The organism is Leptolyngbya sp. NIES-2104, from assembly GCF_001485215.1.
Taxonomy (GTDB): domain Bacteria; phylum Cyanobacteriota; class Cyanobacteriia; order Leptolyngbyales; family Leptolyngbyaceae; genus Leptolyngbya.
Genome location: NZ_BBWW01000001.1, coordinates 1,492,160 through 1,607,199 on the forward strand (window position 1 = coordinate 1,492,160; position 115,040 = coordinate 1,607,199).

Below are 115,040 nucleotides of genomic sequence, written 5' to 3' on the forward strand. Positions count from 1 at the left end.
AGCCGATCGCCCCAAACAAACTCCAGCAGAAACAGCAAGAGATTGGGAATAAAATTCTGATTCTCGTTATCCACAGGCGTATCATCTGAACAAGGAAGCTCAAGGCTCGATGGCAAGGTTGCACGATTGGGGTCAGCTTGAACCATAAGATTACAGGAGAACTGATTAACCTTTATTTTAGAGGATTAATCTCTATCTCAACGAGTTTGCAAGCTTTCTTTGGTGGCACGAACAACTCGACTGGAGCTATCGAATCGAAAGATGTGTTCAAATCATTTTCTTTTAATATGCCTGCCTTGAAGCAGATGTTAAACTCTCTTCAGGTTAATAGAATCGCAACGTCTAAGCTAAAGGTGGTGTTGCCTTGACTCAATTGCGTGAAAATGACACAGGATCAATGGCTCCACTCAGACGAGTGCTGCAAGGCTTAACATCCCATCGATTTGTGGCGATCGGTGCTGTTGTCAGTTTGCTGTTGTTGACTGTCGCTACGGCTGTGACTCCTCAGATTTTTCGATGGGGCATTGATCAAGGAATTGCTCAACGAAACTCTACAGTCGTTTGGCAAAGTGCGGGGTTAATGGTCGGGGCTGCGATCGCAAGAGGCTTGTTCAATTTCGGACAAACGTTTTGGTCAGAATCAACCTCACAAGGCTTGGCGTATGATTTACGAAACCAACTGTTTACCAAGATTGAAACGCTGAGTTTTAGCTATCACGATCGCTCTCAGACCTCACAGTTGATTACTCGCGCTACTAGCGATATTGAGCAGATTCGATCGTTTATCGGGACTAGCTTAATTCAAGTCATTGGAGCCGTTGTGACACTGGTGACGATCGCGACAATTCTGCTCATTATGAATTGGCAGTTAGCATTGATCACATTAACCGTTGTTCCGATGGCGGCTTGGCTATTATTTCGATTCTTCGGTCGAAATGGTTCTCTATTTCAGCGGGTTCAAGAGCAACTGGGCGATCTTAATGCAGTGTTGCAGGAAAATTTACTCGGTGTACGAGTAGTGAAGGCTTTTGTGCGGGAAGATCAAGAGCGATCGCGTTACACGGCTTTGAACAATGAACTGATTGCGGTCAGCATGAAAACGCTGTACGCGATTCGGAATACGTTTCCGTTGATCTTTCTGTTAAGCAATTTGATCACGGTTGCGGTTTTAGGATTTGGTGGCGCACAAGTGATTGATCGACGATTCTCGATCGGTGAATTAGTTGCGTTTAATTCGTATTTATTGTTCATTCTTCAGCCGATTTTGCTGATTGGATTTGCTGCACCTGCGATCGCACAAGCTGCTGCCTCTGCAACACGAGTGTATGAAGTGCTCGATACTGAGATTGAAATTCGCGATCGACCGAATGCCCTTCCGTTTGATCAGTGTGGCGGTAGAATCACTTTTGAAAATGTTTCTTTTCGCTATCCAGGTGCAACCACTGAAGCACTCAATAGTGTCTCGTTTGAAACGAAGCCGAATGAACTCATTGCAATTTTAGGAATGACGGGATCGGGGAAAAGTACGATCGTCAATTTACTGCCTCGATTCTATGACCCAACTGGAGGATCTATCCGCATTGATGGGCGCGATGTGCGGGACTTTAACTTGATGAGTTTACGATCGAAGGTCGGCATCGTGTTTCAAGAGACAACCTTATTTTCTGGAACTCTAAGAGAAAACATTGCTTACGCTAAACCTGATGCAACTTTGGAAGAAATTATCGAAGTTGCGAAAACGGCTCAGATTCATGACTTTATTGCGGATCTACCTGAAGGATATGACACGATCGTGGGAGAACGTGGAGTCGGATTATCGGGGGGACAGAAACAACGAATCGCGATCGCAAGAACATTGTTAACGGACTATCGAATTTTGATTCTTGATGATAGTACTTCTGCTGTCGATGCTAGAACTGCAAATCAAATCAATGAAGCGCTCGATCGATTAATTGATCAAAGAACTTGTACAGCGTTTGTGATTGCACAGCGGATTTCGACCGTTCGGAATGCCGATCGCATTTTGCTCATGGATCGAGGTGTGTTAGTGGCGCAGGGAACCCACGAAGAATTAATGCACAATAGCCCACTGTACAGCGCAATTTTAGAATCTCAGGTGAAACGGTCATGATCACTTCTTTTAGTACTGAAAAGTCAACCCGTCGAATGTCAACGCTGAGGCGGTTTTTACAGTACGTGCGACCGTATCGTAAAGAAGTTCCGATCGCGCTTCTTTGTGTTCTGATTGGAGCGGCATCACAGGCAGTTGGTCCATTTTTCGTGGGATGGTCGATCGATAATGTGATTGCTCAAGGCAATCTGCAAGGCTTGTGGTATGTGCTGGTTGTAATCACAGCGATTTATGTAATTGGGGTGCAAGCGATTCGGGAACAGATTGTAAGAGTTGGTTGGATTGTGCAGAATGTTCTGGCACAATTGCGGCAAGATATCTTTTTGAAAGTTCAAAGCTTACCGCTCAGTTACTTCGATCGCAGTGAAGCGGGAGATTTGATGAGTCGCTTGCTAAATGATGTTAGCACTGTGAATCAAGCTTTTGGGCAAACGGTTGCACAGATGTTAGGTAACTTGTTTAGCTTGGTTGGCATCATCATTGCAATGTTAGCGATCAATCTGCAACTGGGATTAGTGAGTAATTTCGTTGTACCGTTGATGATTCTAACCACAGCAATTTTTTCACGCTGGGCACGATCGCGCTTTCGAGTTACGAGAAAAACGATCGGGGAACTCTCAACGAAGCTCGAAGAAGATATTGGCAGTGTTCGTGAAGCTCAAGCGTTTAATCGGGTGCAGTTGAACATTGATGAATTTGAAGATTTGAATGCGGCGAATCGCGATGCCAATATTCAAGCGGTTGCAATCACAGCGGCGTTCTTACCCTCGATTGATTTTCTTAATACGTTAGCGACTGCGGGAGTGATCGCATACGGTGGCTATCTCGCAGTCACAGGACAAGCAACAGTTGGAGTAGTCACAGCGTTTCTAATCTATGTGCAACAGTTCTTTAGACCGATTCAGATTTTGAGTCAGTTCTACACACAAGCGCAATCTGCGATCGCAGGACTTGAACGAATCTTTAGCCTGCTCGATGAGCCGTCACAGTTGAATGACGCACCGAACGCGATCGAGATGCCACCGCTGCAAGGAGAAGTCCGATTTCAAAACGTTTCTTTTGGCTACACCGCGAATCAGCGAGTTTTGAAAGGGGTGGATTTATTGGCGAAACCGGGACAAACGATCGCGCTTGTGGGTGCGACTGGAGCCGGAAAAAGTACGATTATTAATCTAATTCTGCGCTTTTATGATGTCACTGATGGAGCAGTCACTATTGATGGAATTGATGTTCGATCTGTAACCCAAGCAAGTCTTCGTCGGCAAATTGGCATTGTTTTACAAGATACGATTCTCTTTAGTGGAACGGTTGCTGAAAACATCGCTTTCGGTCGCCCAAATGCAACTCAGGCGGAAATCGAAGAAGCTGCACAGGTTGCAAACGTGCATGAATTGATTAGAACACTGCCACAAGGTTACTCAACTTACTTAGGTGAACGTGGAGCAATGTTGAGCCAAGGACAGCGGCAGTTAATTAGTATTGCTCGTGCCGTGTTGATTCAGCCTCGGATTCTGATTCTCGATGAAGCGACTAGCAGTATTGATACGCGAACAGAAGCACTGGTGCAAGATGCGATCGCGAAACTTCTAGAGAATCGAACGAGCTTTGTCATCGCTCACCGTCTGAGTACTGTCACCCAAGCCGATCAAGTGTTAGTCGTTCAAGAGGGACGAATCGTAGAGCATGGAACGCATCGTGAGTTAATCGCACAGGAAGGGATCTATGCCAATCTGTATGCACTGCAACTCGGCTCAAACACAGCAACACCCGTCTAATCATAGAATCGGGATTTGATTTAGGACAAAACGGTATGAATATGCTGCAAGGATCACCCTGGTTGTTGGCACATCGATCGATGTTAAAGCCAAACCAACCGATGAAGGTTTCTCTGTACGGTCAGGATTATGTAATTTGGCAGGATTCAAATCGTGAAATCCATGCGCTACCGAATGCCTGTCCGCATATGGGAGCAATGCTCTCCGAAGGATGGTGCGTGGCAAAACCGGATGGAACCAGTACGATCGCTTGTCCGTTTCATGCGCTGGAATTTGATCAAACTGGCTCGACAGTGCTACCAGGTTCTAACAAAGTTACAAAATCATTGTTGAAGCCCTTGGAGTTGATTATTCAAGGCGATTTGGTTTGGTCTTATGGTGGAGTTGAACCGGAAACACCCATTCCAACTGTATTAGATGAATTTGCAGCAGAGTACGAATTTGCAGGAGTTGCAGGACATCGCAGCATCAAGACAGACTTACTCACAATGCTGCTCAACATGCACGATTACAACCATCAAAATGGAACACATCGCCCGTTGTTTGAGATTGAACGGGTCGAGTTCAAGCAGTTTATTGATCAAGGTTTTCGCTCTCATGCTTATTACGACATGCCAAGAGCGAAACCGAAGCTGCAAGACATTTTGAAAAATCCCGCACTGCTTGCAATGCCAAAAGTGCTCGAAGCGCATTTAGAGAACCATTTTCCAGCGATCGTCATTTTTCATGGCGAAGTTCCAATCGGTACAATCAAACAATGTCACATCTTTGTGCCTGAATCGGAAACACATACCCGAACCTTTGTTTTAGTGTTTGGCAAATTCAAACATCCGGTGTTTCGGCTGATGAAAAACAATGTTCTGCAACTTGTTGAAACCGTTGTCGATCAAGATGCCGATATTTTAGGAAAGCTCTATCCTGAGACACCGCAACACATCAAGCTAAACAATGAAATTGGAATGGACTGGGTGCGGCGGAACTTTGAAAGTTTTCCAGAAGTTGTAGAACCAAATCTGAGTCGGTAGAATTTTCAGAGCAAAACGGTGAATTCGCGTTAAAGTGATACAGTCAATTCTTAGAAAACGCTCGATCGTGGATTACGAAACTGCTCGTCGGTTGCTCATCGACCAAGCTAATCTCAAGGCTAGTGATACATTTCTCGGACGCTTAGGGCAAAACCAGCCCCCCATGCCGGGTCAAGTTACTTCGATTTTGCTGGCGTTGAAAGTGGTGTTTGATGCGCTGAGAGATCAGAGTGTTATCGATCGAGAATTAGCTTCAGCATTGTTTCTCGTATCAAACGAGGCGCAGCAGTTATTCAACAGCGGACTCGCCCGAAGCTTGGACTGTCCGCCGTTGTTGAATGAGGACTTGGGGAGAATTGCGATCGCGGTTAAAAGCATCTTTTCAGGAACTTGGCAGAGTTAGAGGATGTTTGAGAAGTAGAAGTAGTTCCTTCGCTCCGTTGCACGCTCGCCCTGAAATGGAATTTCGGGCTAACCGTGGAAGGTCTACTGAAGTAGACTCAGCACCAGTTTTGAGTTCTTAGTCCATTTCAATGGACTTTCGCCGATTAGCCCGAAATTCATTTCAGGGCGGGTCTGTGCTGAACGACACCTTTCAAACGTCCTCTTAAAACCGCGATCGATGATCAATTACGCTCTTTCCCACAGTTCACGAATTTTATCCGGCAAGAATCCTGCAACTTCTTGAACTCGCTCCTGAGAAAGTTCATCCTTCGTTGCCGAGAACACCGCTAAAATGACCTGTTCAGGCGTTGTATTCGGCTGTAAGCCTGCTTCTTGCTGCACACGGAATAAGAAAGTATCTGCTTTGATTTTCAGCGGCGGACGAATGTGGCTCAGGAAATGCACGATCGGATTCGTATCTTCCCACAAATCAGAGACTTCCGTTGCCAAAGGAGTTGCAGTGTACAAAGTGCGATCGGGGTTGCCTTCATCTAAAGGAACGTGCAACTCTTCAGAAACGTGCTCAACCGCTTCATTGGTCATCATGTCGCGCATGGTGCGGAACACTACTTCTGTGATGTCACGAGCATCGTACAGGTCAGAAATGCCACCTTTGAGCGCAACTTTTTCGAGGAAGGGCGTGTCTTTTGTAGCGATCGGGACTGTGGGTCCAGACTCCATCGATTTCGGCGGATTCGCTTCCATGTCTGCCAACATTGCCCGACCTTTCTCAGTCAGTTCTGCTTTTTGAAACTCGATTAAATGCGGCAATGGACCATCTGGCGCACCATACGTATTCGCAATTCTCAAGCCAAATTCTTCTTCGTTCACCGCGTTCGGCACATCGTCCTGATTCGCGTAAGCATTGCCCGAAAACTCTGCATTAATGTACTGTCTTTGATTGAGATAGTCTAGGTGTCCGAGAAACTCAGCCGTAGACATCGGAATGCTGGCAAAGTCGGTCGCGCTAAATTGAACCGGATCGGGACCCGGACCTTTATCGCTTTCGTCAATTTTTTTCAGCATGATATAAACCACGTCATCGCGAATCGTGATTGTCATAATCCTTCTCCTATAACTTGTGACCTCACAACTATTTCGCGATCGCGACAAACACTTCATCCATCATGTGAGACATTCGTGATTTGGAACTGCGTCTATCTTTGGTAGGAAGACAAAAAGTTTCAAAATCTGAATTCCTTGCTACAAAGGTGAAGAAATCCCCAAGACTGAGGTAAAAGGGAGACAGAGAACGCTACCTTGAACTCAACTTCTACACGCACATTTGACTTTATGACGAACTATCAACCCGATCTCGACCCTTTAACCACCGAAGACACCTCCGCTGGCATGAACCTGATCCAAGTAATCGAAACCGTCATCGATAGCTTAGATCAGTCGAGTAGTGCAATGGTGAGCCACAATGAGAACGAAAGCGGCTATGTTTGGAAGTTCAAATATGGCAGTGTAGAAACGTTCGTGCAGTTGACTGGAACTAGCGATGACGATACATTTACGGTTTGGGCAACCGTGCTAAATTTACCCGTCCAGAATGAAGCGCAGTTAAACCGTAAATTGCTTGAGATGAATTGGTTAACGACATTCGAGTCGCATTTCGCAACGTTTAACAATCAAGTAGTTGTAGTGTCTTCTCGAACAGTCGCGGAATTATCGCCCGGTGAAGTGTCGCGATTAATTACCATTGTGGCGACGATCGCGGATGATAACGATGATGTTTTGCGATCGGAGTTTGAAGCGGCTTGAGGGTTGTTCGCTGCGTTGCAAGACCGCCCCGGAATGGAATTCGGGGCTAATCGTGCGAAGTCCACTAAAGGGGACTGAAAAAAGCTTTTTAGTTTTCTTTAGTGGACGGTCTGACTATTGTGCTTTCGTGGAAGCTGCGCCCATTCCTTGAACAGCAGCCTGCATAAATTCGACTCGTTCTTCAAAGCTCAGACCGGAGATAAAATCGCTGAATTCATGGGTTTGTTCGGGCAGTTTGTAGTCTGACGGAACATTGATGATTTCGCCGCTTTCCATGCCCTGTCCTAACAGCAACCAGATTTCGATACGGGCACTGTTGCTCAATGCGCTGTAGCTTCGTCCAAACTGGCTCTCTGCACCGCTGAGAATGTCGCGTTGTGCTTGAACCTGTTCTTCTTGCGAGAGCACCTTAATTTCATCGTAGATTGTGTGCGCCATGCGATCGGCAGCTTGGGGCGGTCCAGGATTTAGCTCATCTTTGATGTCTAAGTAACCATACCAGAGGAGGGCAAGCTGAGTATCAATGTCGTACTTCTGGAACATTGACAAGGCACGTTGAGTATTTTCGCTGTGATTGTAAGGCATAAATCCTCGGTAAATTCATAAGGAATGCCCTTAAAGTAATGGCGGATACGATCGACGATCCCCATGCAAAAGATAGATACACTACAGTTGACCTTTAACAGATGTCCGATGAAAGAATGGCGGTTAGTTCCAACAATTGAAACTTCGGGACAGGTACAAATGGCGATCGATACCTGGCTACTCGAACAACATCGGTCAAATTTACATCCGCCATCATTGCGCTTCTATACCTGGTCACCTGCTGCGATTTCACTCGGTTATCATCAGCGCAACTATCCCGAATCTTGGAAATCTTTGACTTGGAAGGGAGAAGCGATCGATTTAGTTCGTCGTCCCAGTGGAGGTCGAGCAGTATTACATCAAGGCGATCTCACTTATGCTGTGATTACGTCTGGACTAGGACACAATCGAATGCAGGCTTATCAAACGATTTGTGAGTTTCTAATTCAGGGTTGGAAACAGTTAGGAATCGAACTACAGTACGGTGAAGCGGGACGGGGATACATTCACAATCCGAACTGCTTTGGAACGGCAACAGGCGCGGATTTAGTCACTTCAGACGGGATTAAATTGATTGGTAGCGCTCAGTTGCGTCGAGGTCATGCAATTTTGCAGCATGGATCAATGCAGATTCGATCGGATGCACCGTTATTTGAGCAAGTGTTTGGACAGAGAATGGCGTTTCTGAATGTGGAAATGTCGATCGACAAAATCACCAAAACTCTAATTCAAGCTGCTAGAGATTGTTTTGAGATTGATTTTCATATTGAACCGCTGAGCGAATCAGAATGGCAGCAGATTAATCAACTTGTTCTAGATCAGTCGGAGTATTGCAATTGAACAAAATTTGTCGATCGCTTAATTCCAATTCCTGCACGTTCTCTGAATTGAGCCAATCTTGAAACGATCGCTTTCCACTTGCTAGATAGTTCTGCAAACTCGGTAAACAATCGCGCCGATAAAATCCACAGAGCGGCTCCCAACCTTCCTCACTTCTAGCAACCACGATCGAGCTTTCTCCCAACTGTGCCGTCAATTCCTGCAATGTTTCACCGTTCAATCGCGGCATGTCACAGGCTAACAGCAAAACCCACTCGGTTGAGACTTGTTGAAAAGCTTCGGTGAAGGCAATGATCGGCGATCGGGGTGCGGACTCATCGATCCAATTCACATCAGACAGGATTGATTCATAGCGATCGCGCCAAGAAGTCACCACGTAAATCGAATCAGTGCAATGTTTCGCTGCGTCATACGTTCGTTTTAGCAGCGGAACCCCATCAATTTCGATCAAAGCTTTATCCTGCCCCATTCGGGAGCTTTTACCGCCTGCGAGAATGATTGCACTAAGATTATCCATTACGGAATTTTATAGCTTGCAACTCGCACAATCAAGCTTCCTTGCCGTGGATCGCGCTGGAATACAAATGCACCTTCTTCTTTCTCATCACGCGATAAGAAATCAATCTGTTGATCACCGGATTCTAAAACGCGATCGCCTGTTTTCAACTCAGCAACAATCTGCACCGATTCGACCGTTTCGCCGCCTGTATTGGTTACTTCAAACGGCACATAGAACTTACCCTCGGTTTCACGAATTTCGCGCTGTTCGACTGAGATCGCCGCAGGTTCATATCGATCGCTGACCCAGACATACAAAACCAATCCAGCGATCGCGCTTAAAATCGTCGAAGCAATTCCAAATGTCACCCATTCCGCAGGCGATCGAGGTTTCTTTTTCTCCATTGTTTCCTCCTAAACCGCTAACCGTCCCGCTGCACCCCCAACTGTTGCAGGTAATCCCAGCAAAATGGTGTAACGCAACCACACCTGCCACGGATCAACAAAATGCAGCTTTTGAAAAAACACCAACATTAACATTGCAGCAAACAGAGACACCAAATAAGCTGCGATCGTTTCTCCCAAAGGACGCTGAAACACGCCTTCATGTTGATATCGCTGCTGCTGATTGGTAAATCCTGCCGCAAACACAATGCAATACGAAACTAACAATGAAGCTGGAATCATTGCGAATAACCATCCGCCTGTCACCGCTGATGCCAGCATCGGAACTTCATCAGTCGGAGCAATATTAAAAGCAATCACCAGTGAACCAATCAATGTCGCTGCAATATCTGATAGCGTTGCATTGCCTTTCTGTTGAATGTCTCCCGATCGCGATTGATCTTTTCCTAAAAACTGACTCGCTAATGCCACCCCAAAGGTAAAGGGCACACTCTCATAGATCAACTTACCCAGCGCTTCTTGCAGCGGCACATCTAAGGTAATCTCTCGTAGTAAAACCAGCGTAGCGCCACTACACACTAAACCGATCGCTAAAGCCTCGATCGTATCTTTGAGCGCATCTATCGATCGCACATCATTCTCGTTCCGAAACCCTGCGGCTTGATTCAATAAAAATACAATTAGAAACGTAAAGACTAATGAAACTATCATTCTGACTGGACTGATATAGGAACCAATCCACCAGACCTCCATCGTATACAGCAACGGAATTCCAAACAGAAAGCCCCCAGATGCACCTCGAACCAAATCTGTCAGTTCAGTTTTCCATTGCTTCCCTAAGTGCGTCACCATAAGCAATGCCAGAAGCGTTAAAATTTAAGATATTCAAACCTCGATCGGTTTGTCATTGCTCTACAGATAGAATCTATGGTTATCGAATGGCTGAAAGTGAAAGTTCCAATCGAACTGCGCGAAACTTATATTCAAAAAGATGCTGAAATCTGGACAGCGACACTTTCAAAATATCCGGGCTATGTTGGAAAAGAAATCTGGTTTAATCCCAAAGATGAATCAGAGCTAATTATGGTAGTTCATTGGGAAACGAAAGATGCTTGGAAAAGTGTTCCAGCATCGGTACTCGAAGACACCGATCGACGTTTCACCGAAGCGATGGGTCAAACCTTCCCCTTTCTCGAAGAGCGCGAGTTTCAAGTGCGTAAAATTAGCAATTCCTAATCATGCTGAACTGTCCTAAATGCGGTCAATCGATTCAAAAAAGCGCGATCGCCTGTCCCCGCTGTCGGACTCCGCTCAAGGCTCATGGTCATCCAGGCATCGTGTTACATCGAGCCACTGGAAATGAGCCGCTGTGCAGGACTTGTATCTATGATGCGGATGACACCTGCAATTACCCACAGCGCCCGGATGCGTGGGAATGCACGATGTATCACAATGTCACAACCCCGATTGTGAGTACTCCGCAACGTTACGAAATGTCTCCGGCTGTCTGGATGCGTCGGAATGCTGGATGGATTGCGCTAGTGATTTTGATTGTATTCAGTTTTGGATTAGCGTTATCGCGTCGCTAGGATTAAACAAAGTGATAAGGCGGTAATGCTTCTCCCAATCCCATTTCCCAGTGCGGATATTGATTTTGCCATTCATTGAGATGTTGATAAAGCGTCATTTCTTCGCGTTTATCAATTAACAGATACAGTTTATCAATTCCGTCTGCGCCTTCTTTGAGCTTCGTGTTCGGATAGACTTGCTCGATTTCTGACAAAATTTGCTGAAGTTCTTGCTGTTGTTGATCTTGCTGGTCGAGGCGAGCTTGATACTGCTGCTTTTTCGCCTGAAAATAATCGCGCCCTTTCATACTGCCATTCGTCTCTGGATTGGCAGGAAGTTCAAGCTCGATCGGGGTTAATTTCAGCCGATATTCGGCTTTTCCTTCTAGCTGATTGAGCTTCTCTAAATATTTCTCGTGATTCTCGCTGAGATGATCAATTAAGCGATCGTATGACAAAAACTGAGTTCCAAATCGCAGCGGTAGAATCGTCACTTGCCAAAACAAATCACAAATCACGCGATCGTGCGTCAAAACTGCTTGCACCAATTGAGTGTCATCATTCTGAATGTTTTCAAACTCTAAATCGGGTTCCACCAGAGCAGACAACACGCCCCTTTCAATCACTGCCAGATCTCCGGCAATTCCTTCTGTGAGTTGTAGTGGGTGCTTGGGTGACTTAAAGAAAGCGTAGGTATACATTACGGCTCAAACGATGCTCCATTTTGAGTCTATGCGATCGACTTGTCTTCACGATGAAGTTCATACGAAAGTTTGGAATTCTGGATGCAGTTTAGTTGCAGGATTGTTAGGCTCAACGATCGTCACTACAAATTCGGTGAAGCCGTTAGGATAGGGCTGACCCTCACTTACTAACGCGATCGCTCATGTTGTACCGACGTTTTGGACGGACTGAACTCCAGATGCCCGTTTTTTCCTGCGGAGGAATGCGGTATCAATTCAAGTGGCAAGATGTTCCCCGTGACCAAGTGCCCTCGGATAATCAGGCGAATCTAGAAGCAACGATTCGCCGAGCGTTCGATCTGGGAATCTATCACATCGAAACAGCACGCGGTTACGGCTCTTCAGAGATGCAGTTGGGTCAAATTCTGCCAAAACTGCCCCGCGAAAAGCTGATTTCCCAAACCAAAATCGTGCCGATAGCTGATCCAAAAGCGTTTCAGAAAACGTTTGAGAAATCCCTCAGCTATCTGAAATTAGATTATGTCGATCTTCTGGGTCTGCATGGCATCAACAATCAAGAAACGCTAGACGACGCGCTTCGATGCTTAGAAGTGGTGCGGAAACTTCAAGATCAGGGGAAAGTTCGATTTGTCGGATTCTCGACGCATGGATCGACAGAAAGTATTGTTAACGCGATCGAAACGAATCAATTCGATTACGTCAATTTGCACTGGTACTACATCAATCAGCAGAATTGGAAAGCGATCGAATCCGCGAACGATCGCGATATGGGAGTTTTCATCATCAGCCCATCTAATAAAGGTGGCAACCTTTACGATCCACCCAAGCGCTTAGTCGATTTGTGTGCGCCTCTTTCCCCGATGGTGTTTAACAACCTATTCTGCCTGAGTCATCCTCAAGTCCATACTCTGAGCGTGGGAGCCGCAAAACCAAGCGATTTCGATGAGCATTTGAAAACTTTAGAACTGCTCGATCGAGCCGATGAAATTTTGCCACCGATTCTCGAACGACTAGAGCAAGCCGCGATCGAGCGATTAGGTTCCGATTGGGTGAAAAACTGGCGCGTGGGATTGCCGGATGTTGAAGAAACGCCTGGACGGTTGAATCTTCATACAGTTTTGTGGTTGCGAAATTTAGCGATCGCTTACGATCTTGTTGATTACGCCAAAATGCGATACAACCTACTCGGTCAAGGAAGCCACTGGTTTCCCGGAGCGCGAGTGAACGAAATCGATATCGAGGCGCTTCGTCCTTATCTAACGCAGAGTCCATTTGCCGATCGTATTCCCGAACTCCTGCACGAAACCCATCAACTTTTAGGCGGTGAAGCCGTTAAACGATTGTCGCAACAATAACCATCGAGAAAATTCTTCCAAATTTAAACGCGCAAACTTTTTACTACAGGGTAAAGTAAGGAGATTCGTTTTATTGCCCTCAGTGCGGACACTGATTTTTTCTTGTGATTGCCATCTACCCCGGCAGCTTCGACCCGATAACTTACGGACACCTCGACATCATCAAACGAGGTGCTCACTTATTCGATCGTGTCATCGTCGCCGTGTTGCGGAATCCCAACAAAACGCCACTTTTCACCGTTCAGCAGCGACTCGATCAAATTCAAATCGCTGCTCAGCATCTATCTAACGTGGAAGTTGACAGTTTTGAAGGACTCACCGTAACCTATGCCCAGATGCGGGGAGCCTCTGCCCTGATTCGCGGTTTACGGGCTGTTTCAGACTTTGAAATGGAACTCCAGATGGCACACACCAATAAAACGATATCGACTCAAATCGAGACCGTGTTTCTTGCGACCTCGAACGAGTACAGCTTCCTCAGCAGCAGTGTGGTCAAAGAAATCGCCCGCTTCGGCGGCTCGATCGATCACCTGGTTCCTACCCACGTCGCCGAAGATATTTACCGATGTTACGCCAAGACTCACCCAGCATCACACCTGACGGATACACCCAAAGCGATCGTCGCCACGACGCTCCCAGAGACGTGCAGCGAGTAGGCAGTCTCGATATTCAGCGGGAACTCAATCGGCTAGAGGAGATGATTCTCGATAGCCCCCGGATTCCGCTGTCTCGTCGGACGCTGATCGATGAGGAGCAGTTTCTCGATCAGTTGGATTTGGTGCGCTTGAGTCTACCAGAGGCGTTTCATGAAGCGATGGAAATCGCTCAACATCGCGACGAGATTTTGGATCAAGCAGAACAGTACGCCCAAGAAATTGTCGAAGAGGCAGAACGCCGAGCGGCTCAGATTTTGAATGAAACCGGAATTATTCAACGCGCCGAACAAGAAGCGCAGCAGATTCGTAATTCTGTCCAGCAAGAATGTGAAACGATTCAGCAGCAGACGATCGCACAAATTGAACAGATGCGACGACAGGCACAGCAAGATTTGGAAGAAATGCGGCGATTAGCGATCGAAGAAAGCGAAGATGTGCAAAACGGCGCAGACGAATATGCTGATAAAGTTTTGCGTGATATGGAATCTCAGATGAGCGAAATGCTGCGAATTGTGCGAAATGGTCGCGCTCAGTTGCAGATCAACCAGCCGCAACCGAAATCGATGTCACCGAAACCAAATGTCGATCGTAAGCCTCAATAAATTTGCACGATCGCTGGCTGTTTCAAAGAGGCGACTTGGCGATCGCGCAAAAAAGTTGGAGTTTTATTTGGAATTCCGCCATTGGCTGTGTTATATTAACCAAGGTGATGACATCAATACGGGTCGCTAGCTCAGCGGTAGAGCATTCGGCTTTTAACCGATTGGTCTCGGGTTCGAATCCCGGGCGACCCATTAGGCTCAAAACGTAGTCGCAGTAAGGTTAAAGCCAGATTGCAGCGGTCTTAGGCGATCCTTGAAATGCCCTAAAATTGTCGCTGTTTTCCAGAGATATAGGGACAGGGTTAAGAATCCTCTGCGTTCTTGCCCTCTCCCTTGTTTTATTGAGATATTCACTTATAGAAAAGTGGCAGCAATGTCAGCAATTCTTAAATTAAAGCCTGAAACCTTTACGTAGCAGTAGTTCTGACTGCTGCCACTTCCTAGAAGCAGAAGCAAAGTTGCTCAGTTCTCGACTCAGTTTGGGGGAATTCGACTGGAGCCAACATACTGACAGCGATCGACTGCTAGAGAATCGAACGGTTCGATCGTGGGTTGATGAATTCAAGAGTCATTATCTTGAAAGTCACTCGTTGTCTGAGAAAACTTGGAAAAACGACTGGGAGATAATTTACGATCGTTTGCCACAAGACAGTCCGGTGACTGCTGATTTATTGACAGCAATTGTTTTCAGGACTGAGCGCAATTCTCGAAACCGTCTCGAAACCTGTGGCAAGCTTCAAAAGCTGGCAGACTTCATTAAACTGAAAATCAACATACTTCAGTACAAAGGCGACTCTGGCGCGTCAAAAGTGCGCGATCGCGAAATCCCGTCAGATGCCGATATCGTTCGTTGTTGGTATAGCATCCCTAAGCTGAATTGAGGATGAATGGCATTTGTGGGACATTTCCCTACTGCCACAAGTCACAGGCAAATCGAACTCAGCACTAGGCGGACGGGTGCCGAACGCTTTCAAACGTTACGGATTCCACAAACCCTACTACCTACGGCATTGTTGGGCAGTGCGATCGCAGAGTGAATGATCGTTCTCTGTCTCATCGTCCAAATTCACCGATTGATGCTGGACTCATTGCAGGCTCAGAAAAATCGGTACTCTGGCTAAATTTCACCGATATTCGTGTTGAAGCTCTGCGTGAGCCGCAGTACATCCAAAAAATCCTGCCTCCAGAACTCCCTTTTGTTGGGCATTTCAGGAAACTTATTTGAAGCACTCAGAAGTCTGGACTAAAAATGGACTAAATTTGCATCCGTCTTTCGATGTCGATCGCCTTAAGGGGTGACAACGAAGCTAGAGAGCAGACTGAATCAGGGAAATGGCGTTGAGACCTCGCTGAAAGAAAAGGCGTTTTTGCGGCTTGAGTGCCATCAGTTGACCTGCCAAGGTTGACCACAAATTCAAGGGTTCAATCCATAACTTGCCATACAAGCCAATCCAGAAAGCACTGTGACGCTTTGTTGTCCGCTTTGGCTCAGTCACACGAGCGACGTAACGCTGCACTTGTTTTTTGCGAATGCGCCGCCCTTGTAGGGTCGAGATCGAGTAGGCAATGGCAATCAGGACCAGCAGGGCAGTAAAACGCCCGAAATCGGCATGACAATCTTCGAGGTGATAGCCGCCGGATTTGTAGTCTTTGAACAGGGGTTCAATCGAGAAGCGAGTGGCATAAGCGTTGAGCGTTTGTTCGGCATCGACGAGATTAGTCAGAAGATACCAAGCATCCGAACTCGATTGACGGTAGGCACGCTTTTGGCGCAAGACTAAATTGTGCTTGCCGAACCCGCGATTTTGCGTCACTTGAATTTGCAGATATTGCTCGGTGATTCCGGGCGTTTGCGGCAAGTCATCAAGGCGCGTAAACCTGCTGCTGTCGTCTGGTTTGACGGTCGTACTCTTCGGTAAACGGAACACGAATTTGACTCGCTTTTCTACACACCAAGCCGCCAGTTCAATGCTGTGAAACTCACGGTCTCCGAGCAGAATGAAGCGATGCTTTTTCAACAGATGAAACACAGGGCGTAACACTCTTCGTTGTTCAACAAGTGAACTCTGTCCTTGCTTGTTCAGCCACATCCAGTGCAATGGAATCGCTCGCTTATTGTACACAAGACTCACCATGATCAAGTTATGGTCTTGCCATTGGGTACGGTCAATCACCAGATGAAGTGGTTTGCTCCGGGGATGATGTCGCTTGACCCACTGCTTGACAATCGGAAACCAGATCGCTTGCGGAGTCAGTTGCGGCAAGCTCAAGAATCGTTGAATGTTTCGTCGTCTGCTCTCAAATAGAATCGGTTGCGGAAATAGAGTGGCTAAGCGTTCAATCGTAATTCTGCGCTCTTTGTGCAACAGTTCGACCAAGATTTCTAGCGTCACAAATTGCGTCTGGGTTAATTGCGATTGTAAACAGGTTTGATAGAATGAGGGCAACATATTTTAGATCGATGAGGTGAAACAATTGGAATCACCTCATTTTTTCTGTCTCTCGATACTGCTATCCGGCATCTTCTCTACGGTTCAGCTGCGTTGTCACCCCCTAAGGTCGATCGCAGTTTAATTTCATCAATGACGCGACTCGATCGACAAAACTAAAGTCTCATTTAAGACTCTTCTCAAGTCTCATCTCAATTCTTAAATGAGAAAACTAAAAAGGGGCAAGTTCTCCCCACCCCCTACACCCAACCTATTCGTTTCCTGTGTCAATTCGCTCCGGATTCTGCACCCCCGTCAACCGATTCCACAACGGATAGCCAATCTCGCTCTTCGGAACATACCAATTTTCCGAAGTCGCCTCCATTACACCCATCGCCATAAATTCCTTCCGCTCTGGGTCTTTCAAATCGAGATACTTTGCACCCTGTTCGAGCCGAGCACCCACAGGCAAAATCACAATCTGCCGCAATTCATCCGTGGTGTAATCCTTCAGATAACCATGCAGCTCTTTAACATCCGCAGCCGTCAGATCATTGTTCACGGCATCCGATCGCTCAATCCCATGATTTTGCCCTGCCATCGGATTCGGGTTGAGATCCTGTTGCCACTCATCCGCTTTTTGATCCGTTGGTTTTCCAGCTTTTTGTTGTTGTGCCATTTTATCTTTCTAGTAACATTGCTCCGATCATTGTGGTTGCAATTCATCAATTGCGAATGTCTCAAAAGTCTTATTCCACGGTCTCAAATCTGACTCAGAATCTATCTACCGTATGTTTAATGCTGTCGATCTGCTTGCTGTAATTCGCATATTAATACAGCGATTGGAGCAATTTACCGTGAAAATTCCACCCGAAATTACCTATCGAGGCGTTGAAAAATCTGACGCGATCGACTCCCTACTTCAAGAAAAAATCGCCAAGCTCGAACGCGCCTGTGATCACATCAACAGTTGTCACATCGCGATCGAAAAAGAGCAAGACCATCCCCGCGATCGTTCTCCTTACCGCGTCCGACTCGACATCACAGTTCCACCCAACCACGAAGTCGCCGCAGAAAGCACCATGAGCAATCAAAACCGCTATGTCAAACTCGATGCTGTGATTCGAGATGCCTTCGACAAAGCATGGCGACAACTCAGAGATCTCTCAAAACAACAGCACGAATTTGATCACGGCAGAGATAACAGCTAAGCCACGATAATATTACCATCTCAAATGAGACACTTATTAAGACTTAAAATAAGTCTCATTTGAGATTAGTTTTCAGGATTGTTCTCGCAATTTTTTAAACGATGATGCAATCGTAAACTAGGAATAACCTTGACCGCAGAGGGATTGCAATGGCGTACGGTGACTTCAAAACGCTGAATCAAGCATTAACTGAATTTAAGCTAACGCTGATCAACCAACCTCGACTCTTTCAATCCATTCCGTCGATCGCTCCCTCATCCAAACTACAAAGCCGATTAGAAGAAGGCATCGATCTTGCACTCGCAATCTCAACCGAAAAAGCACAATCAGAGCTAATCATCGCGCCCATCCTGCTAGAAATTCGGGCGATCGCTCAACCTCATGCTTCATTATTCAGCGGAGTCTCCCTCAATGCCGATCCACCTGCCGGATTAGTCGGAGAATGCGATTTCATCTTATCCAAATCATCCAATCAACTTGAAGTTACCGCTCCGATCGCGGTTCTCGTTGAAGCAAAAAACAATGATATTAAATCCGGGCTTGGACAATGCGTCGCTCAAATGGTGGGTGCACAACGCTTTAATACAGATCAATCCGTCACGATTATTGGAGCCGTCACGACCGGAGTATTATGGCGATTCCTCCGATTAAATGCTCAAACCCTAGAAGTCGATCTGACTGAATATACCGTTCCTTCCCAGATTGAGACTGTTTTAGGCGTTCTTAAAAGCCCGTTTTAATCAATACAGTACCAGTGATGCTTGCATATCATTTGAGACTTAAATTGAGTCTATATATGAAACTAAAATGAGAAAATAAGACTAATATTGCTCTTTCACATTCCTTCACATTTCTACTTTACGACTGATGCCCATGCCGCTTTCTTCTTAATATATTTTTGCAAGTAATAAATCAGCGAACTTGCAAATGAGTACTGAAGATCAGGACAAATCCAGAGATAAGTACAAAGAGATCGAACTCAAATACAAGCGTCTCGATGTCGCCTTTCGAGCGATCGCTGCCCTTGCCGCGATCGCATCCGCCGCCGCCGCATTTCTCGCAATTCGTTCAGGCGTTTTCACCTCAGCCCGACCCGCACCTTCACCGATTTCATCTCCGGTCTTACCTCCCGCCCCCGCAGGAACACCAGTCACCCCTCGAACGACTGAAACCGCTCCCGTGCAACAATCCACACCCCGAACCGCGCCATCACCAGCACCACCAATCGAAGCCGCGCCAGCTCCTCGATCATTACAATCTGCCCCAACTCGCACCACTCCCCCAACCCAAAACGACGATGACGACGACAGAGACAACAATCGCGGCGATGACAACGACGATCGCCAAGAAACCAGTAATGATTAAAGATCATTCGAGACTCAGTTTGAGTCTAATATTAAGACTAAGATAAGAATATTTTGCATCCCAACCCTCGATCGCACTTCACCCAGCCGTGTTTCTTGCGGCGATCTCTAGTAAAGATTCGCTGAAGCAGCAGAAATACCTTACACGGGAAGACTATGATGCGGATAAAATTCGCGCCCCAGAAACCGCAATGAAGAAAATCAAACCGCTCTGGGTTGTTTTGTTCCTCATGATCGTCTCGATCGCAGCTTATCTCATCTATTTCGGTCTCGTGGTTGGAGAAGTCGCACTACCCGGAGGATATCGATTAACCCTCCGAGACGACAGCCTACCTCCAAGAAACATCGAAAACCTATCTAAAGAAGAGCTAGACAAGCGACAAGCGCAACTAAAACAGCGCTTCAAAGAATTAGAACAAAAAGTAAAACAACCGCAAGTTGCCCTCCCATTCCAGCAAGTCAATTTTGATCTGAATGGAGTCTGGTACGGTCCCGGCACGCTCTCCTATGAAATTGTGCAAAACGGTACGACCCTCGCCATTCAAGAAATGAATCCATCCTACGGAATTGCTGCGATCGGTAGCGGACAAATCCAGGGAGAATCCATCATCATCGACTATCAAACCGTCTACAACACCCAAGGCATCGCGAATCTGAACCTCACCCCAGACAAGCGCACCCTCGAAGGCATTTTTAGAGACACTTACTCCGGCTACACCACCAAAGTCACCCTTAATCGGTAAGCTCTTATGAATTCACCTAAGACTCAATTTGAGTCTAGCTATAATACTGATATGAGACTCAATTTGAGACTTGCTATAAGACAAAAATTCGACGTGCCTCCTTGCTTTATCGTTCACCCACCCCGAATTCTATTCCAGGCGCGGTTGCAACAAAGCGGCAAGACTCGTCGAACTTCAAGGAGAACGAATTACGTATTTTTTTCGTCCGTTTCCTGTCGCCAACAATGTTCTAGGAGATACACTTCAGATCGCTCCCAACAGCGCTCTAACTTCTGAACACGGTGAATATGTCGAAACTTTTCGAGACTCCAGACAAACGGACGCTCTGGATCAAATAAATGCTGGTTTAAGTAGTCCCACCAGGGGAACTGATCGAACGAATTATTCATGCGAGGGTCGAGTAATCTATGCTTGGAGGAGAACCAACTTCGGCAACTATCTAAAGACTGATCTTTGACGCTCCGAAGCCGTCCAACCAGTATGGCATTGAAAAATAAAGTTCGATCGAAAGAAACCCCGAACATGTCAGGGTTTTCTCGTTTCTTTAAGTAACATTACGATCGCATAAATTTCCTTTACTCATCGGAACATTACACTTCATCAATTTGACTTACCCGTCGCATATTCAGCACGTCCGTCATCTTCTTAATCTGAACGAAAGTGCGTTCGAGTTGAGCATGATCACAAATATCAATGCCCAAGTCGATCACCGCCGTTTGATCCGGGAAGGTTTTGACCTGAGCATTACGAACGTTGATATTGTTATCCGTCAGGCGAGAAAGAATGTCCTTCAGCACACCGACGCGATCGATAACCTCAATCTGAATGTCGATCGGATACGTTTGAGCGCGCCCAGTCGTGGGCTGAGTCGGATTCCAGTTTAGCGGCACCAATCGATCGCCCGGAATCGCATCCACATTCGGACAGCCCTGGCGATGAATTGCAATACCGCGATTGCTACGGGTAACGACTCCGATAATCGGCTCTCCCGGCAACGGATGACAGCAGCCCGCCATGTAATGAAGTAAACCCTCCACTCCAGCGATCGGATACTTCGTCGTATTCGGTGCAGGAACGGCTCTCGGTGTCGTTGGCAACAGCGCCACACCATTCGCCAAACTATCCAATAGAACGGGTGCAGGCTGAGAAAGTAACTGTTGCGCTTTGACTGCTTCTCGAATCCGATTCAAAGCCAGATTCAACGTAATTTCGCCATATCCAACCGCTGCGACAAAATCTTCAACACTGTGATAGTTACATCGTTCCGCAGCCGCCAACATCGGAGCAGACTTCATCAGCGCTTCAAAGCCATTCTTACCGAGTTCTTTTTCCAGCATATCTCGACCGCGCAGCACATTTTCATCATGATGCGATCGCTTATATGCCTGCCGAATCCGGTTTCTCGCCCCTGTCGTCACCACAAAGTTCAGCCAGTCCAAACTCGGACGAGCATTTTTCTGAGTCATGACCTCGACAATATCGCCCATCCGCAACTGGGTATCGAGCGGAACCATCCGACCATTCACTTTCGCGCCCGCACAATGGTTTCCAACTTCGGTATGAATCCGATACGCAAAATCAACCGGAGTCGATCGAGGACTGAGCGAAACGACTTCTCCTTTCGGTGTGAACACATACACATCGCCATCAAAGAGATTATCTTTAATGCTCTCTAGATATTCCTGAGCATCTTTGAGATCGTTCTGCCAGTCGAGCAACTGACGCAACCAAGTAAATTTCTCATCATCGCTCGTAAGTTGCGAATTAGAGCCGCCGACTTCTTTATACTTCCAGTGTGCTGCAATCCCGTATTCAGCAACATGGTGCATTTCAAGAGTCCGAATCTGCACTTCTAGCGGGCGACCCGATTCACCAATCACAACTGTATGCAGCGATTGATATCGATTCGGTTTAGGCAATCCAATATAGTCTTTAAATCGTCCAGGAATTGGGCGAAACGTATCATGCACGATCGCTAAAGCGCGATAGCATTCGTCATTGTTCCTAACAATGATTCGGACAGCCGCCACATCATAGATTTGCTCGTAGCCTTTTTGCTGTCGCTGCATCTTCTGATAAATGCCATAAAGATGCTTCGGTCTACCGCTGACTTCGATGCAATCCACTCCAACCTGATCCAGACGCTTCTTGAAAGTTGCCGCAACTTCGCTCAATCTCGCTTCTCGATCGGCACGTTTCTCTGACACTAATCGCTGTATTTCCCGATAAGCATCCGTTTCCAAATATTTAAACGAGAGATCTTCAAGCTCCCATTTGATATTCCCAATCCCTAAACGGTTCGCCAACGGTGCGAAAATTTCACGAGTTTCGAGCGAGATCCTTTGCTGTTTCTCCGGTGCAAGATGCTCCAGAGTTCGCATATTGTGAAGTCGATCGGCAAGCTTCACCACAATCACGCGAATATCCTGCGCCATCGCCAAAAACATTCGACGGAAGTTCTCAGCCTGACGCTCCGTTTTACTAGAAAAATTAAACTTTGAAAGCTTGGTCACACCATCGACCAAACATCGGACTTCAGACCCGAAGCGCTCCTCGATTTCCTCTGGAGTCACCTCGGTATCTTCGACCACATCATGTAAAAAACCAGCAGCAATCATCGTACCGCTGCCGCCTAAATCTCTCAAAATTCCTGCCACTGCGACAGGGTGAGCAATATACGGTTCGCCAGAAGCTCGTTTTTGCCCTTCATGTAACTGATAGGCAAACTCAAAAGCGCGGCAAATTAAATCTCGATCGAGCTGAGACTCTTCGGAGCGTTTAAGAAAACACTCCCGCAGCCAATCAGGTAAAGCAAAGTCAATCGTGGGAAGGGATGCCGCTACATTCATGCTTCTTCGCGTGACTAAAGTGCAGGTTCAGAGAAGAGAAATATATGTATAGCTCTATACAAATTATTGAAGTAATAGAGAATGAGTCTAGCATGAGGAGATTCCCGAACTGCTAGACGAATCAATTGAATTTCAGAATGGACAAACGCCAAGACAAGAATTTCAGTTGAAAATCTTTAAAGTCATCGCGCTCGATCCAATCCAGGTGAAAATAAAGGGTTTGTCTTAAACTTGTTAAGACAATCGTAGCGCTCATTCTATCAATGGCGATCGGTTTCTTGGCTGAAATCCGGGCTGATTTGAAAACTTTGCGATCGCTCTAAAATCAGGTGCAACCTAACTTCTTGAGTCAGTACTTTACACGATGTTCTTAATTTTGGATCGAAATTACACCGAGATTCTTGACATCCTACGCAAATATTGTTCTACGTAAGCCATACCCATTGAGCGATCCCCGTCCTTTTACGGAATCCAAAAAGTTTATATATGTTAACAGAGAACCAAGTACCGAAGTTTGAATTATTCCAAAAGACGATCGCTGATCTCGATACCGAAAATCATTCCGAACTTCACCAAAAGATACGATCGCTACAGAAGTTTTTCCAAGCAGAAATTCAACCGATTCAATCTGATGACTATTCACTCCATTCAGTCTTGGTAGAAATCAATAAACAGATGCGATTACTATCAATGGATGCTACATTTCTCCAAGCCGCACGACAAGCAGAAACGATTCATACTCGCGTCGGGCAAATTCGCGATCGCATCAAGCTTCTGACTCAATATTGCGCTGTGATTCTAGCCACCAACCCTGATTAAATAAGTAACGTTGGATTGGAGGAGACGCGATGCAGTGTCCAAAAGAGAGAAAAATCACGCTCATCGATGGCACATTGAGTGAGGCGTTAGCGGTAAAACAGTGTCCCGACTGCAAAGGAACTTGGATTCCGGCTGAAAATTACAAGTCTTGGCAATCAAAGCGCTCTCATCCTACCACTGCCGCCACTCTCATCCCAAAAACGCTCGATGTCGAATTCGTTCAATCCCCGCTCGATACAAAAGCCGCTCTCTGTCCCGATTGTGGTAGCTATCTCGCCCGCACCAAAGTCGGCATGAAATCGCCCTTTTATGTAGAGCGCTGTTTCAGTTGTGGCGGAATCTGGTGCGATCGTGGCGAATGGGATGCCCTCGAAACGATGGGACTACACACCGCGATCGAGCAGCTCTTCTCCAGCGAGTGGCAAACGTTATCGAGAGCACGAGAGCATTTAGCCCTAGAAAAGCAAGCCACGATTGATCGATTAGGAGCCGAATTAGCCGATCGCGTTTTTGAACTCGCAGAAGCGTTAGAAAAACATCCCAGCGGAGATTTTGGAGTTGCCTATCTGATGCGACGATTCGAGAATTTCACTCAAGAGCTAAAATCCCCGGACTAACGCTTCACTCAATACTAAGCATCCCACCCTTTCCGATTCTGAGAACTCACTCAGCTTGATACTGCTGCAAAAATTCAACTACACCCGATTGCAACAAAGCGATCGCGCCATCAGCAATATATTGAACTGCCAGCGCTGCCAGCAAAACCCCTAAAATCCGAGTAATCACATTCACCCCAGTCTGTCCCAGCCATTCCGCCAAATACTTCGCCAGAATTAATAAAACGTACGCGATCGCTAATACGATCGCCGCATCCGTTAAGACAATCACTTCCCCCAGTGCATAACTATCCGCTTCACTAATCAAAATCAGCATCGTCGCCAGCGTACCCGGTCCAGCAATCAAAGGAATCGCCAACGGAAACACACTCACATCCTGACGAAGTTGCGCTTCTTTTTCTTCTTCTTCCGTTTCCCGTTCTCGCTGAGCAAACACCATATCAATCCCAATCTTGAACAGCAAAATCCCTGCCGTCACCTGAAACGCGTCAATGCTGATGTCAAGATAGCTCAAGATAAAAGCTCCCACGAGCGCGAAAGTCGAGAGAATTCCGGCTGAGACAAAAATAGCGCGTCTTGCAATGCGAGATTGTTCATTCGGAGATCGACCTTCGACCAGCGCGATAAATAGAGGAACTAACCCGATCGGATCGACAATTACAAACAGAGTTAAAAAAGCTTTAGCAATAAACGTAAGGGGAAGATGTTGTGCGAAGGCTTGCCAACCGACAACGAGCGACACAAATTGAACATAGAGCATTTTGGCACCAAGTAATTCCATAGCTTGCGGGGGAATCTATGACGATACCGCATCAGTAACGTTGTAGCCATTCATCTAGGATAGGACTCATCGCTTTAAGTGTGGTGGAATCTAAAGCCGTCTGCCAGGTGTCCTGGCTCCAACGTGCCAGCTTTAACAATAACGTCTCTCGCAGTTTGGTTAATTTACGAGAAACAGCACATTGCTGAATTCCAAGCTGTTTGGCAATTTGCTGCTGTGTCAGTTGCTCATGATAATACAGAGATTAGCAAGTCCGTCACTGCTTCGACCTCGATTAGAAATTCCGTTCCAGCTTTGGGGTGCACTGCTCGAAAATCCACAGTGGCGACAACAGTTAGGACAACTCCGATTCGGTCAATCAAATCGTGCGATCGTTCAATTGTCTCGCTGGTTGCAAAATACGATCGATGCAGGCTGGCAAACATTAGAATCTCTCTTAGGCAATCAACCGGATCTTGCCTATCAATTTAGAACGACTGCTGAGTTCAGTGCTGCGATACAGCGGATTAAAGTGCTGCAATTCGGGGAGCAAACTTACTGGCTATTTGTGGGCATCGAACCTGAAGATGCACTCACCTTACTTGGAACTCAACTGCGATCGCAATCCAAAGAGCAAGAAATTTCGAGCGCTTGGAACCAACTGCTGCGACAACAAAAGCTAGAAAGCAAATCTTCGTCGATCGTCACAAACTGCTGTCAACAGTAGAAGCATGTGATGACTGGAACAAAGATTAACGTCAGTTCGACAAGTCTTCTCGCTGCGATTCTGACTCGCCCCGGAATGGAATTCGGGGCTAACAGTGCGAAGTCCCGCTTCCGGGACTACAAACCGCTTGGTGATTGCTCTTTAGTCCCCTTCAGTGGACTTCGTTCGATTAGCCCCGAATTCCATTTCGGGGCAGGTGATCAACGCAGCGCAAAAATCGTCGAATTCACGTAAGATTAACAATCAAATTCTCCTGCTCCAGGCTGAAAAAAGCGATTCTCAGGACGAGCTAATCCGAGATTTTCACGCAGCGTTGTTCCTTCATAATCTTTGCGAAAAATTCCTCGGTTCTGAAGCTCTGGAATCACTCGATCGACAAACTCATTCACGCCTTCAGGCACAAACGGAAACATAATATTGAAGCCATCTGATGCGGATTCACACAGCCATTGTTCCATCTCATCTGCGATCGACTGTGGTGTACCGACAAAAATCAACCCGCCATAGCTTGCCGCCCGTTGAGCTAACTGACGAATCGTTAAGCAATCGCGTTGAGCTAGTTCAATAATGCGATCGCGCCCGGTATGACTGCCATTCGTCTCTGGAATCTCCGGTAAAAGACCATCCGGATCAAATCCCGAAACATCATAGCCTAGCGCTAAATTGAGGCTACTAATCCCACTTTCGTAATGAATTAAACTGTCGAGGTGAGCACGTTTTGCTTCTGCTGCTTCATACGTTTCACCCACGACCACCAGCGCCCCTGGTAGAATTTTGATGCTGTCTGGATGTCGTCCGATCGCTTGTGCCCGATTTTTAATATCTGCGAACAATGCCTGACCTGCTTCGAGCGTATTCACTCCAGAAAACACAACTTCCGCCGTCTCCGCCGCTAATTGCCGCCCTGCTTCAGATGCGCCCGCCTGCACAATCACCGGATAGCCTTGAACCGGTCGAGCAATATTCAAAGGACCGCGCACCGAAAAATAATCGCCTTTGTGATGCAAAATGTGCATTTTTTCTGGCTCAAAATAGAGTCCAGCTTCCACATCTCGAACAAACGCATCATCCGCAAACGAGTCCCACAGTCCGACCACCACTTCGTAAAATTCGCGGGCGCGGCGATAGCGATCGCTATGTTCAAGTTCTTGCTCTAGTCCAAAGTTGAGCGCGGCATCTGGATTGTAAGTCGTCACAATGTTCCAGCCTGCCCGACCGCCGCTAATGTGATCGAGTGAGGCAAAGCGACGGGCTAAGTGATACGGTTGCTCGTAAGTGGTGGATGCTGTCGCGATCAGTCCAATATGTTCGGTGAGGGCAGCCAGCGCAGACAGCAAAGTCAACGGCTCGAATGATGTAACGGTATGACTCCGTTTTAGTGCATCGATCGGCATATTTAGCACTGCCAAATGATCCGCCATAAAAAAGGCATCGAACTTTCCTTGTTCGAGCTTTTGAATGAGTTGCTTGAGTACTTTAAAGTTGAAGTTTGCGTCTGGAACTGCGCCCGGATAACGCCAAGCGCCTGTATGAATGCTCACGGGACGCATAAAAGCCCCAAGTTTTAGTTGCTTCATTTGACTTGCTTCCTCCGATCGGTCTTCACGGTAGCATTTTCGCTTTGGAATGCTCAATGTTTAAGCACAGAATTAACGATGATGCCTCACAATGGAAATGGAACCTTTCTAGGCTAGATCTGCACTGATGAATCAATATTTTGCTACTGTTGCACGGGGGCTAGAAACGATCGCAGTCCAAGAATTAGAACAGTTAGGTGCAAGTCAAGTCGAACCAGGATTTTGTGGAGTCTCATTTAGCGGTGATCTTGCTCTTCTGTATCGAGTCAATCTCTGGGCGCGACTGCCGTTTCGCATCTTAATGAAGCTGCATGAGTTTCCTTGCCAAGATGCAGAAGACCTTTATCAAGGCGTACGATCGATTGATTGGTCGTCGTATCTCACTACTGATATGACCTTAGCGGTAAGTGCCACAGGTAAAACGAAGCAGCTTAATCATACGCATTTCACCGCGCTTCAAGTCAAAAACGCGATCGTGGATCAGCAGCAAGATCAGTTCAGCGATCGCTCCAATGTTGAACTGCAATCCCCAGATTTGCAAATCAATGTTCATCTCGATCAAGATCGATGTACCGTAAGCCTCGATAGTTCAGGTGAGAGTTTGCACCGTCGCGGGTATCGTCCAGCCGTCGGAGCTGCACCGCTGAAGGAATCGTTAGCCGCCGCGCTGATCCAACTTTCTGAGTGGCAACCGGAGCAGTTTTTTTATGATCCACTTTGTGGGTCTGGGACGTTACCTTTAGAAGCAAGTTTGAAAGCGCTCAATGTTGCACCCGGATTGTTTCGAGAGCGATTTGGGTTTGAAACTTGGCTTGATGCGGATTTGACTTTACTAGAAGACTTGATTCAAGCTGCGGAAACCAGTCAGTTAGAACAACTTCCTGCACCAATTTGGGGGAGCGATCGCAGCGCAGACGTAATTGATCAAGCGATGGTAAATGCGACTCAGTGTGGCGTATCGAATCACGTTTATTTTACGACACTTGATTTATCAGACGTGACTGCTCCATCAGACAGCGGCGTTTTATTTTGCAATCCGCCGTATGGTGAACGATTGGGACGAGATAGCGATTTAGGCGCATTCTACAAGCGATTAGGCGATGTTCTAAAGCAGGAATTTAAGGGCTGGACAGCCTTTGTGTTGAGCGGAAATAAGGAATTGGCTCAATCGATCGGACTGCGATCGTCTCAAAGATTCGCAGTCTACAACGGAGCTTTACCCTGTCAGTTAATGAAGTATGAACTCTACTAAACCAAATCACAAGATCTGAGCCATCTCGTAATACCGCCGGAGAATTGCTGTAATCTTCACGCCATACTGTGGATCAGCCGACCAGCGACCGCTCAATTGGTCAACTAATGGTGCAATTCCGCGTGTCACAAACCGAAATCGGGGCGCGACTACTTCTTGCACGAGGGGTTCTGTACTCGCATAAGCCTTTAACAGTTGAATGTGTGCCCTCACACCAATCTGAGCATTCGGAAAACTCGCGCCTTGAGGTCCACCGCCCACATCCCCCAATCCCGCAAAGTTGTTCTGTGAAGCTCTGATCTCGCCACCAAATCGTAGATAGTTCGTTTCTAAAAGCATTTGGCTAAACGCAATATCGTAGTTCACACCTTCGATCGAGCCTTCTTGTCGATACAAATCCGCAATCTGTGGAAACTGGGTTAATGCCGCTTCGTTATTGCTCTTGAGGAACATGATCAACTGGACAGAAGTGGTATTGCCGTTGCCCATAATACGATCGAGTGCTCCAGGACAAACTTTCAGAATCGATCGCAGTAACACCGTCCGCGATTGAGCATCCCAACCGACCGCGATCGTATAGTCTCGCAAATCAACCGCTTTGATAAACACGACTTGACGGTAATTCAAGCGGCGAATATTCGGTTCTCTGGACAAATCAAGACCTAAACGATCGGTTAAATCGATCGGCACATAAGCATTGCCATTGACCAAAATTCCTTTCTCGCCGTAGACTTGCCCATTGATGCTGATATTGATTTCTGGATAAACGATCGCATTCGGGTCAGGTGGTAATGCCGTTCCCCGCACCCAAGCGACTAAACCATCAGCAATTCCAAGCGCGACATCCCGACGCTGATTTTGAATAATAAAGCGATCGTCTGGATTGGTCAGAAACCCGATCGTCATCAAGAGCGATCCGCAAACAATCTGACGAGTAAACGGCAAACTTCCAAGCCCGGTATCGGTATCGGGTCTAGCTCCTCGACTGGGCAACTGAGGCACACGACGAATCAGCGCTAACAATAACTGTTCAGCATTTCGACGACGCTGATCGTTATTCGCAATAAAGTAAACGGTGGCACCTCGGACAGAGGGATTGGTAAACGCATCTGCCCGAATTTCCAGTGCGACATCATCGGGGCGGGCGCGGGAATTAATCCAGCTAATCGCTTGAGAAGCGTTGAGATTATCGGGCACTGACAGGACTTCGACTCCCCGCGATCGCAGTTCAGTCACCACCAGATCGCGGGTGAGGATCATTTCTCTCGCTTCGGTCGTTCCGGCAACGACGGCTCCCGGATCGGTGATTCCATTTACGCGACTTCCATGTCCAGCAGAGATAAAGATACGTCCCATCAGCTTTACGAATTCCTTACGTAGTCGAGGGTAATTTTATCTTGTTTTCAAGAAGTGGCTAACCACATTTGCGCGGTGCGGGGTGGAATCCAGAGGGAGAAGGTATTTCCGGCTAACGTGATTTCGTGGGGATGAATCAAATCCCGATATTTTCCTGGATTTTTTAATCCCCAAGTGCTGAATTCTGCCCACTGATTTTCGCTGCTTTTGTTAATTGCCACGATGCCTTTGTCGCCGCGACGGAAGACCAGCAAGACATCACTTTCAAATAGGATGTGCATCGGTTGTGCGTGAACAGCGTTGTGAAATTGGATCATGGCAACCAGATCGGGGCGCTTGTAGACATCGAGCCAGCGATCGCGATCTTCAGCATGGCGCGATTCATTGTGATCCGAATAGATTAACGGCACTCCACCATCGCGACCCAGAAGATACGCATAGGCGAGATGTTCGTCTTGTCGATCGAGCAACCACGATCGGAAACCATCATTGTGTGGAATATCGTGATTCACCACGAATGTAACCGCTCGATCCCAAGGAAGGGCATTGTTTTGGGCGAGTGGATTTGACAAAGCGCGAAGAGAGCCACCAAAACCAAAGGCTTCTCGGATCGTTTGAAAGAGCGGAAAATCGTAGGCAGAAATCCAGGTTTCACGTAAGAAGGGATCAAGGAAAACGGCTTGATCGTGGTCGCTTCCCGTCAACACTTCCCCAAACCAGAACGAGTCCCGAAACACTGCGAGATCCACGAGACTATCGATCATTCGTTCGGTTAAATGTTTGATCGCATCAATCCGAAAGCCATCAAATCCCATTTCGACGAGCGCTTCAACCATTAAATGCTGTTGTTTCAGCACCCAATCTGAGTCTTTGAGATCCGGCAAACCAGATAAATTTTGATACTGAACGGCTCCGCGATCCGACCATTCGCCCCCGTCGATTTCCCCTGCTTGATTGAAGTCCCACGACGAAAACACACCTTCACTTAAATCGCCATACAATCGATTCTCTTCAAACAGTGCAGGTTCTGCTTTGTATTTTGCAAGTTCGGCTTCTCCTGGAAAATTTAAGCGATCGTCTCTCGCTTCATTCGCCATGTGGTTGATCACTAAATCTGCATAAACTCGAATTCTCGAAGTTCCACTGTGACAAGCTTCAATCAATCGTTCCAAATCCCGCTTACCACCAAGATAAGACAGCAACACCCGATAATCTTTCGGCTGATACCGTTGCCACCATTGATCGCCCTTCGGATCAGAGTAAAGCGGTGGCGGAATCAAGATTGCACCGTATCCAGCCTTACGGATCGAATCTAAGTTCTCAATAATATCCGTATAGCGCCAATTGAAGGCGTGAAGAGTCACATTCGGCATGGTGTACTTCTTCCGGTAGATTGACCTTCTCAAGGTAGCAGAGATTTAAGTGATGGCTAAAGAAAGTTCGATCGCTGAATTTTTCTGATTACGATGATTGGGGGTATATACAAGCTGTACTAGCTTCGTTGCAGTGCCGCCCTGAAATGAATTTCGGGCTAATCGGCGAAAGTCCTTTGAAAAGGACTAAGAAACTGCAATTAGATCCGGAGTCTACTTCAGTAGACTTTCCACGATTAGCCCGAAATTCATTTCAGGGCGGGAGGCAATCGAAGCGAGAAGACTTTCAACACTCTCTAAGACGAGAGGTTACGTCAGCCTGTTTTAATTCGATCGCTAAATCTTCGATCGACATTATCACCACCAGGAGCAGATGCCCCGATCACAGTTTCACCGTTTTTCTCTTTCCGAGCGAGTTCGAGATTGAGCGTCAGCAGGCGGTCTAAAAGGTTGTCAGTCGGTTTGAAGCCGTAAGCTTGAAGCACGAGTTTATCTAGCTGTTGATGAAGTTTCGAGAGGCGGCTAGAGGGTTCGTGAAAGTAGTTGTTGTAGAGCTTGGTGATCCCCCAATCGCGTCGATTCATCTGATCGGAGCGGTATTCATGGAGGTCTTGCATCGTGCCTCGGATTTCTTGAATTAGCGATCGAGCAACCGTCTGAGGAAACGGAAAAGTCTCAAAACAAGTTGTGTTGGTGTAACGAGTATCACTTTTCAATGTTGAGCTTTGAGCTTTGACCCAAGTGCGATGAACCATTGAAGTCAGAATTCCAAGAATGTAGAAATCTTCACTTGCAACAACTTTTACAAGATTACTTGGTAGCCAAGTTGTAGAACAAGGAAGAAACACACAACACTTTGACACTTCAGGAACGCCAAAATATTGATGAAGCGGTAGAAGCGATCGACGCATCTCAGAACGAGAGCGAAGAAACTGCCACCAGTTATTTCTAGCTCTAGAATCTCGATTGTTCTCCCGTTCTGGCTTTACATACTTCTTGAGATGCTCAAAAGGCAATGTATATTCACTCGCTTCTTCAATATCTAAATCATTAAAATCAATGATCCATCGTTCCGGTGTTCCAAGCGGATTTCGAGTAAGATTCTCGCCTGATGAGAACCGTTTCAACACTTCAACATTCTTCAAATCAGCTTTAATCCATTGTTCGGCTTGCTCTTGAGTAATCAGAAAATCCTTTCCAACCGGAATCACACCCTGAAAGCATTGTCCTAAATTCGCTTGCAATCGCACTGCATTCGATACATTCGTCTCAGCAGTAAGCGACGATGTAATATGCGAAACAACTTGACCATCAAGCCGATACTTTTGGGGTTGCTGCTTTGACCAGTTCACAATACTAACGTGAACCTTTGCTTCACCCGACCAAGGCTGGGTCGAAATTGCAGTATGAATCTGTCCGCCATTCTGCGTGATGTACTCCAAAGATGCCGATCGACTTTTGCCCTGACTAATCGAATTCGTTCCCACCAAGCCAACCCGCCCAGTTTCATCGATCGTCTCATGCGCCTTTCGGAACCAATACACACAGAAATCCACATCTTTCGGATACTGTTCAAACACCCGATCGATATAACCATCGCCCAAATTCAACCGCAAATGTTTCCCACCCAAAAACGGCGGATTTCCTACGATCGCATCTGCCTTTTTCCACTCCGAAAACAGCGCATCCTGACACACAATATTGTGATCCAACGTATCGAGCGGTAAAGCCGATTCAGTCAGCCCGAATGTATCGATCGCAATCTTCCGCGCAATCATCATCGTCACCCGCGCCAACTGCACCGCAAACAAATTCGTATCCATCCCAAAAAACTGATTCGGACTCACCAATCCGCCGATCTGAAGCTGAGTACAACTGCCCATCTCCGTTGTGCGATCGAGCAATCGTTTCTCAACCCGCTTCAGCTCCTGATACGCCACATAGAGAAAATTTCCCGATCCACAAGCCGGGTCTAGCACTCGATACGCCTGTAGCTTCCGATGCAATCCCTGTAACTGTTTCAGCGTATTCGCCCCTTCAATCTGCGCCTCCCAAAATTCACTAATCGTCGGAATCACAATCTGCCGAATATCCGCTTCAGAAGTATAGTGCAGCCCATGAGCATGACGATAAACCGGATCACACGCAGAAGTAAAAATGCTGCCAAAAATCGACGGACGCACCTGATCCCATCGCTGCGACGCACAATGATGTAACAATTCAAGCTCATGACCTTCTAACGCGATCGAATGAATGATCGAAAACAATCCACCATTAAAATACTCAACGCCTGCAAACCGAGAATGTTTCGGCGCACGTTGCTTTTGATTCATCGCATTGAAAAGACCACCCAAAACATCATAAGAACTCCCTTTTTGATCAATACAATCTTGAACACAAGAAATAAACAAATCTTTCGGCAACAATTCGCGATCTTCTGCAAACATCGCTAACACACATTGCAGAATAAACCGCTGAATTTGCTCCTCATTAAATTCAGAAAATCCTTGCTGTCTTCCCCGCTTTAAAAGGGTCTGATACAAGTCTCCAATCAGTTGAGCATTCTTCTCAGTAATTTCAACTTGGTTATTTCTAAAGATCGGCGCATGATTCGCCTTTCCCATGAAATTAAGCGCACTCGATCGGTGAACCAATTCATCCAGCTTGATCACATCGACAGGCGTATCAACCTGATTATGAAAATCATAAATCCAAAACTCATCGAAATTACAGAGCAGTGAATATCGAGGTTTCGGAGTCAATCTCATCCAATAGCGTTCAAGCTGATTGTAATGATGTGCCAAATTCTCACCGCGAGACTTCATCTCAATCAGAACTTGATCGCTCCACACCAAATCCGCAGAGCCTTTATTCCCTTTAGCGCTACCCTTTGCGATTCCCTGTTCAAATTCCGCTCCAGCCGCGATCGCACTTTCATACCCAAACGCCTGAAAAAACGCATTCAAAAAGCTTTGCGCTTCCTTCTTTTCATTCCCTTTAATATAAGCCTGAGAAAAAGCAACAAAATCCTGTAAATTCGCGATCGCATTTGAGGTGATTGCCGACATAAATTGAGGAAACTAAACGGGGCATTACTGCGCCATAGTTCCCCCGATTTCCATCAAGAAGACTCCGAATTTCTTAGCAATTTTCTACCTCTAAAAATGCAAAAATCTCGCTTAAAATCTCAAATTAAGCGATTCAACGGATGCTGTGATCTGACTCATTTCAAGCCGTGAAATTGATCACATTTCCGCTGCGTTGTTCGCTCGCCTCGGAATGGAATCGAAGCGAAAAGACTCGTCGAACTTAGGTCAAATAAATGTCCAACTTGAAAACGTTGCCGCCTGCCCACACGGTTGATTCAATTCATCGAGCACCGTCCAGAGAATCACATCTTCAATCCAGAAGCGTTTCCCTGTGCTAGAAATGCGAATCCCACGATAACCGCTGACATAGCCTTTGGATTTAGTTTCAGTCAAGAGGCGCAATCGCTCTTCTTGACTGACAGGTTCCGCCGATTGTCTCGATGGCGTTCGCGTAAATGTTTCCCAGTCCATTTCCCACAGTGTTAACGCTTGTTGATTGCCATAGTTAAATATCGGATCGGGTTCGGTTCCATGTGAGACAACTACAAACGGCGCATTAAACAAAGCTTCAGGCGTTTCAATTAACGTTTTGCCTGTCCAATGATGAAAGCTCTTGATTAACCGTTGAGCTTGTTTAACCTGCCAATCAGAGAGCAAACTATTTGAAGCCTCGTTCCATTTCTCAGGGGTAAAACTAACCAGATTAGTTTTTGTGGCAACATCTTGAATAGCACTCATCAGGTGATCGCGATTAGCTTTAGTCGAAAGCAGATACTCAGTCTCATCTTGAGAAATTGAATTTTCATTCTGCTGCATTCTTAATTAACCCTGATTTGGTTTAGAAAAATAAGAGCAAGAACTTTCACAAGCAGGATAAGCAGTTTGATAGGTACTCGATCGACGACCAAATAACGCATACCGATTGTCACGAACCCGCTCATAAACGCGATCGCCCACCCATTTCATCCCTGGCAAATTCTGATAAGCCGTGACAAACACATTTCCAACCGGAAGCAATCTTCCGATTTCTTCAGCCGCATCACTCCCTTGCCATCTGCGATCGAGTTTCACATTGTCAATCAAAATCATCCCCATTTCACAATCTTGGGCACTCACTCCAAATTGAGCTAATCCCGTTTCATCTTGCATGGGCAGATATTGAAAGCGTTCGCCTTTATCAATCTTTTCGAGAACTTGAACAAGATTCGAGCACAGATTACAGTGCCCGTCGTAAATCACGGTGTAAGGTTTCATCGGCGGAAGCGTTGAAGAATACGATCGCTAAACTGGTCTACTTCTGGTAATTTTAACTGACTTGCCAGAAGTGCGAAGATTCCAAGCCCGATCAAACCCGCGATCGTCATTTGTGCCAGAGCCAAAAAGAACCCATTGAGACCCGAAAGGTTCGCGATCGCATTCGAGATAAACCAGCTTGCAGTCCCCGCCAAAATACTACTTGCAGCCAATCCCACGATCGGATAACTCCACTGAAGTAATGGCAACCCGTTCAATTTACGATTCAGAAAATACAGCAACGCTAATACTGAAAGAATATTAACGCTAACGGTTGCTAAAACAATTCCAACAATGCCAAACGGTCGATAAAACAAAAAGTCAAAAAACGCATTCAGAAAAATATTAACAATACTAATTTTGAACGGAGTATCACCATCTCCGAGCGCATAAAATACCCGAACTAAAACATCGCGACCCAGATAAACGAACATTCCAACTGCGTAAGCCATCAATACGGAGGCAACTAAGGGAGTATCTTCGGGCTTGAATGCTCCACGTTCGTAAACAACTCGAACGATCGGCGTTGCTAAAGTGATAATCAAAGCACTGAGCGGCAACATTGCGATCGCAGTAATCAAAACCCCCTGCCGAATCCGCGCTTTCAACTCATCTCGCTGACTCGGATCAGTTAATCGAGAAAACACTGGCAAAAACGGCACGAGAATCATATTTGAAAGCAGTCCAAGCGGCGTTTGCACCAGAAAATTAGCATAAGTCAAACTCGGAATCGCCGCGACTGCATTCGGTAATAACGATGCAAACGTCAAATCGGTGACTACATTAATTTGCAGCATTCCCGACGAAAACAAAGCTGGACCCATTACCCGAAACACTTCTTGAACGCCTGGATCATTCCAAATAAACCGCACTCGAAATCGACCTAATCCCGCTTGTCGCTGTGCCCAGAACTGAGCAACCCATTGAAACACCGTTCCTAAAAGCGTCCCGATCGCTAAAACAGCCCCCCCCACTAGCGCATAATTCGGATTCGTTTCTGGTGTTCCCTGAGTCAACAGAAAGATTCCAAGTCCAACGAGCAACGTCACACTCGAAATCAATGGACTAATCGACGGCAACCAGTACTGATCTGCTGCATTTAAAGTTCCGAATCCAATCCCGATCATGCCTGCAAACCAAGCGATCGGAGCCATAATTCGCAACTGTTGAATCGCGATCGCTCTGGTTTCTAATCCTGCCTCTGTTTGCTGTAAGCCACTCGCAAGTAAATCGATAAAGAACGGTGCAAACACGAAAACAACGATCGTCACCACCAAGAAAATACAGCCAATCAAGGTCGAAACAGCTTCCACCAGTGGTGCAGATTCTTCCTTCCGCCGTTTTGCCAGTGCACTCACCATCGCGCTGTGAAACGGTCCATTAATGCCACCCAGCAAGATCAGAAAAAAGCTAGGAAGAATCGTGGAAATATCGTAAGACGCTCTTGCGACTCCAACCCCAAACGCAAAGGCGATCAATTGTTCTCGCACCAGTCCAGCAACTTTGCTTAAAAGAGTTGCGATCGCCACAATTCCAGCGATTCCAGCAAGCGATCGTTTGGGCTTAGTTTCAGTCACGATAATTTCGGCAAAATTGGCTTCACCTATTTAATCATCTTGCGATCCACTGTTTTCGAGTAGCTGCTCGTAGATGTCATCTTCTTCGTTATCCCAAATCGCATCTAATGATATTTGAGTGATTTGAATCCAGAACGCATCTTCTTCAGATTGCAAAATAGTCATAAGCGGATTTCTTTAATACACTGAATTTCTATGTGATTTAGATTAACAGGTATGAATTAAAGAAGGCAGCCTCTAAACAAATTGCTCTGGAGACTGCCCAAACTTTCTAGCTCAAAACTGCTTATTCTTCCTCATGTTCTTCCGTGGGTCGTGCCCGACTTCCCGCCAGCGCCACACTAATCGCATCTAACACTCTTGCGACTGGAATCACTTCCATCCCCACATCGCCGTAACTTGCCCCTTTAGGCACGATCGCTTTCTTAAATCCCAACTTCGCTGCCTCTTTCAAGCGCAACTCAGTCTGAGACACCGGACGAACTTGTCCACCTAAGCCGACTTCCCCAATTAGAACGGTGTACGGATCAACAATACGATCGCGAAAACTCGCCGCCACCGCTACCGCCACTCCTAAATCCGCCGCAGGTTCACCCACATTCAAACCCCCCGAAGAAGCGACGTAAGCATCAAGCTTTGATAAGGGAATTCCAACTCGCTTCTCTAGCACTGCCAGAATTTGTAAAAGTCGGTTGTACTCGATTCCAGTCGTCGATCGACGTGGCGAACTATAACTGGTCGCACTCACCAAGGCTTGCAGTTCAACGACGATCGGACGAGTTCCCTCACAAGCGACGATCGTTGCCGTTCCCGAAGCAGCTTCCTCTCGGCTGCCCAAGAATAATTCCGAGGGATTAAGAACTTCTTGCAACCCTTGATCGACCATTTCAAACACGCCGATCTCGTGAGTGGCACCGAAACGGTTTTTCACTGATCGTAAAAGTCGATGGCTGGCAAATCGATCGCCCTCAAAGTACAAGACTGTATCGACCAAGTGTTCGAGCACTTTTGGACCTGCGATCGCGCCTTCTTTCGTGACGTGCCCCACAATAAACAGCGTAATATTCTGCCGTTTCGCCACCTGCATCAGCACCGAAGTACATTCGCGCACCTGTGACACCGACCCCGGAGCCGAAGTCAGCGCACTATAGTACAACGCCTGAATACTATCGATAATCGCGACTCTCGGCTTGAGCGCTTCCAACTCAGTCAAAATCGTATCCAGATCAATCTCTGGCAACAGATGAAGACTGCCCTCGTCAGATTCCTCTAAGAGTTCTGTTTCCTCGGTCGTCGCCTGTTTCCCGACTCCCAACCGTTGCGCCCTGAGTTTTACCTGTCGCCCCGATTCTTCCGCACAGACATAGAGCGTTCGATAGCGAGTTGCCAATCGATTCGCTGTCTGAAGGAGAAGCGTTGATTTACCAATCCCTGGATCACCCCCAATCAGCACGAGCGATCCCGGCACGATCCCGCCGCCTAAAACGCGATCGAGTTCCACATATCCCGAAGCTAAGCGATCCTGAGCCTGATCGGAAATCTCGTTTAATTGCATCGACGAGATTGCTCGTGCCGGACTATCCGAAGCGCTCTTTTTTCCATTCGTACCGCGTAACCGTGTCACTTGAGCCATTGCAGCAGCGGGAGGAGTCGCTGGGCGCGACACCTGTTCTTCTAAGGAATTCCACGTCGAACAAGACGGACAGCGACCGAAATGTTGAGAAAATTCCGCCCCGCATTCATTACAAACAAACGTCGATCGTACTTTGGGCATTCGCAAAAATTAAGAAATAGTTTGCCTGTTAACTTTCGTAAAGCTTAAGAAAGCCTGAAGCTCAGCCACAATCAGGATTTGGTAGCCTGAGAATTAAAAAGTGAGCTACTATCTCCATAATAAAAGTTGAAAAAATTAACGACTACTGATTTGACTTCAAGGAGCATTACAAATCGTGGAAAGTCATAAAGAAAAAATTCTGGTTGTCGATGACGAAGCCAGCATTCGCCGCATTCTAGAAACCCGCCTCTCAATGATTGGTTACGATGTGGTGACAGCGGCAGACGGTGAAGAAGCCCTCGACACTTTCCGCAATGCCGATCCAGATCTCGTGGTGCTCGATGTGATGATGCCCAAACTCGACGGCTACGGGGTTTGCCAGGAACTCCGCAAAGAGTCGGACGTGCCGATCATTATGCTGACGGCTTTGGGCGATGTTGCCGATCGAATCACTGGACTTGAACTCGGAGCCGATGATTACGTCGTTAAGCCGTTCTCACCGAAAGAACTCGAAGCCCGAATTCGATCAGTTCTGCGCCGCGTCGATAAAACAGGTGTCACCGGGATTCCAAGCTCTGGTGTGATTCACATCAACAGCATCCGCATCGATACGAATAAGCGCCAAGTCTACAAAGGCGATGAGCGGATTCGATTAACGGGAATGGAGTTTAGTTTGCTCGAATTGCTCGTGAGTCGATCGGGAGAGCCATTTTCGCGATCGGAGATTCTTCAAGAAGTGTGGGGCTACACTCCGGAGCGTCATGTTGATACTCGCGTGGTGGATGTTCACATTTCCCGACTCCGCGCCAAACTCGAAGATGATCCGAGCAATCCCGAACTGATTCTGACCGCTCGTGGAACGGGCTATCTGTTCCAGCGCATCTTGGAACCGGGTGAAGTTGAATAATTGAAGACAGGCGAGGAAATTGAAACTCTCCCCGCCCGATTCATTTACCGCGTTGCCTGCATTGCCTGTGCGGGTAACAACTGATTGAGTAATTCTTGTTTGGGTTGGTCGATCCGGGTCCAGTCATCGAGCAAAACTCCGCCTGTGTCTTGACTATTAGGATTCCAACTCCAGTAAGCAAATCCTAATCGATTCTCTTTGAGAAATTGAACGAATTGCCGCTGCCAAATGCCTTCTTTGGAAGTTTGATCAATTTGACGACCGCCGAATTCTCCGACAAAAATCGGTGCAATCTGTTGTCGTGCGATGTAGAAAAAGCCTTTTTCCCAACGCACCCTCATATTTCTGGGAAAATCGATCGCACTAAACCAAGGCTGATTAAATACGCCTGCTCCATATTCGTGTGGCGAATACACGATGCGATTTTTAACCGATACCCGAACCGGAAACCGTCTGACTCCTTCGAGATTTCCACCCATCCAGTGCTGTTTGAGTTGTTGACCCGATACATTGTTTTCAACGCCTTCAACCACAATCAGCCAGTTTGGAGTAATTTTTAGAATCGCTTCTCCAGCGCGTTCTGCCGCTAATCTCCAATCGGTTGCACGATCGCCTGTTCCCCAACTCGCTTTCCCGTGCGGCTCATTTTTCAAATCCGCCCCGATCACATTCGGCTGATTCTTGTATCGTTCCGCCAGCATCGTCCAAGTCCCGATCCAATCCTCCTCAGTGAATCCATCGCCATACCAAAGTTCAGGAATCTGCTGATTGTTCAATCGGTGACTGTCGAGCAGAATCATTAATCCTTGTCGTCCCGCTTCTTGGATCACTGCATCCATCACTTCGATCGGCTTTTTCCCCTGCAATTCCTTGTTACTGCCGATCGCAAAATTCACGCCACTAATCTCAGTGCCTCGAAGTGCCTGAACCGAGTACGGCAACCGAATCACGTTGTAGCCGAGACTTTTCATCTGAGCCAGCATTTCTTTATAGTCTCGTGCCCAAAGTCCGTGAGGAGCTTGAGTTTCCGTCTCCATTCCAAACCAATTCACGCCACGCAATAAAACGAGTCGCTTTCTCGCATCAATGATTTCTGCGCCACGAGTTGAAAGTGGCGGCTCAACTTGTCCAACCGATGGTAATTGAGCGGGCGAAACAGTACTCAGAAAGATCACACCGACGATCGATAATAAAAAGATCACGGAAAACGTCGATCGCGTCAAAACCTGGCGGATGCGGGAATAGAGTCTCATCATAGAAGCCGTACGGGTATCGTCTTAACCATACTCTTCCAGTCCTGACGGGTGACTCAGACAAAAGTGGCAATTTTTCGCGATCGAATCCTAGATCTCACGAACTCTTCACATCAGTAGTCATAAGGATTCTTCGGCTCTGGAATCGGCTTCAGCGAGTTCGCCTGCACCACTAACTGCCGCTTCCCTGCCAACGTTTCCGTGATCATTTGCCCTTCGACCTCAAACCAAGAATCGACTTTATAATCCGCTCTCGTTCCCTGCGTCAATTTCACAGGCAATCTCACCGGGTACACATCCGCCGCACAACACGTAATCACAAAGCGAGTCAGCAAGAAATACTGTTCAGGAATTTCTGGAGTCGCCACCACAAATCCTTGCAGTTTCGCCTTCTGTCCCGTGTAAGCATCCGGTTCCGGATACACCTGAAGGGTGCGAATCCAATCAATTAGGCTCTTATCTTCAGTCCGAGCCGAAGCGCGAAAAGTTTGTGGTCTAACTCGTGTGAGCGTAATTGAATCATTCACACCCCGATCGATAGCCGTCTGACTCGCAAACGGACGCGGCGTAATCACTAAACCCGCGATCGCAACCAATAACAGTAACGCGCTACTCCATCCCGGCGGAAATAAAGTGATATGAGGTAAATCACTCGTCACAAGTCGAGAATTTCGACTCGCTTTCCAGATAAAAAATCCCTTCACGCCGCTGATGATGAGTAATACGAATCCAGCCGCGATCGTCAAAATTTTGTAATTCGGATGAATCAGCAGAAACAGTTCATTCGTCAGCCAAAACTTCAGAATCACCAGACCCCAAGCCGTAACTGCTAAAAGATCCAACCACGGGGACAAAACACGCCAAGGAATTCTAGACATTATCAACTGATATACAAATTCACAAACAAACAAAACAGGAACGTCAACAGTCCCGCCAATCCGAATATATAGAGAATTGCTCTCCACTTAAACACCGACAGCATCAATCCCACACCTTTGAGATCGATCATTGGACCAAACACAAGAAATGCAATCAACGATCCGCTTGTGAATGTCGATGCAAATGACAGCGCGAAAAACGAATCAACCGTAGAACAAATCGAAACAACTGCCGCCAGAAGCAGCATCGCGAGAATCGAGGTCACATTATCTTGACCCAAACCGAGAATCACATCTCGTGGAACAAAAACTTGAAGAATTGCCGCGATCGCACTTCCCAAAACCAAAACTCCGCCCAATTCCCGCATTTCCTGAATTGTATTATCGAGCAGCATTCTCAACCGATAATCAGTCGGTTTCGTGATGGCTCCACCCATTGCGGCTTGAAGCTCGATCGGATCAGTAATCAACGGCTTTGTCGATTGTCCCAAAAAATAAGTTCCCGACTGCAATAGAGGGGAAGCGGAAGTTTTTGGCGCATCTAATTTGCGAGAGAGATATGCCGCAACACTGTCTTGAAGCAAGGGACGCACATCTTTCTGAACGCTAAACACCCAGCCAATAATCGTCGCGATCACCAGCGAAAACCCAATGCGGAAAAATACAATTTCGGGCTGATCCCGAAACGCCGTCCAAGTCGCCCAGAATACGATCGGGTTAATCGTCGGAGCCGCGAGTAAAAATCCGATTGCAACCGAAGTCGGCGCACCTTGCAGCATCAATCGTCGTGCGACCGGAATATTTCCGCATTCACACACCGGAAACAAAAACCCGATACAGCTTCCAACAAACGCACCGAGAAACGCATTTTTCGGCAAAATCGCCACTAACTTCCGTTCATCAACAAAAAATTGCAGCAAGCCAGAGAACAACACCCCAAGAAGCAAAAAGGGCATTGCCTCGACCATCAAACTCATAAAGAGAGTGAACGCACTGTTAATCTGAGTCATTCAGTCCGATTGTGACGAGATTGAGGGGATCATAGCAGGGAAGCGGAAAGGGTGAAAATGAATGGAAGAGAGAAAAATAGTCAGTATCTTTTCTTTCGCTTTTAGATTGAGTCGTTCAGGAAATTTAACTGTGATCGCACTGTTAGCGGCTAAATCAAATTGATTTTACTCAAATCTTAAAAAAGCATCCTTGAAAACGCCAGAATGAGCCTGAAGATTTGTAAACTATAAAGTCAGGCAAATTGAGTGCCATATTTTCTGAGGAAACGGTATGAAGCATCTGGTTACTGTGGAGCGCCTGTGTTTGGTGGGACATACAATGGCGCTGGCTTTTGGATTAGCAGGATTATTGCTGGTGCTGCCCAATCCAGAATTTATCGCTGCTCTCCCCACGATCGGGCAGTCGGCATTCGGCTGGAGCATGGCAAATGGAGGAGTGGGATATATCCTATTGGGCGCAATCACGGTAGCTCTTTATGCTTACCGAACGCTCGGAATTCGGCACTGGCTCACCTTTATGTTGCCTGCGGTGATTTTGTCCCTCGGTAGCGAACTACTTGGAACGAGTACAGGCTTCCCGTTTGGGGCGTACGGATATCTAAACGGCTTGGGCTATAAGATTGCGGGTTTGGTGCCGTTTACGATTCCGCTGTCCTGGTTTTATGTCGGCTTGTGCTGTTATGTCTTGGCACGAACTGGATTGCAAAGTTTGAAATTGCCCACTTGGGCACAGTTGCTAGGATCGATCGCGCTCGGTTCGGTCTTGCTAACCGCTTGGGATTTCGTACTTGATCCGGCAATGAGTCAGGCTCCGTACCCGTTCTGGGAATTTGGCGAAGTCGGTGAATTCTTCGGAATGCCGTATCGGAATGTCTCAGGCTGGCTCGGAACGGGAGCGCTCTTTATGTTTGTCGCTTCGTTGTTCTGGGGAAGCAAGCCGTTGAATCTGACTCGTGCTCAGTTGACGGTTCCATTGGTGGTGTATCTGATCAATTTTGCGTTTGGGGCGATCATTACGGTGACGGAACTCGATGCGCGGTATTTGATTCCGACTTCGATGAGCATTGTGCTTGGGGTTGTGCCTGCGATCGCGCTTTGGTGGATGAGTAAACCGGGTCAAGGCGTTGAACCTTCGATTTCGGGAACCGTGACCCGCGATGTACCGACTGTCTCGGTTGGAATTTCTCAGAAATAAATGTGTTGAGACGCTCGATCGAGCGTCTCACTTCTATCGATCACACAAGGGGTTATTAGGCTTGACGAACTTTATGACGATTTGCCTGGGGTTGGTGAATTCCCAGGCTTTTGCATTTCAGGATGTGTTTTTCTTTGGTTTGCTGGTTATTCAGATTCCAGCAGGGGCAATTTTACTATCGCGATTGCTCAAAGGTGCGGTGCGTCGTCCTCCCCTTCAGCCTCAATTGCCCAAGACAGAATTTTTTGGGGCGGTCAGTGTGATGGTGCCAACCTTAAATGAAGCCGATCGCATTTCGCCGTGTCTCGAAGGTCTGACTCGCCAAACTTACGAAGTGCGGGAAATCACGATCGTCGATAGTCGATCGACCGACAAAACCCCAGAACTCGTCAAAGCCGCACAAGAAACTGATCCACGATTCCGATTGATCAATGATGATCCGCTTCCGTCTGATTGGGTCGGTCGTCCGTGGGCATTGCACAACGGATTTTTAGCTAGTTCTCCCAATAGCGAATGGATTTTGGGGATGGATGCCGATACGATTCCGCACCCCAGCTTAGTGTGTAGCCTGCTCGAAACCGCTACAACCGAGGGCTACGATTTGATCACACTATCGCCACGATTTATTCTCAAATATCCGGGTGAATTCTGGCTTCAGCCTGCTTTGCTCATGACGTTGGTGTATCGATTTGGAGCAGCGGGAGAAATCGGCAGTTCGGCAGAGCGAGTCATGGCGAATGGGCAATGTTTCTTTTGTCGTCGATCGCTGCTCGAAAAAGTCGGCGGCTACACGAGTGCGAAAGGTTCCTTCTGTGATGATGTCACTCTGGTTCGTAATATTGCCGCGACGGGCGCGAAAGTCGGATTTCTCGACGGTGCAAACATTCTCAAAGTCCGAATGTATGAAGGCATGGCGGAAACTTGGAACGAATGGGGTCGATCGCTTGATCTCAAAGATGCGTCTACTCCCGCGCAAGTCTGGGGCGATTTAGCATTTTTAACTTTAGTGCAAGCGTTACCATTACCGTTGCTGATTTTTAGCGCTTGGATTGTTGGATCTGGAAATACCACGTTACCCGCACTAATCGCGCTCGGATTGAATGGGGCATTAGTCGCAATGCGGATCGGATTAAATGCAGCGGTATTGCAATCTTACGATCGCTCTTCTGCGAAAGGCGCTTGGCTCTTCTGGTTCTCACCTTTAGCCGATCCTGCTGCTGTGTTCCGAATTTTCCTATCGTCTACTCGAAAGCCGAAAAGCTGGCGGGGTCGAATTTATGGCGGATAATGTCACGCTTTTCGGCTTGGCAGGTAGTTTAGCCGCAGGACTGGCAACTGGAGTCGGCGCACTGCCGATCTTTTTCATCCAAGAAATCACCCCCCAAGTTCAAGGAGCACTACTCGGATTTGGGGCGGGTGTGATGTTAGCGGCGACTTCCTTTTCGCTCGTGATTCCAGGAATTGAAGCGGCTGAAAAGCTCACAGAGAATCAATTTTTGGCAGCGTCGATCGTGGTTCTCGGCATTCTACTCGGTGGCGGGTTTCTCTGGGCAGCAAACCGCTATTTCCCGCATGAACACTTTATTAAAGGCTCAGAAGGATCGAATTCAAATCGCTTAAAGCAAGTGTGGCTATTCGTGATTGCGATTACGCTGCACAACTTTCCAGAAGGTTTGGCGGTTGGGGTCGGGTTCGGAGGTGGCGACGTGCAGAACGGGATTGCGTTAACGATCGGAATCGGCTTGCAGAATTTCCCAGAAGGATTGGTTGTAGCGATCGCACTTTTAGCCGAAGGATACCGCAGACGAAATGTATTCGGAGTGGCACTCTTAACGGGACTTGCGGAACCCATTGGAGGCGTAATCGGGGCGGGAATTGTGTCGATCGCGTCGATCATTCTGCCGTGGGGGATGGCATTTGCAGCGGGAGCGATGCTCTTTGTAATCAGCGATGAAATTATTCCGGAGTCGCATAGTTTGGGTAAAGAGAAGCAAGCAACCCTTGGAGTCATGATTGGCTTTGTGCTAATGATGTTTCTAGACGTGACTCTTGGTTAAAAATGAGCGACTCACAGCGATCAAACTGGTATCAAACCGCTCTTGAAGAGTGGGACTTTCTCCGAAATAGCTTCGACCCAGACGAACCTGAATGGGAATATGGTATGCGTGAGATTCTTGCATCACTCGGTCTGGCGCTGAACGAGAATCCAGATCATCTAGAAGCGCGTGAACTAAAAGTTCTGCTGATGGTTGAACAACTAGGCGCTTATGAAGAGGCGTTGGAAGAAGCAGATGAATTAGTGCGACGCGCTCCCAATCACGCTGCCTACCGCCATCTGAGAGACCGGGCACAGCAACTTGCGAACGCCACATAAAGGTGATAATCCGGCTTAGCAGTCTCCAAATTTATTTCGGAATGTTTCAACTCGTAACAGCGATCGCATTCCGGTTCAACTCCCGTAGTAAATTGGGGAAAATTGACGCGGCATCATCTGTATTTTGCATCGATCCGGGTTCGTTAATTTTCAGAACAAAAGGAAGAGAACAATCATGGTTCAACGTGGTTCAAAAGTTCGCATTCTGCGGAAAGAGTCTTACTGGTATCGTGATGTCGGTACGGTTGCCTCGATCGACCAAAGCGGCATCAAATATCCGGTGATTGTGCGATTTGATAAGGTCAACTACACGGGCTATAGCGGTCAAGCAAGCGGGGTTAACACCAATAACTTCTCACTGAGCGAACTCGAAGAAGTTGAGCCACCCGCAAAGAAAGCGGCGGCTCCAGCAGCAGCAAAACCCGCGGCAAAACCCGCAGCAAAGAAAGCAGAGTAAATTCTCTGCGATAATCAGAGTTGAGTCAGTACCTTTCTTCTGTTGGTGCTGGCTCTCTTTTTTGTGCAATCGTCATACTTCCACAGCTTGATTTGCGATCGCTTGAGATTGCTGCTGAAATTCGTCGAGCAACTGAAAGAAGTATTGAAGCCCAGCGGCTTCATCAGAACAGCGCAGCATGATGAGTTTTGCCCAGGATGCGCTAGAAGATGTGCCGAACTTCTTCTGTAACCAGGGTTGAAATTCTTCGTGAAATGCCGCTTCTTCCTTGGTCAGTTCGATGTTCAATTCGCTTCTAGCAATTTCGTAGCCGTTGAGAAACATGAATAAATTGCTTACCGAAGGCGCTCCAAGATACATTCCTGGGCGATGTCTAATTTTTTCTAAGATTTCTAGTAATCCGCTCACCGATCGCCTCCGGAGTTATGTGAAATCGATTTCTTCGATCGTAAACGATTCGCTCGGACAATGAAAATCTTGTAGCCAATCTTGGCGCGTGAGTCCGACAGTCGAAAGGTTATCAAAGACTTGCCCTAATACTTCAACGCCGTAGTGAGTACCGTTTTCAGTAATCGATTGATTTGGGTCAAAGCGATCGCTACTAATAAACGCCTCCCCTCGTCGTTTGGTTTTCAGCTTCGAAATCTTTCCTTGAATTTGATTTGCCGTTAACCACTGCATCATTGCTCTAGCACACTGTTCGCACGACAGTAATGGAAACTCAGAGGCAATCTGAAGCATAACTTGATAGACCTCTTCGGCTGAACGTTGAGACATAACAGTACGATCACAAGTCTTGGCATTATCTCGCGATTGTCGCTGTTGTTAAAATAGGATTTTACGAGTGTAGTCGCTGTGCCTGAACTGCCTGAAGTTGAAACGGTTCGATTAGGTTTAAACGAGGTCGCGCTGAATCAGCCGATCGTAGGGGGAGAAGTGTTACTCGATCGCACGATCGCTTATCCAAATTCCGATCAGTTTATTTCAAGCTTAAAGGGATTGTCGATCGCACAATGGCATCGCTATGGAAAATATCTTCTTGGACAACTCGATCCGATTGGCTGGCTGGGTGTCCATCTGCGAATGACCGGAAAGCTGTTGTGGATGAAACAATCTGAACCGTTGTCGAAACATACGCGAGTTCGATTGTTTTTTGAGGGCGATCGAGAACTTCGCTTTGATGATCAAAGAACATTCGGGCAAATGTGGCACGTCGTTGGAGAGGCTGATCCAAAGACTATCATTACAGGCTTACAGAGATTGGGACATGAGCCGTTTTCGGATGAGTTCTCAGATCTGTATTTTTATGAGCAGTTGAAAAATCGTAAACGCCCCATTAAGAATGCACTACTCGATCAAGCGTTAGTTGCGGGAATTGGCAATATCTATGCGGATGAAGCTTTATTCCTAACCGGGATTCATCCTGAAACATTATGTACGGAATTATCGATCGAGCAAACCTCTCAACTGCGAAAAAACGTCATCCGAGTGCTAAAAGATAGCATTGCGGCAAGAGGCACCACGTTTAGTGATTTTCGGGATGTGTCAGGGGTGAATGGTAACTATGGCGGCATGGCTTGGGTGTATGGGCGAGAGGGCGATCGCTGCCGGACTTGTGAGACAGTGATTGAACGGCTGAAGTTAGCAGGTCGATCGGCGCATTTTTGCTCGACTTGCCAACCTTGCAAAAGTAGTGCGGATCACAATTTACAAAGGATACGTAAGAAATAATAAATTTGACCTAACCTACTATTTCCCGTATGTCAAAGCGTCGAGACTTTCTAATTGGCAGTGCGATGAGTGCTGCCGCTGTATCTATGATTTCTAAAGCCAATGCCCAAGATAATCAACCTTCTAAGCGCCCTGAAATCAATGCGCTAAGACAAGGCTATGTTGGTCAATATCAAGGCAGCGTATATCTTTTACCTGCAAACAATGAAACGGTGCAGTGGGGTTGGTTTAACAATGCCGAACCGCCTCGCGCTCGAATTAAATCGGGTGATACCGTGGTGATGGAAACGATGATGGCATCGCTGAATCAGATTTTACCGGGAGTGCCGATCGAGCAAATTACCAAGCTGCGCGTCGATTTTCCCGGTCGAGGTCCTCATTCGGTTACAGGTCCGATTTTCGTTGAAGGGGCAATGCCTGGTGATGTACTGAAGGTGCGGATCAATCGGATTATTCCTCGCAGCTATGGCGCGAATTGGAACCTGCCTGGAAATCTGAAGCTAGGACAGTTCCCGGATAAATTTCCTGAAGCGCAGGTCAAGCATTTCTATCTCGATCTCGGTCGGGGTGTGACCGAATTCTTGCCTGGAATTGAACTACCTGTGCGCCCATTTCCTGGAATTATTGGAGTAGCACGAGCAGAAAGCGGACAATATAGCACTGTTCCACCGGGAGCGTATGGCGGTAATTTAGACTGTCGTGAATTGGTGCAGGGAACAACGATCTATCTACCTGTGTTTGTGGATGGTGCGTTGTTGTGGTCGGGCGATTCTCATGCGGTGCAAGGCAATGGGGAGGTGAATTTAACCGCGATCGAGAGTGCGTTTAGCGAATTGAATTTGACGATCGAAGTTTTGAAAAAAACGCCGCTCACCTTCCCCCGGATTGAAACGCCGACGCACTGGATCACGATGGGATACGATCGCGATATGAACAAAGCGGTCGATATGCTGGTTGAGCAAACGGTTAAATTTGTTTCAGACTGGAAGCGGATTTCGAGCAAAGAGGCTCAACAGTTCATGAACGATTACGGAGATTGTCGAGTCGCTGAAATCGTCAATCAGTTGAAGGGCGTTTACTGTATGTTGCCAAAGAAAGCCAGCCCAAAACTTGCTCCGAATCCAACCCAAGACACTCGTGATAGTTATGTCACCACTGCCACTGATGCAGATGTGCAAACTGCGATGAATCTTGCTTCACTGCGAATGATCGAGCGGATGACCCAACTGAAGAAACTATCGATGTTAGATAGCTACTCGCTGGCAAGTTTGGCAATGGATGCGCGGTTGGGACGGATTGAACCGGGTGCGAGAACAATTCATAGTTTGATGCCGCGATCGCTTTGGGTCAAGAAAGCCTAAGAGGGGGTTTGAAAATTGTCGTTCGGTGCCACATCCCGCCCTGAAATGAATTTCGGGCTAATCGGCGAAAGTCCTTTGAAAAGGACTAAGAACCTGAAACTACCTCCGAGTCTACTTCAGTAGACTTTCTCTCATTAGCCCGAAATTTATTTCAGGGCGGGAGGCAAACGAGAGCGAAAAGACTTTTTATACTTTTCAAACACCCTCTAAAACCAGTCGGCGATCGCATCGGTCGATTTTACTAACCGCATTCCAGCAGCAGCAAAACGCGCATACGCTTGGTCTGCTTGCTCGGTAAAATCGACCACACCCGGAACCACGACCGGAGAAGTGCAATCTTCGAGCAGATACACTTTCCGAGTCAGGCTAGAGTCATACGCTTGGATTTCGGTGAGCAAATCATCGATCGTCCAAGCGACGCAATGACTCTTCGCCTGACCTGCAATGATCACCGCATCAAACTTGAGTAATTTGTCAATCAATTGACTGTTCTTCTGTGCAAGTAGTTCGCCCCCAACTGTAGTGAGCACTTCAGGACGCAACACCGAATAGTTTTCAGTGAGTGGCTGATTACCTTTAATCTCAAAATTCGTCTGACTCTTGCGGGCAATACAGTGGAAAAACGCTGCTTCTTCAAATGCCGAAACCAACGCATGACCAATTCCACCCAGCATCGAGTGGTAGGGCCACACCGTTAGCGGATACTTGCCTTCGTCGGTTAGCTGTTTTGTGTAGTGCAGCGCATGATTGTTTAAGGTGTCGTAATCTGCTTTCAAACTAAACGCAACAGCAGGATTGACTCGCCAAACTCCTTTCTGAACATCCTCGAATGAAATCAAAGTTGCGGCTGGTATTGGATGCTCTCCAGCTTCATTAAGCCAGAAGATCGGATGAAAGATTTGCATCGCCGTGTGAGTATCCATTGTGGGTGCAATTTCGGTAATGCTGCCTAAATTGCGATAGATAAACTCACACAGTCGAATATTATCTTCAACGGCTCCAGTACCCGATCGACCCCCCACGAATAATTCAAAATCAGGAATACAGAACGTATTCTGCACGTCGATCGCTAGAAGACAGACCCGAACTCGATCGTCACTTGCGGGCGAAATTCCATGCTGTTTCGCCCATTGTTCGGCTTCTACTGCTCGCTGTTGATAGGGAACCCGCCAAACAGAACTGACAGAAGCACGATCGAAGAATTCAGGAATCATACGTTAGGCTCAATTCATCTTCTTCGATCCTAGAGGGATTTTCAGAAAATGACTCATCCACTGAGAGCAAAACTGGAGCGTTATAAGTACGATCGACCACCGTTGTTGGCAATTCCTGATGATATGCTCCGGACGGAAGCACCCCACAACCGCCATATTTCGCCATCACTCGCTGCTGTACAAACACATCTTCGCCGCAGTGATTTTCAGGCAGATCTTTCCAGAAATTAAAGCCGCCGACCTCCCGAAGCTTTTCCATGTTGTACATGACACAGCCCCCGATCCAGGCAATTTTGTATTTGCGAGGGTGATCCGGTGTGATGTTGTGCGATCGCTGAATGTGATACAGATTTGCTGCATTGTGCAACTTCCAGCGCTCCCATTGGGGCATTCCGGGTTTAAGCTTTTCCGGTCGAACGGGAGTCGTCCAGAACTCGATCGCTTGTTCGTGCGGTCGAATATCTTGAGCAAAACTCAAGCCGATCAATCCACTCCCAACGAAACCGCAGTTTTCTTGTTCGATCGCGTTCACAAATTGCTCGATTACAAACGGTTCGAGGATCAGATCATCATCAATGAATAAAACATAAGGTGCAGTCGCTTGATCGAGCAAGAACTGTCTTTGTTCTGCGAGTCCACGACGCGGCAAATGGTGATGGATTTGTACTTTATGATTGTGCGATCGCAGAACTCGAATCGGAGTTTGGACTAGATTTGATGCGATCGTATTTGGATCATCAGTCTGATCCGAAATGATTACATTAAAGTTTTGAAATGTTTGTGCAATCAAGCTCGTTAAAGTAACAGCTAACGCTGAAGCACGATTGTAGGTAGGAATTAGAATATCAACTTTAGACATATCAATTGAAAAGGGTGCAAATCTAATCACACCCTCCACATCAGGGTTTACAAAGCAGTCATCACTCGAACTAGCTCATCTGAGATATCCACAGATGCAACACTAGAATGCTCGAACAGAACACCCGCAAGGAAATAAATATTATCCGTGTAGAAAGCTTGACCCTGATCTCGCAGCTTAGCAATCCAGTTTTTCACTTTCGGCTCAGAACTATAACAACCAAACTGCAACGGTGTCACCATAAAGTCTGATACCGTATAACCCTGTTCGGCTGCACATTCAAAGGTGCCTAACGGATTCGAGTAGCTCGACACTAAAACCATTACTCTCGGATAGTTCAGCGTCAATAGTTTATTCGTGAGTGTGGCTCCATCTACACCCCCATGCAAGAGCGGCATCCGAATTTGATTATCTGGAGCGGGAATGTAAGGCGGATTTGCAATCAAACAATCTGCATCGGTTGGTGCTGCCTCAAAGAATGATTTGTTGTGCAGCACATATCGATCGTGCAGATTACACTGACCAACTCTGGATTGAGCTACCTCATACGCAGAGGGATTCAGTTCAAAACCGTGAATCACATCGTGACAGCGCGATCGCACTAGTGAATTGATCACCGGACTACCATCACCCGAACCAAATTCAACAATCAAGCGCGAATCATCACACTGCGAAAATACCAATCGCTCTAAACAATGCGAATAGAAATGCGACTCTTCAGGGCAGAAAAATACTTCGGTTTCAGCAACCGTTTGTGTTGGTCTAATTAGTGTCCCAGTCAAGGTAATACCCTCTATGATTTCAAATCACAACAATGAAGGGCGGTCACCACAGCCGCCCCAAAATCCCCGATCGATTACTCTAGTCCAATTGCAGGAAGCGATTCAGTTTCAACCCCATGACGAATCATCGCCACGATCGCGGCTCCTGCTCGATCGCCCATGAGTTTCTCTTGGTCATATCCCAACAACAATTGCCAAGCTTGCTGCGGATACATATCGACCAGAGGTAACGTCACGTTCTCGATCATCCATCGTCCATGTCTTTCATCTTCCTTGATGTGCAAGTCCCAATAGCCCATTGCACCCTCAGAGAGCTGAAGTCTCTGAGCCGCAGCAAGATAGTTCCGATATGCAGAAGGACCTGCTACTTCAAAGTAAGCTAAACCACCGTTGTAGCGTAAGAAATGACGCTTACATTCCGTTAGCAAGAAGTTATGATTCGTGGTTGCTAACGCTTGCCAAGGAACCAGATCAAAATATGCTTCAGGCTGAGTACTCAAGCTTAATTCGGTCATCATTTTCGCGAAAAATGTCGAATGCTTCCGCGACAAACGACCATTACCATATTCTTCGAGCAGTACTTTCGTTAAAGTTGCTTGAACTTCATTCGCGGCACCACCGAGAATTCGAGAAAGGCGGCTTGCTTCGACCAGTCCATCAAACGAAGTGATTGCTAAAAGGTAACGATAACCTTCAAATGGCATCTCTTTACGAAGGTAGAGCGCATCTTCAGAGAGTTCAGGATCGAGATCGGTTTGATAGCGATCGAGCAATGCCTGTTTCAGATCTACCGAATGATAAGCTTCAGTATCAATCTGTTTGAGTTCCCAAGCTTGCCAAGCGGCTTCGATCTCATTGCGGACTTTTTGCAAGTATGTCGATCGCTCATTGGTATAGTGCGTTAAATCGTCGTACCAAAATAGGTTTAAGCGATTGATGCGGTAGAGGATGCGCTGTAGGAAAAGATGGGCAGCATCCGAACCTTGAGCTTGATCATAAGCTTCTTTGAGTGCAAAACTCAGTGCCGTTTCAAAGTACCGAATTTGCTCTTCAAACTGATTGAGTCGCTGATCTAAGTTTTCAGCTTCGATCAGTTCACTAAAAGTTTGTTCAGCCTTGTAGTAAGGATTGGTCTTAACAATGGATGCGATTGCCTCTGGCATCAATTGAGTGGGCAGAGGAGCGACTAAACTACCGTGCATTTATCTTTCTGGGATGACTCGATTTTCATTTCTATGCTCGTTTATCCAATCTTGAAGTTGCATCTACCTCAGAGGGAGATCGCTAAGTCTTAAGGAGTAGTTTTACGATTTGACAAACGTCGTTTCTGGAAATCCTAGTTTTGCTAACAATTCATTCCAACGTTCGATGCTTAAACTGCCCCCCGATGCCTGATCGTGTCCGTGTCCATAGCTTCCTTCTCCGGCTGAAATCGTTTGACTCCGCAGGAATTCGAGCACATTCACACTGTTCGATCGAGCCGCAAAATTAACCCGCCCCGGCATATATCCTTCATTGGCTGCAATCACCACTAATTTCGGCAAGCGACCGCGCCAACTTTGAGCAATCAAGGGATGAATCTGACAAGGCGAGTTCATCCGAAGTAGAGCAACATTCCCTGAAAAAACGGGAGCCACTTTTCTGGCTTCATCGATTGCAAGTTTGACTTCTTCTCTTGCCGATCGCAGTTGTTGCACATCCGCACTATCGGAATTCACCAATGCTTTCGGACTGGAATGATTTAATAATGCTCGTGCTGCGACTTCTGGATCGTAGTGTGAAGCTCGTCGAGACGCATTAATTAAGACTGTTGCTTCTTTGAGGTATTTCGCGGTGTACTTCCGTTTTGCCGTGGTTAATAGTTCAAATGGAGCGCGATCGCCTAAATCGCTCAATGTTCCGATCGCAGCAATCCAGTCGAGGTCGGAAATATCCGCGATCGATTGCGCCAGTTCCCAAATGATCAGCGATGTATTCGGGATCGGCTCCCAATTGTAGGCACTAATTAAAGTATCGCCATCCGGCACACCTTCAGGATGGTGATGATCAACAAAGCAAGTCGGAACCCCAGAAATTACAGGCTCCGAGCGGCTTCCTAAGTCCATCACAAAGAGATAAGCCGGATTTGAGGATTGAATGATAGCGCGATTGTTAGGTGTCCAGGCGTTGCGTTCTCGATCGGGAATCACTCGATGCACTGAGGCAAATCCCGCCCGTTCAAATGCCCGCTGCCAAACAACGCCCGCCGTGACTCCATCCGCATCCGAATCATGAATCGCAACGATTCTCGAAGAATGAGACATTCGATCGACAAACTGCCTGAATGCCTGAAGTGCTGCTTCTTGATTCGGAGTTCCAACAGTAGCATCAACTGTAAAAGCCATAACCCAATCCTAAAATTCAAGTTCTTCAGTCCCCTTCAGTGGACTTTGCACTGTTAGCCCCGAATTCCATTCCGGGGCGGACGAGCAACGAAGCAAACAACCCCCACCTACACCGAAACCGCCTGCTCCATCAAATCCGAAGGCTCCTCATCCTGAGTCGATGGAGTCACCGCCTCAATCTGAATCTCTTCCTTCTTCTCAGTCTCAACCACCACAGGCGGCAACACATTCAAATCCGAATACAACCACTCTTCCTGTAGCTTCTGAATTGCAAATTCCTTCTGCTTCGCTTCAATCTCAATCCAGGGAACTTGCCGATAGCAACTCGGCATAATCGTAATGTAATCACTATGTTTCTGATCCAAAAACGATTCCGCACCATTTGAGATATGAACCACTTGCCAATCTGGATTTTCCCAAGTCGATCGAGCAATTTCAAACGCCCGAATCACACTTTCATCCTCGTAGCTCTCGACCTTCTCATGAATCACATGATGGTGAGCATCAAACAAATGCGGAACGCCTGCCGCCTGACAAACTTCAGCAATTTGCTCTGATCCGTAGGTGTATTCATCATTCTCCAAGGTCAAGCGCGATCGAATATTATCAGGCAAATTCCGAATCGACTCGATCAATCGTTCTGCTCGATCGCCTTTGCCACCGTGAATGTTCATCAACGCCCAAGGCGATCGGGGTAATCCCAATAAATCAAACGTCCGAGCGTGCATCGCTAGAATCTTGATGCTGTTTTCAATTACTTCAGGACGATCGGAACTCAGCACCACAAACTGATCCGGATGCAATACGAGTCGTACTTTAAGCTGTCTCGATTGTTCTCCGATTAAGCCCATCCCTTCCGTGAACTCATCTAAAATTGCGGCTCCCATCGGATCATCTGCAAACGGAAATAACCCCGAACTTAATCGATACAGTCCAATTTTATTCGCCGCGCAGAACTCGATCGCAATTCCTAATCGCCGCAGATTTTCCGCATACAATTCGCGCAACAATCGTTCCTGCTCGACCAAATCAAACTGTAATAATCGCTTGCGTGTGATCGTTTTAAACCGCACCGTTTTCGATGCAGAGATACACACTAATCCAAGTTCAGGGGTCATAATCGTTTAATTTATAGGGTTAATCTTTGCGTTCAAAAACTATTAGTCTTTCAGCGGTTCATGCCCCCAATTCTTGAGAGAGTAACGCCACCGAGTATGCTCGATATCTCCTTCCGGTCTTTCTGCCAAATGCCGATGAACATAACTCACGACGCGCCGCATGTGATTAAAATCTGAGTCGTCGTATTCTGATTTCTTCTTGTGTAAGAGCGCGACAGTTCTTCTACCAGATTGATGCCCGGTTGATTCCGCATCCTCGCTACTTTTCATTCCAACCGACAGCGATTCCTCGGTTTTTAGCCAAGCTTCTAATTCTTTAGCTGACATATTGACCGCATCTTGAAACTCTTTTAGAGTCTCTTGGTTCTGAGTAGCAGTATGCTGAACCATCACTTTTTCTCCTTCGATTTCTTCAGTTGCTCACCTTTATGAATCGCATCTTTTCCGCTCTTTGAACTTTCAACCCGATACTCAGGATTTTCCTTTGATGCCTCGAAATGATGCCCTTTAAAGTCAGTGGGTTCAGTGATGATTTCTTTGACTTCACCTTCAGTTTTTCCACCAGAAGTGTTCCACTCTACGTGGTCGCCCTTTTTCAATTTCTCGCTCATGATTTTGCTCCTGAAACACTGGCATCGATCCTAACAATCGCAACGATCGCAATCCTCTATCTGTGGTTGCCCTTCACGGAGTATGAACCTTTCTTTTGATAGTAGAAATCCGATGCTAACTTCACTTACGCTCCAGTTAAAATCGAAGCCAACAAACCATGAACTATGACCTATTTGTAATCGGAGCGGGACCGGGTGGACTTTCTGCCGCCAAACGAGCCGCACAGTATGGTGCAAAAGTCGCGATCGCAGAACGCTCCCATCTCGGCGGAACCTGCACCAATCTCGGCTGCATTCCTAAGAAACTCATGGTTTACGCTGCCGATTTTGGCTTACTTGCTGATGCCGCACAAGATTACGGCTGGACAAAGCCCGACCTCAAATTTAGCTGGCAACGCTTCAAACAAATTCGCGATCGCGAACTCGATCGCCTCCGGAAAGTTCACCACGCTGCACTGGAAAAACAAGGAATTACAATCATTCAAGGTACAGCGGTGTTAGTCGATGAACACACGATCGCAGTCAATGATCAAAAATTCGCCGCAGACAAAATCCTCATCGCGGTCGGTGGCAAGCCATCTCAACCCAAAATTACAGGCATCGAACATACAATCACTTCTGAGCAAATGTTTCACCTTGAACAACTACCAAACCGTCTAGCAATTATTGGGGGTGGGTATATTGGAATCGAATTTGCTAGTGTGATGCGTGGATTGGGTGTAGATGTAACGTTGATGAATCATGGAGAGATGATTCTCGAAGGCTTTGATGAAATGATTAGTACGACTGTGAGACAAGGATTAGTCGATCGCGGAATTCAAATCTACTGCAACACCACCGCAGATAAAATCGAGCGTGTGAACAACGAAATCCAATTACATTTAACCGGAGACCATTCTGATAGTCTTACGGTTGATACAGTTCTCTGTGCGATCGGTCGCGCCCCGAATTTAGAAAATCTCGGTCTAGAAACCGTTGGAGTCGAATTCGATAAAAAAGCGATCGCGGTAGACGAATTCAGCCGCACAAACATTCCAAACATCTATGCGATCGGAGACTGTACCAATCGAAAACAACTCACTCCGGTTGCCCGCGCTGAAGGAAAAGCATTCGCAGAAACCGCATTCAACCATCAACCGACCCAAATTGATTCATTGATTCCGTCTGCGGTCTGTGCTCGTCCCGAAGCCGCTTCGGTTGGAATGGCGGAATCTGAAGCGCGAGAGCAATTTGGCGATCGCATCCAATGTTATCAAACCGAGTTCATACCCTTGTTTGAGACTTTAACAGAACGAAAGCTTAAGAGCGTTGCGAAATATGTGACGCTTGACGATCGCGTGATTGGACTTCATTTAGTCGGAGAAGATTCAGCAGAAATGATTCAAGGATTTAGCTTAGCGATCAAGAAGGGAATTACGAAATCTGAAATTGATCATGCGATCGCGATCCATCCTTCATCGGCTGAAGAACTATTTTCGGTGGATTGATCTAGAGTTGATGGTTTAGATTGATGTTGTTAACGTTCATTGCTCTAACCCGCCCCGGAATGGAATTCGGGGCTAACAGTGCGAAGTCAGTTGAAACTGACTGAAGACGATCAAAATTGCTTTTAGTCCCCTTCAGTGGACTTCGTTTGATTAGCCCCGAATTCCATTCCGGGGCGGGTCGGCAACGAAGCGAAGATTTCTAGCTTACTGTCTTAACCTCTAACTCATTGTTTTCACGAGCAGCTTTTCAGTCTCAGTAAACGCTTCAAAAGATTGCTCTGCCAAGACATCAAGATCAGCATCCGAAATGTCGCCTTGTCGTTGAGCAATTCGATCGCGCAACTCCTCCTCAGATGCCTCACAGTACAAAACCTCAACCGGAATTCCGTGTGCCTGTGCTTGCTCGATCACCGGAGCACGCAATGCTTGACGATCATATTTCGCATCCAAAATCACGGTATACCCCTGAGATGCCAAAGTAACACCCAACTTGAGTAAGCGATCGTACGTTTTCTGCGTCATCTCTGAACTGTACAACGACGCATCCCCTTTCTCATCTGGAGCAACGCCACCTAAGTGCTTGCGAACTGCATCTGATCGGATTTGAATTGCTCCCGATTCACGCGCCAGTTTTGCAGCGATCGTACTCTTTCCAGATCCAGATAGTCCCGACATCAACACAATCTTGCCTTGTTTCGGCTTGGTATACTCCCAGGACAATCGATAGTAACGGCTTGCAGTTTCTTTTGACTCTTCTTTAACGGACTCCGGAACACTCGGATCACTGAGCAAAAATGATGTTACCTTTGCCCGAACATAAGACTGACGGCTGTTGTAGAGTGGTAGAACTTGCAAGCCTTCCCAATCACCGGATTGTTCAAGATACGAGTTCAGGAATAAGTTGCTGAGATCAGGACGGTTCCGAGCATCGAAATCCATGATGATGTAAGCAATATCGAACATCGTATCGACAAAGCGGAATGGCTCATTGAACTCAATGCAATCGAACAATAAAATCTTGCTATTCCAGAAACAAATGTTTCTCAAGTGAACATCACCATGACATTCGCGGATAAATCGCTGTTCAACTCGGCTTTTGAACAATGATTCGCTCTCAGCAAAGAGCTGATCGGTGTAAGCTTTCGTCTGATCAAATTGCTCTTGAGTTTGAGCGACTCCAATGTATCCAACCGTCTGATCATAGTTTTCGTCGATCGCTTGTCGAATCTGCGACACTTCACCAAAACTAAGAATGTAATCATTCGTCGGTGCTGATTTGTGAAATGCTGCCATCACTTTCGCCAAATCGATTAAATGCTGTTCCGTGAGTTCACCTCGATCGTACATTGCACTCAACAGCGTCTCTTGTGGAAACTGCTGCATTTTCACCACATAATCCACAAGCTCACCCTCTCCGCCGAGAATGAACGTTTCGCCATTTTGCGCGATCGGTAAAATTCCCAAATACAATTCCGCCGCGCCCCGTTTGTTCAGCCGCAATTCTTCCTCACAGTAAAACTTGCGCTTCTCTAACGTCGAATAGTCTAAGAAACCGAAATTCACGGGCTTTTTCAGCTTGTACACGTAGTCTCCAGTGAGAAACACATAAGAAACGTGCGTTTGGATTAACTCGATCGAGCCTTTGACCGGATGATCATAAAGAGCAGGATCAAGAAGGGCTTCAACGATCGGGGGAAGGGTCGTAGTCGTCATAAACTCACTCAAACTAAAAAAGCCAGGGATCTCTCCCTAGCTTTATATACATCAAATCTTCTGACAAGCCGCAAAGACTAAGATGTAGTTTAGAACTTCTTCACTGCGTTCGTGACCGCCCTGAAATAAATTTCGGGCTAACTGGCGAAAGTCCATTGAAATGGACTAAGAAGATTGAAATCAGTTCGGAGTCTACTTTAGTAGACTTTCGTCGATTAGCCCGAAATTTATTTCAGGGCGGGAGAGCGCTGAGACGAACAGGCTTTAAACCACGCTCTAATCTTTTTGAGCAAAGAAGCTGATGTGATAGAGCGAACCTTTCCAAGGATGGGTTTGAACTTCACGCATCACCGTCTTACCATTCCAAGACAACTCAGGAATGCTGACTTCTACGACTGACTTATTCGGAGCCGCATCGCGCACTAAAAATCCAGCAGTTTTCGCATCCACGACGAGTTGGATGGACTCAGTACCATTGTGACCATACAGCGTTGCAGGAATTTTGCCACCGCGACGGAGCGCATTCGGCTTACTTCCTTCAGGACGTTTTTGAGCTTCGATCGAGAACGGCATAATATGAACCTAAAAAGTAACTAAACGTTAGCGGGTTGGGGCGTTTCGTTGGTGTACAACAGCGCCCGTTTCGGACCGTGAATGGGATCTTCGACAATAATGGTTTGATCGCGTTTGGCTCCTAAAGACACGATCGCGATCGGCACATCCATTAATTCTGCCAAAAACTTGAGATACTCAAGCGCTTCTTCTGGCAAATCGTCGAGCGATCGACAGTCTTCAGTCGATCGCTTCCATCCCGGCATCGTTTCATAAATCGGCTTGCATCGAGCGAACAAGCGCGAGTTACTCGGAAAATCTTCGCAGCGCTGCCCATCGATTTCGTAGGCAACACATACTTTGATTTCGTCCATTGCGTCCAAGACATCTAGCTTCGTAATCGCTAGACAATCTAGACCATTGATGCGAACGGCGTACCGTCCAATCACTGCATCAAACCAACCGCAGCGCCGTTGTCGTCCCGTGGTCGTACCAAATTCGGCTCCACGATCGCACAACAACGCGCCCATTTCTTCATGCAATTCGGTCGGGAAAGGTCCTTCTCCGACACGAGTTGTATACGCTTTCGCAACTCCGATCACGCGATCGATCACCGTCGGACCGATTCCCGTTCCCACACAAGCGCCACCCGATACTGGATTCGAGGAAGTCACATACGGATACGTCCCGTGATCCAAGTCGAGTAGAGTCCCTTGTGCGCCTTCAAACAGCACATTCCGCTTGCGGCGAATCGCATCGTAAATCTTCAGCGAACTATCCACCACATGCGGGCGCAACCTGTCCGCATAGCCCATGTATTCGTCGAAAACTTCACCCGCATCCAACGGCGGCAGATTGTAAAGCTTTTCGAGAATGAGATTCTTTTGGGCGATCGTCCATTCCAACTGCTCGCGGAACCCTTCCGGATTCATCAAATCAACCACTCGAACGCCTGTGCGCTCTGATTTGTCGGCGTAAGTGGGACCGATTCCGCGTCCGGTCGTGCCGATTTTATGATTACCGCGCTGTTCTTCTGCGGCTTTGTCAATCAAGCGGTGATACGGCATCGTCACATGAGCCGTCTCGGAGATCAGTAAATTCCGCGTCGAAATGCCGAGCGCTTCGATCTGATCGAGTTCTTGTAGCAAAACTTTCGGATCGATCACCGTTCCGCAACCGATAATGCACTCGGTATCGGGGTACAGAATTCCAGACGGAATCAGATGGAGTTTAAAGGTTTGATCCTTGACAACCACTGTGTGCCCAGCATTAACACCGCCTTGATAGCGAACTACGACATCTGCCGACTTGCTGAGCAAATCGGTGATTTTGCCTTTACCTTCATCGCCCCACTGGGCACCAATAACAACTACGTTAGCCAAGGGATTTCAGGAGTCTAAAGTTTTCAACAAACTCCCATTATCCGCATGGGGTGGCAAATGTGTCAATCGATTTTTTGGTTTGTCCCGGCTCCAAAATTTTCTGCTCAATGGGAAGCCGAATTTTCATCGGTCAATCCCATTCCGCTGCCTCTTCTCGTTCGATTTGTGCGATCGTATTTTTCACACTGTTCCAATCGATGCCCATTTCATTGCGAATTAATTGCCCTTGTTGTAACTGTAAAATTCGTCCTGCAAACCGTTCCGCCCATTCAAACTGATGAGTAACCACGAGAACCGTAGAATCAACTTGAGCCAAAACTTTCAGTAAAATCTCGCTGCGAGCAGCATCCAAATTTGCGATCGGTTCATCCAACAACAACACCGCAGGTTGACAGATTAAAGCTCTAGCGATCGCGATCCATTGTCGTTCTCCTGTAGAAAGCTCTAGTTCAGATCGATCGAGCCATTCTCGCGGAATGTTCATTCGTTCAACAACTTGATCAATTCGCTGATCAATGTCTTTTAAGTTTCTCAACTTCAGCGGATAGATCAAAGCTTCTCTGATCGTTGTTCCGAACAGTTTCGGCTCTTGAGCAACAAAGAGAATTTGCTGTCTTAATTGCAGGACTGGAATTTCTGAATAAGGCTTACCTTCAAACTCAATTGATCCCGCACTCGGTTCGATCAATCGATTCAATAGTTTGAGCAATGTTGTTTTTCCAGAACCCGAAGCACCGACGATCGCAATTCGATTGCCTTTCTCCACCACAAACGAAACATTCCGCAGCACTTCATAGCCTGAAATCGGTGTGCCTTTCTGCGTCACTCGACCCGCCGCGAAACTGACTTGCTCAACTCGAATCCGCATCAGATTTTTCCAAGCGCGATCGCAGTCGAAACTGTCCACGCATCAATCAACAACAATAAAACTGTAAATCCCAACAAAATCAAATACATCCAGGGTTGTGATAAAGGCTTCACATCAGTTGTATCAATGCCCGTTTGTTTCTGAACTCGATCGACTAATCGAGCAAATCCCGCCACCCGCATCGGTAAAAGATAACCTTCTCCCGACTTGCTGAGAAAATAGTAAACTAATCCACCTTGTCCAGTTGATCGAGGTTTCAGCGCTTTCACTTCTGACCAGGGGATTTGCCAACCTTTGCGGAAAAATTTCGGAACCCAAACCGGGTAAGTGACTTGAATTCCGTCATCGTTTACAATCACGCGCTCACTGAGTGCGCCGAACAAAATCACAAAGCCGATCGCAATGCCCGCCCAAAGCCAACTGCTCGGAACAGGTGCATCAGTCGCATTCGCCAAAAACGGCAGCGGAGTTGTCAACGCAATATACAAACTTAGCAACGTAATCCGAATCAACGGCGAAATCCGAAACGTATCCGTCATTTCACACACTCCTCAATCCAACTCAGAATTTTACGATTCACAATTTCAGGCTGTTCATCATGCGGACAATGCCCTGCATTCTCGATCTCCATCAGTTCTAATTTCGGATTCAGTTTGACACAAGACGCAGCCAAACTCGGCGGCACGAACTTATCTTGCTTGCCCCAAAACAACAGCATCGGAATCTTCATCGCGGGCAAAATCGATCGTGCTCTATACTCGGTCATTTTCGGAGTCGTCACCATCGATCGCAGTGCCCTCACCGCACCTCGATCGCGTGCTGGCATCGACAAAATTTCCACCAGTTCATCGCTAATACTGTCCGAACTCGAATACGCCTGCCGCGCCCACAATCGAACCAGACTCGAACTTCTCAGCACTCGAAAGAACGGATTAAAAATCAATGGAAACGTGAAAATACTTTTTGCCACAGCCGCGATCGGACGAAACACTTTTACCGCTGTCCCAGTCCATTCCGGCGCATCCAACACCGAAGAATCCGGCAAATTCAGCATGACCACACCTTTCACCATTTCAGGATAAGCCTTTGCCGCTGCCAAACACACCATCGAGCCGATCGAGTTTCCGATCAAAACCACAGGCTCCCGCACAAACGTCAACCAAAAATCGTGAACCTGCTCGATCCACAACACCACGTTATACGGCGCGATCGCTTTTTCCGATGCCCCAAATCCCAACAAATCCAGCGCGTACACCGTATGATGCTGACTCAGAGCCGAAACGTTATGCCGCCAATGACCGATCGAAGCACCGAACCCGTGAATCAACATCAGCGGGGGAGCATTCTCGGATTTTTGCGATCGCATGTACGTATATCGCGTTCGCCAACCGCGCCACATCCAATCGCGCTGACTGCCAATTCTCTGCCGCCAAGGTAAAGCGTCTACCACAATTCCACCGATCTTACTCTGCTTATTCATTTTAGTGGGAGATCCGAATCCCCAAAATCTCGATCGCTGCTTTAGAATTTACGTAACGAAGTAGAGAGAAATTTCGCCAAACTGAGTAGAATGGCGAATACAAACGAATAGACAATGATTTAAGTCTTACTCATTGTCAGCTTTATCCACTTACAACACAGGTGCTTGTGATAGAAAAAAGACCCAATCGAGATATGCCCGTGATCAACGAACGAATTCGGTTTCCGAAAGTTCGTGTCATCGATGCTGACGGCTCCCAGCTAGGGATCATGACCTCGCGAGAAGCCCAAACGATGGCAGACGAAAAGGAACTCGACTTAGTTCTTGTCAGCGACAAGGCTGATCCCCCTGTCGTCAAAATTATCGACTACGGTAAGCACAAATTCGAGCAAGAAAAGAAAGCCAAAGAAGCGAAGAAAAAGCAGCATACCGTAGACGTGAAGGAAGTCAAAATGCGCTACAAAATTGAGGAACACGATTACAACGTGCGAATCAATCAAGCCGAACGCTTCCTCAAAGCCGGAGATAAAGTCAAAGCGACGATCATGTTTCGAGGACGAGAGATTCAGCACAGTGATCTTGCGGAGACTTTGCTGAAGCGGATGGCGGGCGACCTTCAAGAAATTGCCGAAGTGCAACAAGCCCCGAAAAAAGAAGGGCGTAATATGATGATGCTGTTGGCACCGAAGAAATAAGCCACGATCGCGCATCTATCAAGTGAATCAAGGACAGTGGGATAAACTTCTCGCTGTCCTTTTTGCTTGTTTTAGCGATGGGATCTGTTGGGCATCTTAGGGAGGATTCCCGCCAATGTGGAATCATGTGCATCAATTCAACTCAGAACAGCCTCCCTCATGGTTTCGACAAATCAAGCTCCCGACAAATCCGGAGAAAGCCCATTTCTCCGCTGGATTAACCTCCGATCTGGTGAAGGCGATCGAACGTTTTGGATGTTCGCCTTCTACACCTTCACTTCGACGGGGCTGATTTGGCTTGAAGCCTGTTCAGTTGAGATGTTCCTCGCCCAATTCGGAGCAGCAAATTTACCGCTGATCTACATTGTTAGTGCGGCACTCAAGATTGGGTTAGGCTGGCTCTATTCGGAACTTCAGAGATATCTACCGCTCAGAGCTGTGATTGTTACGATCGCGCTTCTGCTCGCATCTCCGCTTCCGTTCTTCTCAGTCGGTTTATCGGGCGGATTCGGTGAGCAATTCGGTCAATTCTATGTGCTGCAAGTTGTCGTTTTCGGGATGCAGCTTTGGCTTGAAGCAAGTCACGTTCTCAACGATCTAAATGCGTCCATCACTGCGAATCAGCTTTTCAACATTCGAGAAATCAAGCGTACCTATCCCTTAATTAGCAGCGGAATTCTGGTTGCTGATGTGGTTGGTGGCTTCTCACTGCCGTTTGTACTGGGACTGTTCCCGCGTGATGTGGCAGTCTCTCAAGTTCTGTTGATTGCTTTCGGATTCATGCTGTCTGGAGCCGTCATTCTATGGGGGCTGAGCCATCTGTATCAGCAGGCTTTTCCAGAAGTGCGGCGGCGGCGCGATGATACAACGGCGGAAAATTCTGCAACTCGGCTCCAAGGACAAATGCAGCGATATATGTCCCTGTTGCAGATCTTCTTTGCTCTCGCGCAAGTGTTTCTGCTCCTGATTGAGTTTCAATTTCTGACTCAGCTTGGACAGCATTCTGAAATTTCATCACAGCTAGGAAAAGGAGATATTGCGGGATTTCTTGGCATCTTTAATGGGGCAATGGGGATCTGTGAACTGATCATGCAGTGGTCATTTTCGAGCCGAGTGCTCGATCGCGTTGGCGTTTTTCGATCGCTGATGTTGATGCCGCTCATCATTATCGGATTCACTGGAGTTTCGATCACTGGAGTTTCTCCGGTCTTCGTGAGCATTCTAGTGATGCGATTTCTCTATGAATTGCTGCACTATACGTTGTTAACCGGTAGCGTTCCATTCTTGTTCTACTCGGTGCCAGATTACCTACGAAATCGAGAACAGGCGAGAGTTCGAGGGATTGCAGAACCGATTTCGACTGCACTCACTGGATTGATGCTTCTGGGACTTGTGAAACTCGGTCTAAACGGGATGGGAGCCGCTGAGAAGCTAAGTTTAGGAATCATGATTGTATTTGCGATTGGATGGCTCATCACGATCGTATTTCTCAAAAAAGAGTATCTCAATCTCTTAGTGCTCAATGCCGGACGTGGGCAATTAAGTACTTCAGATGTGGATATGAAAGCATTGCGGCAAAGAACGATCGAGACTTTAGAAAAGCCCGGAGCCGATGAAGATAAACGGGCTTGTATTGACTTTCTAAGCGATATCGATGGCAAAAATGCTGGAGAGGTTTTAGCCCCACTTCTTTCTAAGCTCACACCAGAATTGCAGCACAAAAGTATCGAAGTGATGCTGAATCATCCAAATCCTGCTTTTCTCAATCCGGTGAAGTCTCTATGTTCTCAGCGTCCTGCACCAGAAGTGATGGCAGTCGCTCTAAGATACATTTGGCTCACAGAAGAAACCGCTTCAATTAGCGAACTGCGGCACTATCTCAAACCGAATCATCCTTCGATCGTGAGAGCGACCGCAGCTTCATTAATTCTACGTCAAGGAACAATCTCAGAGAAAGCCGAAGCAACTTATGTGTTGCAGGCGATGTTAAAGCACAAACAAACTCAGGAACGAGTGATCGGTTGTCGGGCACTAGGGGGAGCAGTTCATCTGCAAGGACTTCGATTGTGGTTGAAACCATATGTTGCCGATTTGTTGAAAGATCCGTCGATCGAAGTGAAATGCGCCACTTTAGAAGCAATCTCAGCTACTCGATCCGAAGAATTCTACCGCTATCTGCTCAGTGGTTTGTATGTTCGTCCCACTCGTGAAGCCGCGAAATCCGCCTTAGTTCGATTAGGGAATGAAGTCTTACCGAAACTGATTTGGATTGCAGATGATATCGATCGACCGCCCTTGGTACGAAGTGAAGCATTTAGCGCGATCGGACAAATCGGAACGCCTGAAGCGATCGAGCTTTTGATTTCTCGCTTGCTAACCTCTTGGGGAACCACTCGACGATTACTATTACGAATTCTGCTGAAAATCCCGAATGAGAAAGGAATTGAAGCAGTTTCAGAGCGTCTAGGCAGACAAGGCATCGAAGAGCTAATTGACCAAGAGTTAATGTTTATGGGGCAAGTGTATGCTGCTTCAATGGATTTGATTCTAGAGCGAGTTCGATGTGATGAAACGGTCTTATTGCGATCGGCATTAGAAACATTGCCAACCGACAGTATCGAGCGATTGTTTTTATTAATGAAATTCCTTTATCCAATCGGTTCGATTCGAGTGGCAGAATTTAACTTTCAGTCAGATTCTCGATCGGCGATCGCTCAAGGGCTAGAAATTCTCGATAGTACTTTGGACATTGGGAATAAACGAGCATTGTTGGGAGTGCTCGATCATGAATTATCGATGGATAAGCTACAAAGTTTGTCGAGCGTTGTTTCCTACACACCGATGCAGCCGAACGAGCGATTAAATCAGCTTCTAGAACTGCGACATTTCATCTCAGATTGGGCATTAGCATGTTGTTTCCATTTAGCAAGACGAGCGCGATGGGATCTCAGTGGGGACGCAATTCGATCGAGCTTGAGACATCCGAGGGGATATGTTCGCGAAGCCGTTCTCAGCTACATTGCCAAGCAATATCCCCAACAGTTAGGGCGAGTGCTCCAAAAGTTTCAAGATGAACATGATCCGATCGTGTCGAAGCAGGTAAAACACATGATGCAAGCGTTGGGCATGACTTCACCAGAGCCATCTTCTAAGGTTGTATTTTTTCAACGTCCTGGATTGAACTAACCGTGTGAGAAAGCGATGTTAAACAGTTTTGAGCGATTGTTATTAGTTCGTGGTGTGCCGATCTTTAAAGAACTCCGGGACGATTTCCTGGTGCGACTGGCATCGATTATGGAAGAGCGAGCGTATGCGGTCAAAGAACCGATTCTGATCGAAGGTCAAGAAGGTCGATCGATGTATGTGATCTGCAAAGGTTCTGTCCGCGTTCACAATGGCAGTCGAGATCTAATCTTTTGCAAACGCGGTGATTTCTTCGGTGAGATGTCCCTGTTTGATTCGGAACCACGATCTGCATCGGTCACCGCGATCGAGCCGTGTGAATGTCTGGTTTTAACTCAGCAGCAACTCTATGAAGCGGTAGACGAAACGCCCGGAATTGCATTGAATCTGATTAAGATCCTCTCTGGGCGAGTGCGCGAAATGAATCGAGAAATCAAAGCCAAAGAACAGGAACTTCGCTTGCTCCGAGGTGAACCGATCACACAGATTCGTTAGATTTCAGCGCCTCTTTCACGAGTTGCAACATCTCCGATCGCACTTGCTCATAATGCGTTGCTGCACACCACGGACGCAGATAGAGCATTGTCTTTTCTGGGGTGATGGATTCTACATGGCAAGTCGGTCTAGGTTCGCGCAGCACTAAGGGATGCGGTTGCACGATCGACAAAAGATGCGTAATCGTGGATTCAATTTCTCGATCGCCAATATCAATCTGCAAATCTACGCGCCGAGTCCCCATAATCGTATTGTTCTTCAGTGTCCCGCTAAACAGATTGCTATTCGGAACTGTGATTCGCACGTTATCCGAAGAAACAATCGTCGTTGAGAACAATCCAATACTATCGACGGTTCCGGATACGCCTGCACCTTCGATCGTATCTCCCACTTCAAACGGTCGGAAGCTCACGAGCATCACTCCAGCCGCAAAGTGAGACAAGCTATTTTGTAGCGCAAGACCGATCGCTAAACCTGCCGCACCGATTACAGTAACGATCGTGGTCGTTTGTAACCCGATCGCATTTAGCGCCGCAACGCCTCCTGCCATCCACACCAGAATCGAGGCAACTTGAATCAAGAATTTTTGCAGCGTGGGTTCTGCGTATTTGAGCAAGCGAAAGCCGATCGGTCGAATGATGTTCGCTGCCCAGCGGGTGAACAGGAGAATTGCGATCGCCCAAACCATCTTGGGTACGACTTGCAGCGCTAAATTGCTCAAATTTCGCTGCAAGATTAAATGATTGATGTTATCGCTCAGCAGATTAACAGGTTGAGCGCTGATGATGAACATAAAACCTCCTCGTTGTCCCCGAATGAGGGATACACCAAAACTTCGGATAGTCCCGAAGGCACTCAGTGTACCGCGTTTTATGAAAATTTCGAGTGTGCGATCGAGCCGTAACTTTCTCGATGAAATCCCTCTATATGAAGATTTCTGGCAATTCCTTTAGTGGTAGAAGTAAGCTCGACAGCTTGGTCGCGAAAACAACCTCGGTCGCTCTGTCACTATCTTGTTGAGTGAATGCACCTGAACATGCTGGACTTCCTCCCAACTCGCATTTCGACTCGTGTGAACAAAGCGCTGAATTTTGATAGTCATCCGATCGGTGCTGCTCTGAGGTTAACGATCGTAGTTTCAGTCATTTTCTTTTTTACCAGCAGTCTCAAGCATGCGGTTTTCCTATCTTCAGCTTGGGACATGGGAATTTTTGATCAAGCGGTCTATCTGATTAGTCAAGGATTAGCGCCGATTTCGTCTTACATGGGCTTTCACGTGTTGGGCGATCATGCGGCGCTGATTCTTTATCCATTGGCATTGCTCTACAAGATTCACGTCAGTACACACTGGTTGTTTTTAACGCAAGCGATCGCATTAGCCAGCGGCATTATTCCAACTTGGAAATTGGCTCAACATGCAGGATTAACCGTTTCCCAGTCGAAGTGGGTCGTGCTGACCTATCTACTGTATCCGGTGCTGTTCAGTGCAAATCAATTTCATTTCCACCCAGAAGTATTTGCAATTCCGGCGTTTCTCTGGGCAATCTGGGCGGCACAAACTCGAAAAATTTGGCTATTCTGTGCTGCGATCGCGCTTATCCTAAGCTGTAAAGCCGTTCTCTCGCTCACCGTGTTCAGCATGGGGATTTGGCTATGGAAGTTTGAACATCGCCGCAAGTATGGATTAATTGCGATCGTGGTGGGACTCGCTTGGTTTGTAATTTCCACGCAGATGATCATTCCGTTTCTTGGAGGCAATTCGGCAGAGATTCAGCGACATCTTTATCGCTACGGCAGCTTAGGAAACTCGTTTTCGGAAATCGCGATCAAAGCAGTAACACAACCTTGGCTAGTGATTGAGCAAGTCGTATCGCGTGCGAATATTGTGTATTTACTTCGATTGACGGCACCGATTGTATGGGCATTATCACCCCAATCGATCGCGCCACTGGTCGGGGCAATTCCCTGCGTTTTTCTGAATCTCCTGAGTGATTCTTCTGCTCAGAAAAGCTTAGCTTATCAATATTCGCTGCCCGTGTTGCCGTTTGTCGTGATGACGGTAATCGCAGCATTCAAGCTCGATCGCGGTTGGGTGCGGAAAAAGAGAATTGTATTGCTCTGTTTGATTACAGGTTTCATCTTGCTTTCAGCCGTAATCAAATCTGGTGACTATCTTCGGGTGATCGATAACTGGCAAGCAAAACGAGAAGCCGTTGCACTCGTTCCACCGTCAGCAAGTGTATTAACCGTGATGGACATTGCACCGCATTTAAGTCATCGATCGAAGATTACAACCGCAACGGTCGCGTTTGATGCGTCGAAAGCACTCGATTTCTCAACCATTCCAAATTACGAAGCAGTCCTATTAGATGTGCGTCATACGAACGATTTCACGGCTCCGCAGGAATTCCTAAATCAAGTTCTTCAAACGGTTCAGACGGACGATCGCTTTAATCTCAAGTACCAGCGCGATGATGTGTATCTGTTTCTCAGAAAGTTTTGAAACTCGATTGAACCTTTGCGATCGCGCTTCGGTCTAACTTCCCGAAGCTGATTGATTGGCTTCACTGTCCCATTTTCGATTGATGTCATGAAAAAACTTTCACTGATCCTTCCCGGAGCTGTCGCCCTTCTGATGGTTGTAGCACCGTTTGCGGTTCAAGCTCGTCCTTCAGGATTGTTAGCTCAGCAAACTCAGACTCAACCGAAACGCGATCGAGCAAATCGTCTGAATCTCACTGATGCTCAGAAGCAGCAAATGCAAGCGATCCGCGAACAAACTCGCACTGCGATCGTCAACGAAGTTCTAACCGCCGAACAGCGCAATCAGTACAATGCAACGGCTCAAAGTGGAAACAAAAAGGGCGCAATGCGATCGCTGAATTTGACTGAAGCTCAAAGAACTGAGATTCGGAACAGAATGCGGGCATCACGAGAGCGAATCGAACGCGAGGTGTTGACTCAACAGCAGCGGGATCAACTCCAACAGCGTCGCAATCAACAAGGACAGCGCAGCAGTCGTCAAGGTGCATAGTTTAACCAGTTCATCATCTTAAGAGTTCATCGTAGGCATCCGATCGGGTGCCTTTTCTTTTGATTCGCGATCGCACTTCTCGACATCTGACCGAATTCCTCGATCGTACTTATCAAACGCTCAAGATTTTCTGTACACTCGAACTAATCTAGTTAAGAAAAGCATCATGACAACTTACAAACTCAAGGGAAAAGTCGATGCCAAGGGACAATTGGTGATTACAGAAGCGATCGATCTTCCGCCTGGTGATGTTGAGATTTTTGTGCTTCCGGCTCAACAAGTTGAAACCCCTCAAACTTCGGTCAATTCAAGCGAGTATCAGACGCAAGCCTTTCGAGATTTGTGGAAAACTGCTCAACCTGTAGCCGATGATTTTGATGCGGATTCAGCAAAGTGGGAAGCGCTCAAGGAGAAGTACGACCTTTGAAAGTTTTAGTAGACACGAATGTTTTGATTGATGTTGCGCTTCAACGACAACCGTTTTTCCAGGATAGCGATCGTGCTTTCGCGTTAATCGAGCAAGGAGGTGCAGAAGGTTTTGTTTCTGCCACAACATACAGCGATTTGTACTACATCATTCGTAAAACTCAAGGGCACGATTGGACGTTGGAATTTTTGAGGAGACTAGCGAGAATTTGTCAGATTGCAGCGATCGATCAAACTGTGATTGCATCGGCTCTATCACTTGGATTTCCCGATTTTGAGGATGCAATCCAGTATGCAGCAGCGATCGAGAATCAGCTTGATGGCATTCTAACTCGCGATACACAGGGGTTTACTCAAGCCACAATTCAGATTTTTACACCAACTGCATTCATTCAAGCAATTACGTAATTTAATCCGCAGCGATCGCGCTTCTCAACGTCTGACAAAATTCCTCGATCGCTTTCAATCCCTCAGCAGGCGATCCTTCAGACAATCGCTTCACAAACGCACTTCCAACAATTGCCGCATCCGCTCCCCAGTTCATCACTTGTCGTGCTTGTTCCGGTTGCGAAATCCCAAACCCGACCCCGATAGCTTTATCAGTAACTTGCCGCAATTCTGCAATCAAATCTTTCACCCGCGATTCCATTTGCGATCGCATTCCTGTTACGCCCGTTGTACTGACTAAATAGGTAAACCCTTGAGACTGTTGGGCGATCGCAGAAATTCGCTCTCGTGGACTCGTCGGCGCAACTAATAATGTGAGTTCAATGCCATGCTCCTTTGCTGGACGTAATAGCGTTTCAGCTTCTTCTAGCGGCAAATCTGGAACTACTAAACCTTTTGCTCCCGCTTCGGAAATGTCTTTCAAAAATGATTCGATGCCGCGATTTAGAATCGGGTTGTAATAAGTGAAAAGAATGATCGGCGATCGCAAATTCGGAGAAACCTGCTTCACCAGTTGTAAAACATCTTCTAATCGAGTGCCATTCTGAAGTGATCGAGTTGCCGCCGCCTGAATCACCGGACCATCCGCCAGCGGATCAGAGTACGGCACTCCTAATTCAATCAGATCAGCACCAGAGCGATCGAGAATCTGTAACGCCTCAGCCGTCGTTTCCAAATCCGGATCTCCAGCCGTCAAAAAAGGAATCAACGCACAGCGACCCTGATTCCGCAATTGCTCAAAGCGTTCCGACACTGAAGCCATCTCAATCTCTTAGAAAACACAACTTCAGTAGATTACTGCAAATCCGGGCACGAAATCCTAAGAACCTTGCTTTTCCTGCTCGATTTCTTTCTGGAGCTTTTCTAATTCTTCGGGGGTCAATTCTTCTAAGCGCTTCTGCAAAACCGCTTCTTCATACTCTCGAAGCTGCTGATTGTAGGTCATATTCTTCGACAGCACCCGAAACAGGTAACTCGCCAACCAGCCAATCAAGCCGCCAACTAAGAGCAACTGGCTCCAAATTCCCGCGCTAACGCTGTCAAGACCTGCGCCCTGAAGTACCAGAAACGCAAGTCCCCCTGCTAAAAACACACCGAATGTAATCCCGATCGCATCAATTCGTCGCATTGCTTTTAAGCTTCAATCTGCCTCGCTTTCGGTCTGAAATTCAAGAACGGCGCAAGCAGCAGCATTCCCGGAAAATAAAGGAACACCATGAAATACATAAAGCTCCGCTCGATCGAGCTTGCCACATACCAGCGCGATTTGAGATAGAAAAAGATAATCAACGGCACAACCACCAGGTAAGCGCCGCCCAAAGCGAGGTATAGAAGTGCTACGTCCATGTATTCCAACCGGATATCGACTTTCCTATCCTAACGCTTTCAGGTGATCGCGCTCTCTAAATCAGACAGTGAAATTCGATCGCCGATCATTTTACAAATTTCTATACTTATCCTGCGATTCTGATGATATCCTGGTTAGGCTTCTGATTTCGACCCGAAATTAGAACACAAATCCTGGGGGCGTGGCGGAATGGTAGACGCTACGGACTTAACGATTTGAGCACCGAAGCCGAAACGCTTCGTGTGAATGGAGTCAAATTCGGTGAAAGCTTTCATCTGCCAACGCCGAGCTAAGCTCTGGAGATCGCCTTCTCTTTTTACCTCGATAGGTTGGAGTGAAGGCATGACAGTTGGGGCACAACAGTCTTAGATTGCTGAGAGAGTTGTCTTGATTGTTGCCGTTGATGTGGTCTAGCTCAAGTGGAATAGGGTTTCCTAGCCATTCAGTTAGATTGCACGATTCGCAGCAGTGAGTCTTAATTCCTTCCCGCAGTAGTTTGAGTTTAAGTTTATAGGATTGAATCGGCTGCTTGTTCATCAAGTGTTCCGAAAGCGATCTTCTCGCTCCAAGCTTCTTGTTTTTGCTCCATCCCTGGTGAGTGAAATGAGAAATGTCAAGACCAAGAGTGGTGATACGTTTCTTCAAAGATTCGTAATTTCCACCAGCGGGACGCAGACCTAGCTTCAAAAGTACTTGCCTGTACGAGAAAGAAGTTTCAACTGCTTGAATAAATTCCGCTTCTGTGTGCTTTGACATTGTTGTTTTCCAGAGAAAGTGTAGAGACTAGACGGCTCCTACCTGACTGGCATACTGCTAAAAGGTAAAGGCATAGTCCAGACTACAAACACAGTAATGTGGTAGTGAAAACTACAGTAGTAAGAAAATCCGTTGACCGCAAGGTTGTAAGGGTTCAAGTCCCTTCGCCCCCATTGAATAAAGAGCGATCGCATTTCAAACCCCGATCGCTCTTTTCTATTCCGGATTCACAATCGTTCCCATAAATAGAATTTCACCCGTTTGATTGTCTCGAATCGCAGAGAAGAACGGTCGATCGACAATCATTCTGAATGGCTCCTCTGGAACTCGGATAGAAGTTGCCACAATCCCGATCGAAGTCACCGCTGCCGCTTCTGTTCCTTCTTCGTTCACCTCGACAAAAGTTTTGTGTTTGACTTGATCGATTTTGGTGGTTCCTTTGCTGAGTCCAGAAAAATCTGCGGCATCATCGAAAGCAATCCCCATGCCAAGAGCAGAAAGCGCCTCTTTTAGCTCGACATCGTAATCCATCTTGAAGCGAGGCAGTTGAATCTGTCCTTCACGAGCGCTAAATTGCTTCATCCAAGTTTGCCAATTCTGAGCAGTTAAAGACTTTTGAAATGCTGCTAAATTTGACTTGGGCAGAAACACATACATGCTCAAACGTTCATCACCGTAAGGTAGACTAATCGCTTGAAATTGATTCGTTTCAAAATAGCGGTAGTTACCTTGCCGCTTCATTAAAGGAACTTGTTTTTTCGAGCCATTTACTAACGTGAATGGACGAGTTTGTGTATTGCTTTTATCAAATTCATTTGTCCATTTCCCTTTGAAATAAATGGCATTCATGAGGAACATGACATCATTGGGATTAATCCGATCGACAATTTTCGGAATTTTGCCGCGAGTACTTTCTTTCACCCAACTATTGATCTCATCCGCTGCCGCAGGTTGCTCAAAATCAAGCGATTTCACTTTGGCATCGTAGAATTTCGCATTACGATCGAGAAAACTCGGATTAAAATCGACACCTTGACGCGCCCAAAGCGAATTCGCGATCAACAATTGCACTTTCGGATCAGCCTTCTCTAGCGCCGCTTTCAAATTGTGATGAGCTTGGTTAATTTCTTCGAGCGTCATGCCTTGAAATTCGAGTGCTTTCGCCATTGCAGTCTTGGTTTGACCATTTGCGCCGTTGTACGCCATTGAAAGCGCGATCGCCACACTCGAAGGCGAGACAAAAACGTTTTCTTTCCCGTCTTTCTTGAGAATTTCAGAAAACAATTTAAACCCGAATCTGGTATTGGCTTCCACAATTTTTGGATTCACAGGTTTGACTTCCCTCGCTTGGGTAATCTGACTATTTCTAATCTCTGATTTTGGGTTCTGTGAATGGGCTGAACCTGAACAAGAAATCGCGCCAACTGCGAGAAGAATTGCAAATAAGGCAATACTCGATCGCTTCCATTCAAATGTTTTCATACTCCTCTCCAAGAAAGTTGGGAATTGATCCAAAAATTGACCAATTCCAACGCTTTTTTTGACCTCAATCGTGTATCGATGAACACGCTATGTACTAATACATTAATCAATTCATCGATTGCGTATGAGGGCGTTACTATTTTTGAGACGGAGCCGTCCACCAAGCTAACGCATAAGATTGTATCGGTGTATTCACTTGCTGACGGAAAACCACCCGAATCTTATAACGTCCGTTTGCGGGAATTGAACGGAAAATGTGCTGAACGCTATCAATGTCACTAACCGATGACCAGATACTTTTGCGAATGTCTGTATCCTCAGCCCGCATCAGGTAGATGTCTAATTTGTTGAGTCCGCGATCGCGAAACGTTTCCCCCGCATCAAAATTTCCGTTCCGATTGCGATCGTTCAATTCCACCAATCGATCCCAAGTCAAAGTCGCGGAAACATAGCTACCTTGAAGTAGGGGTCGATCGATGATGTAGTCCTGAAACGTCTTCGTGCCAATCTTGTCATAGTTCCATCCGATCGCTGGAACCGCTTTACCGGGCTTCCTTTGTCCAGCACTAAACTGCTGATACGCTCGAAACGCATTGAGTTGTCCCGCGCCCATTTGAATGTTTAACGGAATCTTGCGATCTTTGTACGCATCAGAATCAATCCAGGTTTTATTATCTTTCTCGAAGATCGTGCGCGTCATGCCTAATAATCGACCATCGCCTTTATCTTGAAGTTTGTCAGCCGAATTCATCAGCACCGCTTTCATCACTTCATGTCTGCGGGCATCGGTTGTCCAAGGCAGTTTGCAGCCCCCTTTACAACTGGTGCGGAGTTGTTGATCGCCAAATTCCTGCAACAATGCCACCGTTGCCGTCACATGTGGAGCGGCAAAACTCGACCCGATCGAAGTCGTTTGCTCGCCTTTGAGATTTGCCACATTGATTTTGCTGCCGGGAGCCGTCAGAGATAGCGATCGACGATTGCCTAAACTCGTTTCAATTCCATCATTACGCTTCAAAATTCGCGGGAACGTATCGCCGATATTCGCAAAATCAATCTTTGAGTATTCCTCTCCAACTCGGCGCGTGAATGAAATCACCATGCCGTTATAGTTATCGGTCGGGATGGGAATGCCGCCTTTGCCCTGATTGCCCGCAATCATAAACAGCGAATTATATCGAATCGATAGCCAGTCGATACATTGAGTCAGCAACGCATTTCCATCTAATCGAGCATTCGGGCGCGGATCTTGCTGCAACGACTCGCCAAAACTGAAATTAATCGCCCGCACATCGCCGCCATTCTGCACTGCAATCTGCTGAGACGCGAGACATTCTTCCGCCTGTCCACTGCGTTGAGGAGTCGCGGCTGCCGAAGAATACAATCGAGCATCCGGAGCCACTCCCCGCACTGCTTTACTATCGCCAATCATCACGCTCGCAACCTGAGCCGCATGAGTATCTAAATTCGTATTTGTTTTAGCAGGTTGATTGCGAAAAAACACTCGCGTCAAGGCAATTACTTGATTTGTATTCGCGGCTTTATCGATGCCAAATTGGGGCGGTCGTCCGATTTCGACTTGACCGATCGCAATTTTTTTCCCAGTAAGATTGTACGGAGCTTGTTGAAGTCGCAGCGCATCAATCCCTTCTTTCCCGATCGACGATTCCGCCACGGGCATCGCTTGTGCAGTCACGCTCACCAACACGCCACCCAATCCAACCATCCACTTCATTTGCCGCACCTTTGAGTATAAATTCCTAAAATTTATGCAAACCCTGACCTAAATCTGAGAGAAATCCTTCACACTTTGTTAAACTGATTACAAATTCTCATGCTTTCCAAGGGGAACTAACCGTCATGTCCAATAAACCGATCGTCATTGCACCTTCGATTCTTTCTGCTGATTTTAGTCGGTTAGGCGACGAAATTCGCGCCGTTGATGCTGCCGGAGCTGATTGGATTCACGTCGATGTGATGGATGGTCGGTTTGTTCCGAACATTACGATCGGTCCCTTGATCGTGGAAGCGATTCGCCCTGTGACCCAGAAGCCGCTCGATGTTCACTTGATGATTGTAGAGCCTGAAAAGTACGTCGGTGATTTTGCCAAAGCAGGAGCCGATCACATCTACGTTCACGCAGAACACAATGCGTCACCCCACTTGCACCGGACTTTAGGACAAATCAAAGAGTACGGCAAAAAAGCGGGTGTTGTGCTCAATCCGGGTACCCCCTTGGAACTGATCGATTACGTTTTGGAACTGTGCGATCTTGTCTTGATTATGAGCGTCAACCCTGGATTTGGTGGACAAAGCTTTATTCCGGGTGTGCTGCCGAAAATTCGTAAACTGCGTCAAATGTGCGATGAGCGTGGACTTGATCCGTGGATCGAAGTCGATGGTGGCTTGAAAGCGAATAACACCTGGCAAGTGATCGAAGCGGGCGCAAATGCGATCGTGGCGGGTTCAGCGGTGTTCAATGCGCCGGATTATGCAACCGCGATCGAGGGAATTCGCAACAGCAAGCGCCCAACTCCAGAATTGGCAACAGTTTAATCAATTTCGCGAACTCGGATTAACCAAAATCACAAAAGCGGCGATCGCAGTTCAACGATCGCCGTTATTTTTTAAGCTCAGTTCAATGATTTTTTGCTTCGTTGCTGATTATTTCGCCCCCTAAATCCCCCAATTTTGGGGGATTTAGGGGGCAGAAGCCGCAAACAACGCAGCGAGAAGACCCATCAAATTCATGTTGCTTTAAACCATTTCCTCATTCATCAATCGCACTAGATTACAGTCCCGCAGCAGTTCCGCGCTCTCTGGTATCAAATAGTCCCGCAACTTGTAGACCTCTTGCAGCACCGTCAATTCACGGCTGTATTCTCGTTGGACCGTTGCGATCGTTGATTCGTGCCCGATCCGCTCCAATTTCAACAAATGCAGCGCCATATTGATGTTAGAAAGCGGATTACGAAGCTCTTGATAGAAATGATTCAGCAAGCCGTCGCGGGTTCCAGAAATCGGTGGCGCATCGGTTTGAGAGACATCCGCACTGGTTTCGACTTTTCCCGCCTTGGCAGACCCCACTTTTTGGGCTAACCGTTCCGCTAACGCCTCGTACTTTGCTAATCGACCCGATACAGCTCCCAATAAATCAGTCGCGGTGCAAGGCTTGGTCAAATAATCATCAGCACCCAGTTCCATTCCTTGTCGCTGGTCGGCTTTGGTGCCGCTCGCAGTGAGGAAGATAAACGGAATTCCAGCCGTTTCCGGCGATTTGCGGAGTTGAGCGAGAACGGAAAAGCCATCGAGATCCGGCATTCTTACATCACACAGAATTAAATCTGGATGATGCTCCTGCGCTAATCGCACCCCAACGTCACCGTTTTCGCCACCAATGCCATGAAAGCCTTCTGCTTCTAGTAAATCCAAGATCGACTCTCGAACCGGTTGTTCATCTTCAATTACGAGAATTGTTTTCATCGGTGAACTGCCTGTTTAACGGTAACGTGACAGTGAATAGAGTGCCCTGGTTTTCTTCACTTTCCACACTGATCGATCCCCCATGTAAATCGACGCACTGTTTCACGATCGATAATCCTAATCCCGTTCCCGGAATCGCTTTGACATTACTCGCTCGATGAAACGATTGAAATAAGTTAGCTTGTTCTAATTTTGGAATACCAATTCCATGATCTTGAATCCGAAAGATCGCAGTTCGATCGCTTAGATTCAACTTGAATTCGATCGGATCAGCGTTGAGGGAATATTTCACAGCATTCGAGAGGAGATTTGTCAAAATGTGACGGAGTAGACGTTCATCGAGAAGCGGGAGTGAAGGACGATTGTTTTCAGATGTTTGGCGGAATGAAAAATTGATTTGGATTTTTCGTCGATCACTTAAGTGAAATTCATCGACCAGTTCTTTGCAAAATCGAATTACGTCGATCGGTTGAGGAGTAAATTGCAGCTTTCCTGCCTCAGTTTCTCCAACTGTTAAAACATCCGATAGAAGCTCATTCATTCGTTTGACTGAGCCTTGAATCCGTTCGAGATAAATTTCTTTCTTTTGGTCTGAGATTTGATTGCCGTATCGTTGAAGTAGCTCGGTTGAAAATAGAATTGTGTTTAAAGGATTGCGAAATTCATGAGAAACAACCGAGACAAAACGGGATTTTAATTCGTTGATTTCTTTCTCTTTTTGCAGCGCAGTTTGAATTAAAGATTCTGCTTTGTGGCGAGATAAAGCAATCTCGATCATTGTGATTAGTTCTCGGTCTTCAAATGGCTTTAAAATATAGCCAAATGGCTGAACTTTTTTCGCACGTGCTAAGGTATTTTCGTCTGCATGAGCCGTGAGAAAAATCACGGGGAGTTGCCAAGTTTGACGAATTTGTTCAGCCGTTTCAACGCCATCCATCGCACCGTGCAATCGAATATCCATTAGGACTAAATCGGGTTGCAGTACGGCAGTATCGTTTAGGGCTTCCTCAGCGGAAGTTGCGATCGACACAACCTGATATCCTGCATTTTGTAGACTCGTTTGGATATCCAACGCGATAATACTTTCGTCTTCAACAACGAGCACCCTAGCAGTAGACATAGCAATTAAACCCTGATCTTTTGTTCGCAGAACGTGATTGTAAAGCGGACTCCTGACTCACGACAGAGGTCTATCTCCCCTCGCAGTTGTCGAATGAGAGTACAAACGAGCTGTAATCCGAGTGATTTCGTATGACGAAAATCGAGATCTGCGGGAAATCCACGACCGTCATCTCCCACAATCAATTGATAGTGGACAAGTTCTGATGCAGGCTCTTCTTGAGCATGAAGCTCAATGAAAATCGAACCTGTTTCACCGGGGGGAAACGCATATTTCAAAGAGTTAGAGACGAGTTCGTTGATAATCAATCCACAGGGAATTGCAGCATCAATACTCAATCTCACTTCTTGAACATTCAGGTGAAGTTGAATTGCACGAGAATTGGCGGAGTAGGAGCGGAATAAAGCAGTCGCTAAGCTATGAATATACTCCGAAAAATGAGTTTTTGCGAGGTCTTCGGATTGATATAGCTTTTCATGAATTAAAGCCATCGCACTCACACGATTTTGGCTTTCCTTAAATACTTCGATAATGCGTTTATCTTGAATATAGCCTGCTTGTAATTTGAGCAAACTAGAAACAACTTGCAGATTGTTTTTGACACGGTGATGAATTTCTTTTAACATCACTTCTTTTTCTTGAAGTGAAGCGCGAATTTGATCTTCTGCCCACTTACGATCGCTAATGTCCATCACCGATCCAATCACCTCGATCGATTGGTCATTCAGTAGTTTCATCGTGTCGCGCAACCAGCGATAGGTGCCATCTCGATGTAAAAATCGGTACTCGCAAGTAACTTCTCCAACTTCGGGTAATTGGTCGAGATTTTTCAGCACGATCGATAAATCTTCTGGGTGAATGTGATCGATCCAAAAATGCGGATCTTTGAGATATTGCCAGATTTCATAACCGAGTTGCTGCGTGATATTTTCACTGACAAATGTGCAAGCCCGATTTCGATTCGGCTGACACGTGTAAATCACAGAAGGACTCGAAGACAGTAAATATTTCAATCGGGCTTGAGTCGCAATTAGCGCTTTTTCCGACCACTTACGATCAGTAATATCGCGTTGTAAAGCGACAAAATGCGTAAGATTTCCGCTTGAATCCGCGATCGGAACCACGTTTAAATCGACCCAATATTCAGACCCATCTTTGCGGTAATTCACCAGTTCAACTTGAATCGGTCGTTCTTCATTCATCGCAGCCCGAACTTTAGAAAGCAGCGATCGATCTGTTTTTTCCCCTTGTAAGATTCGGGGCGTTTTGCCGATTGCTTCTTCGGCTGTATATCCCGACATTTGAGCAAACGCCGCATTGACGTAACTAATAGTCGGATTTTCGAGATTCGCATCGGTAATAATTACGCCATCGTTTCCATTCACCACAACCGATTCAAATAATTTGAGGCGTTCTTCGGCTTTGTGTCGTTCTTCTTGTGCTCGGACTTTTTGCAGCACGATCGACAAATAATCTGCCAATTCTTGAATCGTTTCGACCTCGCAGGTTGCCCAACGTTTCGGATAGGGAGCATTCAGCGCCAGAATGCCGATTTGATCGGCGGAATGTTGAACCGTTACCATTGCGATCGCACGAGTTCGACGGCGCAACATATCCCCGACCATTGGCGCGAATGCAGGCTCTTGCAGCACATCTTCAACGATTACAGGTTGTTTTTTCTGAATAATCTCGAAGTATTGAGGAGTCAGATAAAGCCCTTCTACAACCCCTTGCATCGCAGGCATATCCGCAGGTTGAACCGAGTAAATTGTGTTGAAATGACGATTGTCGATCACGCCATAGAGTACGCGAACGTCTTTAAATCGGGCGGCAGTTTGATCGATCGTTAATTGGATCAGTTCATTCACCGATAATCCGGCTGTTACCCCTTGTGAAATTTGATTGAGGATTTGCAGACAGCTTTGTTTATCCCGCAGACTTTGTTCGATCGCTCTTCGTTGGGCGACTTCTTTCTGTAATTTTGCATTGGCGGCTTTTAGCTCGACCGTTCTCAGTTCGACTCGAATCGCTAAATCTTGCTTGGTTTCCTGGAGTTCAATTTCGGCTTGACGCTGAGCGGTCACATCCGTTGCCACTCCGATCATGCCGATAATGTCACCGTCTGAGTTGCGGATCGCAGTCGCCCGATTGTCGTAAAAAACGCCCCGAAATTCGAGAACTGATCGATGTTCTTCCCCTTGAAGTACTCGCTCAATATCCCGAATGATTCTGGGATAGTCTTGATAGAACTCGTACACAGATTTTCCAACGAGCGCACCTGCTTTTAGTCCGAGTGTTTCCAGTCCCTTCCCTTCAGACAGGGTGTAAATTCCGTTTTGGTCGATCGCGTAAAGAATCGTAGGTGTGTTCGTGACAACCGTGCGTAATAGCTTTTCACTTGCCGAAAGATTTTTCTGGGCGCGAGCTTGTTCGGTGATATCGCGAATACTAATCACCCGACCGCTGATTTCACCATTGAGCCGCAAGGGTTTAGAAAATCGTTCTAGAATCCGCCCATCTCTAAGCTGAAAGACATCGTGACCCTCGATCGTAGGCTGTTCGTTTTCGCGTTGAACCTGTTGTTTTAGCTGCTCAGGGTCATTCAGCATCTGAACGGTTCGAGCCATCAAAGTCGAATCCGTGGTTGGGGTCGAGTCCTCTACATTCCACCGCTGACGGAATTCTTGATTGATGCAGAGAATTTTGCCTTGAGGATCGATCGCTAAAATTCCATCGACAGCGGCTTCGATCGTCATTTGTAAAAGCTGTTGATTTTTTTCGGCTTGTTGTCGCGCCGTTCGTTCTTGTTGAAGTTCTTGTTGCAGGGCGGCGATCGTTGCCTGTAGTTCCGAAAAGGCAGCTTGGGACGCTTCGGTAAAGTCAGCATCACACTGACTCAAAAGCGTTTGGAGTTGAACTAAACTAGGCGGCGCGTCTATCTGTTGCATCGATCGTCGCTATAAGTAAAAAAGAGGAAACATGAGAATCGAGAGAAGGCAGATTGACAGATCCGTGACGCTTCTATCAATCCTCACGATTACCTTTCGCCTTGAACATAAGCGCATTATTCCCTAGATAATAGGATCTGAATCGAAATCTTTTCATCAATCTCTCATTATTTCTATCTACGCAATTTTCCAATTTCTGTGTCGTCTGCCTTATATTTACGGATGCAAACTGTTCTTCAAACGCTCGAATCCGCGATCTCGCCCGTACCCATACGGACGTGGGATACACTCGATGCCTTTGGGCAAGCTCAACTCCGTCGATCGCTGATTCACCCGGATCGAGTCGCCTGGGTGTCGCCTTCAACCATTGAGGAGTTAAGTGCGATCGTTGCCTGTGCCCATCGCAATCAATGGCAAATTCTTCCGTGTGGTCGTGCGAGTAAGTTACATTGGGGCGGCGTGATCGATTCGGTGGCTTTGGTCGTGAGTACCGAAAAGCTCGATCGCTTAATCGAACATGCTGAGGGTGATTTAACCGTGACCGCTGAAGCTGGAATTTCGTTTGCCGAACTGCAATCGATCGTGAGAAAAGCGGGGCAGTTTTGCGCGATCGATCCAAGGGTGAGCGATCGCGCAACGTTGGGCGGTGTGATTGCAACCGGGGATTCTGGATCGCTCAGACATCGATACAACAGTATTCGCGATATGTTGCTGGGGATTACATTTGTGCGATCGGACGGTGAAATCGTCAAAGCAGGCGGACGAGTTGTAAAGAATGTTGCCGGATACGATTTGATGAAGTTGTTCACCGGATCGTATGGAACGTTAGGAATTCTAGCGCAGGCAACCTTACGGGTTTATCCGATTCCGGCTGTTTCTCGATCGATCATTCTCAGTGGTGATTCGTCTGCGTTAGAGCAAGCGACTGAAACGCTATTAGGTTCAGCATTGACACCTGTGAGTGTAGACCTGGTCTCAGAAACATTAGGGTTTTCAAAATCTCTTGGCTTACTGGTTCGATTCCAGAGCATTGCTGAAAGTGTTGATCAACAGATTGCGCGATCGACTGAACTTGGAAAAGCGTTGAATTTAGAAATCCTTGAGCCAGCAGATTCGGATTTATGGCAGCGCTTAACGAATCAAATTAATTCATCTGTCCAAAGTGACTCGATCGTTTGCAAAATAGGAGTAAAGCCCTCTGAAGCAATTTCAGTGCTCAATCAGATTTCTACACTTCTACCGACTGCGGAAATTCTGATTCACGCTGGAAGTGGCATCGGACACCTAAGCATTCAAGAAGCGCGATCGACCCAACTTCTAGAAGCGCGATCGATTTGTGAAGCGACAGGTGGATATTTATCTGTGCTGCAAGCCTCGATCGCATTCAAACAACAGCTAGAAGTCTGGGGATATTCTGGAACTGCGCTCTACTTAATGCAGCGAATCAAATCCCAATTTGACCCTCAAAATTTACTCAGTCCTCACCGTTTTGTAGGCGGAATTTAGAATGCAAACCTCTGATCCAGCAATCAATCCAGGCTTTGATGCACACAATCCTCCTGATCCGAAACTGATCGATTCGTGTGTGCATTGCGGCTTTTGTTTATCGACGTGTCCGAGCTACCGAGTGATCGGCAAAGAAATGGATTCGCCCAGAGGACGCATCTATTTGATGGACGGCATCAATGAAGGTGAAATTCCGCTGAATGCCGCAACAGTCCAGCATTTCGATTCTTGTTTGGGCTGTTTGGCGTGTGTGACGACTTGCCCATCGGGAGTGCAGTATGACAAATTGATCGCTGCTACTCGTCCGCAGATTGAGCGAAAAGACCCGCGCTCGATCCCCGAAAAGCTGTTACGTCAGTTCGTTTTTTCGGTGTTTCCCTATCCAAATCGGATGCGAACTTTGTTGCGTCCGTTGGGGTTGTATCAGAAATCGGGGCTTCAGAAAATTGTCCGATCGATGGGGTTCTTAAATACGATCGCGCCTCAACTCTCTGCGATGGAAGCAATTCTTCCAGAAATTCCCGCAAAAGCTTTCACTGATTCAATTCCCGCCCTCACTCCCGCTCAAGGCGAACAGCGTTATCGAGTGGGAATGCTGCTCGGTTGTGTGCAGCGATTGTTCAATCCAGATGTCAATGATGCAACGGTGCGAGTTTTAACGGCAAACGGTTGTGAAGTCGTCGTTCCACAAGTTCAAGGCTGTTGTGGAGCCTTATCGCATCACCAAGGACAAGAAGAACAAGCCAAACAATTCGCTCGGCAAATGATTGATACGTTTGCCGAAACTGGCGTAGATTTCGTCTTGATCAATGCTTCGGGCTGTGGTCATACCTTGAAAGAGTATGGTCATATCTTGCAGGATGATCTGAACTATCGGGAGAAAGCAGAAGCCTTTGTGCAGAAGGTCAAAGACGTGCAGGAATTTCTAGCCGAAGTGGGTTTAACTGCAAAACTATCACCGCTACAAGACAAGCCCTTAACCTTGGTCTACCAAGATGCGTGTCATATGCTGCATGGTCAAAAGATCAGTGTGCAACCGCGTCAATTGTTGCGGAAGATTCCAGGAGTGAAACTACGTGAGCCTGTGGATGCGGCTCTTTGCTGTGGAAGTGCCGGAATCTACAATATTCTCCAGCCAGAAGTGGCGAATGAATTGGGGCAGCAAAAGGTTGAGAATTTGACGAACACGGGCGCGAGTGTCATTGCATCCGCGAACATCGGCTGCTATGTCCAGATTTCTCGCCATTTGAAACTGCAAGAAAAATCTGTTCCGGTTCTTCATCCGATGCAACTCCTAGATCTTTCGATTCGTGGCATTCAGTTAGAGAACTGATGTGAAATTGCTAAAATAGGGATAAAGCAAGTTTCAATCGGGATTTCGTAGGAGCGATCGCATGACTCAAACTACACAAGCTACACAGCCTCAGCGCGGTATCCAGATGAGTGAATCAGCCCTGAAGCACGTTATCATGCTCCGGGAACAGCAAGGTAAAGATCTGTGTCTCCGGGTGGGAGTCCGTGGTGGCGGTTGTTCTGGAATGTCCTACACGATGGATTTTGAAGACCCAAATAATATTCGCCCCGATGATCATGTTTCTGATTACGACGGCTTCCAAGTTGTGTGTGATCCGAAGAGCTTACTGTATCTCTATGGTTTGATGTTGGATTACAGCACCGCATTGATTGGTGGTGGATTCCAGTTTACGAATCCGAACGCGAATCAGACCTGCGGCTGTGGGAAATCATTCTCGGCATAGGATGCGATCGTGTTTACAGTTTGCTTGTTATTCGCCTCCATGAATTCGGGGGCGAATTTGCATTAAGTAGCCATCACCAAATTTTTGCCATCTTCAGCGAAAAGCTTGGAAGTTCAGGATCGCAATTCACAGATTCAGGATTGTCCAAGATTTCTGGTTCTCGATCGAGTCGATACACATGAACTTGGCGATTTTTACGATCGATCAACAATCCCAACCGAACGCCGTTTGCGATGTATTCTTCCATCTTTTCTTTAAGACTGGTCAAAGTATCGCTGCTCGACCGTAATTCAACGACAAAATCTGGCACGATTGGCGCGAATGATGCTTGCTGCTCTGGAGTCAACGCATTCCATCGATCGAGCAAAATCCAAGCGGCATCAGGCGATCGAGTTGCACCATTGGGCAATGTAAATCCTGAACTAGAATCAAACGATTCCCCAGTTCCATCTGCTTCAGACCAAACAAAAAGCTGCCCTGAAATTCTGCTATTGCGGTTTCCGGTATCAGCAAAGGCAGGGGGCATTACGATAATTTCTCCATCAGCAGTGCGTTCAATCCGCAATTCGGGATTGGTTCGACAAAATTCATAGAACTGCTCATCGCTCATCTTAGACAAGGGAGTGAGTGACGAAAGGTCGATCGGCAGTGACCATTGTTCGGATTTGATCAGTAGATTAGCCATCAGCGATCAAGTTCTATCTAAAATCTGCCTTCATTCTAATGGCTCAGGTTCGCTTAAATCGCACTTTTGCCAACTGGAACGATTCTTTCATCGCGGCTTGAATCCGTTTCGGGTCGGGCTTTTTCCCGCCCATTAAATCCCCAAAATACACGCAAGCCGCCTCTCCTAACGCCCAAGTGTAAGCACTTGCCCAAGATGCCGCGATCACACTGCCAAATCCTGGAACAAATTTAATCAACTCCCGCCCGATCGCTTGTGCGACAAATCCACCCGCGATCGCACTGACAACTCCCCCTGCCTGAGACGGTGACAACGTTTGCCCGTACAACTGTCCCAACGCTCCGACCATCGACACTTGAAGTGCAGTTAACACAGGCATCGTCGCCAACGGTAACGGAATCGCTGCGGTAGCCCCCGCCATCACCGAAAACGGCAAAATATATCTTCTTCCTGCTTCCCGGTAAAGATCACTGATTTGTTTACCTGCGTTCTCATCGTTCAACAATTGCGCGATCGTTCTTGCCTCCGCCTCTGGCAACAAGTCTGACAGCGAATCAATGAACGCTTCTAATCCGTAAAATGTAGGATGAAATTCGTCTTCTTCTAACGTGAAATCGATCAACACAGCACGATCGAACAATCCAGAAAAGTTCTGCTGAATCGTAGAAAAAGCGCGATCGACATCCGCAAAACTTGGTGGATACTCAGGATGATCCATCACATCGGCTGGATACAACTCATGCAAGCAAGTCACCGCTAATAAGCAAGGGACTTCCGGGTGTTTGGCACGAATTCGAGTCGCAATCTGCTTTAAAGTATCCGTCGCAAAGTCATTGATCCGAATCGTTAAAATCAGAACTTTCGCACGAGTTTCATCGGGTTGCAGTTCCCCGACTAATTCGCGAATCACTTCCGAAGTTTCTTGAGTCCCATCCCCTAAACCAACGGTATCAGTAAAAACGATTAGCGGTAAGTCTTGAGTTGGATAACTGTATCGCTGCGTGAATTGCGTATGAGGGCGAAATCCTTGACCGATAATTTCGGCTGAGACACCCGTAAGTCCTCGCACGATCGAGCTTTTTCCCGACTGCGGTTTTCCGACCAAAAGCGCCTCTGTCGTCGGCAACTCCGATCGCACTTTTTGTAAAATTTCTTGAACTTCCGCTTCGTCTACCCGAAACCATCCGGTCATCGATTGAGCAAGCGTCTCCATCGACACCCGCTTTGAAACTTCTGAAACGCCGTTACCAACTGATTCTCGAACCTGATTCCACCAGGACTGATTCCCTTTCATCATTCACCCCCACCGAATAGAAAAGGCGCGATCGTATCGTGATGCGCCTTACTCTAAAATTAACTTTTGGGATTGAGGCTAGTCGTCATTCGACGGTGCGGATTCCCCACCTGGAGAAGAGTTGTAAATCGCGTCTAATTGTTCGCGAGCATCTTCCACGCTCATCGATCGCATCACCAACAGCGGTTCATTAATCATTCGCCCATTTTCATCCAATAGCTCAGGATGTGGAGCGGGACGATTCTGCGATCGAGCGATCGGGGGATACTGCCGCTGTGACTCGATTCCCAGCGCCATCAAATTCCGAATCAGATTACCGACCGCCAAAAATGCTAAAGCTGTGAACGCCAGAATATAAAGTAGGTGCAGAATCATAAGCCTCTTTCCAAGCTCAAGTTAACGACGAATCGAAAATCGCCGGACAGGATTTCGTACGGAGCCTGCCCGGAATTATGAAAATTGGTTTTCTAATTATCTAATAGTCTCTCAGATTTTGTGGAGTCTCAGCATCCGATTTAAGAGGGACTTCGCAAATCGATGCAATTGCGTCTTTATGAAGACTTGTACGGTGCCTTCGGCTCACGCTTTGCGTGCCCGAAGTTTCATGCTGACTTGCCAACATTCGTTAACTAAATGATGCCAAGTGACTAAGACAGAAGTGTCTACACCCGCCTGACCATCGGTGATCTTGAGCAGCGATTGAACGGTGCTGACTTCTTGCTGAGTTTGAATAACGCGATCGAGTAGGTCGGCGTGTTCTTCAGCAGTGAGGAAGGGAAGGGTTTCGGATTCGAGTAAAGTCCGGGATCGAGAGAACCAGTATTGAAAATCGTCTAACAGCGGCTCTAAAACAGTTTTGAGTAAATCGGGTTCTGGTAAGTTGGAGTTAAACATCGGTGAAAATAAAACCTGATTGCGTCAGCGAATCCTAATATTCGTTACATTTCGTAACCTTCCTTCATCTTACCTTGAAAGTTAGGAGATCGAACACAGTTTGACGGCGGATCGGTAAGATAGATGAGGCATTTCATCGATAAACGCTTTCTATGTCAGACGATTCTTTGCAACCGGAAAAAATCCATCTCCCCAAAACCAGCGAATCCGTCAGTTTGCAAAAGATTCGTCATACGGCTTCGCATGTGATGGCGATGGCGGTTCAGAAACTGTTTCCTAAAGCGCAGGTCACGATCGGTCCTTGGATCGAGAATGGTTTTTACTACGATTTTGATAGTCCTGAGCCGTTTACCGAAAAGGATCTCAAGGCAATCAAAAAAGAAATGGCGAAAATTATTCGTCGAAATTTGCCCATAACTCGTGAAGAAGTGAGCCGCGAAGAGGCAAAATCTCGAATTCAAGCCATCAACGAGCCTTACAAAATCGAAATTCTCGAAGATATTAAGTCAGAGCCAATCACGATTTACCACTTGGGCGAACAGTGGTGGGATTTGTGCGCGGGTCCTCACGTTGACAGTACTGCGGAAATTAACCCAGATGCGATCGAGCTTGAATCCGTCGCGGGTGCATACTGGCGCGGTGATGAAACCAAAGCCCAATTGCAACGAATTTACGGCACCGCTTGGGAAACTCCCGAACAGTTAGCGGAATACAAGCGGCGGAAGGAAGAAGCTCAAAAGCGCGACCACCGGAAGCTCGGAAAAGAACTGGGATTGTTCATCTTTTCGGATTTAGTCGGTCCGGGTTTACCCATGTGGACACCGAAAGGAACCGTTTTACGATCGACCCTCGAAGATTTTCTCAAACAAGAACAAACCAAGCGCGGCTATTTGCCTGTAGTGACTCCGCACATTGCCAGAGTGGATTTGTTCAAAACTTCAGGACACTGGCAAAAATACAGCGAAGATATGTTCCCGATGATGGCAGAAGACGACAAAGCCAGATCCGAGGAACAAGGTTTCGTGATGAAACCGATGAACTGTCCGTTTCACATTCAGATCTATAAAAACGAACTGCGATCGTACCGCGAACTTCCGATGCGGCTCGCAGAATTCGGAACGGTCTATCGCTATGAGCAATCTGGTGAACTCGGTGGATTAACCAGAGTTCGCGGCTTTACGGTCGATGATTCTCACTTGTTCGTGACTCCTGAGCAATTAGATGCAGAATTCCTCAGCGTTGTGAATCTCATTCTCTCAGTGTTCAAGAGTTTGCAACTGAAGAACTTTAAAGCGCGTCTAAGCTTCCGCGATCCAGATTCCGATAAATACATCGGATCAGACGATGCTTGGGATAAAGCTCAAGGTGCCATTCGTCGAGCAGTGGAAACCCTTGGAATGAATTATTTTGAGGGCATCGGTGAAGCGGCGTTTTATGGTCCGAAATTGGACTTTATTTTTAGTGATGCGCTCGATCGAGAATGGCAACTCGGAACCGTTCAAGTCGATTACAACTTACCGGAACGCTTCGATCTCGAATATGTTTCAGAAGACGGCAGCCGTAAGCGTCCGGTAATGATTCACCGTGCACCGTTTGGATCATTAGAGCGACTGATCGGAATTTTAATCGAAGAATATGCGGGAGATTTCCCAGTTTGGCTCGCTCCAGAGCAAATTCGATTATTGCCTGTCAGCGATGAGTTCCGACCGTTTGCTGTTCAAGTCGCGGAACAGATGAAACAGGCTGGAGTTCGGGCAGAAGTGGCTCCAGACGGCGATCGACTCGGTAAACTTATCCGCAACGCTGAGAAAGACAAAATCCCAGTGATGGCGGTTGTGGGCGCGAAAGAAGTGGAAGCGAATGCGTTGAGTATTCGGACTCGTGCTTCTGGAGAATTGGGCGCATTGCCTGTCGTGGAAGTGCTCGATCGACTTAAACTTGCCAATGCTGAACACAGCAATTTTTGATCGATAATTTCACGAATAAGAGCGTGAAATTCAGATTAAATTGAGCAGCGGCTCTGTTAGATCACGGATATCTGACAGAGCCGAATTTTTCAGCTACTTAAGTCTATTTAAGTTGCGACCGACTCTGGGAACGATAGAGACGTTCAGTTCGGAGTCTTCCAGAATGTCTGCCTATTCATCTCAGTTTTACGCTGCTTCATCGAATCTCAGCGATCGTACTGAAATCGCATTTATCGATCCATCGGTCGTAGATTATGAAAGCCTCCGATCGCACATTGAAGTCATCGTGCTGGATCGCGATCGCGATGGCATTCTCCAAATCAGTGAAGTCCTCGCGCAACGTAGAGAGATTACAGCGATTCACTTAGTCTCTCACGGCGTTTCTGGAGCAATTTTCTTAGGAACAGCTAGATTGTGTCCTGAAACGATTGGAATGTATAGTCGATCGCTGATTCGATGGTCTGAAGCATTGAGCAAAGACGCAGAACTCTTGATCTACGGATGCGAAGTGGCTCAAGAATCGCGTGGAATGGCATTGATGCAGCAGCTTAGCGAACTGACTGGAATGAAGATCGCAGCTTCAGCGACCAAAACCGGATGGGCTGATTTGGGTGGTAATTGGGAGTTAGAAGTCAGAATCGGAGAAGTTCGAGCAGATTTGGCGTTTGATGAAGAAGTGCGATCGCGGTATCGATCGGTTTTGGCGAGTGAACCGGAGCCTGTAGCAAGTGATGTAGCCTATAATACTCCCAGAAATCTTGCTAATGTTAATGGTATTCTGTACTTTGCAGCCACTAACAGCGGAACTGGAATCGAGCTATGGAAAGTTGATTCTGTCACTGGAAGAGCAACATTGGTGAGTGACATTGTTTCGGGATCGACGGGTTCTTCTCCACAGAATCTCACCGATGTGAATGGAACGCTGTACTTCTCAGCGACAAATGGCACAAGTGTTGGTGCAAATGGACGGGAACTATGGCGGATTAATCCTGCAACCGCTCAGGCGGAGCGCGTTACCGACATCAATCCGAATGTAGGTAATTCTAATCCGCAGTCTTTGACCAATGTGAATGGAACACTATACTTTCTCGCAACCAATGCTTCAAACGCAACTGAACTTTGGAGAGTGAATCCGACTAATGGACAAGCAGATCGCGTCGAAAGTGAAACGCTAAGCTACTCTAATCCGGCATCTCTAGTCAACGTCAGTGGAACGCTGTATTTCTCAGCAACAAACAGTACAACTGGAACTGAACTCTGGAGAGTTGATCCATCAACTGGAAAAGCATCGCTTGCAAAAGACATTGCTCTGAATGCCAGCAATTCTAACCCCCAGTTTTTAACAAATGTCAATGGCATCTTGTATTTTGCGGCAACCAATGGCGCGAGTGGAGACAAGCTTTGGAGATTTGATCCAACGACTAGTGAAGCCACATTAGTCACCGACTCTAATTCAAGTGCAGGCAATGTAAATCCGCAGTCTTTGACTAATGTGAATGGAACATTGTACTTTACCGCCACCAATGGTACGAATGGACGAGAACTTTGGCGAGTTGATCCTGCAACTGGAACAGCATCAATGGTGCAGGACATCCACCCCACCGGCAATTCTATTCCGCAGTCTTTGACCAATGTGAATGGAACATTGTACTTTACCGCCACCAATGGTACGAATGGACGAGAACTTTGGCGAGTTGATCCTGCAACTGGAACAGCATCAATGGTGCAGGACATTCACCCCACCAGCAATTCTAATCCGCAGTCTTTGACCAACGTGAATGGAACGCTCTATTTTTCAGCCGATGACGGCACGAATGGGCTTGAACTATGGCAAGTAGATCCCACGACTGCAGCAGCATCGCTAGTCAAAAACCTTGCTTCAGGTAGTGCTGGGGCTACGATCGCTAATTTGATCAATGTAAACGGAATCTTATATTTCTCAGCCAACAACGGAACTGGCGATCGCTTATGGCGATTTGTTCCTCCACCTCCGCTGGCGGTCGATCTCAACGGCGCAGACTCCGGAAACAACTTCACCACAAGCTTCACCGAAAACGGCACTACAACCCTAACCAGTTCCACTCTGATTATCACCAATCGCGACAGTTTAATCGACGGTGCAGCAGTTACCATCACGAACTTTGTGGCTGGACAAGATGAGCTTCTGTTTACAAATCAAAATGGCATTACAGGTAGCTTTGTTAATGGGCAATTAACATTAACGGGAACAGCCTCGATCGCGAATTACGAAGCGGCGCTTAAATCGATCGTCTACCGAAACAATAGCGATCAGCCAATCACGACAGTTCGACAGATTGAATTTGTGCTGCGGGATGATACGCGAACAAGCGCGATCGCAACGACAACACTAAACATCACTGCGGTCAACGATGATCCGGTTCTCATCGCTCCTACCACTCAGGCGATTGCTGCGGGTGGCTCTACTGCAATTTCTGGCATTAGTATCACCGATGTTGATGCCAACAATGCGATTCCTCTTACAGTTACGGTCTCTGCGGGAACTGGCACTCTCTCACTCGGAAGCACGACCGGAATCGTTTTTGTGGTGGGTGATGGAATTGAAGATAGTAGTTTTACTATCCGAGGTAGTCTTGCAGACCTCAATTCAGTCCTTGCCTCATTATCTCATCGCAGCACCACCTCCGAAGCTGACACAATCTCGATTACAGTTAATGACAACGGCAACGGGGATAGTGGCGTAGCGCCACGTAGTGCGAATCGATCGATGACACTCGTTCCCCCGATCGTGCTTGACCTCAACGGTGCGGCTTCAGGTCGAAACTTCTCTGCAACCTACGCTGAGAACAGCACTTCGACCTTGACTAGCCCAGACCTAACGATTAACAGTTTCACCGGTGAGGTGGATGGTGCAACGATTACGATCGCGAATTTTATTGATGGACAAGACGAACTCTTATTTATCAATCAGAACGGCATTACAGGAAGCTTTGCGAATGGTCGATTGACGCTGAGTGGAACCGCATCGATCGCTAACTACCAAACAGCACTGCGATCGATTATCTATCGCAACCTCAGCGACAATCCGAATTTGAGCGATCGTCAAATCGAGTTCGTCTTGCAGGATGATTCACGGACTAGCACGCCAGTCATAACAACCTTACAAATTCGGGCGGAAAACGATGCTCCTCTGCTAGATGCTCCAGGTAGTCAAGCAGTCACTGCGAATGAATCAACTGCGATCGCAGGAATTACCATCTCAGATGTGGATGCGAGTAACAGCATTCCTCTGACTGTGATCCTTTCTGCTGGATCTGGAACGATTTCCCTTGGAACAATCAGTGGCATTAGCTTTATCACCGGAGATGGCACAAACGATCAAAGCTTCTCTATCCGTGGCAGCCTTGATCGTTTGAATGCTGCTCTTGCCTCGTTGTCCTATCGTAGCGGTGCTTCTACCTCGGATACGATTTCGATTACGGTGAATGACAACGGGAATGGAGACAATGGTATCACTGCGTTTAGCGTTGGTCGATCGATTGTTGTCACCGTTGGAAATGTAGTCGAGGGAACCAGTGCAGATGAGAGCTTTGCGCTAACCTTGAGAACGGATCAGCTCAATGCGCGGGGTGGAAATGATACGGTTGATGCACTATTTGATCAGGTATTACAAAATGACTTGATTAATGGTGGAAATGGCACAGATCGATTCATTCTGCGGCGTGGTAATGCACCTCTTACAGTCAATCCAGCAAATAACGATCAAATCAGTGGTATTTCAGGGCTAGTGGTTCGGAACTTTGAAGAGTTCGATTTTAGCCAATATGCAGGCTTAATTTCGTTTATTGGGACTAGCTCACGGGATTGGTTTGTGGGTAGCTTGAGCAACGATCGTGTCACGATGGACTATAGCCAAATTCAGCAAAACGATCGGTTTATCGGCGGCGAAGGTCGCGATCGATTTGTTTTGAATAATGGCACAGCGATGATCACCGTCGATATGTCCAACGTTGAGACTCAGATTACGAATGTTCCTGGACTCATCATTCGCAACTTTGAAGAGTTCGATTTCCAAGGATATGCAGGGGCAATCACCTTTTCTGGAACTGGCAGCAGTGACTCAGTTTGGGGTGGCGCTGGAAACGATCGATTAGATGGCAGTTCTGGAAATGACTTTCTTAGTGGCGGTGCTGGAACCAATACGTTAATTGGTGGCTTTGGCAATGATACTTATGTTGTTCAATCTGCGACGGATTCAATCGTTGAACTATCCGGTCAGGGTATCGATCAAATTGTCGCTTCCGTAAGTTTCACGCTCTCAGCGAATGTTGAAAATTTGACGCTGACAGGTTCAGACTCGATCAATGGGATTGGTAATGATCTAGCAAACAATCTGACTGGCAACGCAGGCAACAATCGTTTAACAGGTGGAGCAGGCGATGACACTTTGGATGGTAGCTTGGGAGCAGATATTCTGATTGGTGGATTGGGCAATGACAGTTATGTCGTTGATAATTTGCTGGAGCAAGTGATCGAAGCCTTGAATCAAGGTACAGATTCTGTCAGTTCCTCCGTAAATTGGACCTTGGGCGACAACATTGAGAACTTGACGCTGACTGGAACCGCTCAAAATGGAACAGGGAATGCTCTGAGCAATCAACTCTCAGGCAACAACGAGAGCAATACCTTGATCGGGTTAGCAGGCAATGACATCCTGCGAGGACTTGGAGGAGCCGACATTCTAATCGGTGGACAAGGTAACGATACGATCGATGTCGGGACTGACCGAGTGATCGATGTTGTGGTTTATGCAGCAGGCAATGGTAGAGATACGATTCTCAATTTCCGGCGTGGAGAAGGGGGCGATCAACTGAGAGTAGATAGCTCGATGAACATTGATGTCGTTGATAACGGTGTCACTACAACCTTGTTCCTACGTGATCAAATGGCTGGCTTTGGTCGAGGAACACAGTTGATGATTCTAAGCGGGGCGAGTGGCTTCACCTCAAGCAACATCAATCAGAATTTAGCGATCGGCAATCAAGCGACATTCTTCTTTGCTTAGCAACTTACATTGAATGCTCTAAGACAGTGAGATAGGCGATCGCCCATCTCACTTTTTTGCTTCTAAGCTTAAGGCTGAATTATTTTGTGATAAAAAAATCTATGTGTTTTTTCCGAACTTATAAAGCGAAGTGAACTAAGCAAGCCTCTAACTTACGTGAACCCGCGATAGGGATTTCCAGATTAGTTGCCAATAATAGGACTATACAAGCTTTGAACAACAAGGCATTGTGTAGACCAAACCTGAATCTTTTTTACAAGCTTGAGGAGTAACAACAATGAATTTCTTATCTCGTTCTGCATCTATCATTGCGAAAGGTAGCATTTCCTTGGTTGGTGTGGCTGGTTTAGCTGCACTGATCGCTGCTCCTGCTTCTGCACAAACTGCATCAATTAGCGGTGCAATGACCCGCACTTCTCCCGCTGGCTTCATCACCTCGGTTTCGGCTGAAATGGTTGCACCTGAAGGCGTAATGTTTACTAGCCCAGTCACAGTCACAGGTACAATTCCGGATGCTGATAACGCAAATTTGACGCTTAGCGCAAACTGGGGCACCGTGCCTGGTCTTGGTGCTCCCTCGATGCTTGAAAGCGAGGTTATTAGAGCTTTGAATAGCCAAGACCTTACTACTGAGCAAGGCATTGATGCTTATGCCGCAATTCTGAAAGCTGCTGTTGGTTCTGAAGGTCTCGACACTTCCTCTTTCGGTTATGCGTGGTGGGACTAGTTTGAGCTTTTACTGCTAAGCAGCATAATTGAACTAAATTAGATCAGAGGGATGTTCAATCTACCTCTGATTTTTTGTGCAATCTATTCAGCCTCAGTATCTCGCTCTGTTTCTGAAGGTTGATCCGCAGTCTCAGAGTCTGGTTCGATCGCATCTTGCTGTCCCAAAGACAGGGTTTTCTTCTCCTCGATCGCGGGTTCAAACTCGATCGCTTGTTTTTCCTCAATTGTAGGTTCAAACTGGGCTTCTTGTGCTTGAGGCAATGCTCTTTCAACCTGTGCAGGCAACTCCAGCGGCTGCAACTCGACCAATTCCGGCAATGCCACACGTGGCTTCTCGACTTCTTTGACGGTAATCGGAATTTGCAGCGGTTGAAGTTCTTCGACCCAGCAAGACGCGATCGGTAAAGTCTGATCCAAATCATCCAGCGCACGCGGAATCACCATCACCGAGTGCAGTTCTCCGACTCGTTCGGCTTCCTGCATTCCGACTTCCACTGCCATCGCCACATTTGCCACCGTTCCCCGCACGATCGCGGTACAGAGTCCATCTCCGATCGTGTGATATGCCGTCAAAGTGACATCCGAAGACTTTAACATCGCATCCGCCGCCGCCACCATTGCTGGAAATCCACGAGTTTCAAGCAAACCCACAGCCAGATTGCTAAATTGATTCGTCGTATGTTTGCCAACCATCGCAGCAAGCTTACTGCCGATCGGTAAAACCGTTTCCAAATTCGGCATCGGTCGCGCAATGATCACCGTCGAAACCTTCATCCCAAATTGCTGAACCGTTTCGGCTCCGACTTCGACCGCCAGCCGCACATCTGAAATTCCACCGCGTACAACGGCAGTACAATACCCGCCGCCGATCATTTCATAGCCCACGAGTGTCACCCCAGAGGACTTCAGCATCATATCCGCAGTGCCCACGATCGCGGGAAAGCTTTGGGTCGAAACCAGACCGAGAGCAGAATCAGTGTAACGATCTTCAGAGTTCATGGGCACAGGGGCGAGAGTGTTACTCCCATCTTAAAGCGATTCGGGATTGAGTCGCCCCATCTCCCAAGTCGTGTACGTCCCGATCGGACTCCAAATCAAATAGGGGATCAGTAGAAGCGCGGCAATTCCTGAGATTGGAAGCACGAGGAACGTGAGAACTAATCCTAAAATAAATCCGAGTCCACCTACGATCGTGCCGTTGCGTAAACTTCTCGTCCACAGCAACACCGGAGAGTATGCGACGATTAGCGCTTCAACCAGGGCGTAGAATGCCATCAATCCCCAGTTTTGGGTGCGTTCCCACACGATGTATGCTGACCACGCACCACAGATAAACACCACTGTCCAAATTAACGGAATCGCTTTTTCAAAAGTGAGCCATCTTGGACGCTGCAATCGATTAAACCATTTGACATCTTTGGGGCGAAGGATACTACTTCCAAGCGCGATCGCAAATGTGACAATACCAATGACAAGCCATGAAGGAAGCATACACCAACGCTCCAAACGATCTGATTTGTATTGTGTCAGAGGTCGGATAAGGGGGAATCGATCGCAAGAGTGAATCTATCTCTGTTGCACCTCAGCGTAAGCGGCGTAAACGCCTTTGACGTTGTACCAGTTGAGGAAAATTCGGGCGACTTGTTCGGCGAGTTGGGGTTTTCCTTGATTGATGAGCGATCGCATTACAGGCGCAAGTGTTCGCTCATTCAACGATCCACCCAGTGACAGAACTCCCCATAGAACTCGGTGAATCCAAGTCATCTGAATCATCATTTTCACATCCCAAGTTGGATGCTTTTGATAAAACACAACTCCCATTCGACCCCGCTGCATTTCAACATCGATTAAGCGCGGAATTTGATCTAGAGAAAATGCAGGATGCCAATGATATCCAACGGCTTCAGGGCATTTAATCAGCTTTAATCCTAAGTTTTTCAACCGCACACCCAGTTCTAAATCTTCCCAGCCGTATTGTTTGAAGCCAGTGTCGAATAGTCCGGCTTCGATTAACCAGTGACGAGCGATCGCTACATTTCCCGTGGCAAAATAAGCCGCAGAAAAATCTGTCAGTTTGTACGGTTCGGAAGTTGGATCATCAAAATTTGCAGTGTTAATGACCCGACCGTAAGTAAATAAGCGATCGCTGCCTAGTTCCTTTTGTCCTTGAATTAATGCTTCGACGTGCGATCGCAAAAACACATCGGTCACAACTAAATCACTATCGATAAATACGATCGTGTCTCCGGTTGCCTGTTCGACTCCATAGTTTCGAGCGCTGGCGGCTCCTTTGTGATCCTGACAAAATAAACGGACGTGCGGAAAGTCATCGGATTTTGACAACCATTCGACCGTGCCATCCGTCGAGCCGTCATCGATGACGACAATTTCGTAATCTGAAAACTGCTGATTTTCTAGCGCTCTCAAGCACTTTTCTAAAATCGGTTTGCGATTGTACGTCGGAATCACAACACTCAAAAACACAGCGATCGTCTCCTCAAACAGCACGTTCCTAGTATCCTCGATCGCAGTCCAACCCAGTTGAGTTCCACAGTTTCAGAAATTCTGTCAGAAGATGGATTCGCGATCCCGATGCTTTGAGCACGGAGAAAATTCTAGCAATCTTTCTTAAACTCGAATTCTGTGCAACTTCTGACGTGTGATACAGAACTTTAGCCGCATAATTGTAAACTTGATTGTTCTGACGTTACAGAGAGCCGAAATTTATGGGTCGTGCGAAGAAAGTTGTGCTGGCTTATTCAGGTGGAGTTGATACGTCTGTCTGTATTCCGTACCTCAAGCAAGAGTGGGGCGTTGAAGAAGTCATCACATTGGCGGCGGATTTGGGACAGGGAGATGAGTTAGACCCGATTCGAGAAAAAGCGCTCACATCCGGGGCATCCGTGTCATTGGTGGCAGATGCGAAAATGAACTTTGTCAAGGATTACGCCTTTCCAGCGATTCAAGCGAATGCACTGTACGAAAATCGTTACCCGCTCTCGACAGCGCTGGCGCGTCCCTTGATTGCGAAATTGCTCGTGGATGCGGCGGCTGAATATGGAGCGGATGCGGTCGCTCACGGATGTACCGGAAAAGGAAACGACCAGGTGCGGTTTGATGTGTCGATCGCGGCTCTTAATCCTGATTTGAAAGTACTGGCTCCGGCTCGCGAATGGGGCATGAGTCGCGAAGAAACGATCGCGTATGGAGAGCGATTCGGCATCTCGTCCCCGGTGAAAAAGAAATCGCCGTACAGTATCGATCGAAATTTGCTCGGTCGCAGTATCGAAGCAGGTCCGTTAGAAGATCCGTGGACGGAACCGCTCGAAGAAATTTATGTGATGACGAAAGCGATCGAGGACACGCCAAACGAACCGGATTACGTTGAAATCGGTTTTGAGATGGGCATTCCGACGAGTTTAGATGGTCGCGTGTTGAACCCGATCGAATTGGTTTCCGAATTGAACGATCGAGTGGGCAATCACGGCATCGGACGGATCGACATGGTGGAAAACCGTTTAGTCGGAATTAAATCGCGTGAAATTTATGAAACGCCTGCGTTATTGGTTTTGATTCAGGCGCATCGTGATTTAGAAAGTTTGGTGCTCACCGCAGATGTGAGCCATTACAAGCGGGGAATCGAAGAAACCTACTCCCAAATGATCTATAACGGCTTGTGGTACAGTCCGTTAAAATCTGCGCTTGATGCGTTTGTTCAGCAGACTCAAGAGAACGTGACGGGAACGGTTCGGGTGAAATTGTTTAAGGGCAATTCGTCGATCGTCGGTCGCAAGTCTGAGAATTCGCTGTACACTCCGGATTTGGCAACTTACGGCGCAGAGGATCAGTTCGATCACAAAGCGGCGGAAGGGTTCATCTATGTTTGGGGCTTGCCGACTCGCGTTTGGTCGCAGCAGCATCGGAAGTAGAGAGTAGGGAGTAGGGAGCTACCAAAAGAACCGCCCCCTACTCCCCACTGATTTAGCACTACCGAAGAAACGTTTATCTCGATCGCACATCCCCTTCTGATAGTTCTTAGAACTCCTTGCCCATACTGAGTCTGTCCTGTTTAGTCAACTCAGATGCCTAGAACCCCTAGCGAATTTTCAGTCCACATCATGATGGAAGGGGGACATCGCGAAGAAGTGCGATTCCCGACGATTCAAGAGTTTCAGAAATGGTACAGCGGCGAACTGATGCCAAAAGCAGCTTCAGAAGATTTCATCAGTGTCCCGATTAAAAATGTGCAGGGCGAATATATGGTCGTTCGTCCGGCGCGAGTCGTGAGCCTGCGAGTCGAACCCGTGTATGCAGGTAGCGTCGATCGCTATTAAACAGTTTCATCTCACGGTTCTCCATAGCGTAGGGCGTTCGGCTCTACGCTTTTTTTCAGCTACGATCAACAAACACGATCACGCGAAATCTATGGACGACACGATTAAGTTAGACCAATTTTTGAAGCTTCAAGGAATGACGCAAACCGGAGGACAGGCGAAATTGCTGATTCAATCCGGTGAAGTGCGTGTCAATGGACAGGTTGAAATGCGGCGGGGACGGAAGTTAGTCAAGGGCGATCGAGTGACGACTTTGGGAGAAACGTTCGTCGTTTAGCTGAATCTTACGTTTGAATGAAAAAATGAGATGAAGGATTGCGCTTTGTAAAGCAATCCTGAAAGTTCTATACTACGCAAAGTATTCGCAAGGAGACGGTGTGATGTCGGAGGCGGCAGTGAAGCCCCTGACGATTCCAAGGGAGTTGGTGGGAGCGCCCGGAGATTTTAATCCGACGCTACTTATTTTTCTAATATCGATCGCGATCGCGATTCTCACCACATTGGGTTATTGGTGTTGGGGGTGGGTAGATTGGGTGTGTTTTTGCCTGAATACCGTGGCATTACATCTTGTTGGAACGGTGATTCATGATGCCTGTCATGGGGTCGCTCACCGGAATAAAGTGATGAACGCCATTTTGGGACATGGAAGCGCATTTTTCTTGTGCTTTTCGTATCCGGTATTCACACGAGTCCACATCCAGCATCACGGCAACGTCAATGATCCAGAGAACGATCCAGATCATTTAGTTTCTACATTCGGACCCCTGTGGATCATCAATGCTCGATTCATGTATCACGAGTTCTTCTTTTTTCAGCGCAAGTTGTGGAAGAAAAATGAATTGCTTGAGTGGTTCTTGGCGCGATTGTCACTAGCAGCAGTGATTTTTGTCGCTTGTCAGTTCCACTTCTTGGGATACGTGTTTAATTTCTGGTTTATTCCCTTGGCGATCGTCGGTTTAGTCCTGGGTTTATTCTTCGACTACTTACCGCATCGTCCGTTTAAGGAGCGCGATCGCTGGAAAAATGCCAGAGTTTACCCTAGTCGAATTCTGAATTGGCTGATTTTGGGGCAGAACTATCATTTGGTTCACCACCTTTGGCCCGCTGTGCCCTGGTACAAATATGAGGCAGCCTATTTTGCAGCGAAGCCGATTTTGGATGAGAAAGGATCACCCCAATCGATTGGACTGCTCAAAGAAGACTTTCTTGGATTTGTTTATGACATTTTCTTAGGCATCCGATTTCATCCCAAACCGAAGCCCACTGAGGTTTCTGAAGTGATTGAATAGCTCAAAAGCCCCAGGTTTCGTCAAGAGATTTGGGGCTTTGAAATATCTGCCCAGATGGAGAGGATGATCGCTCGATCGCTAAGCCACAATCACGATTAGAAAAATTGTTATTAATTCGAGGAAAACGATATGGGATATGTTTTAACAACTTTGGTCACAGCCTTGAGCCTGCTCGTGGTGGATATTGTTTTGCCAGGTGTGAGTATTCAAAGCTTTGCGGTGGCGATTATTGCAGGGATTGCGATCGGGTTAGTGAATACGTTTGTGAAGCCGCTTTTGTCATTGTTGACGTTGCCGATTAACTTATTGACGTTGGGATTGTTCTCGATCGTGATTAATGGAATCTGTTTCACGTTGGCGGCGGCATTAGTTCCGGGATTTCAAGCACACGGATTGGTTTCGTTCTTAGTTGCACCGTTTATTTTGTCGTTGGCAAGTACGTTTTTGAACAAATATTTCGCGGAACGCAGCGCGGATTTCAAAACGAATGCTTAACTTGTAAATTTCTGATATGAGAAAGGGCGGCAACGTGACCGCCCTTTTTTGATGAATGGAATAACTGCAATCATTGTGGGACGGGCATCTTGCTCGGACAGGCAGGTGAAACACCTACCCCACAGGACATTCAATTCATGCTTCTAATTTTGTGAACCCGCGATCGTGCTCAGCGCCCAATCCGGTCGCAAATTTTTCGCCTGTCGCAAATACGGATGATGCACTTTCACCTCTGGATCAGGCGTGTTGAAATGAATCAAAAACCGAATACACCGCTCTAAACTGCCTTCAACGTGCATTTGTTGGACATCGATCAACGGTACATTCGCCCAATGCGATCGCTCTCGTGCGACCGCGGCTGGAAAAATTGCATCTAAATCCTTTGTCACCGTAAACGTCGCACTGACGATTTCCTCCGGGTCAAGCGGGTTATAAGCCTCCAACTCGTCTAATAATTCCGTCACCGCTTCGCGAATTGCCTCGATCGTGTTTTCTGAAGCGGTGGTCGCTCCCCGAATTGCTCGTACTCGCCAATGCACGTCTGGTTCCTCCTAATCTTGCTAGTCCGTACCTAGCTTATCAACGAATGGAGAAGGTCTGAATCCGGATGAATGCTTCATTCTTTACGACTATGGGCGGTATAACCACAGAGGCAACCCACAAGTCTCAAGCTCGAACTCCAACCAGTCCATTCCCACGACCAGGGGCGGTAAGGCTCCGATTAATCCGTCTAAGCGATCGTTGGAGGTAAATCGATTCACCAGCGATTTCTTCTCCTCGAAATTATACGTCTTCGTTTTCTCTGGATCGAGATTCACCAATTCACACGCCCAACGACGCGCATCTTCCTCGGTGCCTAAGCGATCGACGACTCCTAATTCAACCGCTTGCTGCCCGGTGAAAATCCGCCCATCAGCAAAGGTTCGCACCGTTTCCTCGGATAAATTTCGAGATTCAGCAACCGTTCTAACGAATTGTGAATAACTGATATCGATTAGGTCTTGAAGAATTTTTTGTTCGGGTTCGGTCAGTTCTCGATCGAACGACAAAATATCTTTGTACGGACCCGATTTGATCACTTTGAACGAGACACCGACTTTTTCTAGCAAGCGCTCAATATTATTACCGCGCAGAATCACCCCAATACTTCCGGTGATCGTTCCAGGGTTCGCCACAATATGCTGCGCCCCCATGCCGATATAAACACCACCCGAAGCGGAAATATTGCCGTAGCTTGCAATGATTTTGGTCTTTTGCCCCAATCGCTTCAGGGCTTCGTAAATCTCTTGCGAGTCGCCCACGGTTCCCCCAGGGCTATCAATTCGCAGCAATAACGCCGGAAATTCTCGCTCCTCGACCACTTTCAGGTTTTCTAACACCCGCTTCCGGGTTCCGCCAGCGATCGCGCCCTTGACTTCAATTCGAGCAATCTGCTTTCGCAACCCACGCTTAAACAACCGCACCATAAAGCTTTAACCATCACAAGTTTACTAATTATAAACTTTGCGACTAGAGAACCGCAGCGATTACTTAACCGCCAATAACGCTCTCCAATCTTTGATCGCACCTTCGCCCCATAGCCAGTTTTGGCTCAGGGCATTGATTTGAAACTGAGTGGGAGCTTCTCGTAGAACGCGATCGCGCAATGCCACCGCTTGCTGTCTCTGTTGGTTCCGAGTGTTGCCTTTCTCAGATTGAGCAGTCTTATTCATAAAGAGCGCTAATCCCGCTTGTGCAGTGAGTTCATCTTGTTTTGCCCCTGCACTCTGAGCCAGTTTGGTTGCTTCGAGCCAACTCTGACCGGCTTGCTTGATATCCCCTTGAGCATAGTAAACAAATCCCAAAGCGTTCAATGTTTGGGCATTTCGAGTGTCTTGGAGCGCCGTTTCAAAAAAGCCTCTAGCATCATCTGTACTGTAAGAGAGTTGTCTTTTCTGAACCGCCTGCCACGCAATCCGACCGCGTAAAAAGCTTACCGTGGAATTTCTCAGTTTCTCGCGCGGTACATTCTGAATCGCACTATCTGCTTCGACAACTTGACCATTGTTGAGCAGCTCTTCGATCGCGCCTCGTCCCACGCGCAGATCACCCGCAGCCAAATTTGTGGTTGCCGTTGCGACTAAGGTGCCAGTTCGACTAGTGTTCGCTTCTGGAGCTTGAATAATTTGATTGATAGGATCGACTAATTCATTCGGAGAAGGCGTAGTCGAAGCTCTCCAGACCCAAACTCCTAAAACGGCTGCAATTGCAGTTCCTAAAATTCCAGCGGCAATCAATGGACGGCGGCGACGGGCTGGAGTCAGTCTTTTACGATCGCCAAAAATGCGATCGGTGACAGGTTCTTCAAGCCGGACTTCCTCGACGTGCAAATTCGGAGTAATCGCAGGTTGTTGAGGTTGGACTGGAGCCGAATTCTGACTGGGAGCAAGATTGTGAGCGGTTTCTAGTCGCTGAAGGTTGCGGCGGGCATCACTCAGACTGGGTTCGTGTTGCAGCGCCATTTTATAAGCGACGATCGCTTCAGTCGGACTGCCTAACTGCTCTAGGACTTTGCCCATTTCGCTAAAGGCTTCCGCACATTGAGGATCAACCTCGATCGCTCGACCGTACGCCACGATCGCGCCTGTGAGATCCTGATTTTGCGATCGCAATTTACCCAGCGTTAGACAATCCTCAGAGGTTTGAAGCTGGTTCTCATCGGTATTCGCACTAATCGGCTCATAGATTTGTCCGTGATCGATTTTCACTCTTAAGAAGGGATTGTCTTCAGGATCACGAATTTCCTGAAGCATTTCGAGAATCGCTTGGCGATCGCTATCTTCTGGATCTTCAAATTCCAAATCAGGAAACAATTCCGCCGCTTCTTCGAGTGCGAGTGGATCGTCTAAGACTAGCGTTGTTGGATGCGTATCAAAATTCGTCATCGCAAGCTGTGGATCTTGCAGCAAGTAAGACGAATCCGGGAGCGCGGTCGGCTGGAGATATCCATCGAAATCGGGATGCAGATAGAGAATCGGCAATGCCCAATACAACTGATTTGAGCCGTAGGAAGACAGCAAGCCTTGACGCGCTCGACTCAGACTTAAATCGATCGGATAGCGTTGCTTGAGATTGCGGTAAAACAATCGGCTCAGAGTCAGTGCCACATCGTCCGGAATGCGTTCCGCCATCGCCAACACTGCCGGAATTCCCCGCTTCAAAAGGGCATCCGTCAGATTACTCGATTCGGTTTCATTCGTCGGATCAGCCGTCGCGGTATAAACTCCCCGGCAGGAGTTAAACACTGCCATTCTCACGCCATTATTGACGAGCAATCCCGCAAGATCATCACCGCTGAGAACTTCGGTTAATCCGGTACGATCGCTCACTAAATATAAATCGCCGCCAGACATGCCTAAATTGCTGTGTCCGGCATAATGCAGAACTTGATAATGTCCTTGCTCTAATTCTTGCGTTAACTGCTCTCGTCCAGGCTGATCCAAAATTGTCAGATCAATCTTGCCGTCTGACTGTCCATCTCGCAGCAGTTCATCGCGTAAATGATGCGCTTCCCGTCGGAGTTCTAAAACTTCTTGATCGGTTGGAGCCGCTAAGACCATGAGAATTCTGAGCGGTTGACTTGGATCAAGCTCGATCGCGGGTCGGTGTGGCTGCAAAATCGTACCCATCGGAGCAAAATTCGCTTGGTAGCGCGAGAACACGACATCGGTTCCAGTCGCTAACGGTCGCGCTCCTGCATAAAGCACTTCCCACGGTAAGCGAGGTAAGCGATCGCCTTTTAGTCCCAACCGCAACCGCAAGCCTTCCCGTCGGTTCTGAGCAATCCCCTGAGCGGTCATCCAACTATCGCGAATCGTGCCCTGAAACAGTGCATTGTAGAGTTTCTGTCCCAGTTCCACTAAGTTTGGAGAAAGCGCATCGCTGCCCGCTGTGGACGAACCGAGCGATCGCATTCTGCCGCGCAAAATTCCCAACAGTGGATCGTGCATTAATTGACGGGCTTGCTCTAGCCACTCTTCAACGTGCCAGGTCACCAGTTCTTCCGCCAAAGGAACCCCCGGCGAGACTCGTTCCGTTCTCACCCAATATTCGTCACCGCGCACAGGCGTAACGGAAATAAAGAACTCTTGATCCACTGAACACCCTCCAAGAACCTGACCCCACCCGAACCCGATCGCCCTTTGTTTCTATTACCACTGCCGATCCGTCTCGGTCAGGGAAAATTAAGAATCGATCATCCGTCTATTAGCATTACAAATTTTTGCCTCGATCGACGATGTAAAACCGACTCAAGACTAGGATTTCAGACGCGATTACCTCCATCAATAGACGCATTCTTTACTCAAAGGTTACGCAAAGTTCAAGAAAACTTTGTCATAGCTTTAAGTATTCCCACCCAGAGCGTCCGGAGTGCAACGGTAATTTTCAGGAAAAGGGAGTGGTAGATGCACCCTGATTTATCGCCTCCGTTCATGCCTAGTGAATGGAGGTTTTTTATTTCTACCAAATCCTCATCTCGCTTTTGAGATAGAATTTTCACGGTTAAGTTATGTTTCTGCCAATCGCTCAGCAGACACCCAATAGAGAGGATTGAACACATGGCATTCACACAAGCGCCTTTACCTTTTGCGAAAGATGCCCTTGAGCCGTATGGCATGAAGGCGGAAACGTTCGATTATCACTACGGCAAGCATCACGCTGCCTATGTCACCAACCTAAACAAGCTGGTGGAAGGCACTGAGATGGAAAACATCGCACTAGAAGATGTGATCAAACAGTCGTACGGCGATTCGTCGAAGGCTGGCATTTTCAACAATGCAGCACAAGTCTGGAACCACACGTTTTTCTGGAATTCGCTCAAAGCGGGTGGCGGCGGTACCCCGACCGGAGACTTGGCGGCGAAGATTGATGCGGCTTTCGGTAGCTTCGACAAGTTCAAAGAAGAGTTCAGTAACGCCGCAGCGACTCAGTTCGGTAGCGGTTGGGCATGGCTCGTCGATGATGGCGGGACGCTGAAAGTGACAAAGACTCCGAATGCAGAAAATCCTCTGGTTCATGGTCAAACGCCACTGTTAACGCTGGATGTGTGGGAACACGCTTATTATCTGGATTTTCAAAATGCTCGTCCGGCATTTATCAAGAACTTCTTGGATAACTTGGTGAACTGGGATTTTGTGGCTCAGAACTTAGCCGCATAGGTTCTGCATCGCTTGTAAGAGGATGTTTAAGAAATTTTCGTTTGTTGCCATAGCCCGCCCTGAAATAGAATTTCGGGCTAATCGACGAAAGTCCATTGGAAATGGACTTAGAACTTGAAACTTGGTCTGAGTCTACTTCAGTAGACTTTCGCCAGTTAGCCCGAAATTCATTTCAGGGCGGGAGCATAACGTAGCGAAGAGACTGTCTATACTTTTCAAGCATCCTCTTATAAGGCAATTCATTCTGATTCAGTGAGGTAGACGACTGCCTCACTTTTTTGTGTTGGCTAGATTACACACCTTGTGTTGGCTAGATTACACGCGATCGCAAATTGACAAAAAACTTCGATCGCGCCTTCCCACAATGCCCAAAAGAACGCAACAATGAAGCTAACCCGCCGACTTTAGTATCATTCGATGAATAGCAACGAACTCGCAAAATATCTAGAACAAACTGAGAATGTGACCAAGCCTTGGTTACTGGCTCAATTAAGACTGTTGAAATTAAACGAACAGCGCTCTGAAATGTCTCCAGCAGAGTATGAAAAGCGATTAGCTGATATCCATCAGGATGTCATGAACTTGGGCGAATGGTGGGTTGGCATTGAAGATGAGGTGTTCTAATGCGACGACGGAAACCAGCACCCGTAGAAACAAATTTGAGCGATCCACAGTATTTTTTCAATCGTGAACTGAGTTGGATTGAGTTCAACAATCGAGTCCTACATGAAGCATTTGATCCGCGCACTCCCTTGATTGAGCGGCTGAAGTTTCTCGCCATTTTTAGCTCGAACCTGGATGAATACTTCATGGTGCGAGTGGCGGCTTTGAAAGAACAAGTCGAAGCCAAAGTCAGTAAACTCAGTCCAGATGGTCGAACTCCTCAAGAACAGTTGACTTTAATCAATGAGCGGTTACGTCCTTTAGTGGCAAAACAGCATCAACATTTTGAAGAGGCATTGCGTCCTCAGTTCTCATCTCATGGGGTTTATCTGCTCGACTATATTGATTTGAATCAAGAACAGCGATCGTATTTGCACGAGTATTTTGAATCTCAAGTGTTTCCGGTTCTGACTCCGTTAGCGATCGATCCTGGACATCCGTTTCCTTATATTTCTAATCTCAGTCTAAATTTGGCAGTCGTGATCAAAGATAGTGTCACCGACGAAGAACTATTCGCCCGCGTCAAAGTTCCGAAAGTTCTGCCCCGATTTATTCAATTGCCGATCGACACTCAGGATCTGCCAACTTCGATCGCGAAAAGTCGCGCTACCGTTTGGGCAGGCGTTCCCCTCGAACAAGTAATTGCCCATAATCTCGAAGCGCTATTTCCAGGAATGAACATTCAGGAGTATCACCCGTTCCGCATTACTCGCAATGGGGATCTCGATGTTGAAGAAGATGAAGCCGAGGATTTGTTAACTGCGATCGAAGAAGAACTCAGAAAGCGCCGAGTTGGCGGCTCTGTCGTGCGATTAGAAATTAATTCATCGATGCCGGAGCAGATTCGATCGATGTTGATCGAAGAAATGGAAATCACGCCCGATGATGTGTATGAAATAGATGGACTGTTGGGCTTGAAGGATTTATTCACCTTCACAGATTTACCGTTACCAGAATTGAAAGATCCGCCTTGGAGTCCGGTGACGCATCCGAAGCTGAAACGAGTTACGGAAGTTCCGGTGATCGAAGCGCTCACGCATGATGAAAACTTCTTCGCAGTAGTTCGCCGCCAAGATTTGTTAGTGCATCATCCTTATCAATCGTTTTCGCGCAGTGTACAGCGATTCATTGAGGAAGCGGCATATGATCCAAATGTTCTCGCGATTAAAATGACGCTGTATCGGACATCGGGAGATTCGCCGATCGTACAAGCGCTGATTGCTGCGGCAGGAAATGGAATTCAAGTAGCTGTATTAGTTGAGTTGAAAGCGCGATTCGATGAAGAGAATAATATCAATTGGGCGAGAAAGCTAGAAAATGCAGGGGTTCACGTTGTTTATGGCTTGGTCGGACTAAAAACACATACCAAATTAGTGTTAGTTGTGCGCCGTGAAGAAGGACGTATCCGAAGATATGTGCACGTTGGCACAGGTAACTATAATCCGAAGACGGCGCGACTTTATACCGATTTAGGAATCTTTAGCTGTCGAGAAGAGCTAGGGGCGGATTTAACCGATTTGTTCAACTATCTGACCGGATACTCACGGCAGCAGTCTTATCGGAAATTGCTCGTTGCTCCGGTGAATTTGCGCGATCGCATGTTGAACTTCATTGAGCGAGAGATCGAACATCAGCGCAACGGTGGACAAGGGCGGATTGTTGCCAAGATGAATGCACTCGTCGATCCAAAACTAATCACTGCACTCTACGAAGCTTCTCAAGCAGGGGTGCAAGTTGATTTGATTGTTCGGGGAATCTGCTGTCTGCGTCCTGGAGTGAAGGAGATCAGCGAAAACATTCGAGTGATTAGCATTGTGGGGCGCTTTCTTGAACATGCTCGGATCTTCTACTTTGATAACGGGGGAGAAGCGGAGGTTTATATCGGGAGTGCGGACTGGATGCCGCGAAATCTCGATCGACGAGTCGAAGCGGTGGTGATTGTCGATGATCCGAATCTGTCTCAAGACCTGCAAGAGATTCTAGGGATTATGCTGGCGGACAATCGGCACGCTTGGGAGCTACAGTCAGACGGCAAATATGTGCAGCGTCAGCCTCAAGGTGATCAGCCTGAACAGAGTTCGCAGCAGATTTTCATGAACATGGCACAGCAGCCGGGTTAAAAGGGGTTTGAATTAAGAGAGAGGCGAGTGTGGTGGCATTCGTCTCTTTTTTATGGGTTAATTTTCACTCAGTTCGACAAGTCTTATAGCAAAGGTGTGAGGTATGAGGTGTGAGGGGTGAGGTCAAATTCATTCACCGCTTAGGTTCGGAGATTGAGAACGTCCTAACCGTTCTGCGTACCGCTATAACGCTTCGATTCGCCTGATTTGTCAAGAAACAAGAAAGAATCTGGGAGTAAGCAGAACTCTCCTACGATTTCCAACTCAATCTTCAACTTAATGCGCCATTTTTGGTATTAGAAGCTACTCTACAAAAGACAACCCGCTGTAATTTCAGTTGAATTGATCAGGTTTTCTTAGAGGTCTACGCAATTTTTCGGAGAAACGATCAAGATTTCAAATCGCTGCAAAAATCCACTGCAATTTCCCGGATCTCGTTCTTCAAATGCGCTAATCTAAGCTAACAACTCAGTAGAATTTCGAGATCGCTACTTAAGCGAGAACCGATTACTATAACGCTTTAGCACCGTACTCTTTCTTCCGTGACCCTACTGAATTTCAGCGAAAAAACGGACATATTTCAATTCATAAACAAAGCCTCGATAAACCTCATAAAAACCAATCAAACAACGCTGAATTTGTTGGAACAAACTGAATCATTTCGATTACATTAGTTTGCAGTTGAAGATGCAACGTTAACAAAAACTGAAGACCTCAAAGCGTAATCAAAAATGGCAACTAAATTACCCACTGATTCCTTTCCGATCGATGCTGCTGTAACTGAAGGTGACATCGATCTTTCCGAACTCGAATCACTTGAAGCTGAGGATTTGACTCCCGAAGGTTTGGCAAAGTCATTTAAGGGAAAAGCGAGCGAGTACCTTGGACTATCAGATGATTCGGTTGGAATGTTCTTGAGGGAAATGGCAAGGTATCCGCTGCTCACTCAAGCGCAAGAGATTGAATTAGCGCGTGAGATTGCGAAAGGTGGAGTTGCTGGAGAACGTGCAAAACGAAAATTAGTTCGCGCAAATTTGCGATTAGTGGTGTCGATCGCGAAAAAGTATCTCAACAGAGGCGTACCTTTCTTAGATTTGATTCAAGAAGGTGCAATGGGTTTGATGAGAGCCGCTGAAAAGTTCGATTATGAGCGCGGCTATAAGTTCTCGACTTATGCTTACTGGTGGATTCGTCAAGGAATTACAAGAGCGATCGCGTCTCAGTCAAGAACGGTTCGGCTCCCGGTTCACATGGTTGAAAAGCTCAATCAAGTCCGAAAAGTGCGTCAAATGCTGTCTCAAGAACTCGGTCGCAAGCCGACGAAGCAAGAGTTAGCTGTAGCGCTCGACATGGAAGAGGATAAGTTAGAGCAGGTTCTAGATGTGAGTCAGCGAACGTTATCGCTTCATGCTTGGGTGGGACGCGATGAAGATACTGAACTGATGCAACTGATCGAAGATGCGGACAATGTTGCACCGAACGATAATTTGGATCATAAATTGCTGATCGATCGACTCAATTCGGTGTTGGATCATTTGAGCGATCGCGAGCGTGAAATTATCAAACTGAGATTTGGGTTAACGGATGGTCAGCACTATACTTTGAGCGAGATTGGTCAGCTTTATGATTTGTCGCGGGAACGAGTGCGGCAAATTCAGGCGAAAGCGATGAGAAAATTGCGTCATCCTCGTCGTCAGGCATTGCTGAAAGATTGGATGTAATCAATTAAAGTCTGTCGGTTGCTGTCAGCGATTCGCCTCTGGATAGGAAGGGTCGCTGATTTTTTTGTGATGGCGTTGGGAAAAAATAATGGGATGTCGATCGTGATTACTGATTTCAAACGTCGTTTGAAAAGGTTTTGTTTGTTGCCACAGCCCGCCCTGAAATGAATTTCGGGCTAATCGACGAAAGTCCTTTGAAAAGGACTAAGAATCTGTTACTGCCTCCCAGTCTACTGAAGTAGACTTTCCACCATTAGCCCGAAATTCATTTCAGGGCGGGGCGTAAACGAGAGCGAAAAAACTTCTAATGTTTTTCAAACACCCTCTCACATTGAAACAACGATCGCTACACCGCAATTCTCAAACCGATTCTTCACAAACGTAATTCTTCCTTAAACTTGGTTCGGTTAATCCTTGCGGTAGAGGACTACCAAATGTACACATCGTTACACTCTTGATTACATTTGAGCTACCCTACCCGTCCCATGCTGTCTAGTGAGTGCAAAGTGTTGCGTGTTTTAATCGTCGATGACCATGAACTGACCCGGTTCAGCCTGAAACTGGCGCTACAGCGTCAGGAAGGCATCGAGCTTGTGGGTCTCGCTTCCAACGGTCGTGAAGCTGTTGAAATGGCAGATCGTCATTGTCCAGATGTGATCGTTTTGGACTTACAGATGCCAGTGATGGATGGGCTGAGTGCTTCGATGCAAATCAAGAGCGTTCACCCACAGATCAAGATTTTGGCATATTCATCACTCGAAGATCCGCAGACTGAGGTGATGCTACAAACTGCGAAAGTGGATGCCTTTTGTAAGAAGGAAACTGCGGTTCAGGATCTAATCGCGATCGTCAATCAGCTTGGAACTGAAGTTGATCGTCGCAACTGCTAATCGTTAATTAAATTGGGTTGAAGGGAAACCACGACTCACCAGCGCTAGCTGGGAAGATAGTCGATCGCTAAATCAGAATGCGCGATCGTGATACCAATAGGTTCTACCCGAATGGCGGTTTCTCCCCCTTCTTCAGACAGTTTTCCCCCCAAGACAGCGCCTTTAGGATCTGAGATCATAAAAGCATGAGTGACGGAAATAAACCTATGAATCTTCCATTTTACGACTGGTATCGCAATCTCGTTCGCAACCCGAAATA

117 protein-coding genes and 1 tRNA gene (2 of these 118 running past the window's edge) are annotated in these 115,040 nt (G+C 47.0%); 58 read left to right on the forward strand and 60 right to left on the reverse strand.

Features of this window, described 5'->3' with window-relative positions; genetic code table 11:
* Nucleotides 1-146, reverse strand: the beginning of a protein-coding gene (locus NIES2104_RS06840; RefSeq protein WP_058996984.1) for a Uma2 family endonuclease. Its footprint begins 646 nt before the window's first position; only the first 146 of its 792 coding nucleotides appear in the window; the start codon lies at nt 144-146; its stop codon lies beyond the left edge, outside the window.
* A gap of 218 nt (nt 147-364) precedes the next feature.
* Between NIES2104_RS06840 and NIES2104_RS06845 the strand changes: the two genes are divergently transcribed.
* The 4 genes from NIES2104_RS06845 (at nt 365) to NIES2104_RS06860 (ending at nt 5,334) form a co-directional block, all read left to right on the forward strand.
* Nucleotides 365-2,131, forward strand: coding sequence for an ABC transporter ATP-binding protein (locus tag NIES2104_RS06845; RefSeq protein WP_263970918.1), 1,767 nt, complete (start codon nt 365-367; stop codon nt 2,129-2,131).
* Nucleotides 2,128-3,906: an ABC transporter ATP-binding protein gene (locus tag NIES2104_RS06850; RefSeq protein WP_058996988.1), complete on the forward strand. Its 1,779-nt coding sequence runs from the start codon at nt 2,128-2,130 to the stop codon at nt 3,904-3,906. The genes NIES2104_RS06845 and NIES2104_RS06850 overlap by 4 nt, the downstream gene beginning before the upstream one ends.
* Before the next feature lie 35 nt (nt 3,907-3,941).
* The gene (locus tag NIES2104_RS06855; protein WP_225895212.1) at nt 3,942-4,931 is read left to right on the forward strand and encodes a Rieske 2Fe-2S domain-containing protein; all 990 of its coding nucleotides are present in this window, start codon (nt 3,942-3,944) and stop codon (nt 4,929-4,931) included.
* 67 nt (nt 4,932-4,998) lie between these two features.
* Complete coding sequence (locus tag NIES2104_RS06860; RefSeq protein WP_058996993.1) at nt 4,999-5,334, forward strand: hypothetical protein; 336 nt, start codon at nt 4,999-5,001, stop codon at nt 5,332-5,334.
* Nucleotides 5,335-5,561: 227 nt separating this feature from the next.
* Here the strand turns inward: NIES2104_RS06860 and NIES2104_RS06865 are convergent, their stop codons facing one another.
* A complete protein-coding gene (locus NIES2104_RS06865) occupies nt 5,562-6,437 on the reverse strand; it encodes a DUF2267 domain-containing protein (RefSeq protein WP_058996995.1) in 876 nt (291 codons plus the stop codon).
* A 231-nt stretch (nt 6,438-6,668) separates the two neighbouring features.
* On the opposite strand from NIES2104_RS06865, the gene NIES2104_RS06870 reads away from it, so the two are divergent.
* Nucleotides 6,669-7,139 carry a YbjN domain-containing protein gene (locus NIES2104_RS06870; protein ID WP_058996997.1) on the forward strand — a complete coding sequence of 157 codons (471 nt, stop codon included), beginning with the start codon at nt 6,669-6,671 and terminating at the stop codon, nt 7,137-7,139.
* Nucleotides 7,140-7,253: 114 nt separating this feature from the next.
* On the opposite strand, the gene NIES2104_RS06875 is transcribed toward NIES2104_RS06870, so the two are convergent.
* Nucleotides 7,254-7,724, reverse strand: a complete 471-nt coding sequence (locus NIES2104_RS06875) for an orange carotenoid protein N-terminal domain-containing protein (RefSeq protein ID WP_058996998.1) — start codon at nt 7,722-7,724, stop codon at nt 7,254-7,256.
* Nucleotides 7,725-7,811: 87 nt separating this feature from the next.
* On the opposite strand from NIES2104_RS06875, the gene NIES2104_RS06880 reads away from it, so the two are divergent.
* Entirely contained in the window at nt 7,812-8,564 is a 753-nt protein-coding gene (locus tag NIES2104_RS06880; protein ID WP_263970919.1) for a biotin/lipoate A/B protein ligase family protein, read from the forward strand.
* Here NIES2104_RS06880 and NIES2104_RS06885 read toward each other — a convergent pair.
* From NIES2104_RS06885 to NIES2104_RS06895, 3 genes are read right to left on the reverse strand one after another with little or no spacing between them, the layout of a single operon-like run.
* Nucleotides 8,524-9,081 (reverse strand): molybdenum cofactor guanylyltransferase, encoded by a 558-nt coding sequence (locus tag NIES2104_RS06885; protein ID WP_058997000.1) that lies wholly within the window; start codon nt 9,079-9,081, stop codon nt 8,524-8,526. The genes NIES2104_RS06880 and NIES2104_RS06885 overlap by 41 nt on opposite strands.
* Nucleotides 9,081-9,467 carry a TIGR02588 family protein gene (locus tag NIES2104_RS06890; RefSeq protein ID WP_058997002.1) on the reverse strand — a complete coding sequence of 129 codons (387 nt, stop codon included), beginning with the start codon at nt 9,465-9,467 and terminating at the stop codon, nt 9,081-9,083. Before NIES2104_RS06890 ends, NIES2104_RS06885 begins: the two co-directional genes overlap by 1 nt.
* A 9-nt stretch (nt 9,468-9,476) precedes the next feature.
* Nucleotides 9,477-10,319 carry a TIGR02587 family membrane protein gene (locus NIES2104_RS06895; protein WP_058997004.1) on the reverse strand — a complete coding sequence of 281 codons (843 nt, stop codon included), beginning with the start codon at nt 10,317-10,319 and terminating at the stop codon, nt 9,477-9,479.
* Nucleotides 10,320-10,394: 75 nt separating this feature from the next.
* Here NIES2104_RS06895 and NIES2104_RS06900 point away from each other — a divergent pair, with 75 nt between their 5' ends.
* Both NIES2104_RS06900 and NIES2104_RS06905 read left to right on the forward strand, forming a co-directional pair.
* Complete coding sequence (locus NIES2104_RS06900; RefSeq protein ID WP_058997006.1) at nt 10,395-10,703, forward strand: TIGR03792 family protein; 309 nt, start codon at nt 10,395-10,397, stop codon at nt 10,701-10,703.
* A 2-nt stretch (nt 10,704-10,705) separates the two neighbouring features.
* Complete coding sequence (locus tag NIES2104_RS06905) at nt 10,706-11,056, forward strand: zinc ribbon domain-containing protein (protein WP_058997008.1); 351 nt, start codon at nt 10,706-10,708, stop codon at nt 11,054-11,056.
* A 2-nt stretch (nt 11,057-11,058) separates the two neighbouring features.
* Here the strand turns inward: NIES2104_RS06905 and NIES2104_RS06910 are convergent, their stop codons facing one another.
* Nucleotides 11,059-11,736, reverse strand: coding sequence for a GvpL/GvpF family gas vesicle protein (locus tag NIES2104_RS06910; protein WP_058997010.1), 678 nt, complete (start codon nt 11,734-11,736; stop codon nt 11,059-11,061).
* A 31-nt stretch (nt 11,737-11,767) separates the two neighbouring features.
* Here NIES2104_RS06910 and NIES2104_RS33345 point away from each other — a divergent pair, with 31 nt between their 5' ends.
* The 8 genes from NIES2104_RS33345 (at nt 11,768) to NIES2104_RS32230 (ending at nt 15,577) form a co-directional block, all read left to right on the forward strand.
* Entirely contained in the window at nt 11,768-11,890 is a 123-nt protein-coding gene (locus NIES2104_RS33345) for a hypothetical protein (protein WP_263970920.1), read from the forward strand.
* 31 nt (nt 11,891-11,921) lie between these two features.
* Nucleotides 11,922-13,094 (forward strand): aldo/keto reductase, encoded by a 1,173-nt coding sequence (locus NIES2104_RS06915; protein WP_058997011.1) that lies wholly within the window; start codon nt 11,922-11,924, stop codon nt 13,092-13,094.
* Nucleotides 13,095-13,198: 104 nt separating this feature from the next.
* Entirely contained in the window at nt 13,199-13,750 is a 552-nt protein-coding gene (gene coaD / locus NIES2104_RS06920; RefSeq protein ID WP_059001599.1) for a pantetheine-phosphate adenylyltransferase, read from the forward strand.
* Entirely contained in the window at nt 13,660-14,352 is a 693-nt protein-coding gene (locus NIES2104_RS06925) for an ATP synthase F0 subunit B (RefSeq protein WP_058997013.1), read from the forward strand. Before coaD ends, NIES2104_RS06925 begins: the two co-directional genes overlap by 91 nt.
* Before the next feature lie 120 nt (nt 14,353-14,472).
* Nucleotides 14,473-14,544, forward strand: a tRNA-Lys gene (locus NIES2104_RS06930).
* Nucleotides 14,545-14,810: 266 nt separating this feature from the next.
* Nucleotides 14,811-15,233, forward strand: coding sequence for a hypothetical protein (locus NIES2104_RS06935; RefSeq protein WP_058997015.1), 423 nt, complete (start codon nt 14,811-14,813; stop codon nt 15,231-15,233).
* 6 nt (nt 15,234-15,239) lie between these two features.
* Nucleotides 15,240-15,389, forward strand: coding sequence for a hypothetical protein (locus NIES2104_RS31625; RefSeq protein ID WP_156426885.1), 150 nt, complete (start codon nt 15,240-15,242; stop codon nt 15,387-15,389).
* Nucleotides 15,386-15,577 (forward strand): hypothetical protein, encoded by a 192-nt coding sequence (locus NIES2104_RS32230; protein ID WP_058997017.1) that lies wholly within the window; start codon nt 15,386-15,388, stop codon nt 15,575-15,577. The genes NIES2104_RS31625 and NIES2104_RS32230 overlap by 4 nt, the downstream gene beginning before the upstream one ends.
* Nucleotides 15,578-15,659: 82 nt before the next feature.
* Here the strand turns inward: NIES2104_RS32230 and NIES2104_RS06945 are convergent, their stop codons facing one another.
* Together NIES2104_RS06945 and NIES2104_RS06950 are read right to left on the reverse strand one after the other, a co-directional pair.
* Nucleotides 15,660-16,802 (reverse strand): IS4 family transposase, encoded by a 1,143-nt coding sequence (locus NIES2104_RS06945; RefSeq protein ID WP_058995868.1) that lies wholly within the window; start codon nt 16,800-16,802, stop codon nt 15,660-15,662.
* Between the two features lie 250 nt (nt 16,803-17,052).
* Entirely contained in the window at nt 17,053-17,460 is a 408-nt protein-coding gene (locus NIES2104_RS06950) for a hypothetical protein (RefSeq protein WP_058997019.1), read from the reverse strand.
* Nucleotides 17,461-17,572: 112 nt separating this feature from the next.
* Between NIES2104_RS06950 and NIES2104_RS06955 the strand changes: the two genes are divergently transcribed.
* The 4 genes from NIES2104_RS06955 to NIES2104_RS06970 all read left to right on the forward strand — a co-directional run bounded on the left by NIES2104_RS06955 (nt 17,573) and on the right by NIES2104_RS06970 (nt 20,099).
* Entirely contained in the window at nt 17,573-17,992 is a 420-nt protein-coding gene (locus tag NIES2104_RS06955) for an HPF/RaiA family ribosome-associated protein (RefSeq protein WP_202815033.1), read from the forward strand.
* 149 nt (nt 17,993-18,141) lie between these two features.
* Entirely contained in the window at nt 18,142-18,732 is a 591-nt protein-coding gene (locus NIES2104_RS06960; RefSeq protein WP_058997021.1) for a hypothetical protein, read from the forward strand.
* 187 nt (nt 18,733-18,919) lie between these two features.
* Nucleotides 18,920-19,357: a hypothetical protein gene (locus NIES2104_RS06965; protein ID WP_058997022.1), complete on the forward strand. Its 438-nt coding sequence runs from the start codon at nt 18,920-18,922 to the stop codon at nt 19,355-19,357.
* 88 nt (nt 19,358-19,445) lie between these two features.
* The gene (locus NIES2104_RS06970; protein ID WP_058997025.1) at nt 19,446-20,099 is read left to right on the forward strand and encodes a hypothetical protein; all 654 of its coding nucleotides are present in this window, start codon (nt 19,446-19,448) and stop codon (nt 20,097-20,099) included.
* A gap of 188 nt (nt 20,100-20,287) precedes the next feature.
* Here the strand turns inward: NIES2104_RS06970 and NIES2104_RS31630 are convergent, their stop codons facing one another.
* Both NIES2104_RS31630 and NIES2104_RS06980 read right to left on the reverse strand, forming a co-directional pair.
* The gene (locus NIES2104_RS31630) at nt 20,288-20,488 is read right to left on the reverse strand and encodes a hypothetical protein (RefSeq protein ID WP_156426886.1); all 201 of its coding nucleotides are present in this window, start codon (nt 20,486-20,488) and stop codon (nt 20,288-20,290) included.
* 201 nt (nt 20,489-20,689) lie between these two features.
* Nucleotides 20,690-22,948, reverse strand: coding sequence for a bifunctional (p)ppGpp synthetase/guanosine-3',5'-bis(diphosphate) 3'-pyrophosphohydrolase (locus tag NIES2104_RS06980; protein WP_058997028.1), 2,259 nt, complete (start codon nt 22,946-22,948; stop codon nt 20,690-20,692).
* 486 nt (nt 22,949-23,434) lie between these two features.
* Between NIES2104_RS06980 and patD the strand changes: the two genes are divergently transcribed.
* Together patD and NIES2104_RS06990 are read left to right on the forward strand one after the other, a co-directional pair.
* Entirely contained in the window at nt 23,435-23,767 is a 333-nt protein-coding gene (patD, locus tag NIES2104_RS06985) for a heterocyst frequency control protein PatD (protein ID WP_058997030.1), read from the forward strand.
* Between the two features lie 29 nt (nt 23,768-23,796).
* Nucleotides 23,797-24,384 carry a zf-TFIIB domain-containing protein gene (locus NIES2104_RS06990; RefSeq protein WP_058997032.1) on the forward strand — a complete coding sequence of 196 codons (588 nt, stop codon included), beginning with the start codon at nt 23,797-23,799 and terminating at the stop codon, nt 24,382-24,384.
* Nucleotides 24,385-24,430: 46 nt separating this feature from the next.
* Here NIES2104_RS06990 and NIES2104_RS06995 read toward each other — a convergent pair whose 3' ends face one another.
* A complete protein-coding gene (locus NIES2104_RS06995) occupies nt 24,431-25,165 on the reverse strand; it encodes a MarC family protein (RefSeq protein WP_225895213.1) in 735 nt (244 codons plus the stop codon).
* 181 nt (nt 25,166-25,346) lie between these two features.
* Here NIES2104_RS06995 and NIES2104_RS07000 point away from each other — a divergent pair, with 181 nt between their 5' ends.
* Nucleotides 25,347-25,871 (forward strand): DUF1822 family protein, encoded by a 525-nt coding sequence (locus NIES2104_RS07000; protein WP_058997034.1) that lies wholly within the window; start codon nt 25,347-25,349, stop codon nt 25,869-25,871.
* Between the two features lie 236 nt (nt 25,872-26,107).
* On the opposite strand, the gene NIES2104_RS07010 is transcribed toward NIES2104_RS07000, so the two are convergent.
* Nucleotides 26,108-27,448 (reverse strand): LLM class flavin-dependent oxidoreductase, encoded by a 1,341-nt coding sequence (locus tag NIES2104_RS07010; RefSeq protein ID WP_058997037.1) that lies wholly within the window; start codon nt 27,446-27,448, stop codon nt 26,108-26,110.
* A 127-nt stretch (nt 27,449-27,575) separates the two neighbouring features.
* Here NIES2104_RS07010 and NIES2104_RS07015 point away from each other — a divergent pair, with 127 nt between their 5' ends.
* The gene (locus NIES2104_RS07015) at nt 27,576-28,700 is read left to right on the forward strand and encodes a class I SAM-dependent RNA methyltransferase (protein ID WP_058997040.1); all 1,125 of its coding nucleotides are present in this window, start codon (nt 27,576-27,578) and stop codon (nt 28,698-28,700) included.
* A 6-nt stretch (nt 28,701-28,706) separates the two neighbouring features.
* Here the strand turns inward: NIES2104_RS07015 and NIES2104_RS07020 are convergent, their stop codons facing one another.
* From NIES2104_RS07020 to radA, 8 genes are all read right to left on the reverse strand, one after another.
* Complete coding sequence (locus tag NIES2104_RS07020; RefSeq protein WP_058997042.1) at nt 28,707-30,056, reverse strand: N-acetylmuramoyl-L-alanine amidase; 1,350 nt, start codon at nt 30,054-30,056, stop codon at nt 28,707-28,709.
* 47 nt (nt 30,057-30,103) lie between these two features.
* A complete protein-coding gene (locus NIES2104_RS07025; protein WP_058997044.1) occupies nt 30,104-31,429 on the reverse strand; it encodes an alpha-amylase family glycosyl hydrolase in 1,326 nt (441 codons plus the stop codon).
* Nucleotides 31,430-31,743: 314 nt separating this feature from the next.
* Nucleotides 31,744-34,497: a DNA methyltransferase gene (locus tag NIES2104_RS07030; protein ID WP_058997046.1), complete on the reverse strand. Its 2,754-nt coding sequence runs from the start codon at nt 34,495-34,497 to the stop codon at nt 31,744-31,746.
* Between the two features lie 246 nt (nt 34,498-34,743).
* On the reverse strand, nt 34,744-35,256 hold the full coding sequence (locus NIES2104_RS07035; protein ID WP_082690108.1) for an MEKHLA domain-containing protein: 513 nt from the start codon (nt 35,254-35,256) through the stop codon (nt 34,744-34,746).
* An 84-nt stretch (nt 35,257-35,340) separates the two neighbouring features.
* Complete coding sequence (locus NIES2104_RS07040) at nt 35,341-35,772, reverse strand: thiol-disulfide oxidoreductase DCC family protein (protein ID WP_058997047.1); 432 nt, start codon at nt 35,770-35,772, stop codon at nt 35,341-35,343.
* Nucleotides 35,769-37,388: a murein biosynthesis integral membrane protein MurJ gene (gene murJ, locus NIES2104_RS07045; protein ID WP_058997049.1), complete on the reverse strand. Its 1,620-nt coding sequence runs from the start codon at nt 37,386-37,388 to the stop codon at nt 35,769-35,771. The genes NIES2104_RS07040 and murJ overlap by 4 nt, the downstream gene beginning before the upstream one ends.
* A 30-nt stretch (nt 37,389-37,418) precedes the next feature.
* Entirely contained in the window at nt 37,419-37,553 is a 135-nt protein-coding gene (locus NIES2104_RS33350) for a hypothetical protein (RefSeq protein ID WP_263970921.1), read from the reverse strand.
* A 121-nt stretch (nt 37,554-37,674) separates the two neighbouring features.
* Nucleotides 37,675-39,162: a DNA repair protein RadA gene (gene radA, locus NIES2104_RS07050; RefSeq protein ID WP_058997051.1), complete on the reverse strand. Its 1,488-nt coding sequence runs from the start codon at nt 39,160-39,162 to the stop codon at nt 37,675-37,677.
* 175 nt (nt 39,163-39,337) lie between these two features.
* On the opposite strand from radA, the gene rpaB reads away from it, so the two are divergent.
* Nucleotides 39,338-40,069, forward strand: a complete 732-nt coding sequence (gene rpaB / locus NIES2104_RS07055; protein WP_058997053.1) for a response regulator transcription factor RpaB — start codon at nt 39,338-39,340, stop codon at nt 40,067-40,069.
* A 44-nt stretch (nt 40,070-40,113) separates the two neighbouring features.
* Here the strand turns inward: rpaB and NIES2104_RS07060 are convergent, their stop codons facing one another.
* The 3 genes from NIES2104_RS07060 to NIES2104_RS07070 form a co-directional block, all read right to left on the reverse strand.
* Nucleotides 40,114-41,325, reverse strand: a complete 1,212-nt coding sequence (locus NIES2104_RS07060) for a glycoside hydrolase family 5 protein (protein WP_058997056.1) — start codon at nt 41,323-41,325, stop codon at nt 40,114-40,116.
* Between the two features lie 110 nt (nt 41,326-41,435).
* Nucleotides 41,436-42,200, reverse strand: a complete 765-nt coding sequence (locus tag NIES2104_RS07065; RefSeq protein WP_058997057.1) for a TIGR03943 family protein — start codon at nt 42,198-42,200, stop codon at nt 41,436-41,438.
* 2 nt (nt 42,201-42,202) lie between these two features.
* Nucleotides 42,203-43,210 (reverse strand): permease, encoded by a 1,008-nt coding sequence (locus tag NIES2104_RS07070; protein WP_058997059.1) that lies wholly within the window; start codon nt 43,208-43,210, stop codon nt 42,203-42,205.
* A gap of 271 nt (nt 43,211-43,481) precedes the next feature.
* Between NIES2104_RS07070 and cruF the strand changes: the two genes are divergently transcribed.
* From cruF to NIES2104_RS07095, 5 genes are all read left to right on the forward strand, one after another.
* The gene (cruF, locus tag NIES2104_RS07075) at nt 43,482-44,405 is read left to right on the forward strand and encodes a gamma-carotene 1'-hydroxylase CruF (protein WP_058997061.1); all 924 of its coding nucleotides are present in this window, start codon (nt 43,482-43,484) and stop codon (nt 44,403-44,405) included.
* Between the two features lie 73 nt (nt 44,406-44,478).
* Nucleotides 44,479-45,693, forward strand: a complete 1,215-nt coding sequence (gene cruG / locus NIES2104_RS07080; protein WP_058997063.1) for a 2'-O-glycosyltransferase CruG — start codon at nt 44,479-44,481, stop codon at nt 45,691-45,693.
* Complete coding sequence (locus tag NIES2104_RS07085; RefSeq protein WP_058997065.1) at nt 45,683-46,462, forward strand: ZIP family metal transporter; 780 nt, start codon at nt 45,683-45,685, stop codon at nt 46,460-46,462. Before cruG ends, NIES2104_RS07085 begins: the two co-directional genes overlap by 11 nt.
* Nucleotides 46,463-46,464: 2 nt before the next feature.
* Nucleotides 46,465-46,779, forward strand: coding sequence for a hypothetical protein (locus NIES2104_RS07090; protein WP_058997067.1), 315 nt, complete (start codon nt 46,465-46,467; stop codon nt 46,777-46,779).
* 175 nt (nt 46,780-46,954) lie between these two features.
* A complete protein-coding gene (locus tag NIES2104_RS07095; protein ID WP_156426887.1) occupies nt 46,955-47,236 on the forward strand; it encodes a photosystem I reaction center subunit IV in 282 nt (93 codons plus the stop codon).
* A gap of 72 nt (nt 47,237-47,308) precedes the next feature.
* On the opposite strand, the gene NIES2104_RS07100 is transcribed toward NIES2104_RS07095, so the two are convergent.
* Together NIES2104_RS07100 and NIES2104_RS07105 are read right to left on the reverse strand one after the other, a co-directional pair.
* A complete protein-coding gene (locus NIES2104_RS07100) occupies nt 47,309-47,644 on the reverse strand; it encodes a hypothetical protein (protein ID WP_058997069.1) in 336 nt (111 codons plus the stop codon).
* A 15-nt stretch (nt 47,645-47,659) separates the two neighbouring features.
* Complete coding sequence (locus NIES2104_RS07105) at nt 47,660-48,013, reverse strand: papain fold toxin domain-containing protein (protein WP_058997070.1); 354 nt, start codon at nt 48,011-48,013, stop codon at nt 47,660-47,662.
* Nucleotides 48,014-48,091: 78 nt separating this feature from the next.
* Between NIES2104_RS07105 and NIES2104_RS07110 the strand changes: the two genes are divergently transcribed.
* Nucleotides 48,092-48,967, forward strand: a complete 876-nt coding sequence (locus NIES2104_RS07110; protein WP_058997072.1) for a DNA-formamidopyrimidine glycosylase — start codon at nt 48,092-48,094, stop codon at nt 48,965-48,967.
* A gap of 29 nt (nt 48,968-48,996) precedes the next feature.
* The gene (locus NIES2104_RS07115; protein ID WP_058997073.1) at nt 48,997-50,328 is read left to right on the forward strand and encodes an acetamidase/formamidase family protein; all 1,332 of its coding nucleotides are present in this window, start codon (nt 48,997-48,999) and stop codon (nt 50,326-50,328) included.
* A 206-nt stretch (nt 50,329-50,534) separates the two neighbouring features.
* Here NIES2104_RS07115 and NIES2104_RS07120 read toward each other — a convergent pair whose 3' ends face one another.
* From NIES2104_RS07120 to NIES2104_RS07155, 8 genes are all read right to left on the reverse strand, one after another.
* On the reverse strand, nt 50,535-51,542 hold the full coding sequence (locus NIES2104_RS07120) for a hypothetical protein (protein WP_058997076.1): 1,008 nt from the start codon (nt 51,540-51,542) through the stop codon (nt 50,535-50,537).
* Nucleotides 51,532-52,401 (reverse strand): glycosyltransferase family A protein, encoded by an 870-nt coding sequence (locus NIES2104_RS07125; RefSeq protein ID WP_072218037.1) that lies wholly within the window; start codon nt 52,399-52,401, stop codon nt 51,532-51,534. The genes NIES2104_RS07120 and NIES2104_RS07125 overlap by 11 nt, the downstream gene beginning before the upstream one ends.
* Nucleotides 52,402-52,448: 47 nt before the next feature.
* The gene (locus tag NIES2104_RS07130; RefSeq protein ID WP_225895214.1) at nt 52,449-53,183 is read right to left on the reverse strand and encodes an SAM-dependent methyltransferase; all 735 of its coding nucleotides are present in this window, start codon (nt 53,181-53,183) and stop codon (nt 52,449-52,451) included.
* A 74-nt stretch (nt 53,184-53,257) separates the two neighbouring features.
* Complete coding sequence (locus NIES2104_RS07135) at nt 53,258-54,385, reverse strand: iron-containing redox enzyme family protein (protein WP_058997079.1); 1,128 nt, start codon at nt 54,383-54,385, stop codon at nt 53,258-53,260.
* 102 nt (nt 54,386-54,487) lie between these two features.
* On the reverse strand, nt 54,488-55,567 hold the full coding sequence (locus NIES2104_RS07140; RefSeq protein ID WP_058997080.1) for a DHHA1 domain-containing protein: 1,080 nt from the start codon (nt 55,565-55,567) through the stop codon (nt 54,488-54,490).
* Between the two features lie 107 nt (nt 55,568-55,674).
* Complete coding sequence (uvsE, locus tag NIES2104_RS07145; RefSeq protein WP_082689943.1) at nt 55,675-56,685, reverse strand: UV DNA damage repair endonuclease UvsE; 1,011 nt, start codon at nt 56,683-56,685, stop codon at nt 55,675-55,677.
* Nucleotides 56,686-56,727: 42 nt separating this feature from the next.
* Complete coding sequence (locus NIES2104_RS07150; protein ID WP_058997082.1) at nt 56,728-57,075, reverse strand: DUF3140 domain-containing protein; 348 nt, start codon at nt 57,073-57,075, stop codon at nt 56,728-56,730.
* Nucleotides 57,075-57,296, reverse strand: coding sequence for a DUF2945 domain-containing protein (locus NIES2104_RS07155; RefSeq protein ID WP_058997084.1), 222 nt, complete (start codon nt 57,294-57,296; stop codon nt 57,075-57,077). Before NIES2104_RS07155 ends, NIES2104_RS07150 begins: the two co-directional genes overlap by 1 nt.
* Nucleotides 57,297-57,454: 158 nt before the next feature.
* Between NIES2104_RS07155 and gorA the strand changes: the two genes are divergently transcribed.
* On the forward strand, nt 57,455-58,783 hold the full coding sequence (gene gorA / locus NIES2104_RS07160) for a glutathione-disulfide reductase (RefSeq protein WP_058997086.1): 1,329 nt from the start codon (nt 57,455-57,457) through the stop codon (nt 58,781-58,783).
* A gap of 219 nt (nt 58,784-59,002) precedes the next feature.
* Here the strand turns inward: gorA and NIES2104_RS07165 are convergent, their stop codons facing one another.
* The 6 genes from NIES2104_RS07165 to NIES2104_RS07190 all read right to left on the reverse strand — a co-directional run bounded on the left by NIES2104_RS07165 (nt 59,003) and on the right by NIES2104_RS07190 (nt 64,778).
* Nucleotides 59,003-60,496: an AAA family ATPase gene (locus NIES2104_RS07165; RefSeq protein ID WP_058997089.1), complete on the reverse strand. Its 1,494-nt coding sequence runs from the start codon at nt 60,494-60,496 to the stop codon at nt 59,003-59,005.
* Between the two features lie 276 nt (nt 60,497-60,772).
* Nucleotides 60,773-61,069, reverse strand: coding sequence for a 50S ribosomal protein L25 (gene rplY, locus NIES2104_RS07170; protein WP_058997090.1), 297 nt, complete (start codon nt 61,067-61,069; stop codon nt 60,773-60,775).
* A gap of 20 nt (nt 61,070-61,089) precedes the next feature.
* Nucleotides 61,090-62,430: an adenylosuccinate synthase gene (locus tag NIES2104_RS07175; protein ID WP_058997092.1), complete on the reverse strand. Its 1,341-nt coding sequence runs from the start codon at nt 62,428-62,430 to the stop codon at nt 61,090-61,092.
* A 130-nt stretch (nt 62,431-62,560) separates the two neighbouring features.
* Nucleotides 62,561-63,337, reverse strand: coding sequence for an ATP-binding cassette domain-containing protein (locus NIES2104_RS07180; RefSeq protein WP_202815034.1), 777 nt, complete (start codon nt 63,335-63,337; stop codon nt 62,561-62,563).
* The gene (locus tag NIES2104_RS07185; protein WP_058997096.1) at nt 63,298-63,837 is read right to left on the reverse strand and encodes a hypothetical protein; all 540 of its coding nucleotides are present in this window, start codon (nt 63,835-63,837) and stop codon (nt 63,298-63,300) included. The genes NIES2104_RS07180 and NIES2104_RS07185 overlap by 40 nt, the downstream gene beginning before the upstream one ends.
* Nucleotides 63,834-64,778 carry an alpha/beta fold hydrolase gene (locus tag NIES2104_RS07190; RefSeq protein ID WP_058997098.1) on the reverse strand — a complete coding sequence of 315 codons (945 nt, stop codon included), beginning with the start codon at nt 64,776-64,778 and terminating at the stop codon, nt 63,834-63,836. The genes NIES2104_RS07185 and NIES2104_RS07190 overlap by 4 nt, the downstream gene beginning before the upstream one ends.
* A 194-nt stretch (nt 64,779-64,972) precedes the next feature.
* Between NIES2104_RS07190 and infC the strand changes: the two genes are divergently transcribed.
* From infC to NIES2104_RS07205, 3 genes are all read left to right on the forward strand, one after another.
* Complete coding sequence (gene infC / locus NIES2104_RS07195) at nt 64,973-65,473, forward strand: translation initiation factor IF-3 (RefSeq protein ID WP_202815035.1); 501 nt, start codon at nt 64,973-64,975, stop codon at nt 65,471-65,473.
* 159 nt (nt 65,474-65,632) lie between these two features.
* Nucleotides 65,633-68,659, forward strand: a complete 3,027-nt coding sequence (locus tag NIES2104_RS07200) for a HEAT repeat domain-containing protein (protein ID WP_058997103.1) — start codon at nt 65,633-65,635, stop codon at nt 68,657-68,659.
* Between the two features lie 15 nt (nt 68,660-68,674).
* Nucleotides 68,675-69,151, forward strand: a complete 477-nt coding sequence (locus NIES2104_RS07205) for a Crp/Fnr family transcriptional regulator (RefSeq protein ID WP_058997105.1) — start codon at nt 68,675-68,677, stop codon at nt 69,149-69,151.
* Here the strand turns inward: NIES2104_RS07205 and NIES2104_RS07210 are convergent.
* Nucleotides 69,135-69,944, reverse strand: a complete 810-nt coding sequence (locus tag NIES2104_RS07210; RefSeq protein WP_082689944.1) for a mechanosensitive ion channel family protein — start codon at nt 69,942-69,944, stop codon at nt 69,135-69,137. The two genes, NIES2104_RS07205 and NIES2104_RS07210, sit on opposite strands and share 17 nt — an antisense overlap.
* A 243-nt stretch (nt 69,945-70,187) precedes the next feature.
* Between NIES2104_RS07210 and NIES2104_RS07215 the strand changes: the two genes are divergently transcribed.
* The 4 genes from NIES2104_RS07215 (at nt 70,188) to NIES2104_RS07230 (ending at nt 73,019) form a co-directional block, all read left to right on the forward strand.
* The gene (locus NIES2104_RS07215) at nt 70,188-71,654 is read left to right on the forward strand and encodes a DUF2079 domain-containing protein (RefSeq protein WP_082689945.1); all 1,467 of its coding nucleotides are present in this window, start codon (nt 70,188-70,190) and stop codon (nt 71,652-71,654) included.
* Nucleotides 71,655-71,741: 87 nt separating this feature from the next.
* Entirely contained in the window at nt 71,742-72,185 is a 444-nt protein-coding gene (locus tag NIES2104_RS07220; protein ID WP_058997107.1) for a hypothetical protein, read from the forward strand.
* 166 nt (nt 72,186-72,351) lie between these two features.
* Nucleotides 72,352-72,612 carry a hypothetical protein gene (locus NIES2104_RS07225; protein WP_058997109.1) on the forward strand — a complete coding sequence of 87 codons (261 nt, stop codon included), beginning with the start codon at nt 72,352-72,354 and terminating at the stop codon, nt 72,610-72,612.
* Complete coding sequence (locus NIES2104_RS07230; RefSeq protein WP_058997111.1) at nt 72,609-73,019, forward strand: PIN domain-containing protein; 411 nt, start codon at nt 72,609-72,611, stop codon at nt 73,017-73,019. Before NIES2104_RS07225 ends, NIES2104_RS07230 begins: the two co-directional genes overlap by 4 nt.
* 1 nt (nt 73,020) lies before the next feature.
* On the opposite strand, the gene trpA is transcribed toward NIES2104_RS07230, so the two are convergent.
* The 5 genes from trpA to NIES2104_RS07260 all read right to left on the reverse strand — a co-directional run bounded on the left by trpA (nt 73,021) and on the right by NIES2104_RS07260 (nt 78,379).
* Complete coding sequence (trpA, locus tag NIES2104_RS07235) at nt 73,021-73,821, reverse strand: tryptophan synthase subunit alpha (protein ID WP_058997113.1); 801 nt, start codon at nt 73,819-73,821, stop codon at nt 73,021-73,023.
* A 57-nt stretch (nt 73,822-73,878) separates the two neighbouring features.
* Nucleotides 73,879-74,187 carry a DUF3007 family protein gene (locus NIES2104_RS07240; RefSeq protein ID WP_058997115.1) on the reverse strand — a complete coding sequence of 103 codons (309 nt, stop codon included), beginning with the start codon at nt 74,185-74,187 and terminating at the stop codon, nt 73,879-73,881.
* 5 nt (nt 74,188-74,192) lie between these two features.
* Complete coding sequence (gene ndhL / locus NIES2104_RS07245) at nt 74,193-74,420, reverse strand: NAD(P)H-quinone oxidoreductase subunit L (protein WP_263971049.1); 228 nt, start codon at nt 74,418-74,420, stop codon at nt 74,193-74,195.
* Between the two features lie 958 nt (nt 74,421-75,378).
* A complete protein-coding gene (locus NIES2104_RS07255; RefSeq protein WP_058997120.1) occupies nt 75,379-76,644 on the reverse strand; it encodes a serpin family protein in 1,266 nt (421 codons plus the stop codon).
* 136 nt (nt 76,645-76,780) lie between these two features.
* Complete coding sequence (locus NIES2104_RS07260; RefSeq protein ID WP_263970922.1) at nt 76,781-78,379, reverse strand: S8 family serine peptidase; 1,599 nt, start codon at nt 78,377-78,379, stop codon at nt 76,781-76,783.
* Nucleotides 78,380-78,504: 125 nt separating this feature from the next.
* Here NIES2104_RS07260 and rpe point away from each other — a divergent pair, with 125 nt between their 5' ends.
* Entirely contained in the window at nt 78,505-79,200 is a 696-nt protein-coding gene (gene rpe, locus NIES2104_RS07265; RefSeq protein WP_058997125.1) for a ribulose-phosphate 3-epimerase, read from the forward strand.
* Between the two features lie 201 nt (nt 79,201-79,401).
* On the opposite strand, the gene NIES2104_RS07270 is transcribed toward rpe, so the two are convergent.
* The 3 genes from NIES2104_RS07270 to NIES2104_RS07280 are packed head-to-tail and all read right to left on the reverse strand — an operon-like array spanning nt 79,402 to nt 84,195.
* Nucleotides 79,402-80,127, reverse strand: coding sequence for a response regulator transcription factor (locus NIES2104_RS07270; RefSeq protein WP_058997127.1), 726 nt, complete (start codon nt 80,125-80,127; stop codon nt 79,402-79,404).
* Nucleotides 80,105-81,247 (reverse strand): ATP-binding protein, encoded by a 1,143-nt coding sequence (locus NIES2104_RS07275; RefSeq protein ID WP_058997129.1) that lies wholly within the window; start codon nt 81,245-81,247, stop codon nt 80,105-80,107. The genes NIES2104_RS07270 and NIES2104_RS07275 overlap by 23 nt, the downstream gene beginning before the upstream one ends.
* 5 nt (nt 81,248-81,252) lie before the next feature.
* Nucleotides 81,253-84,195 (reverse strand): PAS domain S-box protein, encoded by a 2,943-nt coding sequence (locus NIES2104_RS07280; RefSeq protein WP_058997131.1) that lies wholly within the window; start codon nt 84,193-84,195, stop codon nt 81,253-81,255.
* 222 nt (nt 84,196-84,417) lie between these two features.
* On the opposite strand from NIES2104_RS07280, the gene NIES2104_RS07285 reads away from it, so the two are divergent.
* The 3 genes from NIES2104_RS07285 (at nt 84,418) to NIES2104_RS07295 (ending at nt 87,458) form a co-directional block, all read left to right on the forward strand.
* The gene (locus NIES2104_RS07285; protein WP_058997132.1) at nt 84,418-85,701 is read left to right on the forward strand and encodes an FAD-binding oxidoreductase; all 1,284 of its coding nucleotides are present in this window, start codon (nt 84,418-84,420) and stop codon (nt 85,699-85,701) included.
* A 1-nt stretch (nt 85,702) separates the two neighbouring features.
* Entirely contained in the window at nt 85,703-87,034 is a 1,332-nt protein-coding gene (locus NIES2104_RS07290) for a (Fe-S)-binding protein (protein WP_058997134.1), read from the forward strand.
* 61 nt (nt 87,035-87,095) lie between these two features.
* Nucleotides 87,096-87,458, forward strand: coding sequence for an iron-sulfur cluster assembly accessory protein (locus tag NIES2104_RS07295; protein ID WP_058997136.1), 363 nt, complete (start codon nt 87,096-87,098; stop codon nt 87,456-87,458).
* A gap of 73 nt (nt 87,459-87,531) precedes the next feature.
* Here the strand turns inward: NIES2104_RS07295 and NIES2104_RS07300 are convergent, their stop codons facing one another.
* The 4 genes from NIES2104_RS07300 to NIES2104_RS07315 all read right to left on the reverse strand — a co-directional run bounded on the left by NIES2104_RS07300 (nt 87,532) and on the right by NIES2104_RS07315 (nt 90,331).
* Nucleotides 87,532-88,143, reverse strand: coding sequence for a Uma2 family endonuclease (locus NIES2104_RS07300; RefSeq protein ID WP_058997137.1), 612 nt, complete (start codon nt 88,141-88,143; stop codon nt 87,532-87,534).
* Between the two features lie 43 nt (nt 88,144-88,186).
* Nucleotides 88,187-89,440 carry a YcjF family protein gene (locus NIES2104_RS07305; RefSeq protein ID WP_058997139.1) on the reverse strand — a complete coding sequence of 418 codons (1,254 nt, stop codon included), beginning with the start codon at nt 89,438-89,440 and terminating at the stop codon, nt 88,187-88,189.
* A 75-nt stretch (nt 89,441-89,515) separates the two neighbouring features.
* Entirely contained in the window at nt 89,516-89,812 is a 297-nt protein-coding gene (locus NIES2104_RS07310) for a DUF2973 domain-containing protein (RefSeq protein WP_202815037.1), read from the reverse strand.
* 204 nt (nt 89,813-90,016) lie between these two features.
* Nucleotides 90,017-90,331 carry a DUF2605 domain-containing protein gene (locus tag NIES2104_RS07315; RefSeq protein ID WP_058997141.1) on the reverse strand — a complete coding sequence of 105 codons (315 nt, stop codon included), beginning with the start codon at nt 90,329-90,331 and terminating at the stop codon, nt 90,017-90,019.
* A gap of 152 nt (nt 90,332-90,483) precedes the next feature.
* On the opposite strand from NIES2104_RS07315, the gene thrS reads away from it, so the two are divergent.
* The 3 genes from thrS (at nt 90,484) to NIES2104_RS07330 (ending at nt 98,069) form a co-directional block, all read left to right on the forward strand.
* Entirely contained in the window at nt 90,484-92,298 is a 1,815-nt protein-coding gene (gene thrS, locus NIES2104_RS07320; protein WP_058997143.1) for a threonine--tRNA ligase, read from the forward strand.
* 163 nt (nt 92,299-92,461) lie between these two features.
* On the forward strand, nt 92,462-97,342 hold the full coding sequence (locus NIES2104_RS07325; RefSeq protein ID WP_058997145.1) for a DUF4347 domain-containing protein: 4,881 nt from the start codon (nt 92,462-92,464) through the stop codon (nt 97,340-97,342).
* A gap of 277 nt (nt 97,343-97,619) precedes the next feature.
* Nucleotides 97,620-98,069, forward strand: coding sequence for a hypothetical protein (locus NIES2104_RS07330; RefSeq protein WP_058997146.1), 450 nt, complete (start codon nt 97,620-97,622; stop codon nt 98,067-98,069).
* 83 nt (nt 98,070-98,152) lie between these two features.
* Here the strand turns inward: NIES2104_RS07330 and NIES2104_RS07335 are convergent, their stop codons facing one another.
* The 3 genes from NIES2104_RS07335 to NIES2104_RS07345 all read right to left on the reverse strand — a co-directional run bounded on the left by NIES2104_RS07335 (nt 98,153) and on the right by NIES2104_RS07345 (nt 100,555).
* Entirely contained in the window at nt 98,153-99,070 is a 918-nt protein-coding gene (locus tag NIES2104_RS07335; RefSeq protein ID WP_058997148.1) for a carbon dioxide-concentrating mechanism protein, read from the reverse strand.
* A gap of 30 nt (nt 99,071-99,100) precedes the next feature.
* Nucleotides 99,101-99,562, reverse strand: coding sequence for a TspO/MBR family protein (locus tag NIES2104_RS07340; RefSeq protein WP_058997151.1), 462 nt, complete (start codon nt 99,560-99,562; stop codon nt 99,101-99,103).
* Between the two features lie 75 nt (nt 99,563-99,637).
* Nucleotides 99,638-100,555, reverse strand: coding sequence for a glycosyltransferase family 2 protein (locus NIES2104_RS07345; RefSeq protein WP_082690110.1), 918 nt, complete (start codon nt 100,553-100,555; stop codon nt 99,638-99,640).
* A gap of 242 nt (nt 100,556-100,797) precedes the next feature.
* Here NIES2104_RS07345 and NIES2104_RS07350 point away from each other — a divergent pair, with 242 nt between their 5' ends.
* The 5 genes from NIES2104_RS07350 to NIES2104_RS07370 all read left to right on the forward strand — a co-directional run bounded on the left by NIES2104_RS07350 (nt 100,798) and on the right by NIES2104_RS07370 (nt 104,189).
* Nucleotides 100,798-102,000, forward strand: coding sequence for an argininosuccinate synthase (locus tag NIES2104_RS07350; RefSeq protein ID WP_058997155.1), 1,203 nt, complete (start codon nt 100,798-100,800; stop codon nt 101,998-102,000).
* A gap of 153 nt (nt 102,001-102,153) precedes the next feature.
* On the forward strand, nt 102,154-102,405 hold the full coding sequence (locus NIES2104_RS07355; RefSeq protein WP_058997157.1) for a hypothetical protein: 252 nt from the start codon (nt 102,154-102,156) through the stop codon (nt 102,403-102,405).
* 91 nt (nt 102,406-102,496) lie between these two features.
* Entirely contained in the window at nt 102,497-102,682 is a 186-nt protein-coding gene (locus tag NIES2104_RS07360) for an RNA-binding S4 domain-containing protein (protein ID WP_058997159.1), read from the forward strand.
* Nucleotides 102,683-102,785: 103 nt separating this feature from the next.
* A complete protein-coding gene (gene crtR / locus NIES2104_RS07365; RefSeq protein WP_058997160.1) occupies nt 102,786-103,694 on the forward strand; it encodes a beta-carotene hydroxylase in 909 nt (302 codons plus the stop codon).
* Between the two features lie 129 nt (nt 103,695-103,823).
* Nucleotides 103,824-104,189: a phage holin family protein gene (locus tag NIES2104_RS07370; RefSeq protein ID WP_058997163.1), complete on the forward strand. Its 366-nt coding sequence runs from the start codon at nt 103,824-103,826 to the stop codon at nt 104,187-104,189.
* Between the two features lie 143 nt (nt 104,190-104,332).
* Here NIES2104_RS07370 and aroH read toward each other — a convergent pair whose 3' ends face one another.
* The 3 genes from aroH to NIES2104_RS07385 form a co-directional block, all read right to left on the reverse strand.
* A complete protein-coding gene (gene aroH, locus NIES2104_RS07375; RefSeq protein WP_058997165.1) occupies nt 104,333-104,728 on the reverse strand; it encodes a chorismate mutase in 396 nt (131 codons plus the stop codon).
* Between the two features lie 90 nt (nt 104,729-104,818).
* The gene (gene sppA / locus NIES2104_RS07380) at nt 104,819-105,655 is read right to left on the reverse strand and encodes a signal peptide peptidase SppA (protein ID WP_058997166.1); all 837 of its coding nucleotides are present in this window, start codon (nt 105,653-105,655) and stop codon (nt 104,819-104,821) included.
* Nucleotides 105,656-105,715: 60 nt separating this feature from the next.
* Entirely contained in the window at nt 105,716-108,325 is a 2,610-nt protein-coding gene (locus tag NIES2104_RS07385) for a CHAT domain-containing protein (protein ID WP_058997168.1), read from the reverse strand.
* A 462-nt stretch (nt 108,326-108,787) separates the two neighbouring features.
* Here NIES2104_RS07385 and NIES2104_RS07395 point away from each other — a divergent pair, with 462 nt between their 5' ends.
* The 5 genes from NIES2104_RS07395 (at nt 108,788) to NIES2104_RS07415 (ending at nt 114,781) form a co-directional block, all read left to right on the forward strand.
* A complete protein-coding gene (locus NIES2104_RS07395) occupies nt 108,788-109,387 on the forward strand; it encodes a superoxide dismutase (protein WP_058997175.1) in 600 nt (199 codons plus the stop codon).
* Between the two features lie 417 nt (nt 109,388-109,804).
* Nucleotides 109,805-110,011 carry a hypothetical protein gene (locus NIES2104_RS07400; RefSeq protein ID WP_058997177.1) on the forward strand — a complete coding sequence of 69 codons (207 nt, stop codon included), beginning with the start codon at nt 109,805-109,807 and terminating at the stop codon, nt 110,009-110,011.
* Nucleotides 110,011-112,170, forward strand: a complete 2,160-nt coding sequence (gene ppk1, locus NIES2104_RS07405) for a polyphosphate kinase 1 (RefSeq protein ID WP_058997178.1) — start codon at nt 110,011-110,013, stop codon at nt 112,168-112,170. The genes NIES2104_RS07400 and ppk1 overlap by 1 nt, the downstream gene beginning before the upstream one ends.
* A 731-nt stretch (nt 112,171-112,901) precedes the next feature.
* Complete coding sequence (locus tag NIES2104_RS07410) at nt 112,902-113,891, forward strand: RNA polymerase sigma factor RpoD/SigA (protein WP_058997180.1); 990 nt, start codon at nt 112,902-112,904, stop codon at nt 113,889-113,891.
* Between the two features lie 506 nt (nt 113,892-114,397).
* Nucleotides 114,398-114,781 carry a response regulator transcription factor gene (locus NIES2104_RS07415; protein WP_263970923.1) on the forward strand — a complete coding sequence of 128 codons (384 nt, stop codon included), beginning with the start codon at nt 114,398-114,400 and terminating at the stop codon, nt 114,779-114,781.
* Between the two features lie 44 nt (nt 114,782-114,825).
* On the opposite strand, the gene NIES2104_RS33355 is transcribed toward NIES2104_RS07415, so the two are convergent.
* Entirely contained in the window at nt 114,826-114,960 is a 135-nt protein-coding gene (locus NIES2104_RS33355) for a hypothetical protein (RefSeq protein WP_263970924.1), read from the reverse strand.
* 27 nt (nt 114,961-114,987) lie between these two features.
* On the opposite strand from NIES2104_RS33355, the gene NIES2104_RS07420 reads away from it, so the two are divergent.
* On the forward strand, nt 114,988-115,040 hold the start of the coding sequence (locus NIES2104_RS07420) for a YkvA family protein (protein WP_058997183.1). It continues 238 nt past the right edge of the window; 53 of the gene's 291 nt are visible here — the first part of the coding sequence; it begins with the start codon at nt 114,988-114,990; its stop codon lies off the right edge, out of view.

Bases quoted from the DNA above. Each gene is read 5' to 3' on its own strand.
- NIES2104_RS07030 (WP_058997046.1), bottom strand. From the start codon at position 34,497: ATGTCGGCAATCACCTCAAATGCGATCGCGAATTTACAGGATTTTGTT.
- NIES2104_RS07025 (WP_058997044.1), bottom strand. From the start codon at position 31,429: ATGCCGAATGTGACTCTTCACGCCTTCAATTGGCGCTATACGGATATT.
- NIES2104_RS07120 (WP_058997076.1), bottom strand. From the start codon at position 51,542: ATGATTCCTGAATTCTTCGATCGTGCTTCTGTCAGTTCTGTTTGGCGG.
- NIES2104_RS07015 (WP_058997040.1), top strand. From the start codon at position 27,576: ATGAATCAATATTTTGCTACTGTTGCACGGGGGCTAGAAACGATCGCA.
- NIES2104_RS07105 (WP_058997070.1), bottom strand. From the start codon at position 48,013: ATGTCTCAACGTTCAGCCGAAGAGGTCTATCAAGTTATGCTTCAGATT.
- NIES2104_RS33345 (WP_263970920.1), top strand. From the start codon at position 11,768: ATGCGATCGACTTGTCTTCACGATGAAGTTCATACGAAAGTTTGGAAT.
- NIES2104_RS07185 (WP_058997096.1), bottom strand. From the start codon at position 63,837: ATGACGGATACGTTTCGGATTTCGCCGTTGATTCGGATTACGTTGCTA.
- NIES2104_RS33355 (WP_263970924.1), bottom strand. From the start codon at position 114,960: ATGATCTCAGATCCTAAAGGCGCTGTCTTGGGGGGAAAACTGTCTGAA.
- NIES2104_RS07400 (WP_058997177.1), top strand. From the start codon at position 109,805: ATGAATAGCAACGAACTCGCAAAATATCTAGAACAAACTGAGAATGTG.
- NIES2104_RS07335 (WP_058997148.1), bottom strand. From the start codon at position 99,070: ATGAACTCTGAAGATCGTTACACTGATTCTGCTCTCGGTCTGGTTTCG.
- NIES2104_RS07355 (WP_058997157.1), top strand. From the start codon at position 102,154: ATGCCTAGAACCCCTAGCGAATTTTCAGTCCACATCATGATGGAAGGG.
- radA (WP_058997051.1), bottom strand. From the start codon at position 39,162: ATGCCCAAAGTACGATCGACGTTTGTTTGTAATGAATGCGGGGCGGAA.
- NIES2104_RS07155 (WP_058997084.1), bottom strand. From the start codon at position 57,296: ATGAGCGAGAAATTGAAAAAGGGCGACCACGTAGAGTGGAACACTTCT.
- NIES2104_RS07240 (WP_058997115.1), bottom strand. From the start codon at position 74,187: ATGCGACGAATTGATGCGATCGGGATTACATTCGGTGTGTTTTTAGCA.
- NIES2104_RS07360 (WP_058997159.1), top strand. From the start codon at position 102,497: ATGGACGACACGATTAAGTTAGACCAATTTTTGAAGCTTCAAGGAATG.
- NIES2104_RS06855 (WP_225895212.1), top strand. From the start codon at position 3,942: ATGAATATGCTGCAAGGATCACCCTGGTTGTTGGCACATCGATCGATG.
- rplY (WP_058997090.1), bottom strand. From the start codon at position 61,069: ATGCCGTTCTCGATCGAAGCTCAAAAACGTCCTGAAGGAAGTAAGCCG.
- NIES2104_RS07035 (WP_082690108.1), bottom strand. From the start codon at position 35,256: ATGAGTGCTATTCAAGATGTTGCCACAAAAACTAATCTGGTTAGTTTT.
- NIES2104_RS07225 (WP_058997109.1), top strand. From the start codon at position 72,352: ATGACAACTTACAAACTCAAGGGAAAAGTCGATGCCAAGGGACAATTG.
- NIES2104_RS07140 (WP_058997080.1), bottom strand. From the start codon at position 55,567: ATGGCTTTTACAGTTGATGCTACTGTTGGAACTCCGAATCAAGAAGCA.
- NIES2104_RS07270 (WP_058997127.1), bottom strand. From the start codon at position 80,127: ATGAAAACAATTCTCGTAATTGAAGATGAACAACCGGTTCGAGAGTCG.
- NIES2104_RS33350 (WP_263970921.1), bottom strand. From the start codon at position 37,553: ATGACTATTTTGCAATCTGAAGAAGATGCGTTCTGGATTCAAATCACT.
- NIES2104_RS06980 (WP_058997028.1), bottom strand. From the start codon at position 22,948: ATGAATGTAGCGGCATCCCTTCCCACGATTGACTTTGCTTTACCTGAT.
- NIES2104_RS06965 (WP_058997022.1), top strand. From the start codon at position 18,920: ATGAGTACTGAAGATCAGGACAAATCCAGAGATAAGTACAAAGAGATC.
- rpe (WP_058997125.1), top strand. From the start codon at position 78,505: ATGTCCAATAAACCGATCGTCATTGCACCTTCGATTCTTTCTGCTGAT.
- thrS (WP_058997143.1), top strand. From the start codon at position 90,484: ATGTCAGACGATTCTTTGCAACCGGAAAAAATCCATCTCCCCAAAACC.
- NIES2104_RS06890 (WP_058997002.1), bottom strand. From the start codon at position 9,467: ATGGAGAAAAAGAAACCTCGATCGCCTGCGGAATGGGTGACATTTGGA.
- NIES2104_RS06885 (WP_058997000.1), bottom strand. From the start codon at position 9,081: ATGGATAATCTTAGTGCAATCATTCTCGCAGGCGGTAAAAGCTCCCGA.
- NIES2104_RS06865 (WP_058996995.1), bottom strand. From the start codon at position 6,437: ATGACAATCACGATTCGCGATGACGTGGTTTATATCATGCTGAAAAAA.
- NIES2104_RS07305 (WP_058997139.1), bottom strand. From the start codon at position 89,440: ATGATGAAAGGGAATCAGTCCTGGTGGAATCAGGTTCGAGAATCAGTT.
- NIES2104_RS06995 (WP_225895213.1), bottom strand. From the start codon at position 25,165: ATGGAATTACTTGGTGCCAAAATGCTCTATGTTCAATTTGTGTCGCTC.
- NIES2104_RS06905 (WP_058997008.1), top strand. From the start codon at position 10,706: ATGCTGAACTGTCCTAAATGCGGTCAATCGATTCAAAAAAGCGCGATC.
- gorA (WP_058997086.1), top strand. From the start codon at position 57,455: ATGAACTATGACCTATTTGTAATCGGAGCGGGACCGGGTGGACTTTCT.
- NIES2104_RS07095 (WP_156426887.1), top strand. From the start codon at position 46,955: ATGGTTCAACGTGGTTCAAAAGTTCGCATTCTGCGGAAAGAGTCTTAC.
- NIES2104_RS07280 (WP_058997131.1), bottom strand. From the start codon at position 84,195: ATGCAACAGATAGACGCGCCGCCTAGTTTAGTTCAACTCCAAACGCTT.
- NIES2104_RS07020 (WP_058997042.1), bottom strand. From the start codon at position 30,056: ATGGGACGTATCTTTATCTCTGCTGGACATGGAAGTCGCGTAAATGGA.
- NIES2104_RS06875 (WP_058996998.1), bottom strand. From the start codon at position 7,724: ATGCCTTACAATCACAGCGAAAATACTCAACGTGCCTTGTCAATGTTC.
- NIES2104_RS07295 (WP_058997136.1), top strand. From the start codon at position 87,096: ATGACTCAAACTACACAAGCTACACAGCCTCAGCGCGGTATCCAGATG.
- NIES2104_RS07325 (WP_058997145.1), top strand. From the start codon at position 92,462: ATGTCTGCCTATTCATCTCAGTTTTACGCTGCTTCATCGAATCTCAGC.
- NIES2104_RS07290 (WP_058997134.1), top strand. From the start codon at position 85,703: ATGCAAACCTCTGATCCAGCAATCAATCCAGGCTTTGATGCACACAAT.
- trpA (WP_058997113.1), bottom strand. From the start codon at position 73,821: ATGGCTTCAGTGTCGGAACGCTTTGAGCAATTGCGGAATCAGGGTCGC.
- NIES2104_RS07135 (WP_058997079.1), bottom strand. From the start codon at position 54,385: ATGCACGGTAGTTTAGTCGCTCCTCTGCCCACTCAATTGATGCCAGAG.
- NIES2104_RS07370 (WP_058997163.1), top strand. From the start codon at position 103,824: ATGGGATATGTTTTAACAACTTTGGTCACAGCCTTGAGCCTGCTCGTG.
- NIES2104_RS06955 (WP_202815033.1), top strand. From the start codon at position 17,573: ATGTTTAATGCTGTCGATCTGCTTGCTGTAATTCGCATATTAATACAG.
- NIES2104_RS07190 (WP_058997098.1), bottom strand. From the start codon at position 64,778: ATGAATAAGCAGAGTAAGATCGGTGGAATTGTGGTAGACGCTTTACCT.
- NIES2104_RS07215 (WP_082689945.1), top strand. From the start codon at position 70,188: ATGCTGGACTTCCTCCCAACTCGCATTTCGACTCGTGTGAACAAAGCG.
- NIES2104_RS07115 (WP_058997073.1), top strand. From the start codon at position 48,997: ATGTCAAAGCGTCGAGACTTTCTAATTGGCAGTGCGATGAGTGCTGCC.
- NIES2104_RS07205 (WP_058997105.1), top strand. From the start codon at position 68,675: ATGTTAAACAGTTTTGAGCGATTGTTATTAGTTCGTGGTGTGCCGATC.
- crtR (WP_058997160.1), top strand. From the start codon at position 102,786: ATGTCGGAGGCGGCAGTGAAGCCCCTGACGATTCCAAGGGAGTTGGTG.
- NIES2104_RS06960 (WP_058997021.1), top strand. From the start codon at position 18,142: ATGGCGTACGGTGACTTCAAAACGCTGAATCAAGCATTAACTGAATTT.
- NIES2104_RS07200 (WP_058997103.1), top strand. From the start codon at position 65,633: ATGGTTTCGACAAATCAAGCTCCCGACAAATCCGGAGAAAGCCCATTT.
- NIES2104_RS07255 (WP_058997120.1), bottom strand. From the start codon at position 76,644: ATGAAAACATTTGAATGGAAGCGATCGAGTATTGCCTTATTTGCAATT.
- NIES2104_RS07060 (WP_058997056.1), bottom strand. From the start codon at position 41,325: ATGATGAGACTCTATTCCCGCATCCGCCAGGTTTTGACGCGATCGACG.
- NIES2104_RS07330 (WP_058997146.1), top strand. From the start codon at position 97,620: ATGAATTTCTTATCTCGTTCTGCATCTATCATTGCGAAAGGTAGCATT.
- sppA (WP_058997166.1), bottom strand. From the start codon at position 105,655: ATGGTGCGGTTGTTTAAGCGTGGGTTGCGAAAGCAGATTGCTCGAATT.
- NIES2104_RS06850 (WP_058996988.1), top strand. From the start codon at position 2,128: ATGATCACTTCTTTTAGTACTGAAAAGTCAACCCGTCGAATGTCAACG.
- NIES2104_RS06870 (WP_058996997.1), top strand. From the start codon at position 6,669: ATGACGAACTATCAACCCGATCTCGACCCTTTAACCACCGAAGACACC.
- NIES2104_RS06895 (WP_058997004.1), bottom strand. From the start codon at position 10,319: ATGGTGACGCACTTAGGGAAGCAATGGAAAACTGAACTGACAGATTTG.
- infC (WP_202815035.1), top strand. From the start codon at position 64,973: ATGCCCGTGATCAACGAACGAATTCGGTTTCCGAAAGTTCGTGTCATC.
- NIES2104_RS07010 (WP_058997037.1), bottom strand. From the start codon at position 27,448: ATGAAGCAACTAAAACTTGGGGCTTTTATGCGTCCCGTGAGCATTCAT.
- NIES2104_RS06900 (WP_058997006.1), top strand. From the start codon at position 10,395: ATGGTTATCGAATGGCTGAAAGTGAAAGTTCCAATCGAACTGCGCGAA.
- NIES2104_RS06915 (WP_058997011.1), top strand. From the start codon at position 11,922: ATGTTGTACCGACGTTTTGGACGGACTGAACTCCAGATGCCCGTTTTT.
- NIES2104_RS07350 (WP_058997155.1), top strand. From the start codon at position 100,798: ATGGGTCGTGCGAAGAAAGTTGTGCTGGCTTATTCAGGTGGAGTTGAT.
- NIES2104_RS07315 (WP_058997141.1), bottom strand. From the start codon at position 90,331: ATGTTTAACTCCAACTTACCAGAACCCGATTTACTCAAAACTGTTTTA.
- NIES2104_RS07040 (WP_058997047.1), bottom strand. From the start codon at position 35,772: ATGAAACCTTACACCGTGATTTACGACGGGCACTGTAATCTGTGCTCG.
- NIES2104_RS07085 (WP_058997065.1), top strand. From the start codon at position 45,683: ATGGCGGATAATGTCACGCTTTTCGGCTTGGCAGGTAGTTTAGCCGCA.
- ppk1 (WP_058997178.1), top strand. From the start codon at position 110,011: ATGCGACGACGGAAACCAGCACCCGTAGAAACAAATTTGAGCGATCCA.
- NIES2104_RS07150 (WP_058997082.1), bottom strand. From the start codon at position 57,075: ATGGTTCAGCATACTGCTACTCAGAACCAAGAGACTCTAAAAGAGTTT.
- NIES2104_RS07275 (WP_058997129.1), bottom strand. From the start codon at position 81,247: ATGTCTACTGCTAGGGTGCTCGTTGTTGAAGACGAAAGTATTATCGCG.
- NIES2104_RS06925 (WP_058997013.1), top strand. From the start codon at position 13,660: ATGTTACGCCAAGACTCACCCAGCATCACACCTGACGGATACACCCAA.
- NIES2104_RS07395 (WP_058997175.1), top strand. From the start codon at position 108,788: ATGGCATTCACACAAGCGCCTTTACCTTTTGCGAAAGATGCCCTTGAG.
- patD (WP_058997030.1), top strand. From the start codon at position 23,435: ATGTTAACAGAGAACCAAGTACCGAAGTTTGAATTATTCCAAAAGACG.
- NIES2104_RS07220 (WP_058997107.1), top strand. From the start codon at position 71,742: ATGAAAAAACTTTCACTGATCCTTCCCGGAGCTGTCGCCCTTCTGATG.
- NIES2104_RS31630 (WP_156426886.1), bottom strand. From the start codon at position 20,488: ATGAATAATTCGTTCGATCAGTTCCCCTGGTGGGACTACTTAAACCAG.
- NIES2104_RS07410 (WP_058997180.1), top strand. From the start codon at position 112,902: ATGGCAACTAAATTACCCACTGATTCCTTTCCGATCGATGCTGCTGTA.
- cruG (WP_058997063.1), top strand. From the start codon at position 44,479: ATGACGATTTGCCTGGGGTTGGTGAATTCCCAGGCTTTTGCATTTCAG.
- NIES2104_RS07340 (WP_058997151.1), bottom strand. From the start codon at position 99,562: ATGCTTCCTTCATGGCTTGTCATTGGTATTGTCACATTTGCGATCGCG.
- NIES2104_RS07090 (WP_058997067.1), top strand. From the start codon at position 46,465: ATGAGCGACTCACAGCGATCAAACTGGTATCAAACCGCTCTTGAAGAG.
- NIES2104_RS07070 (WP_058997059.1), bottom strand. From the start codon at position 43,210: ATGACTCAGATTAACAGTGCGTTCACTCTCTTTATGAGTTTGATGGTC.
- NIES2104_RS07065 (WP_058997057.1), bottom strand. From the start codon at position 42,200: ATGTCTAGAATTCCTTGGCGTGTTTTGTCCCCGTGGTTGGATCTTTTA.
- NIES2104_RS06910 (WP_058997010.1), bottom strand. From the start codon at position 11,736: ATGTATACCTACGCTTTCTTTAAGTCACCCAAGCACCCACTACAACTC.
- NIES2104_RS07165 (WP_058997089.1), bottom strand. From the start codon at position 60,496: ATGACGACTACGACCCTTCCCCCGATCGTTGAAGCCCTTCTTGATCCT.
- NIES2104_RS07310 (WP_202815037.1), bottom strand. From the start codon at position 89,812: ATGATTCTGCACCTACTTTATATTCTGGCGTTCACAGCTTTAGCATTT.
- cruF (WP_058997061.1), top strand. From the start codon at position 43,482: ATGAAGCATCTGGTTACTGTGGAGCGCCTGTGTTTGGTGGGACATACA.
- NIES2104_RS07125 (WP_072218037.1), bottom strand. From the start codon at position 52,401: ATGTCTAAAGTTGATATTCTAATTCCTACCTACAATCGTGCTTCAGCG.
- NIES2104_RS07210 (WP_082689944.1), bottom strand. From the start codon at position 69,944: ATGTTCATCATCAGCGCTCAACCTGTTAATCTGCTGAGCGATAACATC.
- NIES2104_RS07260 (WP_263970922.1), bottom strand. From the start codon at position 78,379: ATGAAGTGGATGGTTGGATTGGGTGGCGTGTTGGTGAGCGTGACTGCA.
- uvsE (WP_082689943.1), bottom strand. From the start codon at position 56,685: ATGACCCCTGAACTTGGATTAGTGTGTATCTCTGCATCGAAAACGGTG.
- NIES2104_RS06990 (WP_058997032.1), top strand. From the start codon at position 23,797: ATGCAGTGTCCAAAAGAGAGAAAAATCACGCTCATCGATGGCACATTG.
- NIES2104_RS31625 (WP_156426885.1), top strand. From the start codon at position 15,240: ATGGCATTTGTGGGACATTTCCCTACTGCCACAAGTCACAGGCAAATC.
- NIES2104_RS06945 (WP_058995868.1), bottom strand. From the start codon at position 16,802: ATGTTGCCCTCATTCTATCAAACCTGTTTACAATCGCAATTAACCCAG.
- NIES2104_RS06950 (WP_058997019.1), bottom strand. From the start codon at position 17,460: ATGGCACAACAACAAAAAGCTGGAAAACCAACGGATCAAAAAGCGGAT.
- NIES2104_RS07300 (WP_058997137.1), bottom strand. From the start codon at position 88,143: ATGGCTAATCTACTGATCAAATCCGAACAATGGTCACTGCCGATCGAC.
- NIES2104_RS07285 (WP_058997132.1), top strand. From the start codon at position 84,418: ATGCAAACTGTTCTTCAAACGCTCGAATCCGCGATCTCGCCCGTACCC.